The following is an 81,924-nucleotide window of genomic DNA, read 5'->3' as shown; positions in this document are numbered from 1 at the left end:
CAATAGTTTCATTTTGATTCTCTGGTGGTTGATACCGGTAAGTGTCATGTGGGGCTGTCCAGAGAATAGAGTCTCGAAGGAGAATTAGCCGAGAGAGAATTCCCCAAAAAAGCCTATGTGTAGCCACTTTAATGCTTTTGTGGTTGGCCAAAGGAGCGTCCAAGGGTTGTCCTCACGGATCTTCAATAGGTGTGGGTTCATGCTGGAGGTGGATGAAGATGATAAGATACGCGGCAGTGGTGGACAATTCGGTCGTAGACGGAACCGGCATAAGGATAACGGTTTTCTTGCAGGGGTGTGTACGTGGCTGCGAGGGTTGCCACAACCCGGATCTACAGCCTTTGGAAGGAGGAGAAGTAGTGTCAGAGGAGGCTTTGGCCCAACTGGTGCTGAACAAGCTAAGCCCGCTTCACCGGGGTGTTACTTTTAGCGGGGGAGAACCTTTGCTGCAAGCGCAGGCGTTGGAGAAGGTAATCTCGATATTGAAGCGAGAAAAACCTGACATTGATGTATGGATGTATACCGGTTTCACATTTGAAGAGATACAGGAAATACCTGTTTTAAGAATGATAGACGTTGTAGTTGACGGTCCTTTTGTGTTGGCACAGCGAGATTTGTCTTTGGCGTTCCGGGGCTCGAGGAATCAGAGGATTATAGATGTACCTGCGTCTCTAGCTAAAAGTGAAGTCGTTGAGTTGAAGCTCGACTGAACATAATCGAAACGAGTTAAAGACAACAAGGCCTTTGTCTTCTTTGGAAGATAGAGGCCTTTTTTGGTTTTGCTGGGGGACCGGTCGATTTCGATGATTTGCCTTTGACCCAAGGCTGGTTGGCAGACACGGCAAACAGAGGGAAGGGACAAGACATGGTATAATGTATAGTGAGTTTACGTAGAGGAGACGCGAGGTTCACGTGGTCTCATGGCACTTGCATTCTGTTCGAGGCTTGTCTTACATTACTTTGCCGGAGTGGCAAAAGCAGGGCTTAACCGTAGCTATAACCACTCGTACCGGAGGGTTTAGCCAGGGGGAGTACTCTTCTTTGAATCTGGCTTTTCACGTCGGAGATGACCAGACCGCTGTTTTATCAAACCGGGAGCTTTTGGCATCAGTCTTGCGCATTTCTCTTGCGGACATGGTGTGCGCTTGCCAGGTGCATAAGGCTAACGTGAGAATTGTCACTGAAGCTGACAAGGGTAAAGGGGTATTCGAATATGCTTCTGCATTGCCGGAAACCGACGCCATGGTTACCGATTGTGAAGGAGTATTTTTGACAACGTTCTATGCCGACTGCATACCTATTCTTTTGTTTGACGTTACACGCAGGGTGATAGGTCTGGCCCACGGTGGTTGGAAGGGGACTATGGCCAAAATAGCTTCGGCCACGGTCGAGGTTATGCGAAAAGAATTCGGAAGTTACCCTCAAGATATTAAAGCATTCATAGGGCCTGGAATTGGTGGATGCTGCTATGAAGTCGACGATGGGTTGGCAGCCCAAGTCAGGACAGTTTTTGGGAAAGACAGCCGGTTTTTGCTGGAAGAAAAACAGGGAAGAAACTATTGGTATCTCGACCGTACAAATTTCTTTATCTTAGAAAACGCGGGCCTTCATCATCAAAATATCGGTCTTTGTGGAATGTGTACCAGATGTAACCAAGAACTGTTCTATTCGTACCGGGGATCTGGTGGAAGGACCGGAAGATTCGCTGTGGTACTGGGTTTCAATAAGAGGTGAGAATTTGGATAACGCGCGCATTCTCGTAGTCGATGATGAAGTCCACATAGTAGAGCTGGTCAAGTTTAACCTGGAAAAAGAAGGATTCCAAGTGAGAGTGGCTTACGACGGGATTACGGCCTTAACCCAGGCGGAGTTGGTACGACCAGACCTAATTATTCTGGATATAATGCTTCCCCAGTTGGATGGGCTAGAAGTGTGCCGACGGTTGAGAAGCATGCAGGACTTTAGTAGTACTCCTATTATCATGCTTACGGCCAAAGGAGAGGAATTTGACACCGTGCTGGGATTAGAGATGGGTGCTGATGACTATATCAAGAAACCTTTTAGCCCCAGGGAAATGGTGGCTCGGGTTAAGGCAAGATTGCGAGCGAAAAGGATTTTGGAGGCCGAAAAGGCTACCGGACGCAAGACCTTGGTCTTCAAAGACCTGATAGTAATCCCGGATAAACATGAGGCGTTTGTGGGCGAACGGAGACTAGAACTGACGCCAAAGGAATTCGAGCTTTTGAAGTTGTTAGCTAGCAACCAGGGAAAAGTATTTAGCCGCGAGGTGTTGCTGGAGAAGGTCTGGGGGTATGAGTTCTCAGGTGATACCCGTACTGTGGATGTTCACATCCGGCATCTTAGACAAAAGTTAGGAGAGAGCCCGAGTTCGCCTCAGTACATTGAAACGGTACGGGGCGTCGGATACAGGTTTAAGGAGAGAGAGTCTTAAAAGGTACAAAACTATACTTGAACGACATAGGCATTTCAGGAACTGCTTCTGGGGGGCTGTGTTGTTGTATGCACGATGGAGAAAAAACGGGAGAAGAGACTTTTCGGGAACGGAACAAGATGAAAGCTATTCTAACTACTTTGGTTGACGGGGTGATGGCTGTCAGCCGCGACGGGATTGTTACTTTAGCCAACAAGGCGGCAGAAGAGATTTTTAAAGCGCGACATGAAGGGTTAGTAGGGAAGCCTTTCGCCAGTTTGGTATCTTCTCAGGAATTGAATCAGATGTTAGAGGACGTTTTTGAAACCGGGAGACAGATTTTTACGGAAACCGCGTTGGAACAGTGTTTATTTAGGGTACAGATGGCAGCTATCAACGGTGAAAAGGGAGATGTGGAAGGGGCAGTGGTGGTATTCCACGATGTTACCGATGCGCGCAAATTTGATCAGATGAGATCCGAGTTTGTTGCTAACGTTTCCCACGAGCTCAGAACCCCTCTCACCGCTATCAAGGGATTTGTAGAGACTTTACTCGATGGAGCTTTGGAGGATAAACTCATCTGCCGCCGCTTCTTGACCATTATTGAAGGAGAGAACAACCGCCTTACCAGACTTATCGACGATCTCCTGACCCTTTCTGCTATTGAGTCCCGGGAAAGAAAGCTCACCTTAAAACCGGTTTGTCTAGTCACTTCCATTATTCAGGTAATGAACATTCTGGGCCCTCAGGCCCGCGAAAAGAGATTGCACCTGGAGTTAATATTCAACCGCGATCTGCCTCCGGTCAAAGCCGACGAAGACCTGGTAGGCCAGGTTTTGATTAATCTAATCGACAACGCTATCAAATATACTTCTCCCGGAGGCAAGATAGTTATACGCGTAAAACGTGGGGGCGACCAGGTATTTACGTCTATCACTGATACCGGGACTGGGATACCCCAAGAAAGCTTGCCTCGCTTATTTGAGAGGTTTTACCGGGTGGACAAGGCACGTTCGCGCGAGTTGGGCGGCACCGGTCTGGGACTAGCGATTGTCAAACATATCGTTGAGTCTCACGGCGGAGAAGTATTTGTGGAGAGTGAGTTGGGCAAGGGTTCAACTTTCGGGTTCAGCTTGTGGGTGGCATAGTTGTTGTTGAAGCGAGAGGGCAGCTATGAGCGAACGTCTAGACCGGTTAGCAAAGCAGAAAAAACAAAAGAGATTGATATTAAAACTGCTTTTCGTTTTGGTTTTGATATCAGCGATGTTGGCGGTAGCGGCAGCTTACAGGGCAGTGACCGGGAAACTGTCCGTTATGCGGATGGAAGTAGAAGAATCTAAAGAAGGGGTTCTAGAGGAAACTTTGACCGGCACGGCTATGGTTGTCCAGGAAGAAACGGTGTTGCGATCTCCAGCCGATGGGCGTTTCGAAAACCTGGTGCGGGAAAAGGAACGGGTCAGGCGCGGGGCGATTCTGGGGAGATTGTATACGGAAAGCGGAACTGAGAGCTATGATGTAACGGCTCCGATAGCGGGAGTAGTATTGTACCAGACTGACGGGTTGGAAACGGTAATGGTTCCATCCAAGCTGGGAGACCTTCACCCTCAAATGTTTGCTTACAGCATCCATGTTGTTCGGGGAGTTGAGAATTTACTTCACAAAGGCGATGCTTTTGCCAAAATCGTGAACAACTTGAAGCCAACCGGCTTGGTGGTTAAGACGGAAGACACCGCAGACCCTCTAGCCGATGGACAGGAGGTCGGAGTCAGGTATAAGAATCTGGACTTAGGGACTGCCCGGGTAATTTCGATTGAGCGGGGAAACGACTATACTTTGGTCGGGTTGATTATGAGCGGGTTTGTAATTGAGGTGGCGGACCGTCGTTCGATTCCGGTAGAGCTGGTTATACGGCGTTATGAGGGAATAATCGTTCCTACGCGGGCTCTCACTACCAAAGCGGGTCGGCTCGGAGTTTATTGCCTGCGCAAGGAAACGGTTGTTTTTAAAGAGGTGCAGCTGGTTGCCAGGAAGGCAGGTCACAGCGTGGTCAGGGGACTAGATGCTGGTGAGTATGTAGTCACTACTCCGGACTTGGTGAAGGAAGGGATGGTGATGCGGCGATGAAGGCTGATGGGGGAGGATTGGAACAGTCGATTGCTGAAGTCCGGGAACGGATCCGTCGAGCAGCTCAGCGCTCAGGCCGGCAGGAGCAGGAGATAACTCTGGTAGCTGTCAGTAAGACCGTAGATTTAGAAACTATATCCCGGGCAGCGCAGTTGGGAATCACCCATTTCGGAGAGAACCGGGTTCAGGAGTTTTTACCTAAGTACAAGGAGCTACCTCATCTCCAGTGGCACTTCATCGGTCATCTGCAGACCAACAAGGTGAAGGACGTCATAGGAAAGGCTTGCTTGATCCATTCGCTAGACAGATGGAGATTGGCGGAGTATATTGATGGTAAGGCCAAGTTGCTTGGGCTTGCCGAGGTTGATGTGCTGCTAGAGGTCAATGTTTCCGGCGAACGTTCCAAATACGGATTACTCCCCTCAGATGTTCCAGCATTTTTAGATGCGGTTGAAAGACTTGAACGTGTGCGGGTTCGTGGCTTGATGACTGTGGCTCCCCAGGTTGATGACCCGGAGTTGGCGAGACCAGTATTCAAGAAACTTCATTCTATTTTCGAAGATATTAAGAAGAGACAGTACCGCAACACAGAAATGTTGTACTTGTCTATGGGCATGACCCAGGACTTTGAGGTTGCCGTCGAGGAAGGGAGCAACATGGTCAGGGTGGGAACTGCGATATTCGGTGCAAGAAGATAGGGGGTTTTTAACATGGGTTTTGTGGACAAGTTCTGGCAGTTCTTTGGGGTAGAGACGGAGACGAAGGAGGAGTTGGTAGAGCTGCCAATAGAACCAGAAGAAAGGAAATTTGACCGTAGGGGGAATCTTGTCAGTATCCATTCAACCAAGACCATCAAAGTGGTCGTGTGCGAACCGGCCGATTTCGACGAAGTCAAAACTATTGCCGACAATCTCAAGAGCAGGAGGCAGGTTGTCATAAACTTAGAGAGAACTCCTGCGGAATCGAGACAGCGAATAATCGACTTTGTAAGTGGTACAACCTACGCCTTGGATGGCCATATCCAAAAGATAGGAGATCACATCTTTCTTTTTGCTCCTAGTAATGTAGAAATCTCTGTGGACACCCGTTCTGTAGTACGTAGCTCATACATATTCACCCGCCCAGGGCCTTTTGGAGGGACCGATTTCTGATGAAATACCGGGTTTTAGGAGTCGTCGGTTGTGGAAATATGGCCTACGCTCTGGTGAAGGGACTGACGCAGTCGCGTTTTGATTTTGAGACTATCGTGGGGTTCGACGTAAACCCAGCCCGGCTAAACCTCTTTCGGCAGGAGTTTTCGGTGAAGCCTGTTTCTTCCAATCAAGAGGTGGCTGAACAAGGGGATATTATTGTCCTGGCGGTTAAACCTGGTCAAATAAGGCAAGTGCTGGAGGAAGTGAAGGATAAGCTGACTTCAGACAAGCTGCTGGTTTCGATTGCGGCAGGCATTTCTACAAGTTTGATCGAAGAAGTAGCGGGTAGCCATGTGCCGGTTATTAGGGTCATGCCCAATACTCCCTGCTTGGTAGGCCGGGGGATTTCAGCAATAGCGGCCGGGACCGGGGCAAGTGTTGAGCACGAAGAGGTAGTAGCCAGGATGTTTGCTGCTGTAGGCGAGGTCTGCCGAGTTCCGGAATCATACATGGATGCGGTTACCGCGCTGTCTGGGAGCGGGCCGGCTTACGTATATTTGGTAGCCGAAGCGATGAGCGATGCTGGAGTGGAGGTGGGGCTGCCCCGGGACCTTGCCCGTTTGATGGCTTTAAAGACTATAGCAGGGGCAGTTGCCATGATGGAGGTTACAGGTAAACATCCGGCCGTGCTTAGGGAAGACGTTACTTCGCCCGGGGGAACAACTATAGCCGGATTGAGGGAATTGGAAGAAAACGGCTTGCGGAAGGCGTTCTTTCGGGCTGTTCGGAGGGCGTTTGAGCGTTCGATGGAGCTCGGGCGGAGATAGGCTTGGGTATTCTTCAGAGGAGTGGGTTTTATTGCCGGTCTCTATCAGTGTGATTCGAGTAATAGACGTGGCTTTTGAAGTATTGGTGTGGTTGATAATCATCCGTTGTATTTTGTCGTTTGTGCGGCACGATCCTTACCAGCCAGTGTTCAAATTCATTTACGATGTAACCGAACCGGTGATGGCACCTTTTCGGAGATTGGTTCCGGTTGTTGGAGGACTCGATTTTTCGCCTCTGATAGCCATTATGGTTGTAGAATTGGTACGCCGGTTGGTATATGCAGTCTTGGTAAATTTGATAAGGTAGAACGGTTTAGATTTTTTGTAAGGAGCCAGGAGTGATGTCTAAAAAGGGTTTGGAGTTGCTGGCGCCTGCTGGTAAGTGGGAAAGCCTAGAAACTGTTATTGAACAAGGAGCAGATGCTGTATATTTGGGCGGCAAGAGATTCAACATGCGTCTTTTGCGGCCTGATTTTAATTTTTCGGACGAACAACTGATGGATGCGGTATCGTTTGCCCACGACCGCGGGGTTAAGGTGTATGTAACGGTTAACAATTTGTATTTTCAATCAGAAATAAACGAGCTAGCCGACTACCTGGCTTTTCTCGAGGAAGCAGGCTGTGATGGCATTATCGTGCAGGACCTGGCCGTGCCTCTTCTTTTGCAGCGCTTAGGGTTAAAGCTGCCGTTACATGCGAGCGTCCAAATGGGCGTTGCCAACGCTGAAGCGGCAAGGTTCTTAGACGAACAGGGTTTTTCCAGGGGCATACTGTCAAAGAACTTGAGTTTGGATGAAATCAGAGACATACATCAAAGGACCTCTCTGGAGCTGGAGTTTTTCGTGCACGGGGATGTCTGTATATCGCACACCGGACAGTGCTATATGAGCAGCTTTTTCTTCGGAGAAAGCGCAAACCGCGGTCGTTGCCGGAAACCGTGCCGATGGAAATACCGGTTTCTACCCAGCCCTGACCGATGGGAAGGTGTTCATTATTTCCTCGCTCATAAAGACCTTTGTTTGGTCGGATACCTCGACCGGTTGATCGAAGCCGGGGTTCGCTCTTTCAAGATTGAGGGAAGGATGAGAGACCCGGAGTACGCCGGTTTTCTGGTCCGCTGCTACCGAAGAGCACTAGATGCCTTGGAAGCTGGGGAGACTGAGGTGGTAAGCGAGGCAGAAAAAGAGTTGTATTCCCGGCGGATACGGGAATTTACAACAGGGAGCTTGTTTAGTAGAACCGGCGCCGATTGTATTGGATATTCGGGAGAAAGAGAACCCTTCTTTCCTACCAGTTCAATAGAAGTCACCCCATTAGGACGAGACGATTACCCGCAGTTCAAGGCTCCTACGCCCGGTTCAGTGCCTTCGCTAAGTGTTAAGGTTGGGGGGCTGGAGGCGTTTTTCGGCGTTATCGGGCGCGGCGTTGACACGGTGATTATTGGAGGAGACGGTTTTAAGAACAGCAAGGATAATTGGGATGAGGCTTCCCTATTGAGGGCGATCCAAGCGGGGAACGATAAGGGGGTATCTGTAGTTTTGGAAACCCCGAGGATTGTCACCCAAAAGGATCTGGACGGGGTAATCACCCTCTTATCGATTCCTGAAATGAAGGGTTTATCGGCAGTGATGGTACATGATCTCGGGAGCCTGAGGATAGCTCGGGAGCTTGGTCTGGCAGTATGGGCGGGGTACGGGCTCAACCTTACTAATGGGACTTCAGTTAAGTTTTTGGCTTCCCAAGGGGTGCAGAGGGTGACGGCTTCCCTTGAGCTGAAGTTGGCGGACCTTAAGAACATGGTGGAAAAATCATGTCTGGAGATAGAACTGATGGTCCAAGGTCCTTTGTGTGGTATGATTACGGATTACTGTCCGATCCAAGCGGTATGGGCGGAAGGTGATGACGATGGTTGTAAGACCGCGTGTAACCGGGCCGAGTACTGCCTGGAGGACGAATATCAACAGAGGTTTCGCATCTTAAATGATGACCGGTGCCGCACTCACATATTCTTCCCCCTCGACTTGTGTTTGTTCGGTTATCTTCCACTAATCAAAGATATGGGGATCAACAGCATCAGGATCGAGGGTCACTACTATCGCTTAGACACTCTTTTAGAGGTGGTTGACATATACCGTGACGGTTTACGGGATTTGGCGCAAGGGAGATGGGAAGGGGAAAAAGGTTACCGGCGGCTTTTGCGTTTATTTGCCCATGGGCTTACCACCAACCCTTTGGTTCATCGACTAGCCGGGCTAGAAGCAGATTAGCCGGTAGCTTTGAGGAGGGAAAGTGATGACCTTAACGCCGGTGGACATCCGCAACCAACGGTTCAAAAAGACCTGGAGGGGTTATAGCGAATCAGAGGTTAACCGCTTTTTGGTAACGCTGGCAGAAGAGTACGAGAAGCTTTACCGGGATAACGTGGAACTGAAAGAGAATTTGAAAAAGAAAGAGTTTGAATTGAGCAAGTACCAGAAACTTGAGGAAACCTTGCAGCAGAGCATCGTTTTAGCTCAGAAAACGGCCGAGGAAGTAGTAGCTAATGCTCACAGAGAGGCGGAGTCGATAAAGGAAAATGCGCGCCATCGCATAGCCGAGATGTTCGATGTTTACGAAGATATTTTGAAGAGATTGGGCGTTTTCCGGGTAGAGATCAGGTCAATGCTGTTGTCCCAGGTGGAACTACTAGAGCAAAGCGGGAAGCGGCTGGATGATATTGCCGATTTCTTCTACAGCCGGGACATGAAGGAGGTACTGGACAAGTTATCTCGGGCCGAGGAGGGAAAATAGGTGAACATCCAAGAAACCGAGCATGGTATACGGTTCGAGGTACGGGTATTGCCGAGAGCTTCTAAGAACGAGGTGATAGGCGAAGTGGAGGGAGCTGTTAAAATCAAGCTTACTGCTGCTCCTTTGGAGGGTGAGGCCAACCAGGCCTTGATTTCGTTTTTGGCTAAGATAAGCGGTGTTGCCCGTAAGAACGTGACTATTATAAAGGGTGAAACTTCACGCCACAAACTGGTAGAGATAACCGGCATCGACAAGACAGAGTTCTTAAAGAGAACGGGGCTACCCGGGTAATGGGAATCAAAAAAAGCAATGCTCGACATGAACGATGGTGGTGAAACTCGTTGGCAAAGACAGATAAGATTCTACTCGTCTTAGGTACGTTAGCGGATGTTTACCCACAAGCAGGTACTCGACTGAAGTTTCAGAACCCATTTCAGTTGTTGGTAGCTGTTATGTTATCTGCTCGTACCACTGACGAGCAGGTGAACCGAGTCACCAGAGGACTTTTTGCCGAGGTCAAATCGCCTAAAGATTTGGCTTCAATGGAAGTAGGGATTTTGGAAGATATGATAAAAGGTTGCGGGCTTTATCGGCAGAAGGCTCGGAACCTCATCGCTTTGGCCCGGATTTTGATGGAAGAGTTTGGAGGGGAAGTTCCCACGGATTTTGACCAACTGTTACGTTTACCAGGGGTGGGAAGAAAAACGGCTAATGTTGTAGTCAGCGTGGGATTTGCTAAACCGGGTTTAGGGGTTGACACGCACGTCCTTAAGGTGTCACGGCGACTGGGTTGGCACAATGCCCGTGATCCCCGGGTAGCAGAGGCTGAGCTTAAGAGGATTATACCCGAATCTTGGTGGGCTCGGGCTCACCACTTGTTCATTTCTCACGGCAGGGCGGTTTGCCGGGCACGCAAGCCCGATTGTGACCGATGCACTATTCGGCTGTACTGTCAATATGGTGTTTCCGGTCAGAGCGATAAGGCGGAGGACAGGCTGCAAAGTGAAAGTTCGGCATGATTTCAACTATCGTAACTATATCCTGCTTATCTGGATCCTGGTATTGATCAACCTTTTTGTCATTTCACGTTGGTTGGCCAGGATATCTTTGTCTTTGGCAATAATTGTATTCACGGTCGGGTTTACGGTTACCATTTTGTTAACGGTTTTGAGCCAACCCAGGTCGCGGACTACGATTCCGGAGTGGGTCCTGCCCACCGTAAAAAAAGCAATGACTGAATTTCAGCCGGTAGCTGAGGAAATTTTGAATTATCTGGTTACAGAAAAAACAAATCCCTTGGTCGAAACCGCGCGATCTGACTTGGCTAAGAACACCGGTTGGTTATGCGAAAGTGGCCGTAGGTTTGGTCAACAGGTTCTTAACGGTTTAAATGAGATAAAGAAAAAGTTGTTTTGGTCACCTGGAGTCAGCCTATCAGGTGAGTTGTTTCAATTACAGAAGAGCGTTGAGGAACGGGTAGTTGTCGTAACCGATTTTCTGGATAGCTTGGATGTATTTGTAGCCCGCGTTTCAGACGAACTAGAATTGGCAATATCGCGAAACCTTAAGGAAACCTGGAGTAAATTGCGCAGTCAGCACCAGATTGCTCTGCGGTATTTGGAAGAGTTGCTTTACGCTCAGATAGAGGAATGGGGCGCGGAAGAAGGGGATAAGCCAGTTCCTCAGATGGAGCGCATTGGAGGACAGTACGAAGTCCTTATACAGCCGTCGGTCAATCGCGCGAGCGAGCACTTGCAGGCTCGATTGTTTTCCGTGGTGCAAGAACTTTCATCCAAAGTGGTAGGGAGATTACAGCGGGAAACCTTAGCTCAGGTTAACTCCCTTGAGCAACTAGCAGCACAAGTAGAAAGGCTTCTTACTCATCCTCGGGCGCCCCGTGAAAAGTTAGGAGGAGCCTTGGAATTGCTTTATCAGATGAAACAGGAGATCAGCGATGTAATGATGACATTGGCGTGGCAGGACCTCATACTGGAGGAAAGATGGAGGGAAAGCAAACAGAGATTGACAGGCGAAGCTGAACAGTTGGCTTCCAGCTTGACCGGTGACGAGCATGCCGATATATGGGGAAGACTGGAACAGATAATAGACGGTTGGGCTAAGACCAAGTTGCAACGGGAAGCCCCAGGGGTTATTTCGTTGTTGACGGCTGCGGAAAAGAACTATTGGGATTTTGAGAAAGGGTTGCTTTCCAAGGAACATATGGCGACAAACATTTTACAATGGGCAGCGGCAGCCGAGTATACTGCTTCAACACTAGTGGCTGTGTCGTCAGAAGTGTTATCTTACCGTAGGTTAATACGTGATGAAGTGCGCGATGGGAAGCATGATGCCGTATTTGAAAAGGCAAGGGGAGCGGTGTTAGCCGAGATCCCAGAATTGGAAAAGGACATGAGAGGACTGTACCCTAACGGCTTCTATGCTTTTTGTCTCAATCCAGGAGTGGGATACCAGCCACATAGTGCAGCTGATGCTGCCTGGATGTTGTATCTCCGACTTTTATTTGAGGGAAAGGATCCGGAAGAAGAGCCGGATACCTGCCTTTTAATCGGATTGCTACTGGGCCTTCACGTGATCAGGAACCGCTACGTACAAGTTACGGATGTTGGCCTGATTTCTGACGTCAATGACTGGGATGACTTGGAGAACATGCGGCTAGCCAGTCTCAAAATCGTGGAATTACTGAACCGTGATACTGGCTGGAACCTAACACAAGGGGACGGTTCTCTCGTGTCAAGGGAAGGAGCACGATAATAGAATCTGAGAAAAGGGATAAAGGTCATGTGAAGCATGCCTAGAAAGCCAAAAGAAAAAAGTTAGGCAAGGATTTATCTCGCTATAGTACAGGGAATCGGCCAGCAGGATTTCTTTCGTGGAAAAGACTATTTTCAAAGATACCTGGAAACTGCAAAAGGGCATGTTCCCTACATTCCCCAAATCACGCCAAAGCCGTCATCAGCAGTAACCTAGAAGAGTATGAAAGCCAAGCCTTCGGTAAACAAGCAGGATAACCGGCCTGCCATTACACCCTGCCGGCAAGGTTTAGATATTGACACAGGAGAACCGTCCCCTTGTGTTTCGGTTGTCTTTTGTTGTGCGGTCTGCTAGAATATAGCTGATTTTCAACCGGGTGGTTGACAAGCGAAGAAACAAACGGCGATGAAAGGGACAGTAGCACGGATAAGGGTTAACAGCGAACCCGGGATGGTGGAAGCCGGGCAGGGCCTGTCCGAAGGGCGAATATCCCCCTGGAGCTTTCAACCGAAAACCACAGGTTCTTAACCAGTTTGGTTTTCATTCTCCGTAGGTAACCCCGCTTAAGTGTACTTGGAGGGCAATATAGTGAGTAGGCTTGAACGGTGACGCCCCGTTATCGGCGTACAGAGTGGTGCCTGGCATGCGAGGCGCTATTAGGGTGGTACCGCGGAAGATGGCCTTTCGTCCCTATAATTTCAGGGTGAAAGGCTTTTTGCTATATTAATTGGTAATAATTACATACAGGGGTGATTGATTTTGGGAAAAGGAAAATACGATAACACTTTGAATTTGCCTCAAACAGGTTTCCCCATGCGTGCCAACTTGCCTTCACGGGAGCCGGAGATACTCAAGTTTTGGGACGAGATTCGGCTCTACGAGAAGGTTCAAGAAAACACGCAGGGCAAACCCGATTTTATCCTGCACGACGGACCGCCTTACGCTAATGGCCATATTCACGTAGGCCATACCCTGAACAAAGTCTTGAAAGACATTATTGTAAAGTATAAGAGTATGACCGGGTACAATGCTCCCTACGTTCCTGGGTGGGATACCCATGGTCTGCCGATTGAACAACAAGCTATCAAGGCTTTGGGACTAGATCGCCATAAAACCGACGTGTTGGAGTTCAGAAGGCACTGCAAGGAGTACGCCTGGAAATATGTGAACATTCAGCGCGAGGAGTTCAGGCGCTTGGGAGTCAGGGGCGACTGGGAGAATCCCTATCTGACCCTGGAACCCAGGTTCGAGGCGGTGCAAATTCGGGTTTTTGGAGAAATGGCCAAGAAAGGCTATATTTACAAAGGGTTGAAGCCGGTCTACTGGTGCGCCGACTGCGAGACTGCCTTGGCGGAAGCAGAAGTCGAGTATCAAGACAAGGTATCGCCTTCGATCTACGTCAAATTCCCGGTGAAGGATGCTAAAGGATTGTTTGTTTCACCAAACACCTATGTCGTTATTTGGACTACTACCCCATGGACTTTACCGGCTAATACGGGTATTGCAGTCCATCCTGATTATGATTATGTCGTGGTGCAGGTGGGAGCGGAACGGTATGTCGTCGCCAAAGGCTTGCTGGAAGAAGTTGCCGCAGAAGTGGGTTGGGATGGTTACGAGATCCTCCAAACGTTAAAAGGAAAGGAATTGGAAAATACGGTGTGTTCCCACCCGTTCATGAATCGGGATTCGCTCGTGATATGTGGCGAGCACGTAACCTTAGACCAGGGGACCGGATGTGTCCACACCGCACCTGGGCACGGGGAAGAGGACTTCGTGGTTGGAAAAGAATACGGCTTGCCTGTGATATCGCCCCTTGACGACCGGGGTGTGTTCACGGAAGAGGCGGGGATCTTTGCCGGGCAGTTCTGTCACGACGCCAATAAGAGCATTATCGCTCATCTCAAGGATATCGGAATGCTAGTGAAGACAGGCGAAGTCACTCACCAATACCCGCATTGCTGGCGTTGCAAGCAACCTATTGTATACCGCGCAACAGAGCAGTGGTTTGCTTCCATTGACGGTTTTAGGCAGGCAGCTTTGGAAGCGATAGATACGGTACGGTGGATACCGGCTTGGGGCCGAGACCGTATATACAACATGGTTCGGGACCGGGGCGACTGGTGCATATCCCGTCAGCGAAGCTGGGGAGTACCTATTCCTATCTTCTACTGCGCTAGTTGCGGGCAGGCTGTTATCGATGATGAAACCATAGGGCACGTGGCTGATCTCTTTGCAGAGAACGGTTCTGACATCTGGTTTGCTTCCGAGGCTAAGGACCTTCTTCCCAGAGGCTATACGTGCGAAAATTGTGGGAGCCAAGAGTTCTACAAAGAGAAAGATATCATGGATGTATGGTTCGATTCGGGGTCAAGTCATAAGGCGGTGTTGGAAACCCGTCCCGACTTGCGCTGGCCAGCAGACATGTACCTCGAAGGGAGCGACCAGCACCGGGGTTGGTTTAACTCATCCCTTTCAACTTCGGTGGCGGTGACCGGCAGGGCTCCGTACCGAATCGTTTTGACCCATGGATTTGTAGTAGACGAGCAGGGTAGGAAAATGTCAAAATCCCTCGGCAACGTGGTAGACCCTCTGAACATCATCGAAAAAATGGGAGCCGATATCCTGCGTTTGTGGGTTTCTTCAGCCGATTACCGGGGCGACGTGGCTGCCTCGGAAAACATCATGAATCAGGCAGCAGAGGCTTATCGGAAGATTCGTAATACCTGCAGATTTATCCTCGGGAATCTTTACGATTTTCAGCCTGAGCAGGACAGGGTGAAATATGAAGACCTGCCGGAGTTGGAACGTTGGGTTCTCTTCAGATTGCACAAGTTGATTCAAAGGGTTACCCGGGCTTATGAAGACTTCGAGTTTCACGTTGTTTATCATTCGGTGCACAATTTCTGTACGGTTGACCTAAGTGCAGTTTATTTCGATATTATCAAAGACCGGTTGTATACGTCTGCTCCAGACTCTCAAGGGCGGAGGGCAGCGCAAACTGTTCTCTACGAGGTAATCCAGGCGTTAGTAAGGATACTGACCCCGGTGCTTGCTTTCACGACCGAAGAAATATGGCAATACCTGCGCGGCAACGGCGATCCGGTTAGTGTCCAGTTGACCGAATGGCCACTAGTTGATGAACGTTACTTAGACCCGGCTCTGGAGGAGCGATGGGACAAAATATTAAAGGCTCGAGAAGTTGTTACCAAGGCTCTTGAGGTGGCGCGACAAGAAAAGAGAATAGGGCATTCTTTGGGGGCGGCGGTTTCTATCTATGCGGATGAAGAGTGGCGAGAACTTCTTGAGTCTATAGAAAACATTGGCAGCATATTCATCGTGTCTCAGGTAGGTTTGTATAAGGCAGACGACAGGCCCGCAGGCAGCGTCGAACTAGAAGACGTTCAGGGTTTGTGGGTTGCGGTTGAACCTGCCAGCGGGCAGAAATGCGAGCGGTGTTGGGTGATTACCCCAGAGGTGGGAACGGACCCGGAACACCCGACCTTATGTCCTCGGTGTTTGGCGGTAGTGAAAAGGAGTTGAAGAAAGGTAGGGGGTTTCGCCATGGGTGAAGAAGGACAGAGACTGATAATAACGGCGGTGGGGAAGGATAGGGTAGGAATCATCGCGGGGATAGCCAATATTTTGGCCGATGCCAACGTCAACATCTTGGACATAAGCCAAACGATATTGCAGGGGTTTTTTACCATGGTGATGGTGGTCGATTTTAAGGACAGCAACATCGACCTGGCGGATCTGAAAGAGAGATTGACCCAAAAAGGGGAGGAATTAGGGCTGGTTGTGAATGTGCAGCATGAAGATGTTTTCCGGTTCATGCACAGGATTTGAGACGGTAGCCACAGGGTAACAAAGACCATCATGACCCTTGATAGTGTCACCACTAGATAATGAAAACTTCGTTTTAATAATGACTGAGATGTTTTTGAATAAAATTTCACCTGTGTTCATCAGTGCGAATTTGGGTCCATCTGTGCCTATTTTTCCTTGTAAAGCTTCAGCGAGAGGTGATAGGGTGGTATGAAATACATGATACACCCCGAAGAAGTAATGGAAACCCTGAATATGTTGCAGTCACAAAAACTGGATATAAGGACTATCACTATGGGCATTAGCCTCAGAGGTTGTAGCGGCGGATCAGTCCACGATGTGGGTAGGAAGATTTTTGACAGGATTGTAAATAAGGCCGAGCGCTTGGTCAAGGTAGGGGAAGATATAGAAAGGGAGTATGGAATTCCTATCGTGAACAAACGGGTTTCAGTGACCCCGATTGCATTGATAGCTGAGGGCTTTTCGCCAGACGAGATGGTTGTTCTAGGAAAGTACGTCGATCGAGCTGCCGAGGAAGTAGGTGTCAATTTCATTGGAGGTTTTTCGGCTTTGGTTCACAAAGGGTTCACGCAGGGCGACCTGGCATTGATTCACGCTATACCTCAGACCTTAGCCGGAACGGAAAGGGTCTGCGCGAGTGTTAACGTCGGCACTACGAAAGCTGGTATAAACATGGATGCCGTATCCTTGATGGGGCGAGTAATCAAGGAGACCGCAGAACTTACTCGCCATCGCGACGGGATTGGCTGCGCCAAGATAGTGGTGTTTTGCAATGCTCCTGAAGACAATCCTTTTATGGCTGGGGCATTTCACGGGATAGGCGAACCTGATGCCAGCATCAACATAGGCATCAGCGGGCCGGGAGTTGTGCTCCACGTGGTTAGGGAACACCCGGAGGCCGACCTGGGGACTCTGGCCAATCTGATAAAGAACACCGCTTTTAAGATTACCCGCATGGGAGAGCTGGTAGGGCGGGAAGCGTCGCGGCGCCTAGGAGTGAGCTTTGGCATTGTGGACCTGTCCTTAGCCCCTACCCCTGCTCCTGGGGACAGTGTGGCCGAGATCCTCGAAGCCATGGGGTTGGAAAAGTGCGGTGCTCCCGGCAGTACGGCCGCTCTGGCTTTATTGAACGATGCCGTAAAAAAAGGAGGAGCCATGGCTTCATCGTATGTCGGAGGGCTCTCAGGGGCTTTCATCCCGGTAAGTGAAGACCTAGGTATGGTGAGAGCGGTGGAAGCCGGGAGTTTGACCATAGACAAACTCGAAGCTATGACCTCTGTATGTTCGGTGGGTCTGGACATGGTGATTGTCCCGGGAGACATTCCGGCCGAAACGATTGCGGCCATCATCGCTGATGAGGCCGCCATCGGCATGATAAATAATAAGACAACGGCAGTTCGTGTTATTCCCGCACCGGGTAAGAAGGCAGGGGAATGGGTGGAATTCGGTGGACTTCTGGGGCGAGGACCGGTGATGGAGGTAAACTGTTTTTCCTCTGCTCGCTTTGTAGAACGAGGAGGAAGGATACCCGCTCCCATTCAGGCTTTGACCAACTGAACAAATACGCCTGGCCTTTCCGGACCAGGCATTTGAGTCTAACCACGAGGTCAACGTGATTCGCAGCTTTTTACCCACACTTCTACGGTATGACCGTCATCAATTCTTCTAATGGCTTGCGGGGTACGGAACCTGGAGGAGAAGCCGGATATCCTATAACGACCATGCTGACCAAATCCATGTGAGGAGGAACATTTAGTATCTGTTTTACTTCGTCTTTGTCATAAAGGGTATACCATAGACTGCCCAGTCCCAAAGCGTGAGCCGCGAGGAGCATGTTCTGGACTGCTGCGCAGCAAGACATGGCGTAGGATTCCCCTCTTCCCGGGAGGAATTTGTCGGCTCCTGCGTCTTGCGGGTCGGCAGTGACGGCTATGATTACAGGAGCTTGAGCTAAGAAATCCACCTTATAACGTCCCAACCATTTCCAACCACTCGCTTGATGGAGGAATTCGATAGTCTTGCTACAAGAATCTTTTAGTCTTTGTTTGAGCTCCTGGTTCTTGATAACCGTGAACCTCCAAGGTTGCTTGTTGAGCACGGATGGTGCCCATCTGGCGGCCTCCAAAACGGCCTCGAGCTTCTCGTCTTCGACCGGGGTGGTAGCGAACTCCCTACAACTCCGTCTTTCTTTAATAGCCTGCCATAGGTTCACGCTCTTTACCTCCTTTCCATCGATAGGTGACTTTTGAGCCCAGTGTTACCTGTTTTGCTTGATGCCCAGGTCTTCCATGACCGGGTCAAACTGGGGTGGGAACAGTGGACTCTTGAGAAGAGCTGGGTATATAGTGGGATAGCGCATACCGCCAGCTTTTTGCGAACCCTCAAGCCCACTCAGTAACTCCTCAAAACGGTTGCGGGGAATGGCAAAAACGATTTCATCTTCCCCACAGAAACCAAAGGCTCTTTCGCCGCTGCCGGGAATTGTGATTTGGTATTCCCCCGATTGGATACTGACTATGATAGCTCGTAGACACCCCATGCGCTCTGAAAAAACCGCGTTTACAGGGCGTCCGGTCTTGTAACAAACTGCCATAACCAACCGGTGGATTTGAGCGGAATTTCCGTAGACGAGCACGACGTCAGGTTCAAAGCTGGCACGGCTCAAGGGCGAAAGGAGGACGTGTCGATTTTCGGATTGTTCCATGCGAGGCAGGTGATTCGCGTTTAAGGAAGCACCTATTTCCGGAGTCTCGGCATAGAAGGGATAAGCCATGAGTCCCTCCTGGAAATTTTTGCTGATGTCTTTGAGCCCCAAAGCCATAAGCACAGGCGGGCACTGGTGGTCATCTGGTCCGAAGGCCACGGTCATGCCAAAGCGCCGGGCGATGCTGAGTCCCTGGCACAGAGCCAAGCGGTTACCGAAGTTCTTGACGGGGAAAACTGCTTTTTGCGGGAGATCTCCATTCTCAAGTACCTTCACAGCGACAGGGTAAGTCGACGGTCTGACCATCTCATCCAGAGATTTACCCAGTTTTTGGACCAATTCCATATCGATCCCTCCTTTTAATCGCCGGTTTTCCTATTAGAAGTCGAAAGCGGCTTCCAAAACCTGGCTTATGTCAATTATATAGCAACTCGTCCACAAAGTGGTAGGGAATCTGGCGACCGATTGGAACGGCTTGGTTACGGCTGGAAGTATTGATATAATATAATCGAGATTATAGAAAGAAAGGGAGGGAGGTATGTGGGCCTCCCAATCCTGTCTTGAGGATAGAGTGTGTAACTAATTGACATACTAGAAAGGGTCGGTGTGAAATGGCACCAGACGGGAAAACGGATCCCGAGTTCTGGCAGCACCTACTGAAAAGAATAGAAGAGCTTTCGGTGAACATGGAACGGATGAGGCTGGCCGAGTACGTTGATGTCCTGCAGAATCCGAAACGGCTTCTTTATATTAATTTTCTGATTGGGGTGGCTCGAGGATTTGGTGGCGTCGTCGGTGCTACAGTGCTGGTAGCTATAATCCTTTATTTCCTCCAGAAGGCCCTGATCTTAAACCTGCCAGTGATAGGAGATCTTATTGCTCAATTAGTGCGAATAGTGCAGGTGCAGCTGAATGCGCCCGGAGGTTTTCCAGGGACAGGTCGCTGAAAAAGGGGTGATGCGAAGTGGATGCCAGTGCAAAATTGCTCGCAAAAAAAGAGAGATTGGAAAAGGCTTTGAACGATAAGAGGAAGGCGAGGGAAGCGGGTATGGTCGAGATGCTGGACGAGCTTTCGATGTATGACCAGCACCCGGGTGACATCGCTTCTGAACTGTACGAGAGAGAAAAGGACGCGGGGATTCAAGAGAATCTAGAACTGGAGTTACAACGAGTGAAGAGGGCTTTGGAACGGTTAGACAGCGGAACATACGGGCAATGCGAAGCCTGCGGCGGTGCGATCGAACCCAAGAGACTTGAGGTTTTGCCTGAAACCGACCTCTGTATCAAATGCGCTAGAGCGCAACAGGACAAATTCACCAGACCAGAGGAAGAGCGACAGACAGACATGGGCGACATAACGGAAAAAGGCGAATGGTTTAAAGTCGCGGAATATGATTTTTTTGAGGAATGGCACAAAAAGTTCCCGGAATGATTCGTCAGGGAAGCTGACCGATTGATGATGCGAGGAGGTGGTTGAGCTGCGGATAGGCATCTTTACCGACAGCTACAAGCCATACACCAGCGGCGTAGTAACTTCCATAACTACTTTTTCTGATGAACTGACCCGTATGGGACATGACGTTTATGTTTTTGCTCCCAGTTATCCTCAGTACAAAGAATACGAACGAAATGTCTTTCGGTTTTTCTCCGTACCTGCTCCAACCAATCCAGACTATACCTTAGCTGTTCCGATTGCTCCGCGGATGAACTCGGTGGTTGAAAAGCTCAACCTTGACATAGTTCATGTGCATTCCCCTTTCTTGTTGGGAAGATGGGGAGCCAAGTGCGCCGAGCGTTTCGATTTGCCGTTGGTGTTCACGTACCATACTCTTTATGACCAGTATGTACACTACGTCCCCATTCCCCAGGAATTGGCACGGGAACTGGTTATCGTTTACAGCCGTCACTTCTGCAACCGATGCGATCTGGTGATAGCACCGTCCCGAGAAGTGGAGCGGCTGGTAAGGGGTTATGGTATCCATACTCCGGTCCGGGTTATTCCTACCGGGGTACAGCTGGATAAGTTTAGAAGACGGAAGCCCGGCTGGATAAGGGAACATTATCATTTGCCTGATGACGCTCCAATATGTCTATTCGTTGGACGGTTGACAAAGGAGAAGAACTTGGAGTTTTTGTTAGAGGCTTTTAGTATAGTGAAACGACAAGTACCGCCCGCTGTTTTGGTTCTGGTAGCGGGGGGGCCTATGGAAAGCGAGCTGAAACGCCTGGCTACCAGCTTGGGACTAAAACTAGAACGGGACGTGGTGTTTACAGGCCGTCTGCCTTTCGATGAACTGGTAGACGTATACTTTGACTCCACGGTTTTTACTTTTCCTTCGGTTACCGAAACCCAGGGGCTGGTATTGGCTGAGGCCATGGCTACCGGCCTTCCAGTAGTGGCAGTTAATGCTTTCGGGGTGCAGGATACCGTGGATGACGGGATGAACGGTTACCTGGTTGAGCTGGACGCACGGCAGTTCGCACAAAAGGTGGTTCGCTTGCTGACAGACGAGGAGACCAGACGCGGTTTTTCGGTTCGGGCAGTAGCCAAAGCCAAGCGGCTGTCATCAAGGGCGATGGCTAAAAAACTGGAGTACGAATACCTGCAGTTACTCGAAAAGCCCAGAAAGAGGGCCAATAAACGACAGTGGCACGGTTTATATATTACGCGGTTTTAGTGATGATGTAATGGTGTTGTTGTAGGAAAAGTTATAATTCTCGGGTTGGGTGCAGGATGGCTGCGGAGAGGGGGAAAAAAACTGCACTATTGGATAATAATGCTGACGGTCGCTGGGTTAGATCAACTGACCAAGCTGTGGATACAGGAGTATATGGGTTTGGGACAGAGTGTACCGGTTATCGGTAATGTTTTGCACGTTACGCGGGTATTGAACCAAGGCGGGGCTTTCGGGTTATTGTCAGGGAGATATTTTTTGTTTTTAGCTACAGCTATCGGCTTAATTTTCGTGGTCAGTTATTATGCCGTTTATTACAAACCAAATAAGGCCTTACAGTTTGGGCTAGGTTTGGTGAGCGGGGGAGCTTTGGGTAACCTTGTGGACCGGCTTTGGCATGGGGGAGTCGTGGACTTTATCGATTTGGGATTTTGGCCCGTGTTTAACCTAGCCGATTCGGCTATCGTGGTTGGAACAGCTTGGCTGGCTTTACTGTTGCTCAAGTCAAGGGGCTAGGGGAGAAGGTTGGTACGTATGGAAACGCGAGACGTGGTGATAGAAGGGTCCCACGAAGGCGAACGACTGGACCGGTTCTTGGCCGAGACGTTATGTGACGTTTCACGCAGCCAAGTCAAGAACCTGATCGACGAAGGCTTAGTCTTGGTCGGGGGTAGGCCTCAAAAACCCGGGTACCGTATAAGAAAGGGCGATATCATACAGGTTCGTATCCCAGCGGCTCGAGAGACGGGATTGGTTGCTCAAGAGATGCCTTTGAACATAGTCTACGAAGACCGGGATCTGGTGGTAATAGACAAACCGCAAGGCTTGGTGGTTCATCCTGCACACGGGCATTGGGAAGGGACCCTAGTTAACGCTCTTTTGTATCGGGTAAAAGACTTGTCTGGAATAAACGGGGAGTTGCGACCGGGAATAGTTCACCGCCTGGATAAAGACACCTCTGGCCTCATGGTGGTAGCTAAAAACGATCAGGCTCACCGCGACCTGGCTGATCAGATAAAGGCCCGGAAAATACGGCGGGAGTATGTAGCGGTGGTGCATGGGGTGATCAGAGAGAATTCCGGGACTATAGATGCTCCTATAGGAAGGAGCCCGTCAGACCGCAAAAAGATGGCGGTAGTAAGGGAGGGACGCCCGGCCGTCACCCACTATACTGTTCTTAGGCGATACCGAGACTACACTTTAGTTAGAGCGAGGCTTGAGACCGGTCGAACCCACCAGATTCGGGTGCACTTTGCATATATCAGACACCCCGTGGTCGGCGACCAGGTGTATGGTCCGAGTAGATCGAGGTTTGAGCTCAAAGGCCAGGCTTTGCATGCCTGCTACCTGGCTTTTTATCACCCTACTACCAAAGAACTGCTTGAATTTGATTCACCCTTTCCCCCGTATTTTCAGGAGCTTCTGCGGCAACTCGAAAAATCGGGTGCTTGACACGACTAGGGCCTTGACTTAGAATGACGACAGAAGCCTTTAAGTTAGCCCCGTGAGGCTGGCAAGGGAGATGTGGAAAGATTGAAGCCTACCTTCCTTCTTTACGGGAGGTAGGCTTTATTTGTGCCTTTGGTATTCGACCGGAACCGAAAAAGGAAGGGGGGCGCCTGGTGAAAATAATTGAGAAGAATCGGATAATGGATGAGGCTGGGATAAGGAGAGCATTGACCCGTATCAGTCACGAAATTATTGAAAGAAACAAAGGGGTATCTGACTTAGCTATGGTTGGGATTAGGAGACGAGGGGGGCCCTTGGCGGAAAGGATTGCTCAGAAGATCAAAGAGATCGAAGGAGTAGAGATACCGGTCGGGGTTCTAGACATAACTCTTTACAGGGATGACCTGACGACATTGGCTTCGCAACCGATGGTTCACCGGACCGAGGTTCCTTTCGATGTTACCGGCAAGGTCATAGTGTTGACCGATGATGTTCTCTATACTGGACGTACGGTTAGAGCGGCTCTAGACGCTTTAATAGATCTAGGGCGTCCGAAGTGTATCCAATTAGCGGTGCTCATCGACCGGGGGCACCGAGAGTTGCCCATAAAAGCGGATTACGTTGGGAAAAATGTCCCCACTTCTAGGAAAGAAATAATTACGGTAAGGATGAAAGAGATCGACGGCAAAGACGAGGTGGTAATCGAAGAAATCGTTGAGACGTGAAGCATCCCTTTAAAATAGTCCGGAGAGGCTAGCAAGGGAACCGGCTGGTGCCGGATAATGGAGGTGTGTTTCAAGCCTTCCTTGCTAGCGGGGAAGGCATTTTTATTGGATACACCGCGCGAGGAGGTAAAGATGAATGGTGTTTAAGCGGCGCAAGGATTTGCTCGGTATTGAGGATCTTTCTCGGGAGGAGATAACTTCGATTCTGGATGTAGCCCAACCGATGAAAGACATAATTTTTCGGGACATAAAGAAGGTGCCAACCTTACGCGGAAAGGTGATCGTAACCTTGTTTTACGAACCGAGTACGCGGACAAGAACATCGTTCGAGTTGGCAGGCAAATACTTATCGGCGGACACGGTCAACTTGGCGGTTACCACCAGCAGCGTACAGAAAGGCGAAAGTCTTAAGGATACGATAAGGACTATTGAGGCGATGGGCGCTGACGTCATTATAATAAGGCATTCTATGAGCGGTGTACCGCACTACGTTGCCCGCAACACCAGCATGCGGGTCATCAATGCAGGGGATGGAACTCACGAACACCCTACCCAAGCTCTGCTCGACATGTACTCTATTCGGGAGAAAAAGGGGACTTTGGAAGGGTTAAAGGTGGCTATTCTGGGGGATATATTACACAGTCGGGTAGCTCGTTCCAACATTTTTGGTCTTCAAAAGTTCGGATGTGAGATCAGAGTAATAGGTCCATCTACTCTGATGCCGGCTGACATAGAGAACCTGGGAGTCAAAAAGTACTACGACATTGAAGAAGGACTAGAAGGAGTAGACGTTATCAACGTCTTACGAATTCAAAGGGAAAGGCAAAAGGAAGGTTTGTTTCCGACTTTGGAAGAGTACAGCAATCTTTACTGTCTAACCCGGGAGCGGGTGGCATTGGCCAAGCCTGACGTGCTGGTCTTGCATCCCGGCCCCATGAACCGGGGAGTGGAAATAGCGGGGGACGTGGCCGATAGCCCCTTTTCAGTCATCGAAGAACAAGTCACCAACGGGGTTGCGGTCAGAATGGCTTTATTGTACCTGATGATGGGAGGGACGACTGATGAGGTTAATGATTAAAGGCGGCCGGATCATCGATCCTGTGAACTCGATCGACCTGGTAGGAGATATCCTTGTCGAAGACGGTCTCGTCCAAGAGATTTCACCTGCGATAAGAACGAAGAAAGCCGAGGTACTGGATGCTACTGGTAAGATTGTTTGCCCGGGATTCATTGACATGCACGTCCACCTGAGAGAGCCGGGATTCGAATACAAGGAGGATATTGCTTCGGGTACCAGGGCGGCAGCGGTGGGAGGGCTCACCACTGTTTGCTGCATGCCCAATACCAACCCGGTGATAGACAACGGTGCGGTGGCCGCATTTGTGTGTTCCCGGGCCCGGCAAGTAGGGGTGGTTAACGTCTTTCCCATCGGCAGCATTACCAAGAAGCAGCAGGGGACCGAGATATCAGAAATGGCTGATCTCGTGCAAGCCGGTTGTGTTGCTGTCTCCGACGACGGGCGCCCGGTGATGAATGCCGAGATTATGAGGCGGGCTTTGGAATATTCTCGGATGTTCGATATCCCGGTCATTTCCCACTGCGAGGATCTAAATCTTTCCGAAGACGGACAAATGCACGAAGGGTTTTACTCCACTTTGTACGGACTTAAAGGGATTCCGGCTGCTGCGGAAGAGGTAATGGTGGCCAGAGACATCCTGCTTGCGGAAACTACGAAAAGCAGGGTTCATTTCGCTCACATCAGCACCCGAGGATCAGTGGAGCTCATCAAAATGGCTAAAAGGAAAGGTCTGGCTGTAACCTGTGAAGTCACGCCCCACCATTTAACCCTTACCGATGAAATGGTGCGGGATTATGATCCCGATACCAAGGTCAACCCCCCTCTGCGCAGCCGCGAGGACGTTAAAGCTTTGCGGCAGGGACTGATCGAAGGCGTGATCGATTGCATTGTCACCGATCATGCCCCGCATGAGGTAGAAGCCAAGGACTGCGAGTACAACCTAGCTTCATGTGGAATTTCTGGGCTGGAGACCGCCGTGGCTGTGATATTAAACGACTTGGTCAATAGTGGGATAGTGGACATATCTGACGTGGTTCGCTTAATGTCGGTTAACCCGGCCAATATCTTGAAACTGGACCGGGGCAATCTAGCTCCTGGAAAGGTAGCGGACGTAACAATATTAGACTTAGAGCTGGAGCGCCGGGTGGAACCAAGTCAGTTTTTATCCAAGGGCAAGAACAATCCTTTTAAAGGCCGAGTCTTAAAGGGATGGCCTTGGGCTACAATTGTTCGAGGCCGGCTGGTGGCTTACAACGGTGAGCTTGTTGTCTAAAATGGTGCCAATTTAAGATAAGATGCCTGGAGGAATATTTGTCCTGATGTAGAATTCCTTGCATAACAGTCATCGGGGGTGTTCTATGCGGAAAGTTCAACAAGCCCTTGTTATCAGGCATCGGGAGATAGTTCCCGGGTACTTCGAGTTAGAGTTTATAGCTCCTGAGATTGCACGCGAAGCCCTTCCCGGTCAGTTTGTCCACATAAGGGTAACTCAAAGTCTTGACCCGCTACTAAGAAGACCGTTCGGTATCTACAATGTGGAAAAGAAAATCGGTAGTATAACCGTATTCTACCGGGTGGTAGGTAGGGGCACTAGAATGTTGTCCGATGTGCACACAGCCGAACAACTCGACGTTTTGGGGCCTTTGGGCAGGCCCTTTTCTTTACCCAGGTATATGCGGCGGGCACTTCTGATAGGCGGGGGAGTCGGGATTGCTCCACTGGTTTATCTGGCCCGTGTCTTGTGCGAACACAAGGTCGAAGTGACTGTTCTTCTAGGGGCGTCTACCTCTGGGTACCTGGTCGGCAAGGATATTCTCAAACGTATGGGCATAGATTTTATGGTGTCGACGGATGATGGCAGTGAGGGGATGAAGGGCAGGGTCACCGATTTATTGGAGAGGGTTATCGATAAGAAACAGTTCGACTACATTTATTCGTGCGGCCCGGAACCGATGATGGCCAAGGTAACCGAGATTGCCCAGGCAAGGGGGATCAACGGAGAGTTGTCACTGGAAGAGCACATGGCCTGCGGCATAGGGGCATGTTTGGGTTGTGCCAAAAAGGTTATCAGAAATGGAACCGCAGCCTATGCCAAGGTATGCACCGATGGTCCTGTTTTCAAGATAGGCGAGGTGGTGTTTGATGCCTAAGAAAAAGGAAAAACCGGCCATCAATCTATCGGTAGACTTGGGTGGAATTACATTGAAAAACCCGATTACGGTCGCTTCGGGGACTTTCGGCTATGGAGCGGAATATGAAGAGTTTATAGATCTGTCCGAATTAGGCGCGGTGATCGTAAAAGGCACTACCTTGGAGCCTAGAGACGGGAACCCTCCTCCCCGGATCGTAGAAACCCCTGCGGGGATGCTTAACGCTATTGGGCTTGAAAATCCTGGAGTGGAAGTGTTGATAAACGTCCACCTTCCCCATCTGCGGGAAAAGAAGGCCACCGTGATCGTAAACATTGCCGGTAATCAAGTCGAGGATTACGCGCGTTTGGCAGCTATCTTGGACCGACAGCCAGGAATAGCCGGCCTCGAGGTTAACATTTCTTGCCCCAACGTAAAACAAGGGGGTCTTCAATTCGGAACCGACCCGATTATGATCGACGAAGTAGTAAGGGCTGTACGAGAAAGCACTAGATTACCTCTTATAGTCAAGCTATCGCCCAACGTGACCGATATAGTCGCTATGGCTAAAGCAGCGGTCAACGCGGGAGCAAACGCCATTTCTCTTATCAACGCGCTTTTGGGGATGGCGATTGATGTGGAAAAGAGACGTCCAGCTCTAGGTAACATCTTTGGCGGGTTATCCGGACCGGCGATCAAGCCGATAGCGGTCAGAATGGTTTACCAGGTGGCAAAGGAAGTGGACGTGCCTATTCTAGGAATGGGAGGCATCATGAATTACTCCGATGCCTTGGAGTTTATCTTGGCCGGAGCGACGGCGGTATCAATCGGCACCGGCAACTTTGTAGACCCGGGTATATCTCGACGAATCATAGGGGACCTTGAACAATATTTAGAGAAAAACGGAATATACGATATCCAGGAGCTAATCGGGGCAGCCATTATCCGCTAGCAGAGCATTAACCGAGACAGTAGGAGGCATGAGGCATGGAACCGCGGGAGAGACTCATTGTGGCCCTCGATGTAGATACAGAAGAGGAGGCCCTGTCTTTAGTTGACGAACTGCGAGATGTAGTGGGGGTTTTCAAGATAGGGATGCAGCTTTTCAACAGCGCCGGCCCGGACATTGTCAGAAAAATTACCCGGGCAGGCGGCAGAGTATTTGTTGATCTGAAGTTTCATGATATCCCCAATACGGTCAGTGCTGCAGCGAGGATAATAACCCGGCTAGGAGCATACATGTTTAACGTTCACGTAGCCGGTGGCCGCGAAATGATGAGGCAGACCGCAAAGGCTACCCTGGAGGAAGCCGGATGCCTGGGGATTTCTCCGCCCCGGGTACTAGGGGTGACGGTTCTTACCAGCATTTCGGAGCAGCAGTTAAGAGAAGACCTCAAGATTCAATTGGGAATGGAAGAGCTCGTAGTGGAATGGGCTTTGATGGCCAGGGAATGTGGCCTTTCGGGAGTGGTGGCTTCACCGCACGAAATCGCCGCCATTCGCGAGGCGTGCGGGCCAGGGTTTCTCATAGTCACACCTGGGGTAAGGCCGGTCTGGGCTGACAAAGATGATCAACAGAGGATTACTACTCCCGCCCAGGCTATCCAGTTGGGGGCAGACTACATCGTGATAGGCCGTCCGATTCTGAGGGAAAAGAATCGAAGAGAAGCGGCAATGAGAATCATTGAAGAATTGGAGGCTTCAATATGATGAGCAAAGAGAGGGCAGAACAGATTTTTGCGACCACGGGCGCGCTTCTAGAAGGACATTTTCTATTGAGTTCAGGCAGGCACAGCAAACGTTATATTCAGTGTGCTTCGGTGCTGCAATACCCGTGTTACACAGAGGAACTGGCCGAGGAATTGGCTTCCCGTTTTCGAAACGACAACGTAGAAGTGGTGATTGGACCAGCTATGGGAGGTATCATTGTGGCGTATGAAGTGGCCCGGAAGCTGGGGGTCAAGGGCATGTTTTGCGAGAGGGAAAACGGGAAGATGAAGCTGCGCCGCGGGTTTACCGTAGTTCCCGGACAGCGTGTGCTGGTGGTCGAGGATGTCATTACTACCGGAGGATCAGTGCGGGAAGTAATACAGGTGATACGAGAAGAAGGAGGCGCCGTGATTGGAGTAGCAGCGCTAGTAGACCGCAGCGGCGGGAAGGTGGATTTCGGGGTTAGGACCGAGTCGGTGCTGGTAGTCGATATCGAAACCTTCGAGCCTGATAATTGCCCGTTATGCAAGGCAGGTAAGATCCCTTTAGTGAAACCGGGTAGCCGATACTGAGCTAAGGAAGCGAGCCAGAGAAGGACATTTATTTTTGACTTAGACGCTAATTAACGCAGACCCTACGATAACTTTAGGTGCCGTGCCGATCTGCGTCGATTTCTGGTCTAAACTCTTTTCGTAGCAGGGATTCTAGCCGCGGGTCTTTCAGATTGACGTAAAGGGTCCAGTAGTTGTCGTAGACTACCATGCCCGGCTTTGAGCCCTTGGGCTTTTTGACGTTGTTTCTGAAAGTGTAATCTACGGCAACCTTGTCAGATTCCCGGCTTTTGCTGAAATAGGCAGCTAACAGGGCTGCCTCTTCCAGGGTGTGGTCTGGAACTTCGTGAATACTCTGGATGTTTTTGCTCAACCGGACGATAACGTGACTCCCGGGTACGTCCTTGGCGTGCAGCCAGAGGTCGTTGTGCCCCGAGGCTTTCAGAGTCAGTTGTTCGTTTTGCAGGTTGTTTCTTCCAACCAGTATTTTGTAGCCGTCTGAAGACGGGAACATACGGGGTTGCAGCCGTTCCTCCTTGACGCGCGCTTTTCTTTTTCTGTCTTTGTTTATATACCCTTCTCTATCCAGTTCTTCTGCTATTTCTTCTATTTCGTCCATAGTTTCTGCTTGTTCAAGGGCAAATTGTGCTGATTCGAGGTAGGCAATTTCTTGTCGGGTTTCCCGTAAACGTTTTTCGGCGTGAAGGGCTGCGGCTTTGCCTTTAGCATACAGTTTGAAGTAGCGCTGGGCGTTTTCAATCGGAGTGAGGTGCGGAAGCAGCTCAACTGTTACCGATTCTCCCGTATAAAAGTCTATGAGCTCGACTTCGGTTTGACCTTTCTCAATCTGGTGCCCGTAGGCAGTCAGCAGTTCTCCCCAAGTGCGGTAAGGAAAGGTCTTCTCGGCTTGAACGAGGTCGCCTTCCTGTAAAAGGGCTTTGCGGTAAGCCTTTTCCAGATGGGCTTTGAGGGTTCGCAACAGGTTAGTTTTATACGAGTAGGCCCTGAGCTGACTGAGCTTATGATAGAAATAATAGTCAACAGCTTGATTAACGGAAGCGAAAGTCAAGACTTCTTCGCCGGCTTCTTGAGAAGCCATCGGTAACAAAGAAAAAGGGGAAAACTCCAAGACTCCTCGGGGGCCGGTTAGGACCGTCGGGTTTACCCGGCTGTTCTTGGCGTGTTCCCAAAGAGAACGCCAGGTGAGAAAGAGCTTAGATAATTCCAACTCACCACATTCGTCTGTTGGCAGATCTGGATCCAAGCCTGACCGATGGCATATATATCTAGCAGTAAACTGGCTGATGCCTGCACATACGCGAAACATTCCTCTATTTAGGCTGCTGTCGCCTGTTTCCCAGAGCCGGGCCGCAAACTCTTCGTAGGTAGCGTTTTCGGCCTCTAATTTGCCCTGTGCGGGGGGCGGCACATAAGGGTGTCCAGGCAAGATCTCGCGATACGAGTTGCTATCAGGGCCAAATCGCTTGAGGGCGTCTGTGATGAGATTGGTTTCAGGGTCCATCAATATGATATTAGTATGTTTACCGGTGAACTCACAAACCAGGACTTTTTCTTTCCATTCCAAAAAGTCGTTCAAAGCCTCACACCGGATATTGACTACCCGTTCGCTGTCGACTTGAACAATCTCCTTCACTCTGGCTCCATCCAGATGTTTGCGCAACAGCATGCAAAAGGCGAAGGGAGTAGCCGGATTTTCTTTTCGTTCATCGGTGAGGTGTAACCGGGACCAACCGGGATTGGCGGAAATCACCAATCTCTTGCTTCCCTTGGGTTTGCGCAAAGATAGTACAATCTCATCTTTTTCGGGCTGCAGAATCTTATCAATTCGGCAGCCTTGAAGAAAAGGATTCAGTTCCTCACACAGTGCAGCGATGGTAAGCCCGTCGAAAGGCATACGGATACACCCCCTAGGAAAGTATAACACTTAGGGTATACTTGCTCAACTCGCCCTAGAATGAAGGTGTCAGCCGGAACGGCACTTGGAGATGAGCAAAGACTATAAGAACCAGCCCTGAATTCTAAAATGGAAAAAGCCCCGCGTGCTTTTGAATCTTTATGGGCAGAATCTGCCCCCTTTTTGTCGACTGGATAGAGGAGAATGAAGAAGTGGTGACGAAGATACACCGTGGGGGAAGTCTGGGAGGAGTGTCGCATGTCGGACATGGTAAAAGCCTTTTACCGCGATATTCTGTTACAGGTGTTATCGATTGAATCGAGAAAAAGGCAGGTCTCGGAGCGCCTGTTGCTGACCAAGTCTGATAGGTTACGGCTCAGGATCATCAGGGAATTCCTCAGCTTGGACCTGGACAAACACACTTTGCTCCAGCAGGCGGCTGTAGTCGGATTTCGAAATCAGGCGTTCGATATATTGGATCATTTGCGCAAGCTCTACGGGGTAGAGGAGTACGACTTGTTGCCTGACCGCATACGAGAAGAAATACGACATACGGAAAGGCTTCTTTTGCCGATCGTGAATGAGATAAAATATCCTAAAAGTAGTAGTTTTTTTGAACGCCGTCTCATCCAAGAGGTGAACAAGTACGTTACTTTGCAGGCCAGGGAATACGTCAAGGTTAGACTTTAAAGGAGGGGAAAGAAATGAGTAAGAAAGTGGTTATTGTGGGCGGGGTTGCCGGAGGAGCCAGTGCGGCTGCGCGCCTGAGAAGGCTCGATGAAGAAACCCACATCGTGATGTTTGAGCGAGGCGAGTACATCTCTTATGCTAACTGCGGCCTGCCCTACTATGTAGGCGGTGTCATACGGGACAGGAAAAAGCTCTTGGTACAAACCCCCGAAGCGATGCGCCGGAGGTTCAACATTGATGTGCGCACTTTGAGTGAAGTCGTGCGCATATTGCCTGGGGAGAAAGAGGTGGAGGTCAAAAACCTGGCCACTGGAGAGGCGTACAGGGAGAGCTATGATTACCTCGTTCTATCCCCCGGAGCCAGTCCGGTAGTTCCGGATATACCGGGGGCCAACCTGGAGAATGTCTTTACCATCCGTAACGTGCCGGACAGTGATGCTATTAAGGCCCACATCGAGACTCGAAAGCCTTCAACGGCGGTTGTTGTCGGTGGTGGTTTCATTGGCTTGGAAATGGCAGAGGTCTTAATGGCCTGTGGTACCAAAGTAACGTTGGTGGAAGCCGATACTCAGGTAATGCGGGCTCTAGATCCTGAAATGGCGGCGATAGTCCATTGCTATTTACGTGACAAGGGGGTAGACTTGCGGCTCGGCGACAAGTTAGTGGCTATAAAAGGTTCTTTTGGAGTGGAAGAGGTAGAGCTTGCCAGCGGAAAGACCTTGCCAGCAGAACTTGTCATTTTGGGGATAGGGGTTCGGCCTGAGGTCTGGCTGGCAAAGGAAGCGGGGCTAGAAATCGGCCCTACTGGCGGTATCCTAGTAGACGAGTACCTGCGCACCTCGGATCCTTTTATTTACGCGATAGGAGATGCGATTCAGGTCAAGGATTACGTTACTGGTCAAGATGTCTTGATTCCTCTCGCCGGACCTGCCAACAGACAAGGGAGGCTGGTTGCTGACACCATAGCCGGGCAGCCCACGCCATATAAAGGTAGCCAGGGAACTGCTATCGTCAAAATAATGGACATGGTGGTGGCGGTGACCGGGAGCAACGAGAAAACCCTGAACCGATTGGGACGTGAATACCTGGCCTGTCATACTCATCCCGCTCCCCACGCCACTTATTACCCGGGCGGTACCCCGATGGCCATGAAACTTATATTCTCACCGGGTGACGGGAAGGTGCTGGGAGCGCAGATCGTGGGCTATGAAGGGGTTGATAAACGTATCGATGTCCTGGCAACTGCGATAAGAGCAGGAATGACGGTTTTCGACCTGCAGGATTTGCAGTTGGCGTATGCTCCCCCATTTTCTTCCGCTAAGGATCCGGTGAATATGATCGGGTATGTTGCTGGTAATATGGTACAGGGTGATGTAGAGATAGCTCACTGGCATGAAGTTGACAAAAGACTGGCCCAGGGGGCGCTGCTTTTGGATGTTCGAACCAAAAGGGAAGTAGAAGACGGGGCAGTGCCAGGGGCCCTTAACATCCCCGTTGACAACCTGCGCGAAAGGCTCAGTGAATTACCGAAAGACAAAGAGATTTTGGTTTATTGCCAAGTTGGCTTGAGGAGCTATATCGCTTATCGCATTTTGCGACAACATGGATTCACAGCTAAAAGCATCAGCGGGGGCTACCGCACATACCATATGGTCGACAAGGACAAGGCCTGTTTCGAGGGTGGTAACGCGTAGTAGTATCTTTTCTTGCCAATCCCCACCATGGTCGTTCAGCGCGCCGGTGTAGTAAAATGGAACGTGTGGTGTGTGATTTCACAGGCGGGAAACAAATGGCAAGGCTTTTAGGCGTAGAAGATTAGAGAAGTTTTGAACGGCAACCATTAGAAAAACATGGCGAGTGCTGACGATAGGGGAGGGCAAAAAGCATCATGGAACTGTATCCACAGTGTCGCTTCTGTGAGGTTGAAAGCTTTTGCCGTAAGACCCAGGATGAGTGTGATGTTTATCACCATTATTATGGATGGGAAACCCAAACATCCACTTCTGATGCTAGATCTTGGAAGACTTACGAAAACACTGGGTGGATTAACCGCTTCACAGGAGAGGTAATCAGGGTCATCCCCGGCGACTTCATGGCTCAAGTTACTGTAAGATTCGGAGAGAACCAACATATTACTGGGGTAATACCAGTACAGGAGATGGACAGGATGAAAATCAGAGAAGGCGATGTCGCAACTGTCGTGGTGAAAGCTATCGACATAGTTGTAACGAAGTAGCTCTGATTTAGAAACCGTTCCTGCTTTTCCCGCCGACAGGAACGTTTTTTTTGATCTGTTGGTTATTCAGTCTTCGGCTTGCTTAGCCTCGAGGGATTCCCGGCAATATTTTAGGAAAGGGGGAACTTATGAAATGGATGAGCACGAGATCTTCACCGGTCTTGAAGACGTTAAGCTAACACTTTTTGATAGCAAGGAATGGCGAGAGATCTGTAACCGGGAAAACTCTATCGGGCCCGAAGCTCTCCTGGAGGAAATACTCGACAAGAGAGTGTGGAGTAACGTAGAAATACTCTGGGTGGTAAAGAGGATGTTGTTTTATTACGGGTCCAAAGACAGCGTTCTAAAGAAGGCTCCGCCCGAAAGGCTACTCCTCAACATGGCCGCGGTGCTCCGGGTGTTGTACATGTTTGTAGACTACACCAACCCCGAGCTAGATGACAACATCCGTTCTTATATTTCGAGCAAGCTGACCGATGCTACATGGGGCATTAACCAACGGACTCGGCAGTATTTGCGCAAGCGCCATTGATGTGTCTCGCTTTGGAAGCCGCCTTTTCCTCGCGAAGGCGGCTTTTTTGTTTCCTCAATAGCCAAACAACATCGCCGCGGTCCGGCACAAAATCTTCCGTTACCACAGTTCTTTTCCCACTGGACAACCGGTATCTGCTTCACTGTGAATGATCCCGGCATGTTCACTGAAGCTAGAGAGTTGAAAGAAACCCGTGTTGCTTGGCCAGCGAGAAGACGACAGGCGATACGCAAGCTGGCAAAGCTTGTTTACCGGGAACGTTGTGCGTGTCTTTTTTATCAAGGCCCATCAGCTTCTTGTTTTTTCAGCAGAAGCTTCGAGTGCTCCGCTGTCGATTCTTTTCCTGCCCCGCGACGAATAATATTTTGTCAGAGCGAGGAAGAGGGGTGGGGAAATATGTCCGAGGTTGCATGGCATGAACAACCGTGGCCTGAAGTAGTCCGTCGATTGAGAACCGACTTCAAGAAGGGGCTGTCGTCCAGAGAAGCCGAGAAGAGGTTGAGGGACGGACTTAACAAAATAGATCAGGAAAAACGGGGCAGTCCTTTGAAAAAGTTCATCGGGCAGTTCACCGACACGATGGTCCTGGTCTTGCTCGCGGCCACAGTGGTGTCAGGGCTGCTGGGAGAAATGGTGGACGCGGTCACCATTCTTGCTATAGTAATAGTCAACGCCGTTTTGGGTTTTATTCAGGAGTACCGGGCTGAGAGATCGTTAGAAGTGATAAAAAAGATGTCTTCTCCCGTTGCTACAGTGATTCGGGACGGACGCAAGCAAAAGATTATGGCTGAAAAACTGGTTCCCGGAGATGTAGTGGTCTTAGAAACCGGAGATCGAGTTCCGGCTGACCTTAGATTGATTGAAACCTACAGTCTCGAGATCGAAGAATCAGCCTTGACCGGGGAATCGGTTCCGGTGAACAAAACGGCGGATGTTATTCTACCTGTAAACATACCCTTGGCAGAGATGGCCAACCGGGCTTTTATGGGGACGGTAGTAACCAGGGGGAGAGGGAATGGGGTGGTTGTGGCCACCGGAATGAAGACGGTTATGGGAGAGATAGCCTTCATGATGAAGGTGTCGCGTCCAGAGCCAACTCCCTTGCAAGCGAAGCTGGACCAATTAGGTAATACCCTCATAGTGCTCTGTATTGGCGTTTGTATATTCGTATCGATACTGGGAATAGTCCGAGGGGAGCCACCGTTGTCGATGTTCATGGCCGGGGTCAGCCTGGCGGTAGCGGCCATACCAGAAGGGCTGCCAGCAGTGGTTACCGTGGTTTTGGCTTTGGGGGTTCAGCGTATGGCCAGGCGCAACGCCGTGGTAAGAAAACTGTCGGCAGTAGAAACTTTGGGCTGTACCACCATAATCTGTTCTGACAAAACCGGTACCTTAACCCAAAACCAGATGACCGTAAAAAGGATTGCTACCTGGGAGCAAGAAGCTACAATTACGGGCGAAGGGTATAGTTTAGAAGGACGGTTCATGGCTGGCCAAAGGGTATTAGATGCTTTAGCGAACAATGCCGTGTCTTTGTTGATAAAGTGTGCCTACCACTGCAATCATGCCGAAATAGACCTGGAGAACCGTGAACAGGTGCTTTATGGAGATCCTACCGAAGGGGCGTTACTAGTTATGGCCTTAAAGGCGGGCTACAAGGGATCGAGGGATGTAGTAAGAGAAGTTCCCTTCGATTCCGAGCGTAAGCTTATGACCGTGGTAGTGGCAGGAGACAACGGTTTTAGGGTTTACGTTAAAGGAGCCTTAGACGTTCTCTTGGATCGGTGTTCCAGAATCGCTCGCCAAGCTGGTACCGCAGTGTTGACAGATGAAGTCAGAAAACGGTTTCTTGGCTTGCAGCAAGAGTGGGCCCAGGAAGCTTATAGGGTTCTAGCTTTTGCTTACAAGGACCTAAGTGAAGCTGAACTGGAAGTTTCCGATGATGCCGCCCTGGAAAATGACCTGATTCTACTAGGAGTTGCAGGTATGGTGGATCCTCCGAGGCCGCAAGCACGCACGTCGGTATCCAGGTGTTTGCGAGCTGGTATTATTCCGGTAATGATAACTGGGGATTATCCGGCCACCGCTTTAGCTGTCGCCAAAAGCGTAGGTATTACTACGAAAGAACGGGTAATAGCCGGATCCGAAATTGACCAGTTAACCGACAAGGAGCTAGTCAATTGTGCCGAAACCGTTAGGGTATTCGCGCGGGTTTCGCCGCAGCACAAGTTTCGTATAGTTAAGGCGTTGAAGAAAGCGGGACACGTGGTAGCTATGACCGGTGACGGGGTGAATGACGCGCCGGCTGTTAAGGAAGCCGATATAGGCATTGCCATGGGAATTAACGGTACCGAGATTACCAAAGAAGCTTCGTGTATGGTATTGGCTGACGATGATTTTTCAACGATTGAAGCTGCTGTTTATGAGGGGCGGGCTATTTATGACAACATCCGCAAGTTTGTGCGTTATCTGTTGGGATGCAACGTCGGGGAAGTCCTAACCATGTTTTTGGCCGCTGTGTTGGGGATGCCGTTGCCCTTGCTTCCCATCCAGATTCTTTGGGTAAACTTGGTTACGGACGGGCTACCGGCAATGGCTCTGGGGGTTGAGCCACCTGAACCAGGGGTTATGAAGAGGAAGCCTCGTCCTAAGAATGAGAGTTTATTTGCCCGCGGTTTAGGTTTGGGAATTCTGGGGCGCGGGTTGTTTATCAGTTTGACGACTCTGGTCATTTTTACCGTCGGTATAGTCTGCGGGAAATTGGCGGGACAGGTCGACCTGGCCTTGGCCCGAACCATGGCCTTTACTTACCTGGTTGCGGCTCAGTTGTTTTACGTGCTCGAGTGTCGTTCGGAACAGTTCACTCCCTTTGAAATCGGATTTTTCGGTAACAAATTTCTCATAGCAGCGATTCTCTCCTCTGCCATGCTTCAGGGATTGGCGGTTTATTCTCACCGGTTGCAGCCGGTATTTGACACAGTACCGCTTTGTCCTTGGCAATGGCTGATGATACTGGGACTGGCGGGAAGCAAAATGTGCTACCAAGCTGTAAAAACGGTCTTTTCAAGAAAGCTTTTACTTTATGAGAATTATGCTAAAATTAGAGCTTAAGAACAGCACAAGCTGAGCGGAGGATGGAGCCTGTGAGATTTACGAAGATGCACGGATTGGGTAATGACTTTATCGTAATCGAAGCCGAAAAAAGCGAGCTCTCGCCTGAGGATTATTCCAGAACAGCGATCAAGCTGTGCGATCGCCACTTCGGGATCGGGGGCGACGGTTTGGTCATAGTGGGGAAAGACCGGGAGTTAGACGTTTTTATGAGGATATTTAACCCCGATGGTTCAGAACCGGAGATGTGCGGGAATGCCATTCGCTGTGTATCCAAGTTCGTTTGGGAAAGAGGACTCGTTTCCACGACTAGGATATCGGTGAATACTCTGGCCGGCCCGCGTTATCCTGAGGTCATACTAAAGAACGGAGAGGTGGAAAAGGTCAGGGTGGATATGGGGGAACCGATTCTGGAAAGAAGCTTGATTCCGATGCTAGGAAGCCCGGGTAAGGTAGTTGGCGAGGAGTTGGACACCACGGCCGGGCGGTTTCGGATTACGGCGGTGTCTATGGGCAATCCCCACTGTGTGGTGTTTGTGGATGAGTTCTCCTCTGTCCCTGTCAGTGAATGGGGGCCAGTGCTCGAAAACCACCCGGTTTTCCCAAGCAGGACAAATGTGGAGTTCGCTAAGATCGAGGACGAAAACACGGTGAGCATGCGGGTATGGGAGCGCGGTGCAGGCGAGACGTTGGCCTGCGGTACCGGGGCTTGCGCAACTTTGGTAGCTTCTTACCTGAACGACCTTACCGGGCGCCGGGCTACCGTGCGGCTGAAAGGCGGAGAGCTGATAATCGAATGGGACCCGGACAACAACCATGTTTACATGACCGGGGAAGCCAAGGAGGTTTTTACCGGTGAGGTCGATTTAAGAAAGCTTTAGGAGGGGTATAGGAAGTGAAAGAGAACCAGGCAATGCAAAAACTGCCACCGTATCTCTTTGCCAGGATCGAAAAGAAGATCGAAGAGGCTCGTGAGCAGGGAGTAGACGTCATCAGCTTAGGCATAGGAGACCCGGACCGACCTACTCCGCCTCACATAATAGAACGGATGGAACAAGCTATTAAGGATCCGGCCAATCACCAGTACCCGAGTTCTGTAGGAATGCTTAGGTTCCGAGAGGCCGTGGCATCCTGGTTTCTTGATCGTTTCGGGGTTGAACTGGACCCGAAATCGGAAATAGTATCCTTGTTAGGTTCAAAAGAAGGCATAGCCCACATATCTTTTTGTTTTGTCGATCCGGGAGATGTGAGCCTGGTACCCGACCCTGGTTATCCGGTCTATAATATAGGTGCAATATTGGCTGGAGCAGAACCTTATCAGATGCCGCTTACAGCCGAGAATCGGTTTTTGCCTGCCCTTGAAGATATACCGCAAGAAAAAGCCAAAAGAGCGAAGTTGATGTTCTTAAATTATCCGAACAACCCGACCGGTGCCGTGGCCGATGCTGAGTTCTTCAAAAAAGTGGTTGAATTTGCTCGGTATTACGATATCCTGGTATGTCACGACCACGCCTATTCCGAGATCGCTTTTGACGGGTTCAAGCCCATCAGTTTTCTGGAAGTGGAAGGGGCGAGGAGCGTCGGCATCGAGTTCCACTCGTTGTCGAAGACTTTTAATATGACCGGATGGAGAATAGGCTGGGCGTGTGGAAACAGGGACGCGGTTGAGGTTTTAACCAGGTTCAAGTCTAACGTGGATTCCGGGGTGTTCCAGGCTGTTCAGGAAGCAGGGATAGCCGCGTTGGAAGGGCCACAAGACTGTGTCGAGGCTATGCGGAACCTGTATCAAAGAAGACGCGATGTGGTGATCGAGGGGTTAAACGACATGGGGTGGAGGCTGGAGCCTCCTAAAGGGAGTATTTACGTGTGGGCTCCGGTGCCCAAAGGGTATACTTCTGCTAGCTTCGCTGAACTGGTATTAGAAAAGGCGGGGGTTATCATCACTCCTGGGACCGGATACGGGGATTACGGAGAGGGTTACTTCAGGATCGCTCTTACCGTAGAGGAGGACCGGCTCAGAGAAGCTCTACAGAGGATGCATGATGCATTGGGGAAGGTCGAGTTTTAATCAGGACGTGATTACAAGTACTATACCTAGGAGCTGACTATAGTGACGATTAGAAGTATGACGGGATTTGGTCGGGCTGATGTATCCGACGACTTTTACCGGGTGACCTGCGAAGTTAAAGGCGTTAACCATCGTTTTTTTGACCTACATATCAGACTCTCCCGGAGATATGCGGGTTTAGAAGACCGGATTCGGGAGCAGGTCAAGAGGCACGTAATCAGAGGTCGAATCGAGATGAGCCTTAACGTCGAGCGGGTTCAAGAGGCCGAACGGAGCCTGAAAGTTGACAAAGGTTTGGCGATGGCTTATCATAAATCCTTGATAGAATTGGCAGAATATCTAGGGATTTCATCCGATTTCTCGGTAATCGACGTCTTCAAACTTCCAGAAGTCTTCAACTTGGAAGACGAAACCGAGGACATGGACGCTGTGTGGCGGACTATAACCAGGGCTGTCGATGAGGCCCTTTTGCTCTTGTTGGGAATGAGGGAGAGGGAGGGCGAGAATCTTAGGCAGGATATCCTTTCACGTAACCAAAAGATAAAGACAATGGTAGACAAAATAGAAGAGCAAGCAGCCGTTATTCCTAAGGAGTACGCTGATAGGTTGAGAATAAGGGTACAAGAACTTTTGCCTGACATGAGGCTTGACGAGAACAGGATATACCAGGAAATCGCACTCTTTGCCGACAGGGTTAACATCACAGAAGAGATTGTAAGGTTAAGGAGCCATATAGAACAACTGACGGGTCTATTGGCTGCGGGAGGCGCCGTAGGCAGAACAGGTGATTTTTTGTTGCAGGAGATGTTTCGGGAGATAAACACTATCGGTTCCAAGGCCAATAACCTGCTGGTCAGCCAGTTGGTGGTTGGGGTTAAAGCCGAATTGGAGAAGATGCGAGAACAATTTCAGAACATAGAATGATTACAGGAGGTGGAACCCCGCATAGCGGGGGCGTTATGGAGATAAGGCTAGTTAACATTGGTTTTGGGAACATAGTAGCAGCCAACCGGATCGTGGCCATAGTGAGCCCCGAATCAGCTCCGATCAAGCGTATAATTCAAGAGGCCCGGGAAAAAGGGGTATTAATCGATGCTACCTACGGTCGTCGTACGCGGGCAGTCATAATCGTAGACAGCGGGCATGTGGTTCTTTCCGCGGTACAACCAGAAACCGTGGCCAACCGTCTCTCGGTCAAGGAAACTACCAGTGCGGAAGAGGAATAGGCGTGCATGATGGGGTATTACCGAAACGAAAAGGTATACTGTTTGTGATTTCTGGGCCTTCGGGTGTAGGCAAAGGCACTCTAAAGGACACTTTACTCAAACAGCAGATCGATATACAGTATTCGGTGTCAGCTACCACCCGACCTCCACGTCCTGGCGAAGTGCACGGAGAGCATTACTTTTTTCTATCGAAAGATACTTTTTGCCAGTTGGTAGAGCAGGGCGAATTCCTGGAATGGGCTCTCGTTTATGATCATTATTACGGGACGCCTCGTAGCTTTGTTTTAGAAAACTTGCAAAAAGGACAAGACGTGCTGCTGGAGATCGACATTCAAGGGGCAAGGCAGATCAGACACCAGTTCCCTGAAGGAGTTTTCATCTTTATAGCCCCTCCTGATGTTCAAGAACTCGCCCGCCGTTTACGTAAGCGGGGAAAGGACTCAATTGAGGCGATTGAAAAGAGGTTGTCCAGTTACGCTGAGGAAATGGCCCAGCTCCAGCATTATGATTATCTCGTGGTTAACGATCGCGTGGAAGCGGCGGCGGAGAAGTTGGTGGCGATTATGGTGGCAGAACGATGCAGGGTAACAAGATTGATAAGGGGGGAAGATAATGAGACCGCCTTCGATAAATAAGTTGATGAAAGTCAGTGACAGTAAGTACGCCATAGTCGTGGCTGTAGCCAAACGAGCGAGGGCATTATCTGAACTCCACAAGAAAGATGAAAACTGGAGACTATCCAGTATGGTTTCCTTAGCGTTAGATGAGGTTAGCGGAGGCAAGGTCAGGATCAAGTATAAGAAACCGTAACGGGTGGGGGCTGCCTTTATGGAATTTAACAAAACGGTGGGCATAGGTGTAAGCGGTGGTATTGCCGCGTACAAGACGGCAGACCTGGTTAGCCGGTTGGCGAAAGCCGGAGCCGATGTACATGTGATAATGACTCGGAATGCCACCAGGTTTGTTACCCCTTTAACTTTCAGGACCTTATCGGGCAACCCGGTGTTGGTTGATTCTTTTGAGGAAAATAACAGGTGGAAAGTCCAGCATATCGGTGTTGCCGAAGAGATGGATGTTTTGGTCATCTGTCCAGCCACGGCCAATATAATTGGCAAAATGGCTCACGGGCTGGCCGATGATTTGTTATCTACCGTGGTTTTAGCAACCCGAGCGCCCATACTTGTGGTGCCGGCCATGAACACCAATATGTACGCCAACCGGATCGTACAGGATAACCTCCAGAGATTGCGGGAATACGGGTTTCATGTTTTGGAACCGGAGGAAGGGGAGTTGGCCTGTGGGGCGAAGGGGAAAGGGAGGCTTCCCGATATCGAAGGAATCTATCATAAAATAATGAGCTTGTTGAACCCACGGTTGGATTTCGCCGGCAAAACCGTGCTCGTAACCTCGGGCCCAACCCGAGAGGCTATTGATCCTGTCAGGTTCATCAGCAATCGCAGCACCGGGAAAATGGGGCACGCTCTAGCCAGAGCTGCTTTAGCACGGGGGGCCAAGGTAATTCTGGTGAGTGGGCCGACTGATTTGCCGGTTCCGCCAGGTGTAGAACATGTTCCGGTTACCAGTGCTGAAGAGATGTATCGTAGGGTGCGAGACTACTATAGGGATTGTGATGTGGTGATAGGGGCGGCGGCAGTAGCCGATTACCGGCCCCGCCAATTCAGCCAGCAAAAGTTGAAGAAAGGCGATAGCGACCTGGTCATCGAACTTACCCGGAACCCGGACATTTTGGCCGAATTAGGCAAAGACAAAGGTAACCGGATACTAGTCGGCTTTGCCGCAGAAACCCAGGATTTGATCGCCAACGCTGTGGACAAGATGCACAAGAAGAATCTTGATCTGCTCGTAGCCAATGATGTTACCTTGGAGGGAGCAGGATTCGGGACAGACACCAACATCGTTACCATAATCTCCAGACAAGGTGATACTACCCCGTTGCCTGGTATGGCAAAATCTGACCTAGCAAATGTTATTTTGGACCGCATATCGGAATTGTTCTGAGGCGGTTTTCAGGCGTCGTCCTGTATTTTATTAAAGGAGCTGAAGTTGCATGAAGCGGTTGTTCACTTCGGAATCGGTTACCGAGGGGCACCCGGACAAGATTGCGGATCAGATTTCAGATGCGGTCTTGGACGCCATCTTGACTGAAGACCCGATGGGAAGGGTAGCTTGTGAGACCCTGGTTACTACCGGTTTGGTCATGGTAGCCGGGGAGATTACTACCAGCTGCTATGTAGATATCCCGAGACTGGTTCGGGAAACCATACGTGAGATAGGGTATACGCGGGCTAAATTCGGTTTTGATTGTGACACTTGTGCGGTAATAACGTCAATCGACGAGCAGTCCCCGGATATAGCTATGGGCGTGGACCGGGCATTAGAGGCTAAGATGGGGGAGATCACCGAGGAAGAACTGGCCACAGGGGCTGGTGACCAGGGGATGATGTTTGGTTACGCTACTAATGAGACAGAAGAACTCATGCCTCTGCCTATAATGCTTGCTCATAAGCTGGCCATGCGTTTGGCTGAAGTTCGCAAGTCCGGTATAATTCCCTATCTACGGCCTGATGGGAAAACACAGGTTACGGTCGAATACGACGGCGATACCCCTGTTCGTGTGGAGACCGTGGTCGTGTCTACTCAGCACCATCCTGATATTTCGCTTGCGACCATAAGAGAAGACATTATAGAAAACGTAATCGAAACCGTGATTCCGCCTCATATGCTGGACCGCAATACCCGTTACCTCATTAATCCTACCGGAAGGTTTGTCATCGGAGGTCCCCAGGGGGACACCGGGTTAACCGGGAGGAAGATTATAGCCGATACGTACGGAGGCATGGCTCGCCATGGAGGAGGAGCTTTTTCTGGCAAGGATCCTACGAAAGTGGACCGGTCGGCGACATACGCTGCTCGTTACGTGGCCAAAAACCTGGTAGCTGCAGGTATTGCGGATCGATGCGAGCTGCAGTTGGCTTACGCCATAGGGGTAGCCAGACCGATTTCCGTTTCCGTCGATACTTTCAGCACTGGTAAGATAGCGGAGTCGAAGATCGTGGATATTATCAACGAAGTTTTCGACCTTCGTCCTGCGGCTATCATCAGGGATCTTAACCTGCGCCGGCCTATTTACAAGAAGACCGCAGCATACGGGCATTTTGGCCGAAACGATGAAGATTTCACCTGGGAAAGGACAGACAAGGCGGATGAGCTGCGGAAGCTAGCAGGTTTGTAAAAATAGCCACGGGTGGTCTTTTGCTGAAAAACATCTTAATCATTATCAACATTAAGTTTTCGTTCGTCTAAAGGCGACAGCGCTGGCTGGTAAGAGGGGCTGTGTCAATCAATAGCTGTTTTGGGTAATTACTTTGGCCGGGTTTTGTACCCGGCTTCTTGGTTGAGGGGGAGCTAAGGATGTATGCCGAGGTCTTGATAAATTTGGGTTTGGCTAGCGTAGATAGAGTTTATGTTTACGAGGTTCCGCTTGAACTGGCTTCTAAGATAAAGGTTGGAATGCGGGTGTTAGTTCCTTTAGGAAAGAGTCACCGCGAAGGGTACGTCCTGCGTTTCACAGACAAGCCAGGAGTGGCAAGATTTAAGTGCATTATCAAACTGCTGGATGATGAACCGATTTTGACGGAAGACATCTTGAAACTGGCAGAATGGATGGCCGAATACTACGTGTGCTCAGTCGGTGCCGTACTAAATAGCGTCATCCCGCGTTCGCTAAGAAAGAAGCGGAAAACCTGTCTTGTTCCTTTAGTAGACCAGGCCCAAGGCGTGGCAGTGGTTCAAGCCTTTGGTAATGATAAAGTACTTGATCTAATGGTTCGTCTTTGGGAGGAGGGAGAGGTAGATGTCAAAGAAGCTTACCGTATGCTAGAAGGCGAGGTGTTGCTAAAGACCCTTGAAGATAAGGGACTGGTTGCGCGCACTGGCAGATATGGACTGTATCGAACTGTTTCGACCCAACAAGTTTATGAATTGGGACCTAAGTTTGCTTCAACGGAACTGCCGCATCTAGAACGAAGAGCCCCGCGTCAGTTTGAAATTGTTAGGTGGTTGTACGAACGCGGGCAAATTGGTGCCCAGGAGCTAGAGGAGAGGTTTCCTCGGTCAAGCGTAGCCAGTCTTCTGGGTAAAGGCATTATCACCAAAAAACGGGTGACTGAAAGCCCGAGTGAACAGCCGCTTCTGCCAACTTCGCACCAACAGAACGCCATACAGGTTATTTCATCTTTGGTTAACTCGGGACAATTCGCCCGTTGCCTGCTGTTCGGGGTTACGGGAAGCGGCAAGACCGAGGTCTACCTTCAGGTGGTAGAGCGGGTTCTGGCTTTGCGCAAGCAAGTGATGGTTTTGGTTCCAGAGATTGCCCTGGCCCAACAGATGATACGCGTTTTCTCGTCCAGGGTAGGATCTCGTATGGCAGTTTTGCACAGCGGGCTTTCTGATGCCGAAAGATACGAGGAATACCGGCGCATTCTAACCGGCGAAGTAGACCTGGTGTTGGGAGCTCGTTCCGCTGTATTTGCTCCTCTTAACAACCTGGGATTGATTATTATCGATGAAGAGCAGGAGTACACGTTCAAACAGGAAAATTTTCCCCGGTATCATGCGCGGGAGGTAGCCCAGAGGCGGGCTCAGCTGCAAAATGCGGTTCTGTTGCTAGGCAGCGCTACCCCCTCGGTCGAGACTTTCTACAGGGCTCAGATTGGGGATTACAAGTTATTGGAACTTCCAGAACGTATTGGCAGTAATATGTTGCCCAGGATGCAGGTTGTCGATATGAGAGCTGAGTTTAAGAATGGTAATCGCAGCATATTCTCGGACTTATTACGACAAAAAATAGGAGAACGGTTGGATAAGGGCGAGCAGGTGATACTTTTCTTGAATAGGCGGGGTTTTTTTACCTTCGTCATGTGTCGTGAATGCGGGTTGGTTTTGACCTGTCCACATTGTTCGGTGCCCTTGGCTTATCACCGGGTTACGGGAAAACTACACTGTCATTACTGTTTATCCCAAATACACCATCAGGAGACATGTCCGCGATGTGGGAGCGTGTATATGCGGAAGCTTGGAGTGGGCACGCAAAAGGTTGAAGAGGAGGTCATGAAGACTTTCCCCCGAGCCAGGGTTGCCAGGCTGGACACCGATACGACTCATACGAAGAACTCTTCTCGCCAAATCATCGAAGCTATGACAAGGGGAGAAATCGACGTCCTGGTGGGAACCCAAATGGTGGCCAAGGGGTTTGATTTTCATGGTGTTACCTTGGTAGGGGTTGTTCTCGCCGACACTATGCTGAACCTGCCGGATTTCAGGGCTTGCGAGCGCAGCTTTCAACTGTTGCTCCAGGCGGCAGGACGGGCGGGCAGAGGGTCTAATCCGGGCGAGGTAATAATCCAGACCTACCAGCCTGATAGCCACGCGATCAAATACGTTATTCAGCACGATTACCCTTCATTTTATCGTCAAGAGATCAGGTTTAGGAAATCGATGAGATATCCGCCGTTTAGCCGGCTGATAAGGATTATAGTTAGTTCAGCCACGGAAAGAAGGGCTGAAGCGACGGCTTCAGAACTGGGCCGATTAATAAGAGAACTGTTGTCTGGCCACGATGAAAGTGTGGATATTCTTGGACCGGGCCCTTGCTACCTGGCTAAATTGCGGGATAGGTACCGGTTTCAGATATTGCTGAAAGGGTCAAACCAGGACTTATTGACCAGCGTAGGAAGGTATATAATAGAGAAAAGCAGATCCAGCAATATTAGAATAGATGTCGACGTTGATCCGCTGTTCATGATGTGACCGCAGAAATTTAGTTTGGGAAAGGGGAACGAAATTGGCCGCTTATCAGATAGTTGTGGTGCCGGATCCTGTATTGAGGGAAAAAGCCCTGCCGGTAACCAGTTTTAATCAAGGCCTAATCAGACTTTTAGAGAACATGAAAGATAGCTTATACGAAGCTGAAGGGGTGGGATTGGCTGCCCCCCAGATCGGGGTTTTGCGCAGGGTTGTCGTTTTCGATGCAGGTGATGGGTTAGTCGAACTTATTAACCCCCGCATTTTGGAAGAGGAAGGGGAAGAAGCGGGCATCGAGGGGTGCCTGAGTATCCCCAACACCAGGGGCTTAGTTAAGAGAGCCAAACGGGTAGTGGTTGAAGCGTTAAACCGTTATGGAGAAAACATCAGGATTGAGGGGGAAGGGTTGGTAGCTCGGGTTATACAACACGAGATCGACCATCTTGATGGGATTTTATTCACCGACCGGGCAGAATGGGTAGAAGGAAACGGGAGGAAGTAAGAGTTGCGTATAGTTTTTATGGGAACTGCTGAGTTTGCCGTTCCCTCCCTGTATAGATTGATAATGGCCGGACATGATGTGGCCTTAGTGGTGACTCAGCCGGATCGTCCCCGGGGACGGGGGAAAAGAGTAGCCTCGTCACCTGTGAAGCTGCTGGCCGAGGAGTTTGGAGTCAGACTTTTTCAGCCTGAACGCATTAAGGACGAAGAATCCATAAAAACCATCAAGTCGTATGACCCGGACCTCATCGTGGTAGTAGCTTACGGGCAGATTTTGCCATCAAAGCTTTTGTACCATCCCCCGTTTGGTTGTGTCAACCTCCACGGGTCGCTGCTTCCGCGCTATCGAGGGGCGGCTCCCATCCAGCGGGCTATAATGGCAGGCGAAAGGGTGGTAGGGGTTACTACAATGTACATGAACGAGTCAATGGATGGTGGCGATATCATCCTTCAGAGATCCGTCGAGATTTCAGACGATGCCACCTTTGGAGAAGTATACCAGGAACTATCCGAGATCGGCGGAGACCTGCTATTAGAAACCGTGGACCAAATAGGATGGGGGACGGCACCGAGAATACCTCAAGACGATTCGCGGGCCACTTACGCGCCGGTCATCCGGGCAGAAGACGAAGTAATCGATTGGAGACGAGAAGCCCGAGAGATATCTAATCAGATCCGGGCTCTAAATCCTCAACCAGGCGCCTCAACCACATTGGATGGAGTCAGGTTAAAGTTCTTCCGAAGCCGGGTTCTGGAGGACGAAGCTGATGCCTTACCGGGACAGGTAGTTCAGGTTATCGACGAAGAAGGATTCATAGTTCAGACTGGAAAAGGGCAACTGGTGATTTTGGAAGTTCAGAGGGAAGGAAAGAAGCGGTTGCCGGCAAGTGAGTTTATTAAAGGTTATCGGGTTACGCCTGGTTTAATACTAGGTTGTACACGTCAGGGATGAGGGGAAATCCGATTCTCGGAGGGACCACGGACGTGAGGATAAAACGGAGGGTGTATGTCGGCCTTCTGGTCGCTAGTCTTTTCTTGCTAGCAGGGTTGGCAACCGGCGGATGGTACCTGGTTACGCACAGGAGTATAGTTGTAAGCAGGATAATATTGACTGCTGCTTTAATCGCCGGTGGAATCGGATTTATAATAATCGGATGCGGAATTCTTGCTATAGTGTTGACTATCATCAGGTGCCGGTCAATTCCGTCCTTTGATGGAATGATGAGGGCGGCCAATCAGTTGCTCTTCCCTTTGGCTGTTTTTCTGGGAACCCTGGTAGGGATCGGGAGAGAGAAGGTCTGGCAGTCTTTCATAGCCGTCAACAATACTTTGGTTAAGGCTAAGAGTAGTCTGGCATCTCCGTCGCGTTTGATGATCCTGGTTCCGCACTGTCTTCAGGATTCGGAATGTCCTCACAAGATTACGGCCGATGTGAATAACTGTAAGAAATGCGGCAAATGCTGCATAAAAGATCTAATAGAGCTAGCAGAAAAGTACCATGCTGTATTGAAAGTAGCTACTGGCGGAACCCTGGCCCGCAAGTATATATCTGATTTCCGGCCCCAGGCAGTAGTGGCGGTGGCTTGCGAACGCGATTTGTCTTCAGGCATCCAAGATGCTGGGGTTTTGCCGGTTTTGGGCGTTCTTAATTCCAGGCCCAACGGCCCTTGTTTTAATACCAAAGTGGCGATAGAAGAGGTCGAAAATGCTATAAAGACGATCATTAAGATTTGAGAAGGAGGCTGATGAGATGTTTTTCCCGATGGATCCGACTTTTATTTTGCTCATACCAGCCATAATTCTTTCTTTGTACGCCCAGATTAAAATTCAGAGTACTTTTGCCAAGTATTCAAATGTACCCTCATCCAGTCGGCTAACGGGCGCAGAGCTGGCAACGCGGCTGCTGTATGGAGGAGGATTGCGAGGGGTCAGGGTTGACTACGTTCCCGGCACTCTTACCGACCATTATGATCCCAGCCAACAGGTTCTGCGTTTATCTGAACCGGTGTATGCTAGCAGTTCAGTGGCGGCTTTAGGGGTAGCCGCTCATGAAGTGGGTCATGCCCTGCAGCACGGTGAAAGGTATTTGCCTCTGATACTGCGCAATTCCATAGTACCAGTAGCCAACCTGGCTTCTACTGCGGCTTTTCCCTTACTCTTTTTAGGGTTGATCCTGAGGTGGGCAAACCTTATTTGGTTGGGAGCCCTGCTTTTCACCGGGGTTGTTCTTTTTCAAATCATAACTTTGCCTGTAGAGTTGAATGCATCGCGCCGGGCAGTAAATCTGTTGGCTAGAGGTGGTTACCTAGATAGTCGGGAGCTACCTATGGTGAAGAAGGTACTGGGAGCGGCAGCTCTTACTTACGTGGCGGCAGCCCTGATGAGCTTGCTTAACCTGGCCCGGTTTCTGATACTAGCTGGACTGAACCGGGAGGATTGAGGGTTTGGGGGCAAAGACTAGGTATCATCGGGACCCGCGAGAGGTGGCTCTTAATCTTCTGTACCGAGTCGAGCACAAGGGTGCTTACGCCAACCTGGCCGTGGACCGTGAGCTAGACAGGTATGAAGATAATGGGAGTCAGCACGCTTTAGTGACTGAACTGGTAAACGGGACTGTGAGGATGAGAAAGCACCTGGATTGGGTGCTTAATCTCTTTTTGTCCAAGCCGATACAGAATCAGAATCCGTGGCTGCGAGAGATTTTAAGGATGTCGGTTTATCAACTGTTGTTCATGGATAATGTTCCGGAATACGCTGTTGTGAACGAAGCGGTGGGATTGGCCGGACGCAAGTTAGATAGAGGTTTGTCAGCCGTGGTCAACGGGGTTCTCCGCAACGTCATACGAAATCGAGGCGAGATTCCGTACCCGGATATGTACCAGAATCCCGTAGAGTACCTATCTGTCTATTATTCTCACCCCGAATGGATGGTGGCTCGGTGGGTAGAGAGGTACGGTTTGGAAGGTGCCTGCCAGTTGTTGGAACACAACAACGTCAGGCCTCGGGTCGCACTTAGAACCAACTTACTGAAGGTAGACAGAGAGGAGCTCTTCCGCAGCTTGACAGACGAGGGTTGCCGGTGCGCATTGAGCCGTCTTACGCCTTGGGGGGTATGGGTTGAGGAGACCGGTAAACCTTTGCGGAAACTCCATTCATATAGAGAAGGCTGGTTTTATGTACAGGACGACGCGTCTATGCTCGTTTCTGCGGCTTGTGCTCCCGAGGCAGGGCAGGTGGTTTACGACCTAGCAGCTGGGGTAGGGGGAAAGACCAGTCATCTGGCCGAGCTTATGGGAAACCAAGGAATAATCCGGGCAGTGGAAATACTTCCTAAAAAAGTTGAAATATTAAAAGAAAATATCCGGCGACTAGGGGTCACTATCGTCGATATCTGGACGGGAGACGCTTTGGGGCCACTAGCACCAGGATGGGGTGAGGGTGACGTGGTACTGCTCGACGCCCCGTGTTCGGGTTTGGGGGTTTTGAGAAGAAGGTCTGATGCGCGCTGGAGAAAAAGCGAAAAAGATATTACTGTCTTAAGTGAGCTCCAAAAGAGGCTGTTGAAGAGAGGGGCGCAACTAGTAAGACCCGGAGGTGTATTGGTTTACAGTACCTGCACGCTCGAACCGGAAGAGAACGAAGAGGTTATAGACTGGTTCTTGGAAGTAGAGACAGGTTTCGTATTGGATGACCTGTCACAGCCGTTACGGTTTTTTCCTTTTAGCCCGGAAGATGCGAAAGCAGCGTCTCGAGGGATGCTGGTTCTATCCCCTCCCCGTTACGGGACAGATGGGATGTTCATAGCCAGGTTGAGGAGGACCAGATGAAGAAGGAACTAATAGGTATGACCAAAACCGATCTGGAGAGTATGGTGATAAGCCTGGGAGGAGAAGCTTTCCGAGGTCGCCAATTGTACCGTTGGTTGTATAAGAACCTGGTTTTCGAATTTGAAAACATGACCGACCTGCCGCGGGACCTCCGAGACCGGGTTAAGCAGGTAGCATCTATTACTCTACCGGTGGTTGAAAGGGAGAGGATATCGAGAGACGGTACCGTTAAGGTTCTATTGGGGCTGCAAGATGGGCAACATGTCGAAATGGTTATGATTCCACAAACTAGGGCCGGACGTCACCGCTATACTCTTTGTATCTCCTCACAGGTGGGATGTCCTATCGGCTGTCCGTTTTGTGCGACGGGACGGAGCGGATTTGTCCGGAACCTGGCGGTTAACGAGATCACCGGGCAAGTTCTCCTGGGATTACTCAGGCTGAGAAACTCGAACACCTTCGAAACACAAGGCTCGGCCACAAGATTAACCAACGTGGTATTCATGGGAATGGGAGAACCTTTCTTGAACTACAGCGCGGTTATGAAGTGCATTCGGCTGATGAACGACTCAGATGGTTTGAACATTGGCCAGAGACACATTACTGTTTCGACGGCGGGAGAGGTTCGAGGTATTCGCAGGCTGGCCCAAGAAGGTTTGCAGGTTACTTTGGCCGTCTCTTTGCATTCTGCCCGGGATGAGGTAAGAGACTGGTTGGTGCCCTTGAATCGGAAATATCCCTTGTCAGAGTTAGAGGAGGCTCTCCGATTTTACTGCGGCGTTACCAAAAGAAGAGTTACCCTGGAATATGTTCTGTTGGAGGGAGTTAATACTTCTAGACAAGACGTTGCTAGTCTTATCGACTTTGCCAGGCCTTTGCTCTGCAATGTCAACTTGATTCCATATAACCAGATAGAAAAAGCAGAATTCAGGCGCCCTTCTCCTTCGACTGTTCTTCGATTCCAGCAATGGTTAAAGGAAGCGGGGGTAAACTCGGTCGTGCGCGAGGAGAGAGGCGGCGACATCGAGGGGGCGTGCGGGCAGTTGCGCGCCCGGGTTTGCTTTAAACCGGGCAGGAGAATTATCGGTAAGGGTAGAAAAATTAATGGATAGGAATAATCATGGTAACGGGGCTCGAGGTGTAGTTATGCAAGTGGCGGCGATAAGTGATACTGGTTTAGTACGGGGCAAGAACGAGGACCGGTTTTTGGCAAGGCCGAAGCAAGGGCTTTTTGCGGTGTGCGATGGCATGGGAGGGCACAAGGGAGGAGAGGTAGCAGCTAGCTTGGCTGTGGACGTGATTGATATGGGGTACAGTGAAAGCGAAGACCCGGTTTCGTCTTTTGCAGCTTGTGTTGATACGGCCAATCAGCTTATATTTAGCATTGGTAACCGTGTGCCCGAGTACCAGGGTATGGGTACAACCCTAACAGCCGTACTCGTTCGTGATAATCGTTTGTGGGTAGCCCACATCGGGGACAGCAGCCTTTACTGTTTATCGGGGGGAAGGCTCCAAAAGATAACCCACGACCATACCTTAGCCCAGAAGATGGTGGATCAAGGTTTGATGGCTCCGGCGGAAGGCAAGAAGCATCCGTTCAGCCATATCCTAACCCGGGCTTTGGGAATGGAGGTTTCGGTTGAGGCAGACTATATTTGCAGGACCCTGAAGAAAGGGGATTATATATTACTGGCTACCGATGGTTTGACTGATCTAGTTGAGGATAGGGAAATAGAGGAACTGATTAACCGGTTTGGAATAGAGTCGCATATTCACATGGTAAAAACAGCTCTGCAAAGGGGCGGCCACGACAACATTACCGTGGTATTAGTTAAGGTATAAGCGAATTGGGGGTACTCGGTTTTGACTAAAAGATTACTGCATAACCGATACGAGTTATTAGAGGAAATAGGCGATGGAGGGACGGCCATAGTCTACAAAGCCCGTTGCACATTGCTGGACCGTATCGTAGCGGTGAAGATTCTGAAAGAAGAACTGGCACGTGACCAGGCCTTTGTCCGCAAGTTCAGGAGTGAGGCCCAGGCGGCGGCCCAACTCAGCCATCCTAACATCGTGAACGTATATGATGTGGGGGAAGAAAACGGGTTGCATTTTATCGTAATGGAGTACGTGGAAGGCGTTTCTTTGAAAAAATACTTAGAGGAGCATGGGCCTCTAACGCCACAAGAAGCAGTGAGGATTGCCGTTCTTATTTGCGGTGCTCTGGAACAAGCACACCAGAAAGGGATTGTTCACCGGGATATCAAACCCCACAATATACTCATGACAAGTGACGGTTCTATTAAGGTTGCAGATTTCGGGATAGCCCGGGCTTCAAACAGCAGCACTATAACGTATAGCGGAAACATTATGGGGTCTGTTCATTATATCTCACCCGAGCAGGCCCGAGGGACCGCGGTAGGTGCTACTACTGATATCTATTCTCTAGGATGCCTGATGTACGAAATGCTGACCGGAAAGGTCCCTTTTGACGCGGAGAGTCCGATTACGGTCGCTCTGAAACACATTCATGAAGAACCGGTTCCTCTGAGAGCGATAAACAGTGCCATTCCGCCCAAGCTTGAGCGGATTGTGCTCAAAGCCATGGCAAAGGACCCTCATCTGCGTTTTCGAACGGCTACAGAGATGAAGCAGGCCTTGATGAGCCTGTCATATTCGGGTCAACTAATAGAACAGGAAGCTGGAGCCAACCTAGTAGCTGATCCAGCTTTTGGCACCGAAGGGGATGGTGAAATAATGTCTGCCAAGAGAAGGAAAATGAAGCCTATCGGCAAACTAGTGGTATTGGTCGCCTTAATCGGGCTTTTAGCCGGTTTGGTCTACGGGTTACGAGGCCAGTTCTTTGGCAAGGAGGTGGTGGTTCCAAGCGTTGAGGGGTATTCTACCAAGGAAGCATATGAGAAGTTAGCCGAAGTTGGTTTGAAAATTACTAAAGTAGGAGAGGAATATAACGATGAGGTTGAGGCCGGGTGCGTAGTCACCCAGGACCCTGCTCCTGGAAAAAAAGTTAAGGAGGGGCGGGAAGTCAGGGTCATATTAAGCAAAGGCCCGGAGATGGTGCGAGTACCGGACCTTACAGGGTTGGCTATAGCGGATGCCAGATTGGAGCTGACAAATGTGGGGCTGCGGATGGGAAATATCGAGTATGTTTTTGACCAGGAAGTTCCCGAAGGTGTCATTATTTCCCAGGAACCCCGGGCTAACCAGCGCCTAAAGGTTAACGAGAAGGTCGACGTTGCTGTAAGCAAAGGACCGCAACCTAATCAGGTCCAAGTGCCCAGTTTATTAGGTTTGTCCCTCGACGAAGCTAAGAGCCGTTTGGCGGAGAATAAACTGGTTTTGGGCTCAATCAGCGAACGTGAGAGCTTGGACTATTTCCCTGGTCAAGTCATAGCTCAGACTCCGGGAGCTGGAACCATGGTAACAGAAGGGCAAAGCGTTGATTTGGTAGCAAGCAAAGGCCCCGGTCCTTTGCCCCGGACGGTGCCGCTGACTTTTAGCCTGCCCGAAGACCAAGATTTCTACAAGGTAGTGGTAAAAGTGAACGATGCCAAGGGAGTGCGCGAGGCGGAGAGCAACGTGTACGTTGGAGGGGATGAAGTAAACCTGTCTTTGACCTGCTATGGAAAAGCGATTATCGAAGTGTATCTGGACGGTACGCTTTACAAGAGGTACTCTGCATAAGGGGGTTTGTGGGCGCTGATTTATCCTTTGGGGCGAGGTTCCATGATAATTCTTGGTGCCACTGCCGTCATCAGCGTCAAAAACCTGTCTCAATAAGGGGGAGAGTATGTCGGAGACCCAGCGGGAAGGTCTGGTCGTAAGAAGATACGGCGGTTTTTACTACGTGTTCACCGGCGAGGCTGTTCTAGCCTGTAAGCTTAGAGGAAAGATCAGGGATCAGGTTGTGACCGGGGATCGCGTGGTAATCACAGTCCTGGGAACGGGAACAGGAGTTGTGGAAAAAGTCCTACCCCGTCGCACCGAGTTGGTACGACCTCGTATTGCCAATGTAGATAAGGTATTCATCGTGTTTTCGTGCAATTGTCCGGAACCGAGCTTGGTTTTACTGGACAGGTTGCTGGTTTTGGCAAGCTGTCATGGCCTTTATCCTTACATAGTATTGAACAAATGCGACCTGGATCCTGCACCGCGGGCTGTAGATATTATAGACTACTACCCTCGAGCAGGTTACAAATTGATTCTGACCTCAGCCGTAAACGGCGAAGGTATTGACGAGGTTGTTAAAGAAGTCGAAGGTTCGATATCTGTTTTAGCCGGGCCTTCGGGAGTGGGCAAGTCTAGTCTCTTGAACGCCGTTTTCCCTGACAGATATCTCCCTACTCAAGAAATATCAGAAAAAACGGGACGGGGACGGCATACTACGCGCCATGTTGAACTTTTTTCTTTAGAAAACGGAGGCTGGATAGCGGACACGCCGGGCTTCAGTGTCATGGACCTGCCTCGCATGAAAAGAGAGGATTTAGCCCGGCATTTCATCGAGTTCGAGCCTCTGGCAGCCTACTGCCGGTTTGCCGATTGTTTGCACTATCAAGAGGAAAACTGTGCGGTCAAGGAATCGGTGTCCCGAGGGGAGATCGCTCAGTTCCGCTATCAAAACTATTGTTCTTTCTTAGGAGAGGTTATTGAAGCCGAGAGGTGTTATCGATGATATTGATTGCTCCTTCCATATTATCCGCCAATTTTGCCCATCTCGCGAGGGAAGTCAAGGTTGTCGAAAAAGCTGGAGCGGATTGGCTTCACGTTGACGTGATGGACGGGCACTTTGTACCTAATTTGACCATTGGGCCACAGGTGGTGAAAGATTTGCGCCAGGAAACTGGCCTTTTGTTTGATGTTCATCTGATGATAGACAACCCCGATGATTATGTTCAGGCCTTTTACCAGGCTGGAGCCGACATCATTACCGTCCACGCCGAAGCTAGTGTTCACTTACACCGGACTGTCAGCAATATAAAAAGCTTGGGAATAATGGCAGGGATAGCATTAAACCCGGCCACGCCACTTAACGTGCTGGATTTCATTTTGGGTGAGGTTGACTTAGTTTTGATCATGAGCGTGAATCCGGGCTTCGGAGGACAAGAGTTTATCCAAGAATCAACCCGGAAGATCTCCATGCTGCGTCAGATGTTGAACGAACGTGGCTTAAAGACATACATCCAGGTAGACGGAGGTATCAACGCCGCGACCGCCGCCCTATGTGTCCAATCTGGGGCCGATGTTCTGGTGGCCGGATCATATATTTTCAAATCGCCTGAACCGGAAAAGGCGATCCTAACTTTAAAAGAGACAGGTAATAACTAATTTGTTTGTATACATGATAAACTCTCGATAAGGAAGGTGCATTGTAACAGGAGTACCAGCCGTTCTGTAGAATTTCAGGAGGTTGTAGACGGTTTAAAACGTCCGGCCGCAGTGTTGACCATTTCGGGTGCGAGTGTTATCATCTTAACATAAATGTGATTTCACTGCCTAAACCCCTTCGGTTTACGAGTGAAATCACATGTGATTATTCTTTTTATAGTATCTGCGTAAATCAGCGTCTAAATAAGATTTAAATTTAATTAAAAGGATGACCTTTCCTTCGGGGATCGGCGAAATTCCGTACCGGCGGTGTAGGCGAAGAGCCAGTAGCCCGCGAGCCTTCGGGCAGGATCCGGTGAGAGTCCGGAGCCGACAGTGAAAGTCTGGATGGGAGAAGGAAGGATCGGTGGCTTATGCCCATAACAGGTCATAGCCCGCCGGACTTTTGCTTGACCAGAACACCCCGAGGGATTCGAGGTGTTTTTTGTTTTCTATCTAGTGTACTCAGGGGGGTACAGACGGTTGTGAGCATCGATGAGAAGTACATGGGGAGGGCAGTTGAGCTTGCTGTTCAGGCCTTGGGCAGGACCAGTCCTAATCCGGTTGTCGGTGCTGTGGTAGTGCTTGAGGGCGAGGTAGTGGGAGAAGGGTATCACCAGCTGGCGGGAACACCGCATGCAGAGATACACGCGTTAAACCAAGCGGGAGAACGCGCTCGAGGGGCTACTCTTTACGTGACTTTGGAACCGTGCTGTCATTATGGCAAGACTCCTCCTTGTGTAGATGCCATTATCGGCTCCGGCATAAAACGGGTGGTAGTAGCCATTCAAGACCCTAACCCGCAGGTGTCAGGTCAGGGGATAGCCAGGTTGAAAGCAGCTGGAATAGAGGTTGAGGTTGGGGTATTGGAGGAGGAAGCGCGCCGGGCTAACGAATTCTTTTTTAAATTTATCACTACCGGGATGCCGTTTGTCGCTTTAAAGACGGCGATGACTATGGACGGGAAAATAGCCACTAGGACGGGTGATTCGCGTTGGGTCACCGGAGAGAAGGCCAGGCGTTTCGTACACGAGCTAAGAAATATCTACGATGCCGTTTTGGTTGGAGTCGGTACTGTCCTCAAAGATAATCCTATGTTGAACACCCGTTTAGATGTCGCGGGCAAAAGGGATCCGATGCGGGTAATCTTGGATGGGAGGTTGGAAATACCTCTTGACAGTCAAATAGTCTTAACCTCGAACCAGCAGTGTACCCTGGTAGTCACGAGCAGGAAGGCAGATATAGGTAAGATCGCCGTTTTGGAAGACGCGGGGGTTGAGGTACTCCAGCTAGGTGATAAGCCTGACTTCATTCCTTTGGTGCCGGTTTTAGAGGAACTGGCTAGGCTCGGGGTTACCAGTATACTGGTAGAGGGCGGGGGACAAGTAAACGCTTCATTTTTAGAGGCAGGGTTAGTGGACAAGGTGTACTGGTTTATTGCTCCCAAGATCTGCGGGGGCGAGTCAGCTCCGACTCCAGTGAGGGGTACGGGAGTCGAGATGATGGACCAAGCCAGGAAACTTAGGCAATTTTATCTAAGCCGTTTTGATGACGATGTTTTAATTACCGGGTATTTCTAAAAACCAGGCCCAGTAGTGGGTTAAAGGACCAAAAGGAGTGAAGGGCTATTTTTACCGGTATCATCGAAGAAGTGGGAACAATAAGAGAAGTGAGAAAAGGCAGTTTTTCGTGTCAACTTGTCATCAAAGCCGAACAGGTCTTGGGAGATGTAAAGTTAGGAGACAGCATAGCCGTTAACGGGGTTTGCCTGACCGTAATCGATTTTGACCGTGACCAGTTCGTGGCTGATGTTATGTTTGAGACTCTGAAAAAGACAACCCTTGGTTACCTGAGGAGCGGGGAAAAAGTCAACCTGGAAAGAGCTTTGCGCCTTTCCGATCGACTGGGTGGCCACATCGTACTGGGACATGTTGATGGAGTTGGAAGGATAAAGGAACAAACCAAAGTCGATATTTCGGTTGTTACGAGGATTAGCGCTTCGCCCGATATCTTGCGTTATGTGATTCCAAGGGGTTCGATTGCGGTAGACGGGATAAGCTTGACGGTGGTGGAGGTGTGGCCTGATAGTTTTAGTGTTTCTCTAATACCTCATACCGCCGAAAAGACGACGCTAGGCTTCAAGAAGCCGGGGGACTATGTGAACCTTGAGGCAGACATAATCGGGAGGTACGTGGAAAGGCTGTCATGTTCGGGAGACAGGAGCTCTAAGGATGGCTCGGTAGATATTGATTTCCTGCGGGAACACGGCTTCGCTACATAGGAGGTAGTAAAGGGGGTTTAGATCATGTTCAATTCAGTCGAAGAGGCTATAGAGGATATCAAGGCCGGGAAAATGCTCATCGTCGTCGATGACGAGGACCGTGAAAATGAAGGCGATCTAGTAATGGCAGCAGAGAAAGTTACTCCTCAGGCTATTAACTTCATGGCCACCTATGGGCGGGGTCTTATCTGTGTGCCGATGAAAGGAGAGCGGTTGGATGAGCTAGACATCAGACAAATGGTTTTTGATAACACCGATAACCACGAAACCGCTTTTACGGTATCAGTTGATTACAAGACTACGAGAACGGGAATTTCCGCTTTTGAGAGGGCAGAAACTATCCAGGCTCTCATTTCACCCCAGGTCAAACCTTCTGATTTCCGGCGCCCTGGCCACGTGTTTCCTCTCCGATATAAAGAAGGCGGGGTTTTACGGCGGGCTGGACACACGGAGGCCGCTGTGGACCTGGCAGTATTAGCAGGCTTGTATCCGGCCGGGACGATTTGTGAGATAATGAATGACGACGGGACGATGGCGCGAGTTCCTGAATTAATGGAATTTGCGCGGGTTCACGGTTTGAAGATAATTACAATAGCCGATTTGATTCAGTACCGGCGCCGAAAGGAAGTCTTAGTAAGAAGAGTGGAATCAATACGTTTGCCTACCCAGTTTGGGGATTTTACGGCCGTAGCTTACGAGTCCCTGCTGGACGGTAAAGGGCACTTGGCTTTGGTTAAAGGTGAATGGAAAGAAGACGAGCCGATCTTGGTAAGAGTGCATTCCGAGTGTCTTACCGGTGACGTGTTTGCTTCCAAGCGTTGTGACTGTGGGGATCAATTGGCCCGTGCTCTGCAGATGATCGAAGAAGCCGGGAAAGGAGTTCTGTTGTATATGCGCCAGGAAGGACGGGGCATAGGGCTGCTCAACAAGATCCGGGCCTACAAACTTCAGGAAGAGGGGAAAGACACGGTTGAGGCTAATGAAGCTTTAGGCTTTCCGGCGGATTTGCGTGACTACGGAATCGGTGCGCAGATACTGGTAGATTTAGGGGTACGCAAAATGCGTTTGATGACTAACAATCCCAAGAAGATTCATGGATTGGAAGGTTACGGTTTATCAATGGTGGAACGGGTGCCGATCGAGATACAGGTGAAAAAAGAGAATGAACGGTACATGAGGACCAAGAAAGAGAAGATGGGGCACCTTTTAGCTACGATTTAATTTGTTCGCTTATTCATGATATCAAGACTTAGGGGGTTTAAGAGTGGCGAAAGTGTACGAAGGAAAACTGCTGGCTGAAGGGCTTCGTTTTGGCATCGTGGTATCCAGATTCAACGAGTTCATTACCCAGAAACTCTTATCGGGGTGTATCGACGGCCTTACCCGGCATGGGGCTTCGATGGAAAACATAGAGATAGCCTGGGTACCGGGTGCTTTTGAGATGCCCGTGGTTGCCCAGAAGATGGCTAACAAGGACTACGCCGCTGTGATATGCCTAGGGGCAGTCATCCGGGGAGCAACTCCCCATTTCGAGTACGTGGCGGCTGAGGTAACCAAAGGTATTGCTCAGGTGGGGCTGCGGGCAGGTATTCCAGTTGTTTACGGAGTCATAACCGCTGATACGATTGAACAGGCCATCGAGCGTGCGGGTACAAAGTCAGGCAACAAGGGTTTCGATGCCGCTCTTACTGCCATCGAGATGGCCAACCTTCTCAAAGAATTGTAAAGAGTGGTACCTGGCTTAACTTGAGTTTTGAAGGGGTTATGGAGAATGGAATTAGAACAGTGCGTGAATTTCGTGCTCACGAAGGCCCAAAATGCCGTTCATCAGCTGTTCAAGGCTGAGCTGGCTCCATATGGGGTCACACCTGGGCAATACGGGGTTTTACGATGTCTCTGGGACCAGAACGGGATGACGGCTAAACAGTTGGCTGATCGTCTCAGTTTAGACGGATCTACGATTACCGGTATCCTTGATCGCATGGAACAAAGGGGTTTGATAGAAAGGCATACCGACCCCAAAGATAGGCGGGCGTTGAAAGTAATGCTGACCGAACACGGGTTGCGGCTTAAGGAGCCGCTTACCAAGGCTATCGAAGAAGCCAATCGCAAGGCGCTGCGGAGTTTCAGCCAAGAACAGGCTCAACTTTTGAAAAAACTCTTAGATGAAATAAGCGAAACTACCACCACAAAATAGTTGGCATGCAATTAAATGGTTGACGAAATAGTGGCTTTTAGATAAGATAGAGATTAGGGAGGAAAGGCTGTCAGCCTTTCGATATTAGTCTGGCCATGGGCCAAGAACAGGCGAGAGGAGAGATGGTAATGGAGTTCAGGTTGACGGAAGAGCAGGAACTTATCCGCGCCAACATGAGGGAGTTTTGTCAAAAATATTTAGATCCGATCGCAGCAGAGATCGATGAAAACAGCCGTTATCCCGCAGAAGTTATCGCCAAGCTGGCCGAGGGAGGGTGGATGGGCATGCCTTGGCCGGCGGAGTACGGCGGAGCAGGTCTCGATTTTCTCACCTACACGATGGTCATCGAAGAAATATCCCGTTCATGTGCGGCAACAGGATTTACGGTTTCTTGCCACACTTCACTGGCGAGCGGTCCCATATATTTCTTCGGGACGGAAGAGCAAAAGCAGAAGTATTTGAAACCATTGGCCAAAGGTGAAAAGATAGGGGCTTTCGCCATAACTGAACCCGGGGCCGGAACCGACGTTGGGGCTGCAACCACGACTGCGGTTTTGGATGGTGACGAATACGTAATAAACGGTACCAAGACCTTCACTTCTAATGGACCTGTCGCTGACACCTTCATTATTTTCGCCTGGACTGACAAGTCCCAGGGACCCAAAGGGATGAGCGCTTTTATCGTACCCAAGGAAGCGCCCGGGCTAAAAGTGGGACAACACTTCTTGAAGATGGGGATCCGGGCTTCGCAGACTTCCGAAATAATCCTGAAAGATTGCCGTGTACCGAAGGAGAACCTGCTTGGTAAAGAGGGCGAAGGACTTAAGATCGCGATGGCCAGTTTTGACAATGGCAGGATCGGGATCGCGGCCCAAGCGGTAGGGATCATGCAGGCAGCTTTAGACGAATCCATCAGTTATTCTAAGCAAAGGGTTCAGTTTGGGAAACCCATAGCCAGACACCAGGCCATTCAGTGGATGATAGCAGACATGGCCACCGACTTGGCTGCGGCTAGGTTCCTTACCTATTACGCAGCTTGGTTAAAGGAGCAAGGATTACCGTACTCCAAAGAAGCTGCCATGGCCAAAGTTTTTGCTGCGGAGGCGGCTACGAAACATACTTCCAAGGCAGTTCAGATTCACGGAGGATATGGTTACTGCAAAGGGTTTAAGGTAGAGCGCCTAATGCGCGACGCGAAGATTACGGAGATCTACGAGGGGACTTCTGAAGCCCAGCGTATGGTTATTGCGGGGAACTTATTGCGGTAGTGTGAAAAAAGATAGATACGGGACCAAAGGCCCCTTTGCGGGTCACTACGAACCTGGTTTTGCCTGGTGACAGGAATATCCAAGAGCTTATGGGATGCCTTTGATATGGAGCTTATGACCGGATCAATTCCTGACTGTTCGTAAAGTAAAAGCTAACTGCGGGGATCCCGGGAATCACACTGTTGAAAGCTTTCCATGTCAAAGGCTTTACTGTTCACTGCAAAAACCCCCTCGGTTGGCACGTGGCGTAAATCAGCGTCTAAATCAATTTTTGAAACACAGGAGAGGCGATGTGCATGCCAGATATTATAGTTTGTTACAAATGGGTTATCGACTCAGCCGACATCAAGATAGCTCCCGATTCACGTGAGCTGATACTGGACCGGGTTGACTACCGGATAAGCGATTATGACCGCAACGCAATCGAAGAAGCGGTACGTTTGCAGGAACGGTATGGGGGAACGGTAACGGCGGTAACGGTTGGCACTCCCGCTGCTAAAAAGAGTCTCAAAGACGTTTTGTCGCGCGGACCGGAAAAGGCGTGTTTTGTCTATGATCCTGCTTTTGCCGACCTAGAACCCTCGCAAACTGCGGCTATCCTAGCTTCTGTAATCGGTTCTCACCTGAAGTATGATCTCATTATATGCGGGGAAGGTTCAGGCGACCTTTATGCCCAGCAGGTGGGGCCGCGTTTAGCCGAGAATCTGGGAATTCCTAGCGCGGCATTTGTTAGCAAGATAACCATAGAAGACGGTCACGTTATAGCGGAACGCAAGGTAGAAGAAGGCATCGAGGTGGTTTCCATGCCACTGCCAGCTCTGGTGACGGTTTTGCCGGAGATAAACACCCCTAGGGTCCCCGGGTTGAAGGATACTTTGGCAGCTGCCAAAAAGCCGGTGCTGGAGATCAAAGGGGCTGACTTAGGGCAATTCAAGCCCTGCCTGCAAACGGTGAAGGTTCTGGGGGCCAAGATGGAACGGCAGGGAGAAAAGTTCGGTGCTGAACCGAGCGAGATCAGCCGGTTCATAGGGGCTCTGTTTAAAGAAGGAGTAATAGCTTAGGGGAGTGACTGCAAATGGCAGGAGTCTGGGTTTTAGCGGAGACAGAAGAGCGTATGTTTGAGCTTTTGGGACTGGGGAAGGAGTTGTCAAAGCAACTGGGCTGCAAGCTTTTTGCCCTGGCATGGGGACAGCAAGACGATGGCCGGAGATATATTGAGCACGGTGCCGACGAGGTAATGTTGATGGATCCCCCTGGCAGCGACCAGCCTTTGATTGCATATGTTCCTGTAATAGCTGAAGAGGCTAGAAACCACGATCCGGACGTAATATTGGCCGCCGCGACGGCTCGGGGCAAAGAGTTGGCTGCTCGGCTGGCAAGTGCCTTGGGGACAGGTCTTGTCAGCGAATGTACTTTTTTCAGGCTGCGGGAAGATGGGAAGACTTTTGACATGGAGAGGATGGTTTTCGGAGGGGCTGCTGTGCAAACGGTGACGTGTGTTACTCGCCCGCAGATGGCTACAATTCCTCCAAGGTGTTTCAGCAAAGCCTTACCTGAATCCGGGCGGCAAGGAGAGATACGGGTTTTGCCAGCTCCTCCCCCCTGCCCCGTGCGCGTTGTCGACAAGAAGCCGAGGGCCCAGCAGGCCGGGAACATAGAAGAGGCGAGAGTAGTTATCTGCGTCGGGCGCGGCCTAGAAAAAGAGGAAGACTTAAAGCTGGTTCGGGACCTAGCCGAAGTCGTGGGCGGAGAGATTGCCTGTACCCGTCCATTAGCTGAGGAGTTGAAATGGTTGCCCGAAGAGACGTATGTCGGACTTTCAGGCAAGAAAGTGAAGCCGGATCTGTATGTCGGAGTAGGCGTTTCGGGTCAGGTTCAACATACTACTGGAATCCGCGATGCCAAGATAATATGTGCCATCAACAAAGATGAGAATGCTCCGATTTTTAGCATGGCGGATCTGGGTATCGTCGGGGACCTCTACCAGGTTCTGCCTGAGCTCACTAAACAATTGAGAGAAGCTATTAAGAGATGAGGTGAGATGGGCTGTGGCAGAGGAAAAGTTTACAGCAGTTGTAGTAGGGGCAGGACCTGCGGGAAGTACGGCTGCCTATACGATGGCCAGAGAAGGCCTGGATGTTCTTCTCATTGACCGGGCTGATTCTCCCGGGGCCAAGAACATGTTCGGTGGCCGCATGTATAGTTACGCTCTGAACCGGGTCATTCCTGGGTTTTGGGAAGAGGCACCTTTAGAAAGACCTGTGGTGCGTGAAGCCATGGTAATTGTAGACGGCGAGCGGGTTGTTACCTTTACCTGCCAGGATGAGAAGTGGTTAAAAGAACCTCATCACTCTTTTACCCTCTTTCGGGCAGAGTTCGATGCTTGGTTGGCTGGCAAAGCGGAAGAGGCTGGTGCCTTGCTGGCATGTGGGATAAGGGTCGACGACGTGCTGATGAAGGACGGGAAAGTGGTAGGGGTCCGAGCAGGAGAAGACGAAATACTTGCGGACGTAGTGATTGCGGCTGATGGCGCCAACTCTCTTATTGCAGAAAAAGCCGGTTTGAGAAAACAAATCAAGGCTCAGGAAGTCGCCACCGGGGTCAAACAAGTTATTGAGTTATCGCCGGGCGTCATAAACGAGCGGTTTAACCTCGCTGGCGACGGTGGCCAAGCCAGCCTCTATGTCGGCGATTGCACGAAAGGAATGACGGGGGGCGGGTTCCTTTATACGAATAAATCGAGTATTTCCCTAGGCTTGGTGATTAAGGCATCGGAACTCCAGGACGATCAGTACAGGATAGTCGACCTCATTGAGGATTTCAAGGTTCATCCGGCAATTGCACCTTTAATCGAGGGAGGAGAAGTGGTGGAGTATTCGGCCCATTTGGTACCGGAGGGCGGGATGCCGATGATGCCTACCCTTGTCTCCGATGGCATCCTGGTGACCGGGGATGCCGCAGGGTTTGTACTCAACCTAGGGTATCAGGTCAGAGGAATGGATCTTGCCATCGCATCGGGGCAGGCGGCGGCTCAGGCTGTGCTAGAAGCCAAGTCTAACAACGATTTCACCAAAGACGGCCTTAAGGGTTATTTAGATTTTCTGAAACAGAACCTGGTGCTGTCAGAAATGGAGTTCTATAAAGAAGCACCTCACTTTCTGGAAAATAAGAGGTTTTACAAAACTTATCCTTCCCTGATTTCAGCAACTTTTTCGGAAATGTTTACAGTCAATGGGTCTCCTCCGGTTCATCTCTGGGGACGGTTTATGAGCCAGTTGAAGATGAACGGGATCGGCTTAGGAAGACTTGTAGGTGATATATGGAAAGGGGTGCGGGTGTTTTGAAACGCTTAGCTCCAGAACAGTTGCTGGCTATAGACAAGTTTTCAGTAGATGACGAATACCGACACATAGTCTTGGATCGGGACAAGTGCAAGTCATGTCACGGTAAACCGTGTATTTACGCTTGTCCGGCTGGCTTGTACAATCTTAAGGACGGTGAAGTTACTTTCGATTGTGCAGGTTGTTTGGAGTGTGGGACCTGCAGGGTTGTATGCCCTCAATCGCTGCAGTGGGAATACCCCAGGGGGGGGTTTGGTATCGTTTATCGTTATGGGTAGACACAAAACGCTCGCAAATCAAGGAGGTTAAAGAGTTTTCCCCCGGTGATGGGGGATTTTTTGTTTTTATGGACTTTGAAAAACTGTTAAAATAGTAATCAAGGCCGGGAATGGTTGGAGGGATTCCAGGTGAGGGTAAAGGATGTCATGACTACAGATCTGGTGGTAATACGGCCTGAACAGACTATCCGAGAAGTGGCAGGGGTATTATCGGAACCGAGCATCGACAGCCTGCCGGTAGTAGACGAGGCAGGAAGATTGTTAGGGCTTGTCAGCAAGAGCGATGTTTTGAAAGCTTTTACGAAGAGCCTAGACCCGAATACTCCTGTTAGCGAAATCATGACGGGGAATGAGGTTAAAGTAGCGCACCCCGAAGATGCAGTTGAAGAAGATTCGGCGGAAATCAGTTGTCTGCCTGTCGTGTATAAAGAAAAGCTGGTAGGTGTTTGTACCCGGTCGAATCTGACCAGAGCTGTGATTGAAAAGTTGCAGCATGTTAGGGACGAGCTGTTCACAATTATAAACTCTATTCACAACCCGATAGTCTCGATAGACAATCGGGGAGCGGTTAGGGTCATAAACCGGTCTGCAGAGAAGTTGTTGGGCAAGGGGTCAGATAGGGTCATAGGGAAGAATGTTAGGGCTATTTTCTTTACTACCAAGTTATTAGAGACCCTTAAGACTGGCAAAACCGAGATTTCTCAAAAGATAAAACTGAACAACAAGTATTTTATTTCCGAGCGCACCCCAATAGTCAGAGACGGAAAGATCGTGGGAGCGGTCGCGATTATGCAAGACATTACCGAGTTGGAGGAAGTGTCGAGAGAGCTGCGCAGTGTAAAAGAACTGAATTCGGAACTAGATGCGATAATCCAGTCTTCATTTGACGGGTTATTTGTTACTGACAGCGAAGGCCGAGTGGTTCGGGTGAACCGGGCATACGAACGCATAACCGGTTTGAACGAGAAGGACTTGTTAGGCAAGACCATGGAGGATATGATAAGAGAAGGCACGTTTTCTAATTCTGCATCCTTGTTGGTTCTTGAGAAAAAAGAACCGGTGACTATCATCCAGGAGAACCGGAATGGTAAAGTAACGTTGGTAACCGGTAACCCTGTGTTTGACGACAGCGGAGAGATTTTTCGGGTGGTAACCAATGTAAGGGATATAACTGAACTCAACCCATTGAAACAGGAACTGGAACAAGCCCGCGGTTTGAGCAGGCATTACGAGCATCAACTGCAGCGGTTGCGTATAGTGTATTCTGGCGGAAAGCTCGTTGTTAACTCGGATAAAATGCGGGCTCTTGTAGATTTGGTCATGCGTTTAGCCCAGGTTGATTCCACCATATTGATTCAAGGGGAATCCGGAGTCGGAAAAGAGCTGATAGCCGAGACTATCCATAACAACAGCCCGCGTAAAGACGGGCCGTTCATTAAGGTTAACTGCGGCGCCATTCCCGAAAATCTTCTGGAGTCAGAGCTTTTTGGTTATGAGGATGGCGCGTTTACCGGAGCACGCAAGGAAGGGAAAATAGGCCTGTTTGAACTGGCAGCCGGAGGTACCCTCTTCCTAGATGAGATCAGCGAATTGCCGCTGAATCTTCAAGTCAAGCTGTTGAGAACAATTCAGGAAAAAGAGGTTACTCGAGTGGGCGGGGCGCACCCTATCAAGGTGGATATACGAATTATTGCCGGTAGCAACCGGGACTTGGCTGCCATGGTCAGGGCGAAAAAATTCAGAGAGGACCTGTATTACCGCCTCAATGTGGTGCCGGTTTACGTTCCGCCTCTGAGGGAGAGAAAAGAGGAGATACCGGCTTTAGTGGCTCACTTTTTAAATAGGTTTAACGAGCAGTATGATTTGAACAAGAACATAGCACCGGCGGTGGTAGACGTGTTCATGGGCTACGATTGGCCTGGGAATGTCAGAGAATTGGAGAATCTGATTGAGAGATTAGTAGTAATAACGCCCGGAGACGTGATCACGACGGATGAATTGCCTCCCTATTTACTTAGTAAGCCTTCCGACATCAGCGTGCGGGTATCGGTTTCAGATGTTGTACCTCTCAAGCATGCGATCGAGAGTGTGGAGAGACAGATACTGGAGAAAGCCTTTTCCAGGTTTAAAAGCACCCGCCGGGTAGCGAAGGAACTGGGAGTCAATCAATCCACCGTGGTTCGAAAAGCAGCCAAGTATAATATAGCTATTTTGGACAGGTGATGCTACGGCGCATCGAACGATGCAAATAAGCATCATTCGATGCACGCCACTGCCCCGTCTTTTTGAATAACCCGTCTAAGCTAGTATCCTGCGTACTGATGCGTTTCTGCATCGAATTTCCGCTTATATGCACTGCATTTTTATTTTGTCAAAATTTTTGTCAAGTCTTCTTAATGCATTCTGTTAAAGAAGCTTGGAATGCATATTTATACATAGACTGCAAGAAGGACCACGGAGGCATAAGTTTTGCAAATTATACAGAGACGGAGGTTGATGGCCTTCGTAGCCCCTGGAGGCCCAAGGCTTGTTTTTACGAGGGCCGGGGCAAATATGGGATGGGGAGGTGAGCTAAGGCTTAGAATTCCGGATTGACAGGGATCAGTCAGGGGGATGTTAGCAATTAGGGGGACAAGACTAATATAATAATGATCATTTGTGACGTATAAATGTCGTGGTTTGCGTAAGGTTTAGTTGTAATGATTTTATGATGGCGGGGGATAGGGTCAAGTACAGAACGGTTAAGAGAAGAAAGGAAAAGAGACAATTATAACTAGGAATATAGAGAGATGAAGAAAAGGCATAGATGACGTGCCTTGTGGAGACGACGGGCCATACAAGCTTCGTAATCAACGGGAGTCGGAACTACCTCCGAGGGCGGCAACGGAGGCCCGGCCTATGTGTAAGTGAAGGATTCAAAGCGTTGAATCCAGGTTCATGGTGGTTAGAGGGACGGGGTGAAGGAAGTGGGTCTATGGTCGTCGGTAGTACGGGTTTTGTGCGGAAAGCAGGGAGGAGTACGGCACAGGCGACATCTACGTAACTACTTTCACCTTCTTGCATTACCAACAGACCATAGAGACGCTGGGGGATGTTGTCTTTATTATCTATCAATTATCACAGATGAATAAAGAGATAAAGTGATGAGGATGGAGGAGTTTTGGGCTGTGGCTCGTAGTGGCTGGGTTGGGAGGGTGTGTAGGACGGGATAACGTATATTTAAAGGTGAACAAGACATAACAAGCAAACATCTGCACATAATGTCTGGGGGGAGGGATCGGAAACCTGCCCGGGGGAGTTAGGTGGTTTAGAAGAAGACATCAAGTTCAGTTCTTTTAAGTTATCTTTTGAGGAGGTAAGAGGATGAGCAGAGAGGTCGTTTTGGTAGGGGCATGTCGCACTCCGGTAGGGACTTTTGGAGGGACTCTTAAGGACATGACGGCGGTACAGTTGGGTACAATCGTCATGAAGGAAGCATTGAAGAGAGCCGGGATCTCAGGGGACCAGCTAGATGAGGTAATATTCGGATGTGTGTTGCAGGCAGGACAGGGACAGAACGTTGCCCGCCAGTGTGCTATTCATGCGGGGATACCGGAAACGGTCACGTCGTTCACCATTAACAAGGTATGCGGTTCTGGGCTAAGAGCAGTCAGCCTTGCGGCGCAGATCATCAAAGCAGGGGACGCTGACATTGTATTGGCTGGCGGCACCGAGAGCATGACCAACGCTCCTTATCTGGTGCCTAAAGCCCGTTACGGATATCGCATGGGCGACGGCAAGCTGGTGGACGAGATGGTGTTCGGCGGGTTGACCGACATCTTCAACGGGTATCACATGGGGATTACCGCCGAGAATGTAAACGAAATGTATGGGATAACCAGGGAGGAACAGGACGAATTTGGATTAAGGAGCCAGGAGAGGGCTTTTGCAGCTATAGAATCTGGCAGATTTAAGGACGAGATCGTGCCGGTAGTCATCAAGACCAAGAAGGGCGAGGTAGTTTTCGATACAGATGAACATCCCCGCCGCACTACGATGGAGGCCTTGGCCAAGCTGAAACCGGCGTTTAAGAAAGACGGCAGTGTAACTGCAGGTAACGCTTCGGGGATAAACGACGGGGCAGCGGCGGTAATAGTCATGTCGAAAGAAAAGGCCGATGAACTGGGAATCAAGCCGATGGCCAGAGTAGTAAGCTATGCCTCGGGCGGGGTGGATCCCAAGATTATGGGTGTAGGACCTGTACCTGCTACTAAGAAAGCATTAGCCAAAGCCGGATTAACCTTAGACGATATAGATCTGATTGAAGCCAACGAAGCATTTGCTGCCCAATCCATAGCGGTGGCACGCGATATGGGCTGGGACAAGATGATGGACAAGGTTAACGTAAACGGAGGGGCAATAGCCCTGGGTCATCCGATCGGAGCTTCTGGTTGTCGTATACTCGTAACTCTGCTCTATGAAATGCAAAAGAGGAACGCGAAGCGGGGACTGGCAACCTTGTGTATCGGTGGTGGACAAGGGACCACGCTTATTGTCGAGAGTTTATAGTGGGTCGGTCCTGTACAGAGACTGGATGACGGTCTGAAAGCCAATGATATTGGCCGGAAGACATAGTCAGACATATATAGTAAGGAGGGAATTGTTGTGCCTCATAATAACTATTTGCTCCAGACGCGCGATATTAGGTTTGTTATTAAAGAATGGCTGGAGACGGAAAGGCTGCTGTCCATGGATGCCTACAAAGACTACTACGGAGTTGACGATTTTGATTCTATCCTCGACGTCAACTACAAGGTCTGCCGCGATGTAATGTGCCCGGCCAACAAGGACGCAGATGAGATTGGAATGAAGTTTGTCGGCGGCAACGAGCAGGCGGTCGTGAGTCCAGAGTCCTTCAAGAAAGTCTATAATACGGTGATGGAAGCCGGGTTGGGCCCACAGTTTGGAGACCGTTCCGCGGAAGGGCGCATGCCGCTCAGCTGGTACGCCCCCATCCTGGAGATGCAGACGGCTGCGTCGCCGGCTATCGTTATGTTTTGGTGCCTGACCCAAGGGGCGACCACCATTATTCAATATAACTGTTCAGAGTTTCTGAAGAACCTTTTCCTGCCTAAAATGTATACGGGCGAATGGGCTGGAACCATGTGTCTGACCGAGCCCCAGGCTGGTTCTGACCTGAACGCGGTTGCTACCCGCGCATTCCCTACGGACAAGAAAGGGATCTACAAGATTAAGGGACAGAAGTGCTTCATTACTTCGGGGGACCACGATCTGAGCAAGAATATAATTCACATGGTTTTGGCTAAGACCCCGGATGCTCTGCCTGGCACCGCCGGTATTTCATTGTTTATTGTTCCTAAGTTCTGGGTAGATGAGAACGGGAACGTGGGGGGCTGGAACGACGTAACCACCGTCGGCATCGAGCACAAGATGGGGCTCCATGGATCCTCTACCTGTACCCTGGCGTTTGGCGAGAACGATAACTGCTACGGCTATCTAGTAGGCGAGGAGCCGGTAGGAGGGCGCGGCAAAGGCCTGTCCTACATGTTCCAGATGATGAACGAAGAGCGCCTGAACACCGGGTTGTTCGCTCTTGGAACCATCACATCGGCATATTATGCAGCTCTAGACTACACCAAAATTCGCGTGCAGAGCCCGTCCTTCAAAAACCCGAAAGGGCCGGCTGTACGTATAATCGAGCACGAGGACGTCAGGCGCATGCTCATGTATCAGAAGTCCTGTATGGAAGCGATTAGAGCTCTCATCTACTCGACCTATTTCCACGTCGACCTGATTCACGATTCCCCTGACCCAGCAGAGCGGGAGTGGGCTGACGACGTCTTCATGATTCAGAACCCGCTGTGCAAAGCATACTCCTCCGATATGGCTTGGTTATTGACTGCGGAAGCTATCCAGTGTCACGGCGGTTACGGCTATATGGAAGAGTACGCTCCGGCTTCACTGGCACGTGACTGCAAGATCTACGCTATATGGGAAGGAACTAACTTCATCCAGGCCAATGACCTTACCGGCCGCAAGTTCTCCATGAAGAAGGGAGAACCGTTTAGGAAGTGGGTCGACGCTATTGGTGAATTCATAGCCCAGAAGAAGACGCCGGAGTTTGCTAACGAATTCGCGATGATGGAAGAGGCGTTTGCCACCTACAAACAAATCTTAGCGACTAACGAGTCCTGGAAAGCTACCCGTCCCGAACTAACACCGTTATTCGCAACTCGTATACTGCACGCGACTGCCATGGTTAAGTGCGGGCAGCTCTTGCTCGACCAGGGCTTGGTAGCAGCCAAGAAACTGGCCGAACTGGGCGAGGACCATTATGATGCCAATTTCTACAAGGGTAAGATCGCAAGCGCCAAGTTCTATGTAATGAACGTTGTACCTAACGTGTTTGGTATCGACAAGGCCATGAAGGCAGCGGACACCAGCGCTATCGATCTGCCAGAAGAGGCATATATGTAAACGTGATAGCCAAGGGGTCGAAGCAAGCTCGTGTTTTAAGGTACGATTAGACCAGGGAAAATATAACTACTAAAACGTCGGCGGGGTCTATAGACCTCGCCTTCTTTTGCGTAGAGCAGTTGCAACAGCGCATCATAAGATGCAGGGCGACATCTACCGATTTACTTTGTCGGTGGTAGCAAGATGCTGAATAGCGACACAAATAGGCGTCAATCGCCCTGCGGCGCGGAATATATCGTTTTGATGGTGAGAGGGCAGGTCTGCGAGATGCGCAATGGCATCAGCCGCGGCGGATGGCATGATGACAAAGTGCATCACAAACAAGCTGTTAAGTGTTTTCTATGACTTAAAGAGATACGATTTGCGGTGAATTGAAGCTAGAAAGGTCCGGGTAAACCGCGGTGTGGCGGGCGTTTACCATTAAGGAGGGGTCACATGGCACGGTAGTTGCTTATGTGTAGTCATTGGGATACGAGTATAACAGCGCATCGACCTAGAGAAAGAGATGGACTCCCTCGCCATGCTGCTCTATGGTGCAGGGGTGTAAGGGGTAATAGGATTCTCTAGCAGAGGTAAGAGTAGCTGGTGTCATAGGAAGAATGATCACCAAGTACCCGTACAAGTTGCCTGTATCATAGAGCGGCGGCCTTTTTTTATTAGGCACCAAAATAAAAAGATAAATGAGAGAAGGAGGGTGTTTTGTAGTGGGGTTGATGGATGAGTACAGAAGCAAGCTAGTCACAGCAGAGCAGGCGGTCAAGGTTGTAAAATCGGGGGACTGGGTTGATTACGGCTGGTGTGTCGGACATGCATATGAACTGGACAAAGCCCTAGCCGCCCGGGCCGAGGAGCTTACCGACGTAAAAGTCAGAGGCGGAGTAACCCTGTGGATGCCAGAAATATTCAAGATTGAAAACCCAGGAGACCATTTCACGTGGATGAGCTGGCATTTCACGGGAGTTGACCGCAAAATCTACGAGATGGGTTGTGGATATTATGGCCCCATCAAGTACAATGAACTACCCCGGTACTATCGCAACCACGTGAAAGACGTCGACGTAGCGATGTTTCAAGTAGCCCCGATGGACAAGCATGGTTATTTCAATTTCGGACCGCAGGCATCGCATATGATGGCCATGTGTGAGCGGGCTAAAATCATAATCGTCGAAGTGAACGAAAACATGCCCAGGTGTCTGGGCGGGTACGAGAGCGAGATTCACATATCTAAGGTAGACTACATTGTAGAAGGACCCAATCCTCCTCTAGCTCAGCTTCCGTCGGCTCCACCTACGGAAGTGGACAAAAGAGTAGCAGAATTAATAGTGAGCCAGATTGGCGACGGAGCTTGTCTGCAGCTGGGGATAGGCGGGATGCCAAATGCGGTCGGGACGATGATAGCCGAGTCCGACTTGAAGGATCTCGGAGTACACACCGAGATGTATGTCGACGCGTTTGTCGATATCTATAACGCCGGGAAGATAACCGGGGCTCGGAAATCTATTGACCGTTTCCGGCAAACATTCGCTTTCGGGGCAGGGACCAATAAACTGTACGAGTTCGTGAACGATAATCCCGGAGTAGCCAGCTATCCCGTAGATTATACTAATCATCCCTCTCAAGTGGCCAAGCTGGATAACTTCATCTCTATTAACAACGCGATTGAGATAGACTTATTCGGGCAGGTCTGTTCGGAGTCTTCAGGTATTCGACACATAAGCGGCACCGGGGGACAGCTTGATTTCGTGCAGGGGGCGTATGATTCCCGAGGAGGGAAGAGTTTCATCTGTTTATCCTCAACCTATGGTAAGAAAGGAGAACTTAAATCCAGAATAGTTCCTACTTTGACTCCGGGAAGCATTGTTACCGACCCTCGTACGGCGACGCACATAATTGTTACCGAATATGGAATGGCTAACCTAAAGGGATTGAGTACCTGGGAAAGAGCTGAAGCTATAATCAACATCGCTCATCCTGACTTCCGGGACCAGCTGATTGCCGAAGCTGAAAAAATGAAGATCTGGAGGAGAAGCAACAAGCGGGGTTCGCAAACGGTTGTGGCTTAGAATTCGAAGGTCTGGACAGGCTGGAGAAAGTTTTGTGGTTTTACAGGTTCCGGTTGCATTTTAGAGAAGGTGCTGATATTTGAGGAATCTCCGTAACAGCGGGGTTGGAGAAACCCCGCTGTAAGTTTATGACTCGTGAACTGATAGGGGCGATGTTGCTATCGAATTAGAGCTGCTTGTGTTATAGAATAAGTTAATGGGGAAAACAAGATGAAACTGGATGGGGTGAGGGAGAGCTATGAAGTTTAAAGAAGTTATGACCCCTAATCCGCTGACTTTGAGCCCTGACCAGACGGTTAGAGAGGTCGCCTCGATTTTCTTAGGAAGACGTATCGACGGTGCTCCAGTAGTAAACGAGTGGGGTGAGCTCATCGGGCTTTTTACCAAAAGCCATATAATGCGGGTAGTGGCCGAAGGAAGGGATCTCGATACACCGGTAAGAGACTTGATGACTAAGGACAACATAATAACCGCAGGGCCGGAGGACGACATCGACGATTTCTATCAAGGACCGGAAGAGATATCGGGGACCAAGGTCATCGACCCCTTACACGGATTGATGGGGGGCGAGGTTGCCATCCAAAAAGCCCAGTTCGGAAGGCTGCCTATTGTCGAAGGTAAGAAAGTCGTAGGTATGTTTACCCGGACTGATACCACCAAGGTGTTCCTGGAGCAGTTGCAAAAGGTAGGCAGCGAGTTGGTGACCATACTCGATTCGGTTCACAACGGTATACTGTCTGTGGATCGCCGTGGGGACATCAGGGTATTCAACCGGGCTGCCGAAAGGCTCTTAGGGAAATCGGCAGAGGCGGTTCTGGGCAAAAACGCCAAAGCCTGTTTTCCTACCACCAAGATACTGGAAACCCTGAAAACCGGTGAAGCCAGGTACGCGGTGAGGGTGAACATCAACAACAAAACCTTGATTTCGAACCACGCACCGATTATTAAAGACGGGGAAATCATAGGGGCGGTTGCGGTTTTTCAGGATATCACGGAACTGGAAGAGATATCACGAGAATTGGAGTACACCAAAGAGTTAAACGCGGAACTAGACGCCATCTTCGAGTCTTCCTATGACGGGCTTTTCGTTACCGACGGGAACGGGGTTGTGGTTAGGTTAAACAAGGCTTTGGAAAGGACTACTGGCCTCAAAGGGGAAGAAATGCTGGGCAAAAACATGAGGGAACTGGTGGACACGGGTTACTTTTCCGATTCAGTCACTTTGCTGGCTATTGAGAAACGGGAACCCGTTACCTTGCTGGAGAAAACCGGTGCTGGGAAAATAATCTTGGTTACAGGTAACCCAATATTCAACCAAAAGGGAGAAGTTGTACGGGTTTTGACCAACTGCCGGGATATCACTGAGCTTACGGAACTGCGGGATAAGCTGGAGCGGATGCAGGGGTTGTCGAAACACTATGCTACCCAATTACAGCAACTGCGTATGAAATATGCGGAGTGGCAGCACATGGTTATCAGTTCTGCGAAGATGGAGAACCTCATGGAGTTGGTGGTACGGCTGGCTCAAGTAGATTCCACGATACTGATACAAGGGGAATCCGGGGTCGGCAAAGAGTTAATCGCGGAGACTATTCACGCCAACAGCCCCCGGCGCAAGGGGCCTTTCATCAAGGTTAACTGCGGTGCGATTCCCGAGAACCTTTTGGAGTCGGAGCTCTTCGGTTATGAGGAAGGGGCTTTTACCGGGGCCAGAAAAGAGGGTAAAGCCGGGACCTTTGAACTGGCCGGCGGGGGCATCCTGTTCTTAGACGAAATAGGCGAATTGCCCCTGAACCTGCAGGTGAAACTGCTAAGGGTGCTGCAGGATCGGGAAATCACCCGGGTAGGCGGAACCAAGTCTATCCCCATAGATGTTCGTATAATCGCAGGTACTAACCGAGACCTGGCTAAAATGGTGGAAGAGAAACTGTTCCGCGAAGACCTCTTTTACCGTTTGAACGTGGTACCTCTGGTAGTTCCTCCTCTGCGCGAGCGTTTAGAGGAGATTCCCGCTTTTGTGAGCCATTTTCTCAACAAGTATAACCAGAGGTACAGTTTGCACAAGCGAGTGGCACCAGAGGTGATCGACGCTTTCATGCAGTATAACTGGCCCGGTAACGTACGTGAATTAGAAAACTTGATTGAACGATTGGTTGTTACTACTGCGCACGATACCATAACCTGCGAAGACTTGCCGCCCTATTTGGGAGGAAGCAGGGCTAATCAGGTCACTTCTGAGATAGCAGTCTCGGAAGTAATTCCGTTGAGGTATGCCATTGAAGCCTTGGAAAAGCAATTGCTGGAGAAGGCTTTTGCCAAGTACAAAACAACCCGTAAAATAGCCAAAGAGTTAGGCGTAAACCAGTCAACCGTGGTCAGGAAAGCGGCAAAGTACGGGTTAGGTAACCACCGAACCGCTGTGAATACCTAACGATATTGATGCAATAGGGCAATAATCGATGCACTAGTGCGCAGTAGTGTGCGATGTCGTAGGGCATCGTTAGCGAGTAAATGCTATCCTGGTTAGAGCTTGTAAAGGCGAAAAGTGCTGTGAAATATATAACAATTGAGCAAGAAGGGTGTCGGTCTTGCAGGGTGGGCGTCCGAGGATGCAGCTAAGCATCGAAAATCAAGATGTGATGTCGAATGACATCAACCTGTTCGCCCGCCGCGAGTTTCTTCAAGCCCAAGCTCAAAGTTGTCTTCTGAGAAGTTCAGGCTGGACGGGCATTCCTGGGACCGGCATATAAGCGAGAAAAAAGCTTAGGAGACGGACAAAACTTGGCACATTAATTGCATCTTCTATAGGGTGTGGGTATAATAAATTAATGGTTAACAGTTTAGTTTTGACTCCCTCGCCATGCTGCTCTACGGTACGGAACTTGACTAGAAGGTTTTGCCTTAGTGGCTGGAAACCTTGTTGATACAGTGACGTGTCTAGTGGTCTACCCACAGATAGATGCCTGTATCGTAGAGCGGCGGCTTTTTTTTATGTAGTAGTGGATGGTAGTGCATGGAAAAGTATACAGGGAATTTATGGGCTCGGTTAAGCTATCCATAACCAGCCCTTTTACAAAATCATAGATACGAGCACACGGTTCCGACTAGAAGCTGGGAAGTAGTTATTATCCCAGTTTTTTTTATGTTTATAATGGATGTTAGTGGAGTATATTGCCCTTGCTTGCAAAAACCAAAGGGATTGGCGTACACTGGTGAGGGAGGGGGAACCGTGCATTTCCGACTGAGCGAAGATCAGCAGATGTTCAAGAAAATGGTGAGGGATTTCGCCGAGAATGAGATACTACCGACTGCTGCGGAAAGGGATCGGGAACAAAGGTTTGATCCCAGTATATGGCGCAAGATGGCAGAGCTGGACTTGTGTGGCATTCCGTTTGAGCAAGAGTACGGTGGAGCTGGGCTTGGTTATCTCAGTTACATCATCGCGGTAGAAGAATTATCGCGCGTGTGTGCCGCTACCGGCATAACTCTTTCTTCCCATATTTCGCTTTGCTGCTGGCCTATTCATGAATACGCTCGACCAGAGCAAAAGGCGAAGTATCTAAGGATGCTGACGTCAGGCGAAAAGATGGGGGCGTTTGCTATGACGGAGCCTTGGGCGGGGAGTGATGCCAGCAGCATACGAACCCGTTGTCGGCTAGAGGGAGATGAGTGGGTCTTGGACGGCACCAAGTTATTTACCACTAATGCTCCCTACGCGGACATCTACATTGTGATGGCGCGGACAGGCAGCGCCGATGACAGGCACCGTAATACATGCGCCCTGGTGGTTGAAAAGGGTTCCCCGGGGTTTACTTTTGGTAGGCAGGATGACAAGATGGGTATTCGTGGTTCAGCTACGTGCCAACTGGTGTTCGATAACTGCCGCATACCGAGGGAGAACCTGTTGGGACAGGTAGGAGAAGGCTTTGCCATAGCTATGAGGACTTTGGACGGGGGTCGAATCGGAGTGGCAGCTCAGGCTGTGGGTATTGCCCAAGCGGCTTACGAATACGCTCTCAGGTACGCGAAGGAGAGGATTCAGTTCGAGAAGCCAATAGCTACCTTTCAAGCTATACAGTTTAAGCTGGCTGATATGGCGACGAGGATTGAAGCAGCCCGTCTTCTGACCTATCAAGCGGCTTGGCTTCAAGAAAACGGTTTCCCTTATTCCAAAGAAAGCGCCTTCGCGAAGGTGTTCGCTGGCGACGTGGCCATGTGGGTTACTACAGAAGCGGTACAGGTGCTGGGAGGGCATGGCTACATAAAAGACCATCCGGTGGAACGCTACATGAGGGATGCTAAGATAACTCAGATCTATGAAGGAACAGCTGAGGTCCAGAGAATGGTTATAGCTAATCACATCCTCAAGTGAATCGCATGCGGGCTTCCCTCTGACAGTTGTTACTCTTCTCTAAATACTCTGATTGAGTTTCTGCCAGCGTTCTTTGCTTGGTACAGCGCTTGGTCAGCTTTGCGGATGACCTCGTAGTAACTAAAGTCCGGATTGTCCGGCTTGAAACAGCTGAGGCCTATACTGACGGTAAGACGGTTGTGTGGTGGGTTAGCCGGGTGTACTATGTTCTTCTTCGCGATTTCTTCCTGGATGCGTTGTGCAATGCGCATTCCGTCGGGACAGTCCGTCTGAGGAAGGATGACTACGATTTCTTCTCCTCCGTAGCGAGCCACGAAGTCGTAGGAGCGGACGGAATTTTTGAATATCTCCCCTAGGGTTCTGAGAACACGGTCACCGGCCTGGTGTCCGAAGTAATCATTGAATTTTTTAAAGAAGTCAATGTCGGCAATGAGTAAACAATACGGTTGATGTAATCTTACGGCCTGGTTGTGAACTCTTTCGATTTCCATTTCGAAGGCGCGGCGGTTTCCTATCAGCATCAACTCGTCGGTCAAAGACAATATTTGGAGCTTTTCGGCCAACAGCGACAGCTGCTCGTTCTTTTCTTTGAGTTCGTCTGCATACTGTTTCGGTTTGAGCTGAGTCTTGACTCGCACCCATATTTCCTCGAGGAAAAAAGGCTTGGTGACAAAATCTACTGCTCCCTCTTCAAAGGCCTTCACAATAGCTTCCCGGTCGTTGCGCGACGTGACAAATATCACGGGGATATCTTTTGTGAGTTCATTTTCCTTGAGCGCAGCGCAAACCTCGAAACCGTTCTTGTCGGGTAGAACCAAATCCAACAAAATAATATCAGGCTCCAACAACTTGGCCATCTCAATACCGGAGCTGCCGGTCGCCGCCCAGAAAGATTCCCAATCCTCTTTTATAAATATCTGTTCCAAAAGTTTAAAACTTAGCTTTTCATCATCGACTACCAGAACCCTAGTCTTGCGCGACATTACCTCGTATCTCCTCACTTCCGCGGCTACAGAACTGGTCACAGGCCCACGACTATATTATAGCAGGATGAAAAACCTTGGGTAACAAAAATCACGGGCCCGGATCGGTATTCATTGTTCATTGCTTTTCCATCGAACAACCGGCTTTTAGATTTTCCTACCGAAACACTAGGTTGGTCGTTACCAGACTGAGGTTCGAATTTTCGAGAATTTGTGGTAAGATGTTGATTACTGGGACCGGTACGATGGCGCAACGATTGTTCGTAACAACTGGACAGGCCTTTGCATTGAGGGAAGCGCCTGTAGTTGCAATCATCGGGATAAAAAGCAATGATTGGGCCAGGCGATGATGATAGGAGGAGCGGGAAGGAAATGGAGGAGTATAGAGGATTGAGCGGTGCTCTAACGGATTCTAGAATTGGGACTGTCGATAAAATACGGCTTGGAGTAATAGCTGCCCAAGTAAAGAGGACCAAGGATCCGGCTAGACTAAGAGAAATACTGGAACAGAACCGGGATTTGGTGCAACGGTTAATAAAGAAAGGCGTGGTCAGTTCCCAGCAGGTAGAAGAGGCGGAAAAGAAACTGAAAGAGATGGAGGCCAAAGGTGAGCTTTGCGACCTAAGCAGCTTTCTATGAGAAAAAGCGGGGCATTTTTGATATTCCGGCGAGAAGGCAGGATGTTGGCTGAGGGTGTCGTATACATGATTATATGAGAAAACGTGAGACACTTACGAGGGTGGAGGAGTGAATACTGACGTGAGAAGAGCCTTGGTCATTTTCACCGTTATGGCCTGGTTGGGGATGTTTTTCGGTTATCTTCCTTTGGCTTACGCAGCCGATAATGGGCTTAAGATAGTGATAAATGGTAGCTCGATAAAGGTGCCAGCGGGCGACCAGGCACCGTTTTGCCTGCAGGGACGTACATATGTCCCGCTCCGGGTTATTAGCGAAGGACTCGGAGCCCGGGTTGAATGGCGGGCAAGTACCAGGCAAGTGGTAATTTACACTCCAGGTGCTGTGGTTTCGCCAGTAGCCCAACCTGTTTTAAGGAACGGGAATCGGAGCGATATTGAGGTCGTAATAAATGGGCAGGTTCTGGTCATACCGCCTGAGTATGGCAGGGTAATGGTAACCAGGTTAGGGAGAACTGTGGTTCCTATGAGGGTCATCGGCCAGGCTCTAGGGTGTCAGGTGACCTGGGATGCTGCTACGCGGACCGTGTTTGTCACTTCTAATCCTGTGGCTTCCGATTCCTCCGAGGATTCCACCGGCGGTCCTAATGGAGGGGCTGATGAAAACGCAGACAAGACGCGTTTGGTACAGGAACTAGCTAGCTATCATACTAACCTGAAGTTGTCGGACGGGACGGTAATCAATACACAGGATCTGACTTCGAAAGATATTTCCACGTTCAGCGAGGCTGACCTTCAGTTATTCCAGACGGCCTTGAAAGAGCTTCAGAAGTATACAAAAGAAATACAATTGCCCGACGGTACAGTTATTCCCACCCGATCTCTGGAGATCAAAGGGAAGTCGATTGCTACTGCCGACCAGCTAAAATCCTGGATACAGGCAGAAACCCCGAGGATCCAGGCTAAGATGGAGCAGAACCACCGGGTTTTCCAGCCGATACCGCTCGAGCTTGTAGATCTTTACCTCCAAATAGGTTCTGAATATGGAATCAGAGGGGATCTGGCTTTTTGCCAGGCGGTTAAGGAAACCGAGTACTTCCAGTTCACGGGTCTGGTTCAGTCGTGGCAGAATAACTACTGCGGGTTGTGGGCTACAGGCTCTGCTTGCACGGGGCAGGAATCCCTGAACGGGGCAGATCCGGGGATGGTAAATTTCCAGCCTGGAGTGCACGGGGCCATATTCTCGTCGCCGGCTGCAGGGGTAGAAGCCCATATACAGCATCTCTACGCTTATGCAACCAAGGAATCATTACCATCAGGAAAGGTGCTGTGTGATCCCCGGTTTGGGCTGGTAGCCAGGGGAAGTGCTCCTACTTGGCAGGGGTTAAATGCTCGCTGGGCAGTTCCGGGAATTACCTACGGGCAGAGCATAATCCAAGATTACTGGCTAAAAGCCTTAAACAGGTAAAACAAAACTTAAGCCTTAGACTGGGCTAAGGCTTGTGTTATCAACTATATGGCTCTTTGAACTTTGCCGGAACGAAGACAGCGGGTACATACGTATGTCTTCTGGGGTTGGCCGTCAACCAGAATTCGGACTTTCTGCACATTTGGTTTCCATTTGCGGTTGGTTCTTATGTGGGAGTGGCTGTACTGCTTCCCAAAAACAATTCCCTTGCCGCAGATTTCACACTTGGCCACTTTTGCTTCCTCCTCTCGTTGAAAGTACACGCTCCCATTGTATCAAAACGGGCGGGAGAGGGCAAGAAAA

Annotated in this window: 77 protein-coding genes and 1 riboswitch; of the genes, 72 read left to right on the top strand and 5 right to left on the bottom strand. The window is 50.0% G+C overall.

Going from position 1 to position 81,924, the window contains the following annotated elements; all coding sequences use genetic code 11:
- Positions 1-218 precede the first annotated feature (218 nt).
- From nrdG to HPY90_RS03195, 17 genes are all read left to right on the top strand, one after another.
- Positions 219-710 (top strand): anaerobic ribonucleoside-triphosphate reductase activating protein, encoded by a 492-nt coding sequence (gene nrdG, locus HPY90_RS03275; RefSeq protein WP_013174995.1) that lies wholly within the window; start codon positions 219-221, stop codon positions 708-710.
- Positions 711-912: 202 nt separating this feature from the next.
- A complete protein-coding gene (pgeF, locus tag HPY90_RS03270) occupies positions 913-1,734 on the top strand; it encodes a peptidoglycan editing factor PgeF (RefSeq protein ID WP_287191081.1) in 822 nt (273 codons plus the stop codon).
- A 4-nt stretch (positions 1,735-1,738) separates the two neighbouring features.
- The gene (locus HPY90_RS03265; RefSeq protein WP_013174997.1) at positions 1,739-2,452 is read left to right on the top strand and encodes a winged helix-turn-helix domain-containing protein; all 714 of its coding nucleotides are present in this window, start codon (positions 1,739-1,741) and stop codon (positions 2,450-2,452) included.
- Positions 2,453-2,520: 68 nt separating this feature from the next.
- Positions 2,521-3,579: a two-component system histidine kinase PnpS gene (gene pnpS / locus HPY90_RS03260; protein ID WP_287191078.1), complete on the top strand. Its 1,059-nt coding sequence runs from the start codon at positions 2,521-2,523 to the stop codon at positions 3,577-3,579.
- Between the two features lie 25 nt (positions 3,580-3,604).
- On the top strand, positions 3,605-4,555 hold the full coding sequence (locus HPY90_RS03255; RefSeq protein ID WP_287191076.1) for an HlyD family efflux transporter periplasmic adaptor subunit: 951 nt from the start codon (positions 3,605-3,607) through the stop codon (positions 4,553-4,555).
- Complete coding sequence (locus HPY90_RS03250; protein WP_287191075.1) at positions 4,552-5,253, top strand: YggS family pyridoxal phosphate-dependent enzyme; 702 nt, start codon at positions 4,552-4,554, stop codon at positions 5,251-5,253. The genes HPY90_RS03255 and HPY90_RS03250 overlap by 4 nt, the downstream gene beginning before the upstream one ends.
- Positions 5,254-5,265: 12 nt before the next feature.
- Positions 5,266-5,706 carry a cell division protein SepF gene (locus HPY90_RS03245; protein WP_287191073.1) on the top strand — a complete coding sequence of 147 codons (441 nt, stop codon included), beginning with the start codon at positions 5,266-5,268 and terminating at the stop codon, positions 5,704-5,706.
- A complete protein-coding gene (proC, locus tag HPY90_RS03240; RefSeq protein ID WP_287191071.1) occupies positions 5,706-6,515 on the top strand; it encodes a pyrroline-5-carboxylate reductase in 810 nt (269 codons plus the stop codon). Before HPY90_RS03245 ends, proC begins: the two co-directional genes overlap by 1 nt.
- A 31-nt stretch (positions 6,516-6,546) precedes the next feature.
- Positions 6,547-6,822, top strand: coding sequence for a YggT family protein (locus tag HPY90_RS03235; protein WP_013175003.1), 276 nt, complete (start codon positions 6,547-6,549; stop codon positions 6,820-6,822).
- Positions 6,823-6,856: 34 nt separating this feature from the next.
- The gene (locus tag HPY90_RS03230) at positions 6,857-8,782 is read left to right on the top strand and encodes a peptidase U32 family protein (protein WP_287191069.1); all 1,926 of its coding nucleotides are present in this window, start codon (positions 6,857-6,859) and stop codon (positions 8,780-8,782) included.
- A gap of 25 nt (positions 8,783-8,807) precedes the next feature.
- Positions 8,808-9,305, top strand: coding sequence for a DivIVA domain-containing protein (locus tag HPY90_RS03225; RefSeq protein ID WP_287191067.1), 498 nt, complete (start codon positions 8,808-8,810; stop codon positions 9,303-9,305).
- Positions 9,306-9,596 carry a DUF167 domain-containing protein gene (locus HPY90_RS03220; protein ID WP_287191066.1) on the top strand — a complete coding sequence of 97 codons (291 nt, stop codon included), beginning with the start codon at positions 9,306-9,308 and terminating at the stop codon, positions 9,594-9,596.
- Between the two features lie 50 nt (positions 9,597-9,646).
- Positions 9,647-10,324, top strand: a complete 678-nt coding sequence (gene nth, locus HPY90_RS03215; RefSeq protein WP_287191065.1) for an endonuclease III — start codon at positions 9,647-9,649, stop codon at positions 10,322-10,324.
- On the top strand, positions 10,308-12,077 hold the full coding sequence (locus tag HPY90_RS03210) for a hypothetical protein (RefSeq protein WP_287191063.1): 1,770 nt from the start codon (positions 10,308-10,310) through the stop codon (positions 12,075-12,077). Before nth ends, HPY90_RS03210 begins: the two co-directional genes overlap by 17 nt.
- An 813-nt stretch (positions 12,078-12,890) precedes the next feature.
- Positions 12,891-15,617, top strand: a complete 2,727-nt coding sequence (gene ileS, locus HPY90_RS03205) for an isoleucine--tRNA ligase (protein WP_287191093.1) — start codon at positions 12,891-12,893, stop codon at positions 15,615-15,617.
- 21 nt (positions 15,618-15,638) lie between these two features.
- Complete coding sequence (locus tag HPY90_RS03200) at positions 15,639-15,923, top strand: ACT domain-containing protein (protein WP_013175010.1); 285 nt, start codon at positions 15,639-15,641, stop codon at positions 15,921-15,923.
- Between the two features lie 189 nt (positions 15,924-16,112).
- The gene (locus HPY90_RS03195; protein WP_287191060.1) at positions 16,113-17,480 is read left to right on the top strand and encodes a PFL family protein; all 1,368 of its coding nucleotides are present in this window, start codon (positions 16,113-16,115) and stop codon (positions 17,478-17,480) included.
- An 82-nt stretch (positions 17,481-17,562) separates the two neighbouring features.
- Here HPY90_RS03195 and HPY90_RS03190 read toward each other — a convergent pair whose 3' ends face one another.
- Both HPY90_RS03190 and HPY90_RS03185 read right to left on the bottom strand, forming a co-directional pair.
- Positions 17,563-18,135, bottom strand: a complete 573-nt coding sequence (locus HPY90_RS03190) for a nitroreductase family protein (RefSeq protein ID WP_013175012.1) — start codon at positions 18,133-18,135, stop codon at positions 17,563-17,565.
- A gap of 45 nt (positions 18,136-18,180) precedes the next feature.
- Positions 18,181-18,972: a DUF169 domain-containing protein gene (locus HPY90_RS03185; protein WP_013175013.1), complete on the bottom strand. Its 792-nt coding sequence runs from the start codon at positions 18,970-18,972 to the stop codon at positions 18,181-18,183.
- 266 nt (positions 18,973-19,238) lie between these two features.
- Between HPY90_RS03185 and HPY90_RS03180 the strand changes: the two genes are divergently transcribed.
- The 12 genes from HPY90_RS03180 to pyrE all read left to right on the top strand — a co-directional run bounded on the left by HPY90_RS03180 (position 19,239) and on the right by pyrE (position 28,965).
- A complete protein-coding gene (locus tag HPY90_RS03180; protein ID WP_013175014.1) occupies positions 19,239-19,574 on the top strand; it encodes a DUF5665 domain-containing protein in 336 nt (111 codons plus the stop codon).
- A 17-nt stretch (positions 19,575-19,591) separates the two neighbouring features.
- Positions 19,592-20,059 (top strand): TraR/DksA C4-type zinc finger protein, encoded by a 468-nt coding sequence (locus tag HPY90_RS03175; protein WP_287191057.1) that lies wholly within the window; start codon positions 19,592-19,594, stop codon positions 20,057-20,059.
- A gap of 37 nt (positions 20,060-20,096) precedes the next feature.
- Positions 20,097-21,305: a glycosyltransferase family 4 protein gene (locus HPY90_RS03170; RefSeq protein WP_287191055.1), complete on the top strand. Its 1,209-nt coding sequence runs from the start codon at positions 20,097-20,099 to the stop codon at positions 21,303-21,305.
- A gap of 45 nt (positions 21,306-21,350) precedes the next feature.
- A complete protein-coding gene (gene lspA / locus HPY90_RS03165; protein ID WP_287191053.1) occupies positions 21,351-21,818 on the top strand; it encodes a signal peptidase II in 468 nt (155 codons plus the stop codon).
- Positions 21,819-21,836: 18 nt separating this feature from the next.
- Complete coding sequence (locus tag HPY90_RS03160; protein ID WP_287191051.1) at positions 21,837-22,754, top strand: RluA family pseudouridine synthase; 918 nt, start codon at positions 21,837-21,839, stop codon at positions 22,752-22,754.
- Between the two features lie 170 nt (positions 22,755-22,924).
- Positions 22,925-23,476, top strand: coding sequence for a bifunctional pyr operon transcriptional regulator/uracil phosphoribosyltransferase PyrR (gene pyrR, locus HPY90_RS03155; RefSeq protein ID WP_013175019.1), 552 nt, complete (start codon positions 22,925-22,927; stop codon positions 23,474-23,476).
- Positions 23,477-23,612: 136 nt separating this feature from the next.
- Positions 23,613-24,554, top strand: a complete 942-nt coding sequence (locus HPY90_RS03150; protein ID WP_502707184.1) for an aspartate carbamoyltransferase catalytic subunit — start codon at positions 23,613-23,615, stop codon at positions 24,552-24,554.
- Entirely contained in the window at positions 24,538-25,827 is a 1,290-nt protein-coding gene (locus HPY90_RS03145; RefSeq protein WP_287191048.1) for a dihydroorotase, read from the top strand. The genes HPY90_RS03150 and HPY90_RS03145 overlap by 17 nt, the downstream gene beginning before the upstream one ends.
- 85 nt (positions 25,828-25,912) lie before the next feature.
- Positions 25,913-26,704: a dihydroorotate dehydrogenase electron transfer subunit gene (locus HPY90_RS03140; protein ID WP_013175022.1), complete on the top strand. Its 792-nt coding sequence runs from the start codon at positions 25,913-25,915 to the stop codon at positions 26,702-26,704.
- Positions 26,697-27,635 (top strand): dihydroorotate dehydrogenase, encoded by a 939-nt coding sequence (locus HPY90_RS03135; protein ID WP_287191046.1) that lies wholly within the window; start codon positions 26,697-26,699, stop codon positions 27,633-27,635. The genes HPY90_RS03140 and HPY90_RS03135 overlap by 8 nt, the downstream gene beginning before the upstream one ends.
- Before the next feature lie 35 nt (positions 27,636-27,670).
- Complete coding sequence (pyrF, locus tag HPY90_RS03130; protein ID WP_287191045.1) at positions 27,671-28,393, top strand: orotidine-5'-phosphate decarboxylase; 723 nt, start codon at positions 27,671-27,673, stop codon at positions 28,391-28,393.
- Entirely contained in the window at positions 28,390-28,965 is a 576-nt protein-coding gene (gene pyrE / locus HPY90_RS03125; RefSeq protein ID WP_502707183.1) for an orotate phosphoribosyltransferase, read from the top strand. Before pyrF ends, pyrE begins: the two co-directional genes overlap by 4 nt.
- A gap of 73 nt (positions 28,966-29,038) precedes the next feature.
- Here the strand turns inward: pyrE and HPY90_RS03120 are convergent, their stop codons facing one another.
- Complete coding sequence (locus HPY90_RS03120; RefSeq protein WP_287191043.1) at positions 29,039-30,859, bottom strand: Rqc2 family fibronectin-binding protein; 1,821 nt, start codon at positions 30,857-30,859, stop codon at positions 29,039-29,041.
- A gap of 258 nt (positions 30,860-31,117) precedes the next feature.
- On the opposite strand from HPY90_RS03120, the gene HPY90_RS03115 reads away from it, so the two are divergent.
- The 41 genes from HPY90_RS03115 to HPY90_RS02915 all read left to right on the top strand — a co-directional run bounded on the left by HPY90_RS03115 (position 31,118) and on the right by HPY90_RS02915 (position 78,535).
- Positions 31,118-31,549 (top strand): hypothetical protein, encoded by a 432-nt coding sequence (locus HPY90_RS03115; protein ID WP_013175027.1) that lies wholly within the window; start codon positions 31,118-31,120, stop codon positions 31,547-31,549.
- A gap of 14 nt (positions 31,550-31,563) precedes the next feature.
- Positions 31,564-33,243 carry an FAD-dependent oxidoreductase gene (locus HPY90_RS03110; RefSeq protein ID WP_287191041.1) on the top strand — a complete coding sequence of 560 codons (1,680 nt, stop codon included), beginning with the start codon at positions 31,564-31,566 and terminating at the stop codon, positions 33,241-33,243.
- A 194-nt stretch (positions 33,244-33,437) separates the two neighbouring features.
- Entirely contained in the window at positions 33,438-33,785 is a 348-nt protein-coding gene (locus HPY90_RS03105) for a TOBE domain-containing protein (protein WP_287191039.1), read from the top strand.
- 133 nt (positions 33,786-33,918) lie between these two features.
- Positions 33,919-34,317 carry a hypothetical protein gene (locus tag HPY90_RS03100; protein ID WP_287191037.1) on the top strand — a complete coding sequence of 133 codons (399 nt, stop codon included), beginning with the start codon at positions 33,919-33,921 and terminating at the stop codon, positions 34,315-34,317.
- Positions 34,318-34,713: 396 nt separating this feature from the next.
- Entirely contained in the window at positions 34,714-37,428 is a 2,715-nt protein-coding gene (locus tag HPY90_RS03095) for a cation-translocating P-type ATPase (RefSeq protein ID WP_287191035.1), read from the top strand.
- Between the two features lie 32 nt (positions 37,429-37,460).
- Entirely contained in the window at positions 37,461-38,309 is an 849-nt protein-coding gene (dapF, locus tag HPY90_RS03090; protein ID WP_013175032.1) for a diaminopimelate epimerase, read from the top strand.
- A gap of 14 nt (positions 38,310-38,323) precedes the next feature.
- The gene (locus HPY90_RS03085) at positions 38,324-39,496 is read left to right on the top strand and encodes an LL-diaminopimelate aminotransferase (RefSeq protein WP_287191033.1); all 1,173 of its coding nucleotides are present in this window, start codon (positions 38,324-38,326) and stop codon (positions 39,494-39,496) included.
- A 42-nt stretch (positions 39,497-39,538) separates the two neighbouring features.
- Positions 39,539-40,420 carry a YicC/YloC family endoribonuclease gene (locus tag HPY90_RS03080; protein ID WP_287191031.1) on the top strand — a complete coding sequence of 294 codons (882 nt, stop codon included), beginning with the start codon at positions 39,539-39,541 and terminating at the stop codon, positions 40,418-40,420.
- 35 nt (positions 40,421-40,455) lie between these two features.
- A complete protein-coding gene (remA, locus tag HPY90_RS03075) occupies positions 40,456-40,722 on the top strand; it encodes an extracellular matrix/biofilm regulator RemA (RefSeq protein WP_041432709.1) in 267 nt (88 codons plus the stop codon).
- 2 nt (positions 40,723-40,724) lie between these two features.
- Positions 40,725-41,357 carry a guanylate kinase gene (gene gmk / locus HPY90_RS03070; RefSeq protein ID WP_013175036.1) on the top strand — a complete coding sequence of 211 codons (633 nt, stop codon included), beginning with the start codon at positions 40,725-40,727 and terminating at the stop codon, positions 41,355-41,357.
- Positions 41,335-41,532: a DNA-directed RNA polymerase subunit omega gene (gene rpoZ, locus HPY90_RS03065; RefSeq protein WP_013175037.1), complete on the top strand. Its 198-nt coding sequence runs from the start codon at positions 41,335-41,337 to the stop codon at positions 41,530-41,532. Before gmk ends, rpoZ begins: the two co-directional genes overlap by 23 nt.
- 18 nt (positions 41,533-41,550) lie before the next feature.
- Positions 41,551-42,741 carry a bifunctional phosphopantothenoylcysteine decarboxylase/phosphopantothenate--cysteine ligase CoaBC gene (coaBC, locus tag HPY90_RS03060; protein ID WP_287191027.1) on the top strand — a complete coding sequence of 397 codons (1,191 nt, stop codon included), beginning with the start codon at positions 41,551-41,553 and terminating at the stop codon, positions 42,739-42,741.
- Positions 42,742-42,790: 49 nt separating this feature from the next.
- A complete protein-coding gene (metK, locus tag HPY90_RS03055; RefSeq protein ID WP_287191024.1) occupies positions 42,791-43,975 on the top strand; it encodes a methionine adenosyltransferase in 1,185 nt (394 codons plus the stop codon).
- A 179-nt stretch (positions 43,976-44,154) separates the two neighbouring features.
- Positions 44,155-46,551 (top strand): primosomal protein N', encoded by a 2,397-nt coding sequence (gene priA, locus HPY90_RS03050; protein WP_287191022.1) that lies wholly within the window; start codon positions 44,155-44,157, stop codon positions 46,549-46,551.
- A 34-nt stretch (positions 46,552-46,585) separates the two neighbouring features.
- Positions 46,586-47,047 carry a peptide deformylase gene (gene def / locus HPY90_RS03045; RefSeq protein ID WP_013175041.1) on the top strand — a complete coding sequence of 154 codons (462 nt, stop codon included), beginning with the start codon at positions 46,586-46,588 and terminating at the stop codon, positions 47,045-47,047.
- A 3-nt stretch (positions 47,048-47,050) separates the two neighbouring features.
- The gene (fmt, locus tag HPY90_RS03040; protein WP_287191019.1) at positions 47,051-47,998 is read left to right on the top strand and encodes a methionyl-tRNA formyltransferase; all 948 of its coding nucleotides are present in this window, start codon (positions 47,051-47,053) and stop codon (positions 47,996-47,998) included.
- Between the two features lie 32 nt (positions 47,999-48,030).
- On the top strand, positions 48,031-48,780 hold the full coding sequence (locus tag HPY90_RS03035) for a DUF116 domain-containing protein (protein WP_013175043.1): 750 nt from the start codon (positions 48,031-48,033) through the stop codon (positions 48,778-48,780).
- Between the two features lie 16 nt (positions 48,781-48,796).
- On the top strand, positions 48,797-49,486 hold the full coding sequence (locus HPY90_RS03030) for a zinc metallopeptidase (RefSeq protein ID WP_013175044.1): 690 nt from the start codon (positions 48,797-48,799) through the stop codon (positions 49,484-49,486).
- A gap of 4 nt (positions 49,487-49,490) precedes the next feature.
- A complete protein-coding gene (rsmB, locus tag HPY90_RS03025; RefSeq protein ID WP_287191017.1) occupies positions 49,491-50,873 on the top strand; it encodes a 16S rRNA (cytosine(967)-C(5))-methyltransferase RsmB in 1,383 nt (460 codons plus the stop codon).
- A complete protein-coding gene (gene rlmN, locus HPY90_RS03020; RefSeq protein ID WP_273698975.1) occupies positions 50,870-51,985 on the top strand; it encodes a dual-specificity RNA methyltransferase RlmN in 1,116 nt (371 codons plus the stop codon). Before rsmB ends, rlmN begins: the two co-directional genes overlap by 4 nt.
- 40 nt (positions 51,986-52,025) lie before the next feature.
- Positions 52,026-52,715 carry a Stp1/IreP family PP2C-type Ser/Thr phosphatase gene (locus HPY90_RS03015; protein ID WP_287191014.1) on the top strand — a complete coding sequence of 230 codons (690 nt, stop codon included), beginning with the start codon at positions 52,026-52,028 and terminating at the stop codon, positions 52,713-52,715.
- A 21-nt stretch (positions 52,716-52,736) separates the two neighbouring features.
- Positions 52,737-54,578: a protein kinase domain-containing protein gene (locus HPY90_RS03010; RefSeq protein ID WP_287191011.1), complete on the top strand. Its 1,842-nt coding sequence runs from the start codon at positions 52,737-52,739 to the stop codon at positions 54,576-54,578.
- Between the two features lie 106 nt (positions 54,579-54,684).
- Positions 54,685-55,566: a ribosome small subunit-dependent GTPase A gene (gene rsgA / locus HPY90_RS03005; RefSeq protein WP_013175049.1), complete on the top strand. Its 882-nt coding sequence runs from the start codon at positions 54,685-54,687 to the stop codon at positions 55,564-55,566.
- Complete coding sequence (gene rpe, locus HPY90_RS03000; protein WP_287191007.1) at positions 55,563-56,219, top strand: ribulose-phosphate 3-epimerase; 657 nt, start codon at positions 55,563-55,565, stop codon at positions 56,217-56,219. Before rsgA ends, rpe begins: the two co-directional genes overlap by 4 nt.
- Before the next feature lie 272 nt (positions 56,220-56,491).
- Positions 56,492-56,622, top strand: a riboswitch (FMN riboswitch).
- Between the two features lie 121 nt (positions 56,623-56,743).
- On the top strand, positions 56,744-57,838 hold the full coding sequence (gene ribD, locus HPY90_RS02995; RefSeq protein WP_287191005.1) for a bifunctional diaminohydroxyphosphoribosylaminopyrimidine deaminase/5-amino-6-(5-phosphoribosylamino)uracil reductase RibD: 1,095 nt from the start codon (positions 56,744-56,746) through the stop codon (positions 57,836-57,838).
- A 47-nt stretch (positions 57,839-57,885) separates the two neighbouring features.
- Positions 57,886-58,539 carry a riboflavin synthase gene (locus tag HPY90_RS02990; protein WP_287191084.1) on the top strand — a complete coding sequence of 218 codons (654 nt, stop codon included), beginning with the start codon at positions 57,886-57,888 and terminating at the stop codon, positions 58,537-58,539.
- Between the two features lie 24 nt (positions 58,540-58,563).
- On the top strand, positions 58,564-59,760 hold the full coding sequence (locus HPY90_RS02985; protein ID WP_287191003.1) for a bifunctional 3,4-dihydroxy-2-butanone-4-phosphate synthase/GTP cyclohydrolase II: 1,197 nt from the start codon (positions 58,564-58,566) through the stop codon (positions 59,758-59,760).
- Positions 59,761-59,803: 43 nt separating this feature from the next.
- Entirely contained in the window at positions 59,804-60,265 is a 462-nt protein-coding gene (ribH, locus tag HPY90_RS02980; protein WP_287190999.1) for a 6,7-dimethyl-8-ribityllumazine synthase, read from the top strand.
- 45 nt (positions 60,266-60,310) lie between these two features.
- Complete coding sequence (locus HPY90_RS02975) at positions 60,311-60,736, top strand: MarR family winged helix-turn-helix transcriptional regulator (protein WP_013175055.1); 426 nt, start codon at positions 60,311-60,313, stop codon at positions 60,734-60,736.
- Between the two features lie 128 nt (positions 60,737-60,864).
- Positions 60,865-62,004: an acyl-CoA dehydrogenase gene (locus HPY90_RS02970; RefSeq protein WP_013175056.1), complete on the top strand. Its 1,140-nt coding sequence runs from the start codon at positions 60,865-60,867 to the stop codon at positions 62,002-62,004.
- 296 nt (positions 62,005-62,300) lie between these two features.
- On the top strand, positions 62,301-63,065 hold the full coding sequence (locus HPY90_RS02965) for an electron transfer flavoprotein subunit beta/FixA family protein (RefSeq protein WP_287190994.1): 765 nt from the start codon (positions 62,301-62,303) through the stop codon (positions 63,063-63,065).
- 14 nt (positions 63,066-63,079) lie between these two features.
- Positions 63,080-64,039, top strand: a complete 960-nt coding sequence (locus tag HPY90_RS02960) for an electron transfer flavoprotein subunit alpha/FixB family protein (protein WP_287190992.1) — start codon at positions 63,080-63,082, stop codon at positions 64,037-64,039.
- Positions 64,040-64,052: 13 nt separating this feature from the next.
- Entirely contained in the window at positions 64,053-65,348 is a 1,296-nt protein-coding gene (locus tag HPY90_RS02955; RefSeq protein WP_287190989.1) for an FAD-dependent oxidoreductase, read from the top strand.
- The gene (locus tag HPY90_RS02950; protein WP_502707182.1) at positions 65,345-65,623 is read left to right on the top strand and encodes a ferredoxin family protein; all 279 of its coding nucleotides are present in this window, start codon (positions 65,345-65,347) and stop codon (positions 65,621-65,623) included. The genes HPY90_RS02955 and HPY90_RS02950 overlap by 4 nt, the downstream gene beginning before the upstream one ends.
- 129 nt (positions 65,624-65,752) lie before the next feature.
- The gene (locus HPY90_RS02945) at positions 65,753-67,846 is read left to right on the top strand and encodes a sigma 54-interacting transcriptional regulator (protein ID WP_287190984.1); all 2,094 of its coding nucleotides are present in this window, start codon (positions 65,753-65,755) and stop codon (positions 67,844-67,846) included.
- 1,140 nt (positions 67,847-68,986) lie between these two features.
- Positions 68,987-70,171: an acetyl-CoA C-acetyltransferase gene (locus HPY90_RS02940; protein ID WP_287190981.1), complete on the top strand. Its 1,185-nt coding sequence runs from the start codon at positions 68,987-68,989 to the stop codon at positions 70,169-70,171.
- A 96-nt stretch (positions 70,172-70,267) separates the two neighbouring features.
- The gene (locus tag HPY90_RS02935; RefSeq protein WP_287190978.1) at positions 70,268-72,100 is read left to right on the top strand and encodes an acyl-CoA dehydrogenase; all 1,833 of its coding nucleotides are present in this window, start codon (positions 70,268-70,270) and stop codon (positions 72,098-72,100) included.
- A 704-nt stretch (positions 72,101-72,804) separates the two neighbouring features.
- Positions 72,805-74,163, top strand: a complete 1,359-nt coding sequence (locus HPY90_RS02930; protein WP_502707181.1) for a butyryl-CoA:acetate CoA-transferase — start codon at positions 72,805-72,807, stop codon at positions 74,161-74,163.
- A 238-nt stretch (positions 74,164-74,401) separates the two neighbouring features.
- On the top strand, positions 74,402-76,594 hold the full coding sequence (locus HPY90_RS02925; protein WP_287190975.1) for a sigma 54-interacting transcriptional regulator: 2,193 nt from the start codon (positions 74,402-74,404) through the stop codon (positions 76,592-76,594).
- 178 nt (positions 76,595-76,772) lie between these two features.
- Positions 76,773-76,913 (top strand): hypothetical protein, encoded by a 141-nt coding sequence (locus HPY90_RS02920; protein ID WP_287190972.1) that lies wholly within the window; start codon positions 76,773-76,775, stop codon positions 76,911-76,913.
- Positions 76,914-77,392: 479 nt separating this feature from the next.
- Positions 77,393-78,535 (top strand): acyl-CoA dehydrogenase, encoded by a 1,143-nt coding sequence (locus HPY90_RS02915; protein WP_273698982.1) that lies wholly within the window; start codon positions 77,393-77,395, stop codon positions 78,533-78,535.
- A 29-nt stretch (positions 78,536-78,564) separates the two neighbouring features.
- Here the strand turns inward: HPY90_RS02915 and HPY90_RS02910 are convergent, their stop codons facing one another.
- Positions 78,565-79,518: a diguanylate cyclase gene (locus HPY90_RS02910; protein ID WP_287190967.1), complete on the bottom strand. Its 954-nt coding sequence runs from the start codon at positions 79,516-79,518 to the stop codon at positions 78,565-78,567.
- 372 nt (positions 79,519-79,890) lie between these two features.
- On the opposite strand from HPY90_RS02910, the gene HPY90_RS02905 reads away from it, so the two are divergent.
- A complete protein-coding gene (locus HPY90_RS02905) occupies positions 79,891-80,157 on the top strand; it encodes a hypothetical protein (RefSeq protein ID WP_287190964.1) in 267 nt (88 codons plus the stop codon).
- Between the two features lie 108 nt (positions 80,158-80,265).
- Positions 80,266-81,621, top strand: a complete 1,356-nt coding sequence (locus HPY90_RS02900) for a stalk domain-containing protein (RefSeq protein WP_287190961.1) — start codon at positions 80,266-80,268, stop codon at positions 81,619-81,621.
- A gap of 44 nt (positions 81,622-81,665) precedes the next feature.
- Here the strand turns inward: HPY90_RS02900 and rpmB are convergent, their stop codons facing one another.
- On the bottom strand, positions 81,666-81,854 hold the full coding sequence (rpmB, locus tag HPY90_RS02895) for a 50S ribosomal protein L28 (protein WP_013175070.1): 189 nt from the start codon (positions 81,852-81,854) through the stop codon (positions 81,666-81,668).
- Positions 81,855-81,924: the final 70 nt, after the last annotated feature.

The sequence above is a fragment of the Syntrophothermus sp. genome, from assembly GCF_013314835.1.
Taxonomy (GTDB): domain Bacteria; phylum Bacillota; class Syntrophomonadia; order Syntrophomonadales; family Syntrophothermaceae; genus Syntrophothermus; species Syntrophothermus lipocalidus.
The sequence above is the reverse complement of the archived record's forward strand: the minus strand, read 5'-3'. Positions and strand labels throughout refer to the sequence as shown.

Coding starts and splice junctions, on each gene's coding strand:
- nrdG (WP_013174995.1), top strand. CDS start 219: ATGATAAGATACGCGGCAGTGGTGGACAATTCGGTCGTAGACGGAACC.
- pnpS (WP_287191078.1), top strand. CDS start 2,521: ATGCACGATGGAGAAAAAACGGGAGAAGAGACTTTTCGGGAACGGAAC.
- HPY90_RS03255 (WP_287191076.1), top strand. CDS start 3,605: ATGAGCGAACGTCTAGACCGGTTAGCAAAGCAGAAAAAACAAAAGAGA.
- HPY90_RS03250 (WP_287191075.1), top strand. CDS start 4,552: ATGAAGGCTGATGGGGGAGGATTGGAACAGTCGATTGCTGAAGTCCGG.
- HPY90_RS03245 (WP_287191073.1), top strand. CDS start 5,266: ATGGGTTTTGTGGACAAGTTCTGGCAGTTCTTTGGGGTAGAGACGGAG.
- proC (WP_287191071.1), top strand. CDS start 5,706: ATGAAATACCGGGTTTTAGGAGTCGTCGGTTGTGGAAATATGGCCTAC.
- HPY90_RS03230 (WP_287191069.1), top strand. CDS start 6,857: ATGTCTAAAAAGGGTTTGGAGTTGCTGGCGCCTGCTGGTAAGTGGGAA.
- HPY90_RS03225 (WP_287191067.1), top strand. CDS start 8,808: ATGACCTTAACGCCGGTGGACATCCGCAACCAACGGTTCAAAAAGACC.
- ileS (WP_287191093.1), top strand. CDS start 12,891: ATGCGTGCCAACTTGCCTTCACGGGAGCCGGAGATACTCAAGTTTTGG.
- HPY90_RS03200 (WP_013175010.1), top strand. CDS start 15,639: ATGGGTGAAGAAGGACAGAGACTGATAATAACGGCGGTGGGGAAGGAT.
- HPY90_RS03195 (WP_287191060.1), top strand. CDS start 16,113: ATGAAATACATGATACACCCCGAAGAAGTAATGGAAACCCTGAATATG.
- HPY90_RS03185 (WP_013175013.1), bottom strand. CDS start 18,972: ATGGAATTGGTCCAAAAACTGGGTAAATCTCTGGATGAGATGGTCAGA.
- HPY90_RS03180 (WP_013175014.1), top strand. CDS start 19,239: ATGGCACCAGACGGGAAAACGGATCCCGAGTTCTGGCAGCACCTACTG.
- HPY90_RS03160 (WP_287191051.1), top strand. CDS start 21,837: ATGGAAACGCGAGACGTGGTGATAGAAGGGTCCCACGAAGGCGAACGA.
- HPY90_RS03150 (WP_502707184.1), top strand. CDS start 23,613: ATGGTGTTTAAGCGGCGCAAGGATTTGCTCGGTATTGAGGATCTTTCT.
- HPY90_RS03145 (WP_287191048.1), top strand. CDS start 24,538: ATGAGGTTAATGATTAAAGGCGGCCGGATCATCGATCCTGTGAACTCG.
- HPY90_RS03140 (WP_013175022.1), top strand. CDS start 25,913: ATGCGGAAAGTTCAACAAGCCCTTGTTATCAGGCATCGGGAGATAGTT.
- HPY90_RS03135 (WP_287191046.1), top strand. CDS start 26,697: ATGCCTAAGAAAAAGGAAAAACCGGCCATCAATCTATCGGTAGACTTG.
- pyrF (WP_287191045.1), top strand. CDS start 27,671: ATGGAACCGCGGGAGAGACTCATTGTGGCCCTCGATGTAGATACAGAA.
- pyrE (WP_502707183.1), top strand. CDS start 28,390: ATGATGAGCAAAGAGAGGGCAGAACAGATTTTTGCGACCACGGGCGCG.
- HPY90_RS03120 (WP_287191043.1), bottom strand. CDS start 30,859: ATGCCTTTCGACGGGCTTACCATCGCTGCACTGTGTGAGGAACTGAAT.
- HPY90_RS03115 (WP_013175027.1), top strand. CDS start 31,118: ATGTCGGACATGGTAAAAGCCTTTTACCGCGATATTCTGTTACAGGTG.
- HPY90_RS03110 (WP_287191041.1), top strand. CDS start 31,564: ATGAGTAAGAAAGTGGTTATTGTGGGCGGGGTTGCCGGAGGAGCCAGT.
- HPY90_RS03105 (WP_287191039.1), top strand. CDS start 33,438: ATGGAACTGTATCCACAGTGTCGCTTCTGTGAGGTTGAAAGCTTTTGC.
- HPY90_RS03100 (WP_287191037.1), top strand. CDS start 33,919: ATGGATGAGCACGAGATCTTCACCGGTCTTGAAGACGTTAAGCTAACA.
- HPY90_RS03095 (WP_287191035.1), top strand. CDS start 34,714: ATGTCCGAGGTTGCATGGCATGAACAACCGTGGCCTGAAGTAGTCCGT.
- remA (WP_041432709.1), top strand. CDS start 40,456: ATGGAGATAAGGCTAGTTAACATTGGTTTTGGGAACATAGTAGCAGCC.
- rpoZ (WP_013175037.1), top strand. CDS start 41,335: ATGAGACCGCCTTCGATAAATAAGTTGATGAAAGTCAGTGACAGTAAG.
- coaBC (WP_287191027.1), top strand. CDS start 41,551: ATGGAATTTAACAAAACGGTGGGCATAGGTGTAAGCGGTGGTATTGCC.
- metK (WP_287191024.1), top strand. CDS start 42,791: ATGAAGCGGTTGTTCACTTCGGAATCGGTTACCGAGGGGCACCCGGAC.
- priA (WP_287191022.1), top strand. CDS start 44,155: ATGTATGCCGAGGTCTTGATAAATTTGGGTTTGGCTAGCGTAGATAGA.
- HPY90_RS03030 (WP_013175044.1), top strand. CDS start 48,797: ATGTTTTTCCCGATGGATCCGACTTTTATTTTGCTCATACCAGCCATA.
- rlmN (WP_273698975.1), top strand. CDS start 50,870: ATGAAGAAGGAACTAATAGGTATGACCAAAACCGATCTGGAGAGTATG.
- rsgA (WP_013175049.1), top strand. CDS start 54,685: ATGTCGGAGACCCAGCGGGAAGGTCTGGTCGTAAGAAGATACGGCGGT.
- rpe (WP_287191007.1), top strand. CDS start 55,563: ATGATATTGATTGCTCCTTCCATATTATCCGCCAATTTTGCCCATCTC.
- HPY90_RS02985 (WP_287191003.1), top strand. CDS start 58,564: ATGTTCAATTCAGTCGAAGAGGCTATAGAGGATATCAAGGCCGGGAAA.
- HPY90_RS02975 (WP_013175055.1), top strand. CDS start 60,311: ATGGAATTAGAACAGTGCGTGAATTTCGTGCTCACGAAGGCCCAAAAT.
- HPY90_RS02970 (WP_013175056.1), top strand. CDS start 60,865: ATGGAGTTCAGGTTGACGGAAGAGCAGGAACTTATCCGCGCCAACATG.
- HPY90_RS02965 (WP_287190994.1), top strand. CDS start 62,301: ATGCCAGATATTATAGTTTGTTACAAATGGGTTATCGACTCAGCCGAC.
- HPY90_RS02960 (WP_287190992.1), top strand. CDS start 63,080: ATGGCAGGAGTCTGGGTTTTAGCGGAGACAGAAGAGCGTATGTTTGAG.
- HPY90_RS02940 (WP_287190981.1), top strand. CDS start 68,987: ATGAGCAGAGAGGTCGTTTTGGTAGGGGCATGTCGCACTCCGGTAGGG.
- HPY90_RS02925 (WP_287190975.1), top strand. CDS start 74,402: ATGAAGTTTAAAGAAGTTATGACCCCTAATCCGCTGACTTTGAGCCCT.
- HPY90_RS02920 (WP_287190972.1), top strand. CDS start 76,773: ATGCAGCTAAGCATCGAAAATCAAGATGTGATGTCGAATGACATCAAC.
- HPY90_RS02910 (WP_287190967.1), bottom strand. CDS start 79,518: ATGTCGCGCAAGACTAGGGTTCTGGTAGTCGATGATGAAAAGCTAAGT.
- HPY90_RS02905 (WP_287190964.1), top strand. CDS start 79,891: ATGGAGGAGTATAGAGGATTGAGCGGTGCTCTAACGGATTCTAGAATT.